Here is a 115,343-nt window from a genome sequence, read left to right on the forward strand (position 1 = left end):
GGCTTAATATTGAACCAAGAATTGCACTTAATACTTCAATGCTGCCAAAAAATCCTTTTTTGTTTTTAGGAGCATGTTCTATTAAAAATGGTGCATTTCCTGCTTCTCCTCCAAGGGATATACCCTGCAATAGCCTTAAACAAACTACCAGCATTGACGCTAGTATTCCAATGCTTTGATAACCTGGAACAAAAGCAATTAATATGGTTGATAAAGTCATTAATATAATCGAGAGCAATAAGGCAACTCTTCTGCCATGCTTATCACCAATGTGACCAAATATAGCAGCACCGACTGGTCTCATTAAGAAACCCACTGCAAACACTCCAAAAGCCTTCAATACGCTGGTTAGTTGATCATCCGATGGAAAAAACACACCACCTATTATGTTTATTAAGTGGCCAAAAAGCATGTGGTCATACCACAATAAAGTGTTACAAATCAAACTTGAAAATATTACTTTTGTTATTTGCTGCATAATTTCCCTATAGCCTGTTTGATCTTATATATAAAAAAAAATGTGAACGTTATGTGAATATTATATTAACAATATTAAACCTTAATTTTAATATTATTGCTCATATATTCCGATAAGATACCATATTTTGGCAAGAAAATCTATGTACATAAATAAAATTGATGTGAAGAGTAGAGTAGAGTAGGATATCTACACCAACTGTACTTAAATTTTTTGATATGACACACACTCCAGTTTTGTTAAAAGAGATGCTATCACTACTATCACCGCAGGATGGTGGCATATACGTGGACGCCACATTTGGAGCTGGAGGGTATAGCAAAGCAATATTGGAGTCAGCTGATTGCAAAGTATATGCAATTGATAGAGATGAAACGGTAACTAAGTTTTATGATGATTTAAGCGTTAGATATCCAGATAGAATAAAACTATTCATTGAGAAGTTTAGTAATATTAAAAGTATACTAAGCAGCGTTGAGCCATCTCCTGTCATCCCAGTACTTGATACTGGAAAAAATAACTGGTCACGCGCTGGAATGACATCAAACGGAGTGGATGGAGTGGTCTTTGACATCGGAGTTTCATCTATGCAGCTTGATAACGGAGATAGAGGGTTCTCATTTTTACATGATGGTCCACTCGATATGAGCATGGATAACTCTTCTTATATAAACGCTTCAACGTTTGTTAACGCTTTACGCGAAGAAGAAATCGCAAATACTATATATAACTACGGAGGCGAACGTCATTCTCGCAAAATCGCAAGAGCAATAGTAAATGCACGGAAGAAGAAAACTATCAAAACTACATTTGAGCTTGCGGATATTGTACGTTCCGTGGTATTTCGTGGAAAAAGCAAAATTGATCCTGCAACCAGAACATTTCAGGCAATCAGAATATGGGTAAACGATGAGCTGGGAGAACTTGAAAAGGGCATTAAAGCTGCATCTGAGATTTTAAGTGAGAATGGCAAATTAATTGTCGTCACCTTTCATTCCTTAGAAGATCGTATAGTCAAAACTTTTTTTAAAGATTTATGTGCTACTGATTGCAAGACATTCTCTCTTCTAAATAAAAAAGTGATCGAAGCAAGTATAGAAGAAGTAAGTGCAAATCCGCGTTCACGCTCAGCAAAACTAAGAGCTATACAGAGGTTGTCATGAGAACTTTCTGCATCATCTCAATAGTTATGTTTTTTCTTAGCATTGTAGGACTATTTAAGGTAAAATTACATGTTCAGTCATTAAATAGAGAGCTAATAAAAATAAAAAGTGAAATTAATTTAGTGCAAAGTGATATAAAAGTTTTACAAGCAGAATGGAGCTATTTGAATAATCCAAAAAGGCTTGCAAGCCTTGTAAAGAAATACCTGAAAAATAACTCTTTAATACTGGCTAGCCAGGTTAAAAATCTTGACTCTCTAAATGGCCGCAGTGTACTAGCACAACTTAAAATCCATGATCAACAGTGAGATTAAGTCTTATTTTTTACAGATGAGCACATCACAATAAAACTTACTTTGTATTCGTTCAGGATAGCGGCAAGGTAGTATAACCATAGAGTAAAAGTGAGTTTACAACAAATGGTGTCATCCCAGTGCTTGACACTGGGATCCAGCCTTTCCATAATCATCAAAACATTGTATTTTAACGTAAAACAGCTATTTTTATGCTTACCAACTTAATAAAATTCCTGGATCCCAGTGTCTGGACACTGGGATGACAAAGGAGAGCAGTGTCAGCTACTTGCATAACACCATTTGTTGTGCAACTTACTTTAGTATGAAATTGCTTGCGTAAGATTTTGGCAGCCTCTTAACATTTTTTGGCATTTCAATTATGTATTTAACGTTGCGTTTTTTTGCGTAGAATACTGCTTTTTCAAGAGAATCAAACTTTAATACAATCTGTTTTTTTGGATCTTTTGAGCCAACCCACCCCATCAAAGGTTCAATGTAGTAAGAGCCAGATTCAATTTTTAGGTGCCAGAAATTTGTATTACCTAAACCAGATTGTGTTGCAGTTCTTGTTGGTTTATAAATCCTAAAAACTACTTTATCGTCAATGCCCATAGTTCTTGTTAAATAAGTTTAAATATATATCTAAATAAATCCTTTCACAAACAATTAGTATGAAAGAATGAAGTTTGAAATAAATATTTTTATGTTATATTATTATTAAATTATATTAAAAGGATTAGCTGAATAGGAGTAATCGATGACGCAACAGGAAATAGTAACAATTAATGCAGAGTTACGTGATATAACAAAAACAAAAGCGATGAATTCTCTAAGGAAGAAAGGAAACATCCCTGGAATAATATATGGAAAGGGCCATGATAATGTAAATTTGACATTGTCTGCAAAGGAATTCACGAAGCAATATAAATCAGGTTCTCTTTCTGCACATTTGATAGAGCTGAATATTTCGGGCAAAAAGGAATATGCTCTTGTTCGCGATATCCAATTGCATGTAGTAAAGGATACTGTGCAACATGTTGATTTTCAGTTTGTTGATAAAGGCAGTGAAATTAAAATAGACATACCTCTATCATTTGTGAATGAAAGTAAAGCTCCAGGAATCAAATTAGGTGGAGTGCTTAATGTTTTGTGTCGTTCTATTGCTGTTAAATGCTCTCCTGATAAAATACCTCAGGTTATTGAAGTTGATTTATCCGGTAAAATGATTGGCCAATCTATACATATCAATGATGTAAAATTACCAGAAGGTGTTAAGTTTGTAGCTCATGAAGAAGAAAATTTTACCATTGTTACAATTTCTGCTGCCGATAGTGACGTTGAAGAACCTCAAGCAGAAACAGAGGAATAGTGCACCTGATAGTTGGGCTTGGTAACCCTGGTGGTCAATATGAGTTAACTTATCATAATATCGGCTTCATCGTAGTTGATACAATTTGCAAATATTGGAATTTCCAGTCGTTCTCTAAAAAAGCCGATTATCTAATAACCTCTGGCATAATTAATGATAATAAAATCATGTTAATAAAGCCTTATTCATTTATGAATAATTCAGGCATCCCTGTTGCAAAAATACGAAATTTTTACAAATTATCGCTAGATAATATTGTTGTCATACACGATGACGCTGATTTGGAACTTGGAAGAATAAAAATAAAGAAAGGTGGTAGCTCTGCTGGACATAATGGACTTAAATCCATAGATAGTTTTATTGGCAACGATTATTGGCGCTTGAGATTTGGAGTGGGTAGACCTGAAGATCAAAGAAGCTTAGCAGATTATGTGTTATCAAAATTTTCAAATTTTGATAATGTTACTCCCTTAGTGGAAAAAATAGCAAAAAATATACACTTAATGCTGCAAGGAGATAATACAGCTTTTATCAATTTGATTGTATAATATTACGAAACACAGGGAGTGTATGGTCCCAGAGTGTGATGGTGTGGATTTAGTATGAACAATTCAGGAGATTTTGTCCACTGTAAAGATATAAACTCAAAAGGTGTAAGACCCTTAAGAGTTTTGAGTCTTTTAGCATAATTGTAGGCCATAACAAAGTCATAAAGATGCTCTTTGAGTTGCTGGTGAGACTGATAGTAATACTTCTTAACAGTGGCATTCTTTAAAGTTTTGTTCATACGCTCAACTTGCCCATTTGTCCAAGGATGGCTAACTTTTGTTAGACGGTGTTCAATGTCATTTTCTTCACAAGCTCTATCAAATATATGTTGAAAAGCGTATTTATGGCGTTTTTGGTTGGTAAATTGTACACTGTTATCTGTCAAAATAGTGTGGATTTTATATGGTAAAATTTTAATCAAATTACGTAGAAACTCAGCAGCTATAGGTTTTGTAGCACTTTTATGCAACTCAACATACGTAAATTTGGATGTTCTATCTATTGCAACAAACAAATATAACTTTCCTTCTTCTGTTCTGACTTCTGCAATATCAATATGGAAATAGCCTATAGGATATTGTTTGAATTTCTTTTTTGGTTTAACTTCGCCATCAACATCTGGTAGTCTGCTAATGCTGTGCCTCTGTAAGCAACGATGTAGACTAGAGCGAGTCAAGTGTGGGATTGAGGTTTGCAAAGCGTAGAGACAATCATCTAATGGCAATAGAGTATGCTTACGAAATGCAACAATTACAGCCTCCTCTTCTAAAGTTAAAACAGTTGATCTTGCATGCTTCGGACCCATATCAGCGTCTTTGGCAAAAGACCGTTTTCTCCATTTAATGATAGTTTTTGGATTAAGGTTATAGTACCTGGAGAGTTTTGCTATGCTCTCTTTACTATTTTGTATTGCTCTACGAATTGTCTCTGTTGTTTTGGCGCACCCATGTAATATTTGTCCCATAATTCCTCCTTTGATGGTATTGTTTTCTCATATTTTATCATACCATCACACTCTGGGACCATACATCCCCCCCCTCCCCCCCTAATTCCTATATCAAACCTTTCTTTACTAGATTATATAGTCAATATAAAAAGCCATATAAAATTGCTTCCACTGCTGCCATGAGGAAATTGCTTATTCTTGCTAACTCTTTAGTCAGAGATGACAGAGTTTTTACTGAGGAATATAACTCTCTGTCTGTTTCTATCTAAGAGCCAGTATAGCTGTGGATAAGCACGTTTATACAGATAAAAGTACTTATCCACAGCTACATCAATTTTTCTATTGACTTTTAACACAACTGCTAAACAGATACATTCGTCATCCCGCTACGTGTTAGCGGCCAAGATACCGCGGCGGTATGACGTGGGAAACCTGACTTGCATTAACTATAAAATAGTGGTTTATATAAACCCCATAGCATGCCGAATGAAGCTTTTTTTGAGAAAATTTGAATTTTCAACTGCAATCAAGCCAAGATTTCTTAGTGCTTTAGCGCAGAATATTCTGTTGGAGAACATCCTATTTAATCCATCAGTTGCAAGCGCCATTGTAAAATTATCAAAGTATCTGTTACGTGAAATTTTCTTTAATAAATAACTACTGCCAACATCAATACCAGATGCTTTTGCGGCAACTACGTGCTTTATAATACTTTCTACATCTCTAATTCCAAGATTAAGCCCTTGACCTGCAACTGGATGAATTGAATGTGCTGCATCGCCGATAAGCAAAACTCTACCCTTATATAACTTTTTTGCGAAAACAAAACTTAAAGGATAAAGTTTTCTTTCACCCTCTAGTTTTATCTCTCCTAAATAAGAACCAAATCTTTTTTTAAGCTCTATAATAAATTCTTCTTCAGACAGATCCATCAGCATTTTTGAAATTTCAGATTTTTCTGTCCAGACTATTGAAGAAGTATGGCCACCCTTCATCGGTAGAATTGCAAATGGACCGCCAGGAAAAAAACGCTCTACAGCTAAGTTTTGGTGATGCAGTTCATGCTTTACATTAAATACTATGCTACTTTGTTTATAATCAAATTTCACTGTCGGTATAGAAAATAACTCTGGTAGTTTAGAGTTTTTGCCTTCAGCGCAGATAAGTAGCGATGATATTAATTCCTGGTTATTATCAAGAATAACTTCCACATATCCTGAATCACAAGCAATTGTTTTATAGGAATGTGGAGAGTATATATTTAGTTTATTCAGAAAATTATTGTTGATTGCATTCCATATAGTAGCATTGTTAATAACATAACCCATTGGCTCTTCACCAACCATTTTATGATTGTAATGCACAGTAACCGCATCTAATATGCATATATCAAGTATTGGCTCAGCTTCGCTTTCTATAAACTGCCAAATCCCTAATTTTTCCAATATTTTTTTCGAGCCTTGAGAAATAGCAAATGCTCGGTTGTCATCTACTACACGTGGCAAACTATTTTTTTCAATTACAGCTACAGACACAGAGTTACAACTGAGGCCAATTGCAGTAATAAGACCAAGCAACCCACCACCTGAAATGATTACATCATAATTCATTTTATTTACGCTAATTGTAAAATTATATTTTATCTATTTTGAAAATAGTTTAAACAAACTTTGTATACTATGAGTAAAAGACTTTAAGGTTTTCCTATATACAAATTAAGTCTCTTAGAACCTGTCTTGAAAATGGCTAAGCATAGAAGTAATCATATTAGATTTCTTGCATAACCCAAACTAAGTAGAAAAAAGGCAACTCCCCTGTCATCCCAGTAGCCCTCTTCTTGTCATCCCAGTGCGTGACACTGGGATCTCATTTTACTTTATAATGATGTCATGGAAGTAGCTGACACTGGAATTCAGAAAAAAGGATGATGTCATTCCAGTCTGGAATCCAGCCTTTCCATAATCATCAAAACGTTGTATTTTAACATAAAACAGCTATTTTTATACTTAATAAAATTCCTGGATCCCAGACTGGGATGACACCCTTCTGGTAGACAATGTTCGTACAGTTGTGGATTCATTCGCGGTATAAATTCCGCTAACTAGTAGCGGAATGACGGTTTTTCAAATTGTAGGTAAACCTAAGCCACTTTAGCTATAACATCTTGAGCAATGTCTTCATAAATCTCTGCCAAATCTTCACTTAGCATTAAAGGATTTCCACAATCAGAAGCATGACATATTTGTGGATCCAGAGGAATCCTGCCTAGGAGTTTGATGCTCAGCTCCTCAGACATTCTTTTTGCGCCGTCTTTTCCAAATATGTATATTTCTGAGTCATTTTGAATGAAATAACTCATATTTTCCACAATGCCAATAATCGGTATACTGAGCTTTTTAAGCATATCATAAATTTTGCGAGCATCGATTAAAGAGAGCTCCTGTGGAGTTGAAACTATTATCGCCCCGGTTAAGTTAAAATTTTCCATAAGACTTAAATGCACATCGCCAGTTCCAGGTGGTGTATCAACTATCAAATACTCTATATCGGACCATTTTGTTCCCATGAGCAGATTATAAAGTGCTTTTGTGATCATAGGTCCGCGCCATATTGCTGCACGATCCTTGTCAACAAAATAGCCGATTGAAATAGTATGCAGTCCATACCTTTCTATAGGTATTGCTTTTCCACCCTGTATTTCTGGCTTTAATTTTTCAGTGCTAAGCATTTTAGGAATTGAAGGACCATATATATCTGCATCAACCAGCGCAACTTTGTGTTTTAACTTTGCTAATGAGAGAGCAAGATTTAGCGCAACTGTGGATTTACCTACGCCTCCTTTACCAGAGGCCACAATAATTATATTTTTCACTCCTTCGATATGTAATTTAGCTTTTTGTTGCCCAGTTTGTTTTTGACAAGTAGCAACCACGATCACTTTTGTCACCCCAGGTATAGCTTTAACAGCTTGCTCACAATTTCTTCTTAATTCTTCGTTTGCTTGCGTGTCACCGGCAACTTCAAGCGCAAAACCAATGTCCCAGCCTTTAATAATGATTGAGGATATTATGCCAAGAGCGATCACATCTTTACCGCTTTTTTGCTCTATGACTTTTTTTAAGTTCTCTCTTACAATTTCTTCGTTGATCATTAGACCTCTGTTGTTTGATGCGCCAGGAAGGGTATCATTGCGACAATGTTACACGAAATAAATTCAAAAACCAACAAGCCTTTTAGGCAATTTCTTCCTGAAGTTGTTCAATTTTAGCTTGAGGAAGGCTGGTTGTCTGAGAGATAATATCAATAGAGATGCCAGCTTTAAGTAAGTTTTTTGCAACTTCAATTTTTCCTTCAATTTTTCCTTCAATTCTACTTTGCATGATGCAGGATAAATTATCATCCTCACGTTTCTTATCTTGATCATAAGTAAAACGCTCTTCTTCACTCCAATTATATTGATTCAACTCATTATAAGCCTTGCCAATAATTACATCACTTCCTACCACTTTTTTTAGATCCTCTTCACTAGTTTCACTTGCATGCTGTTGTCTAAGTGAAGAAGGTCGCCCCTCCTCACTCGACTTCAAAACCTTACTATTACCCACAAATATAAATGTTTGTTGCATAGCTCTTAATGGCATAACTTTTGCTTGAAATAACTGTTTATATGGTGCAATTTACAGCTTTTAGTTGCTAAAATTATAACTCTTAGTTTAATAATTTTAATCTAATAAGCTTTCAGGTTAATAAAATTAAATTATTTGAGTAAATACAATATTATGTTTTTATTTGTGGGTAATAGTAAGCTTCAAAACCTTACTATTACCCACAAGTATAAAATTCATGAGCAAGTTTCCATCCTTCTGCTAAATCAAAGAGACGTTTCCATCCCTTCCACAAAGCTATAGGGCCTGGTTCTAAGTCATTTTTGCGAGCTAAAAACCCTCCTAACTTGGCCACCCACCTCACAATTTCTCTTATAGGTGGTGGTGTCTCAGGATAGTTTTTTGTCTTAAGCATTTTGGTATATAAAACCTTCCATTCGTCGTCAGTCAGTATGAAAGTGCAAGAAAGATTTGGATTTGTTCTAGCTACTAGTGTGATAAAAAATATTCTCCATGCAATTATACTCATTATTGTAAGAAAGCGGATTAATCTATCTGCTGCTTGGAGCCTACATTCTTCAACTTTAAGACCAGATTTCAAAATTTTATGAAAAACCTCTATTCTCCATCTTAAGCAATACCATTGTATTTTTTCTACTGCTTCTTCAAAATTATTAATATTTATATTTGTCAACAAAATCCAGTTCACAGGCTCTTCGCCAAATGGGGGGTATTTTTCTATAGCATAGACAGCATTTAAACTTAAATTAGGAAGTTTTTGGGTTTTACGTCTAGCGTTATTTTTTGATGCATTCATCACAAAGTTGCTAAACTTTACTTCTAAAACTGTTGTTCTTTGAGGTTTATCATTGCGAGCAGGAATATTCACTTGTATTTCTCCTTGACAAGACATGCGATTCATCAGATCCCACAACCTTTCACCACCTTTTTCAGAATAAGTCGACTTCTTATTTATTGTTCTGTTTTGATTTCCTCTTACTACAAAAAGAGATTGATTAGTGGAAGCAACTTCAAATAAATCATACATATCTGCTTCTCTGTCACAGACGGTAACTACCTTGATATCCTTTAATCCAGGATGATTAGTAGAATATTTAAGTGATTCTATCCACCGTATGCTTTCTTTCTCTTCTATGGGAACAGCAGTATTATGGCTTCTTCTTTTCAACTCTTTTAGGTCTTCAGCTAAGGAGGGTCTAGTACTAATTTTTTGATCCAATAATCCTATAGGCAGTCCTTCTGTTGTAACTGCAAACGTTGTATGCATCACTAATCCATGTGTTTTAAAATTAGTTGTTTTAGATGTTAATCTTGCTGCTATAATCCCTAATCCTTCGGTCTTTTTATGATTTTTATATGAGATATAACTCGTGTCTTGGATAGCTAAGATAGTTGAGTATTCTTTAGCTCTTTCAACAGTTTTAATTATATGACTTTCTAATATCTTTCTCTCAGAAATGGCATCGTTTTGGAAAAATCTATAAGCTGCTTTACTTTGATGCCAATCTTCACAAGCTTGATTTATTGAACGCTCAGGCGATTCAGCAAAACTATTAACTATTTTTAGAAGCCTTTTACTTAATCTTATATCACCAAAATTAACAATTCCAAATTCACTTTCTGCCCATTCGCCAGTTGAAGTATTTATAGTTCTTTTCATCATATATTCCATTTTTAGACCATAGATCCATTTATAATAGAAAGTTGAATTAGTAAAATATCAGCTTTTTTACTATTTATATACTTATGGGTAATAGTAAGCTTCAAAACCTTACTATTACCCACAAATATGAGGTTCGTGAGCAAGTCGCCATCCTTCTGCTAAATCAAAGAGACGTTTATATCCTTTCCAAAGAGTAATTGGTCCTGGTTTTGGGTCATTTTTTCTTGCTAAATGGCCTCCAAGTTCATGAAACAGCTTCTTTTATGTTGGGAACTACACTTGGACATGGTTTTCTGTGTATTTTAACGTATAAAACTTTCCATTCTTCTTCAGCTAATAAGGTAGTACATGGTAATGTTGGGTTAGCTCTTGCAATTGATGTAATAAAGAAGATCCTCCAAGCAATAATACTCATAACTGTTAGATATCTCATTAGTCTTTCTGCTATTCCAAGCCTACATTCTTCAACTTTGAGACCGAATTTAAAATTTTATGTAATATCTCTATTTTCCATCTAAGGCAATACCAACTAATTTTTTCAACAGCTTCATCGAAAGTATTAACTGAAAGATTCGTTAATAGCATCCATTCTAGCGGTTTTTTTTTAAGGGAAGGGGAGTTTTCTCAACAACATAAACTGCATAAAGTGGTAATTTAGGTAGTTCTTCCGTCTTATGCCTAATATTATTCTTAGATGGATTCATCATAAACTTTCCAAATCTAACTTCCAAACGTGCTGTTCTTTTTGGCTTATTATCTTTTACAGGAACTTCAACTTCTACCGTACCTGTACAATGAGAGGATTTAATAAATGCCCATAACTTCTGCTCACCTTTTTCAGGATATCGAGATTTTCTATTTACTGCTCTATCTCTGCATGCTCTAACTAGCACTGCCGAATTAAGATTATGTGCAAGCTCAAAAAAGTCATATATATCTGCTTCTCTATCGCATACAGTTATAGTCTCAGTTTGAGTTGGATCAATAATATTATTTGTTTTTCTTAAAGTTTCCAACCACTTTACGCTTTCTTTATCTTCAATGCGATCGCTCTTTTTTTTAAGGTTCTCAGTTTCTTCAGGTCTTGAATAAACTTTTTGATCTAGTATCCCTAGTACCAAACCTTCTATACTAACGGCAAGAGCTGTATGCATTATAATACCTTTTGCAGTATCATAACTGGACAAATTTGCTAATCCGCTTGTTTTTTTATGGTTATTATATACAATGTAACTGGTATCTTGAATGACAAGAACCCTCTTGTGAGCTTTTGTTCTCTCAACCGTCTTATTAATATGTGTAGCTAAAATATCACTTTCTTTTACATTCTCATTTTGAAAAAAACGGTATGCTGCTTTTGCTTCTGACCAACTTCCGCATGCCTCATTAATTGAGCTTTCAGGTAAACTTATCAAACTATCAGCAATCTTTACTAATCGGTCAGTTAATCTTTTATCTCCAAGTACAGCATCTCCAAATTCATTTTTAGCCCATTCATTACTCTCGTTTGCCATTTTTATACCCTCAATATTTGCAAACTTTAATATTGTAATACTTTATTTATAAGTACATTTATATTTGTGGGTAATAGTAAGATTTGATATGCTGCCAACACTTATGTTCAAATTAAAAATGTCATTTATGATACTAGCCACTTCACGCTTTGAGTTTTTGTAAAATCCGCTGAGTGCTGCAATTATAGACTTAACCCTTGGACCAAATGTATCTGGCGTAACACCTTCTGGTAACTTGCTACTTTTTCTTTTTCTGCATCTCCAACAACGACCATGTTCCAATTACTACATAAGGCCTAATTTCCGGAAGATCAACTTTTTGGTGAACATAAGGTTTTTCGCATATTACAAGCTCTCCTCCGCATTCGCAAATATTAGGCAACTCTATTTTTACTACTTTATCCGCTTCCATTGTGGCATGAAAATTTCCTTTATGCCCAACCTGATCGCCAACATTCCTTTCGCTTTTTGGCTTGTCCTTTTTTATTTTGTATGGCTCTTTTGAGCTGGGCAGGGATGAGTTTTTTGAATTTAAACCAAGCCTCTCTTTCAACTCAGCGTTCTCAATCCTCAAGGCCTTATTTTCTGCCTCTAACTCTTCTATCCTCCCTTCCAACTTTTCTATTTTTTGCTGTAAATTTTTGCAGAGTTCTCAAAGGTTTACCACATTACCTCACTTTTGCTCTATGATTATCTTTATTATCTTGCTTTGTCTACCTTATTCTACCACTCCGCTGAACGGATACAATTTACTAAACAGAAAAAAAGGCAAAAGAAACCCTAGGGTAGCTAGTTATTCACTATCCATTTTTTAAGTTGGCGTTTTTTAATGTTTTAAATAGCGCGTTTCAGCTTGTGTAGGTAAAAACCTAGAAATATTGTGAAGACATAAGGTGCACATAGTGCAAAAAATTAAAAATAAGACGCCAACTACGTTGTTTTCTTGCTGTTTAATCTGCACAGATGAAGATAACTGAATACCTTCAGTTTCATGATAAGGGGGCTGGCGAAGGGTGTCAAGCAAGTTTTTTCGTTTCTATTTCCAATAAAAGTTTGTTATATGGTTATGCAAGAAGTCTATTATAAATGAAATGAATGTGAAAAATATCTTGTTAGCACTTTTAGTACAAATGATATTCAGTTTGCCGCTATTTGCAGCTGATCCTGTTTTGCTCAACTGCATTAAAACTCCGGAAATATATGACCTTGATGCAAGGCCAAAAAATTTTAGCTCTTCAAACAATTTAAGAAGGAAACCTGGTTCTCCAAATAGTGCAATAGGGGAATTAATACACATAGTGGGTAGAATTACTGATATAAACTGCTTACCAATACAAAATGCTGTAGTTTCTATATGGCACGCGAATTCACGCGGCGTGAACCATTACGATAAGAATATAGAGGATGATCCGAATTTTGCTGGATCAGGAAGGTTTGTAGTGAATAATCTTGGCTATTATAATTTTATTACGATAGCACCTGGTAAAATTGGTGATAGAGCTCCACATATCAACTTTCTAGTTCAACATCCGGATTTTCCGGAATTCACAACGCAAATGTTTTTTGTTGACCATAATTGCGATAATTGTGCTGATCCTGTTCTTGGAGATTTTGTTAGTAATGGGCTTGCAAGCCTTCTCATAACACCATTTACTTACAGTGATCAGGTCATAAAAACCTATACGTTTAACATTACCTTGGGCGGATATAATAAGTTCTCTAATAAAAGATAAAAAACCCTTGCATGTAAGGGAGTCCATAGTAAACTTGAGTGTTATTGTACTTAGGATGTATATGAAAAATATCTTACTGATGTTTTTGCTGTGTTTTATGTACAGTTTACAATTATTTGCAACGGAGATGCCAGCAATGAAAATAACAATTTCTAAAATTTCGCCCGATTTTAAAACAATAGTAACGGGTTTATTTGAGGACAACGAAACCGTAAATGATGGCGGAGTTTTGCAAGGAAAACAGATCATGGATAATATAAAGCAATTTAGCAATTTCAATGGAAGTTTTGGTGAATTTTTCTCTACTACTTTGCCAGAAGAAAAAAATGTCATAGTTGTTGGACTTGGTAAGAAGGATGAATGGAATGAAAATAAAGAATTAAATATTGGTGGTAAAATATATTGTGAGCTAAGCAGATTAAAAATTAAAAAAGCAGCGGTTTTAATCGAAGGTAGTGCAGCAAATGTTGCATATGGTGCGTTTCTGCGTAGTTTTAAGTTTGATAAGTATAAAACTAAAAAGGATGAGAAAATTACAGAGGTAGAGGAGATTACCGTATTAGTAAAAGATGAGCAATTAAGTAATGCTGAAAGATCATTTGAGCACTCAAGGCAAGAAGGTGAGAGTATATTCCTTGCGCGCTCTTTTATAACAGAGCCTCCTAACATTCTATATCCAGAATCCTATGCTGATCATATAAAAAAAGAACTTACTAAGCTTGGCCTTGAAATCGAGGTGCTTGATAAAAAGCAGATGGAAGAGAAAAAAATGGGAGCCTTGCTTGGAGTTGCACAAGGAAGTAGTAAAGAACCAAAATTAGTAGTGATAAAATGGAATGGAGCTGCTAAAGAACAAAAGCCAATAGCTTTTGTTGGTAAAGGCATAACGTTTGACACTGGTGGAGTATCGCTCAAACCTTCACGTGGTATGGAGTCGATGAAATATGACATGGCAGGCTCTGCTGCTGTGGTTGGGGTGATGCATGCTTTAGCAGGACGAAAAGCAAAAGTAAATGCGATCGGTGTGGTCGCACTTGCAGAAAATGCAGTGGGTGGTAATGCTCAAAGACCAAGTGATGTAGTAACTTCAATGTCTGGACAGACAATAGAAGTGTTGAACACCGATGCAGAAGGAAGGCTCATACTTGCAGATGCTTTGTGGTATACGCAAGAGAGATTTTCACCACAATTTATGATTGATCTTGCAACTTTAACTGGTGCTATAGTGGTTGCGCTTGGAAATAACGAATATGCTGGTCTTTTTTCAAATAATGATGAATTAGCAAACCGTCTGATTGATGCAGGAAATGAAGTAAATGAGAAGTTATGGCGTTTTCCTATGAATGAAACTTACGATAAAATTATTGATTCACCGATTGCTGATGTGCAAAATATCGCTCCTGCGGGCTCTGGCGGAGATAGCATAATGGCTGCACAGTTTTTACAGCGTTTTGTGGATGAAACTTGCTGGGCACATTTAGATATTGCAGGCACTGCTTGGCACGAAAAAGGTACTGACATTTGTCCAAGAGGAGCAGTAGGTTTTGGTGTAAGGTTACTTAATAAGTTGGTTGAAAAGTACTACGAAGCCAATGATTAAAGATCTTTATCTGGATTTATGGCTTGACTTACAGCTACATGAACGTTTATTTTTGAGGCGCAGCAAATGAAAGTAGCTGATACATATTTCTTTTTTTCTGGATTCCAGTGTCAGCTACTTTCATGACACCCTGACAACCGTCATCCCGCTGCTTGTTAGCGGGATCTAGAGATACCGCGGCGGTATGACGTAGGACTGCTGTCATCCCAGTGCTCCTTTTTTTGTCATCCAAGTAGCCTCCTATGGTGTCATCCCAGTGCCCAGACAACTGGGATCCAGTTGAGCTATTTCAACAAAAATACTGCATTTTGAGATGAACGTTTATTTTCACCAGATTATTTACAAGTATAACAATTAAAGTCTGGATTCCAGTGGGCTTTGTTGCATAGCAACTGAAAAAATCTGGTGGCTGCTGACAAAATTCATTATAAAATAGCCATTTAACCTTGAAAGAAAAAATATGCCACAAAAAATGAGGGTCAGTAACCATAGCGAATATAACAAATTTCTAGAAAAAAGAGGAAATATTTTTCATTATATCAACGAAGCCATAGAAAAGTGGTACGAGAATAGTCCAAAAATACCAGGTGGCAACAATATTTATAGCGATAAAGTTGTAATTTTGGTGCACATAATAACTTGTTTATTTAGAATAGGCCTGAGGCAAACAGTTGGGTTTATAGCAGGATACCTTGAGCAAATTGGGAAAAATTTGCAAGTTATCAGCTATTCACAATCATCAAGAAGGTTTAAGAAACTCAATATTAAGATCAATGATTGCAGAAAATAATATGGAAGATATCGAAATTGCTATAGACAGTACAGGAATTAGTATATACAACAACACTCCTGGTCATAGCAAAGAAAATAGCGAAGATAGAAAGTATCGCAGCTATGAACAGACAAGAAAATTGCATGTAATGTTGAATACAAACAGCAAAAAAGCCATAGCTGTAAAATACAGTAACGGCTGATCACTATGGAGCTTGTGATTTGCTAAAAGAAGTCGATTTTCAGTATGTCATAAAAGTACTATATGCAGATAGGGCATATGACAGAGAAAAGCTCTATAAGCTGTGTAATCAATATGGTATAAAAACGAAAATTCCTCCGAAAAACAACGCAGCAGAGCATCCAAAGTTAGACTATATGGCTGAGAGAAATTCTGCAGTCAAGCTCATAAAGTCATATGATGAAGATGGTATAAAGAAGTGGAAAAAAGAGATGAGTTATGGAAAAAGATCTTATATAGAAAGTTTTTTCTCGCGACTGAAACAAACATTCGGGTTTAGTTTTAGGAATAAATCTGAGACAAATAGAGAGAAGGAACTACTTGTTAAATGCTATTTGCTCAATAAGTTCACTGATATTGGTATGGCTAAATTTGAGATAGCTTCATAAATTTATTGTGCGTTACCTACTATCCGAAGAGCGATGCAACAAAGCCATTCCAGTGTCAAGCACTGGAATGACACCGTCTTGGATGGAAACCAGTGTTGGCTACTCGGATGACATCATAGGGGCGCTGGGATGACACCCTGACAATCGTCATCCCGCTGCTTGTTAGCGGCTAAGAGATACCGCGGCGGCATGACGTAGGGAAACCGTTTTTTGGGTTAGCTATAACAGTAGTCAGGAAACAATAGCTTAAAAAGAGACTTAGTGTTAAATTTCTAATAGATTACTTATAAAAACAAATCTTATGGAAAGCAGAGCTAAGGCTTGGTTCATTTGGCTGATTAGTAACTTGGTTGTTATATTCAGCAACATGCAGATAATTTATACCTTTATAAGTGTAAATCTCGAAAAGGAACTTGGACTTACAATCGCGCAAGTTGCACTGGATAATTCAGCATATACTTGGACTTTCGCCATCTTACAATTTTTTAGTGGAGCAACGTTTAATGTTTTTTCCAGTAAAAAAATTTATTTTTTCTCGTTATCAACTATGATCTTGGGGTTTTTTGTCCTTATTAATAGTGACAATTTCTCCCATTTGATTTTGTCTCAAGTGTTGATTGCAACTGGAGCATCATTTGGTTTTATTGGTGCTGCTCACACAAGTAGCATATGTTTTTCCGCTGCCCAATTTGGACTAATGTTTTCACTAGTGCAGACAATTTCAAGCCTTTCTGCTTTGGTAATTCAAATACTGTTCTCTAACTTGCTTGCCGAAGATGCATATTGGAAAAATCTGATTGTATGCATAATACTATTTGGTGTGTTGATATTTGTACTTACGCTTTTTTGTCCAAACACACTTCCAGAAAGCAGCTCAGAAAAGCGCACAATAAAAAGCTCTATGAAGACAGTAATGTGCTCTATATTAACAGTGCTAAAATTAAGAGATATCTGGATAACTTCAGTGGTGGGTGCTATTACTTTTGGAACATTTTTAGCACTTAATACCTTGTGGGCTCCAAGGTTACTGGGCAACTCAGAACTCAATGCAATGGAGTCAGGTATAGCAACTGCAATACTATGGCTTGGTCTTGCAGTTGGTGCTCCAATTGCAGATCGAATCTCAAACTTATTTAAAAATAGGAAACATGTAATTTCTGCTTTTGCTTTATTGCAAGGCGTCTCAATTATTATTTTACTATACAGCCATTTAACAGTCCACGTTGTGTACTTTTGTATGTTAATGTTCGGGTTTTTTGCGGGAGGACATATGCTTAATTTTACTGTCGGCAGCGAGATTGTGAAACGAAAATACATCAGCACATCATCATCCATTATCAATGGATTTATGTTTATTGGCAGTGGAGTTATAGTGTCAATGTTAGCACTTTTTACAGATCATAAAATGGCACTTTTTGCAATATTTGCGATATTGATAGTTGCCGGTATTTTAAATTATGCAACAAAAGAGACATACTCTAAAAAATAAAGTAGCTGAATCTCGAGTCGATTGCTATATTATATTTACGTATTGTAATATTTATCAATAATGGATCACGTTACAACAAAAGACACAACAGTAACTAAGGCAACGATAGCTGGAGATATAAACCAAGAAATAGGATTATCAAAGGAAGACTCTGTTTCGATAATAGATGATATATTGGACGAAATAAAGACAAGCTTGGTAAAGGATGGAATAGTAAAAATATCGTCATTTGGAACATTCTTGGTTAAGAAAAAGAAGGAAAGACCAGGAAATATACCAAATACATCGGAGAAAGTGATGATTCAGGCAAGAAATTCAGTTTCTTTTAGGCCTTCAAAAATTATAAAAAAATCAATCAATAATTAATGAACAAGGAAAAATTATTTTATACGATTGGGGAAGTAGCTGAAGAGCTACATTTGGAACAGCATGTTTTGAGATTTTGGGAAGGTCAATTTCATCAAATTAAGCCTACAAAGCGTAAAGGAAGAAGGCTATATGATCGCAAGTGTATAGAGGCCATAAAGAAAGTAAAATACATGCTATATGATAAAGGATATACAATAAAAGGAGTGCAAAAAGAATTTGGTAATGATATAAAAGTCACAAAGAATTTGTTGCAAGAACTCACCGATTTGAGGGACTATTTAACTAGTAAAATAAATAACGAGGAAAGTAACAAGCAGGCGTGAAACACTACGTCTCGCTAAAATTTTGGAGTTTTGTGAGAGTTTAAAATGTGGCATATAGCCTCATTTCTTATGTTATTAGCAATATTAATAGGCTGTGGCCTGCAAAAACCTGCACCTGTGCTGCTTAAAGGCGAAGAATTTTACGGAAAAAGAGATCTGGAATATACAAGAGAGTACCATTTAATTAGGGAGCCTTCAGTGCAAAAAGAAAGTAGAAAAGCCATCATAAATAGGATATACAAAGATAACAATAATACACAAAATGTGGGGGTAAATTGTAAATTTGTAATGCCAGTTAAAGGTTCAGCTACCTCTTCTGATGAAATGTGTAAGGATGGCATAAAAATTGCTGCTCAAAATGGAACGAACGTAGTTTCCTCTGCACCAGGCAAAGTGATATATGTAGGCAAAGGGCTGAGATGGTATGGGAATTTAATTATAGTGGAACACAAAGATAATTACATGACTGTGTACTCCTATTTAAAAAACATACATGTTGAAATTGGCGATAAAGTAAAGCAAGGTCAAGTAATTGGATCTGCAGGTAAATCAAGCACACAAGATAAAGATCCACAGATGTGTTTCACAATACGACATAATGGCCAAGCGGTTGATCCTTTGATGCATATGAACTGTAATTGAATTTGGATTTATATGAAATATGATTTTAAAAGTGTTGAAAAATTTTATCAAGATAAATGGGATTTTTCTGTAAGCAAGAGTGGTAAACAAGAAAAGTGTTACGTGTTGGAAATGTTTCCATATCCATCTGGTAAAATTCATATGGGACACTTACGTAACTATGCAATAGGGGATGTGATAGCGCGTTACAAGAGAGCTAATGGATTTGAGGTTTTGCATCCAATTGGCTGGGATGCGTTTGGATTACCAGCTGAGAATGCAGCAAGGGATAACAATATTAGCCCCGAAACATGGACAAAAGAGAATATAGATAATATGCGTACACAGTTGAAATCTATAGGTCTTTCTTATAATTGGGAGCGTGAACTCTCCACATGTGAGCCTGATTATTACAAACACGAACAAAAATTTTTCCTGGATTTTTTAAAGCATGGGCTTGCCTATCGAAAAGAATCATGGGTTAACTGGGATCCAGTGGACCAAACAGTGCTTGCAAATGAACAGGTGGTTGATGGAAAAGGATGGCGATCAGGTGCAGTTGTTGAAAAACGTAAGTTGTCCCAATGGTTTTTAAAGATTACTGATTTCGCTGAAGATTTACTCAAGTGCCTGCAAAGTTTGAAAAATTGGCCAGAAAAAGTCAAAACAATGCAGGAGCGTTGGATAGGAAAATCTGAAGGAGCAACTATAGAGTTTGAAGTAGTTGGCCTGAATAAGAAATTAAAAGTTTTTACAACTTATCCTCATACTTTGTTTGGGGCTTCTTTTTGTGCAGTGGCAGCAGAGCATCCTATTGTGCAGGAATTAAAGAATGGTTCTTCTGTTGTCATCCCAGTGCTTGACACTGGGATCCAGGAAATAAAATCGAAAAGAGAGAACGATGAAAAAATAGGAGTTTACACCGGATTAAACGTCAAACATCCATTTCTTGATAAGGAATTGCCGCTTTACATAGCGAATTTTGTGTTGATGGAATATGGGGAAGGCGCGATTTTTGGTTGCCCTGCACATGATCAGCGTGACTTTGAATTTGCACAGAAATATAATTTGCCGATAATTCCCGTTATTTCTTCAGCCCACTTAGGTGTCATTCCAGCGCGTGACCAGAATTCTTACAATGGATCCCAGTGTCAAGCTACTCAGATGACAAAGGAGGCGTATACTGGAGACGGGACAATGTTTAACTCCGAATTCTTAAACGGATTAATGGTTAGTGAAGCAAAGGAAGCCATAGTTAAAAAATTTGAAGAAAAAAAAATAGGCAAAAAAACAATAAACTATCGTTTGCACGATTGGGGAGTTTCAAGGCAGCGTTATTGGGGATGCCCTATACCTATCATATATTGCAAAGATTGCGGAACTGTTCCAGTGCCAGAAAAAGACCTTCCTGTAGTTCTACCAATAGATGTAGAATTTACAAGTGGTGGCAATCCGCTGGATAAGCACCCAACTTGGAAATTTGTTGATTGTCCAAAGTGCGGAAAGCAAGCAGAGCGTGAAACTGATACATTCGACACCTTTTTTGAATCTTCCTGGTATTTTGCTGCATTCTGTAGTGAAGATAAATCAATAGACAAAGATGCATGTAATCGTTTTATGCCTGTTGATTATTATATAGGTGGGATAGAACATGCAATTCTGCATTTGCTTTATTCAAGATTTTTCTGCCGTGCTTTAACCAAATGTGGCTATTTTGATATTAAAGAGCCTTTCTCTACTTTAATCACTCAAGGAATGGTCTGCCATGCAACTTATAAAGACGAAAATGGTAAGTGGCTATTTCCCGCAGAAGCAAAAGAATTAATAGCGCGAGGTGCAAAAGTTCAAGTGGGCAAAGTTGAAAAAATGAGCAAATCGAAAAAGAATACAGTTGACCCAAACTTTATCATAGAAAAGTATGGTGCTGATACTGCTCGCTTGTTTGTGTTGTCCGACACTCCTCCGGAGAAAGATATGGAATGGTCCGATGATGGTGTGGAAGGTTGTTCTCGTTATGTAAATAAATTGTGGCGTATGGTCATGCAGCTAAGACCTGTAAATATACACTATGATAATGAAAATGTTACGGGTGGACTTCTAGAGTACAGAAAAAAAATTCATAAACTCTTACACGGACTTACAGATGACTTGGAAAACTGCAGATTAAACTGTGTAGTGGCAAAATTTCGTGAGATGACGAATTTAATAGCTGAAATAGACGTAAAAACTGGAAAATCTCTTATTGATGAAGGTATATGTATATTAATCAGAGTAATCGAACCATTCATACCACATCTAGCTGAAAGCCTATGGCAAGAAATAGGAGGTCAACCTTGGCCAAAAGCTGATGAATCATTATTAGTTGACGATACGGTAACTATAGCAGTGCAAATCAATGGAAAATTACGTACAACAATCAAGGTGGCAATTAACTTACCTCAAGAAGAATTGAAGAAAATAGCGATAGACTCTGTGTCCAGTAAGATCGATCAAAGCAAAGTTCGCACTGTATATGCTGTACCAAATAAGATAGTAAATATAGTTATATAAAAGACCTGAGTAGTACGTTTTATATAATCTGATTTTATGGCTATACTTTTTTTGACATGTAGTTATATCTTTTTTAATATAAAGGATATATACTTATGCATTATATATTTTTTTGTATGAGGAGTTATATGAAAATAAAGAGATTGTGCGTTTTGGCTGTGTTGCTTACTTCATCTCTAGCAGGTGCAGCTAGTAATAGTGCAAGTAAGTCAGAAGATAAGTACTATGCAGGTTTAAACTTTGGTGCTGGTTGGGGTGGTGGCTTTAAAATGAAACCTGGTGTTGTTCTTGGTTACCATTATGACCAAAACTCTAAATTTGAACTTGAGGTTCTCAGTAATATTAAGTCATTAAAGAGCATAGGAGCTAGCTTATTGGCAAACTACCGCTTCTATCCTGACCTTGATATTGATCCCGTTAAACTATATGTCAGCGGAGGTTTAGGAGGATATCTCCAAATAACACCTTTTGGCTTTGGTGTTAGTGATACAGTTGATGGTGATGGCGATAGTTCACAAGAAGAAAAAGAAAAGGAAGAAGAAACACAAGGTGCTCCAGAATCAGGTGGTGAAGCTGCTGGTTCATCTGTAGTAGATAAAATACTGAGTTCTATTTCCTATAAACTAAAGTTAGGTGTTGATTATGAAATTACTCCGCAGATAATTGGTGCAGTTGGTATGACCATGGGTGGGCAACTAAGTGGTATAAAAGCAAAACAAATACCAGATGCAACTCTAGAGATAGGGGTACGTTATAATTTTTAATGCTGCTACTTAGTTCATAAAGGTAGAGACGATGTTGAGGATGAAATAAACAGCATTAAAAAAAATCCGAAAACGTATTTTCGAATATGGTTTTGAACGCTAGCTATAGATTAGAAAAATAACAAGAAAAAGGGTAAACATACTGTAATTGCTGTTGAATGATGGAGTCCATTATTTTAGCACGAAGTAACGAATTCAGTAGAATAAGTTCTTCAAAAATAATTTAAACTTTTATTAGTAGGAGCAGTCTCATGGAATATTATAGCGATCTCACTAAAAGAAACTTTTATAAGTATCGTTGATGAGAAAGGAAAAATTGTTAAGGAAGAAGTTGTTGCAAGAGAAAGTAAGGCAATAGCTGAATTTTTTCTTGGTCAAGGCAAAAATGACCTTACCCAGAAAAAGTGGAGAGAAAGTGTGGAATGTTTTTTACAAAAAGAATGATGCATCAAATTGTTCTGGAATGCAATAGTTAATAGTGACGTTGTTTGTTATAAAAAATTTCTATATATTCAAATATAGCAGTTTTGATATGCTGTTTAGAGTGCCGAGAGGTGTCTATTGGTAACTCCCTTTTTAGAGAACTGAAGAAGCTTTCCACAACAGAATTGTCGTAACAACAACCTTTATGATTCATCTATGTTTTTTATGGATAAGAGATATTGATAACCTTGCAAAGTATATTGTGAACCTTGATCACTATGTAATAGTAGATTTTTAACAGGTTTACGCCTATTAATGGCCATTAATAAAGAGTTCATAACCAATTGTTTATTTATTGCACTACTCATTAACTACCTTACTATTACCCATAAGTATATAAATAGTAAAAAAGCTGATATTTTACTAATTCAACTTTCTATTATAAATGGATCTATGGTCTAAAAATGGAATATATGATGAAAAGAACTATAAATACTTCAACTGGCGAATGGGCAGAAAGTGAATTTGGAATTGTTAATTTTGGTGATATAAGATTAAGTAAAAGGCTTCTAAAAATAGTTAATAGTTTTGCTGAATCGCCTGAGCGTTCAATAAATCAAGCTTGTGAAGATTGGCATCAAAGTAAAGCAGCTTATAGATTTTTCCAAAACGATGCCATTTCTGAGAGAAAGATATTAGAAAGTCATATAATTAAAACTGTTGAAAGAGCTAAAGAATACTCAACTATCTTAGCTATCCAAGACACGAGTTATATCTCATATAAAAATCATAAAAAGACCGAAGGATTAGGGATTATAGCAGCAAGATTAACATCTAAAACAACTAATTTTAAAACACATGGATTAGTGATGCATACAACGTTTGCAGTTACAACAGAAGGACTGCCTATAGGATTATTGGATCAAAAAATTAGTACTAGACCCTCCTTAGCTGAAGACCTAAAAGAGTTGAAAAGAAGAAGCCATAATACTGCTGTTCCCATAGAAGAGAAAGAAAGCATACGGTGGATAGAATCACTTAAATATTCTACTAATCATCCTGGATTAAAGGATATCAAGGTAGTTACCGTCTGTGACAGAGAAGCAGATATGTATGATTTATTTGAAGTTGCTTCCACTAATCAATCTCTTTTTGTAGTAAGAGGAAATCAAAACAGAACAATAAATAAGAAGTCGACTTATTCTGAAAAAGGTGGTGAAAGGTTGTGGGATCTGATGAATCGCATGTCTTGTCAAGGAGAAATACAAGTGAATATTCCTGCTCGCAATGATAAACCTCAAAGAACAACAGTTTTAGAAGTAAAGTTTAGCAACTTTGTGATGAATGCATCAAAAAATAACGCTAGACGTAAAACCCAAAAACTTCCTAATTTAAGTTTAAATGCTGTCTATGCTATAGAAAAATACCCCCCATTTGGCGAAGAGCCTGTGAACTGGATTTTGTTGACAAATATAAATATTAATAATTTTGAAGAAGCAGTAGAAAAAATACAATGGTATTGCTTAAGATGGAGAATAGAGGTTTTTCATAAAATTTTGAAATCTGGTCTTAAAGTTGAAGAATGTAGGCTCCAAGCAGCAGATAGATTAATCCGCTTTCTTACAATAATGAGTATAATTGCATGGAGAATATTTTTTATCACACTAGTAGCTAGAACAAATCCAAATCTTTCTTGCACTTTCATACTGACTGACGACGAATGGAAGGTTTTATATACCAAAATGCTTAAGACAAAAAACTATCCTGAGACACCACCACCTATAAGAGAAATTGTGAGGTGGGTGGCCAAGTTAGGAGGGTTTTTAGCTCGCAAAAATGACTTAGAACCAGGCCCTATAGCTTTGTGGAAGGGATGGAAACGTCTCTTTGATTTAGCAGAAGGATGGAAACTTGCTCATGAATTTTATACTTGTGGGTAATAGTAAGATTAACTACCATACGTGAGAATTATTGCTGCCAAATATAGCCATCCCTCCTTGGTTTTGATGTAAGTAATCCCATACTTTATTTGGTTGATCAACAATAAAGTTTTGATCTAGTATATTGGGAGCTACAGCTCTATTATCTGTTTGTTGTTTTTTAATTTTAAACTTTCTTTTCAGTATAGCCCTGATGTCATTTTTCTGCATAATACTTTGCACCGTTTTCAAATTGCAACTTTTACCCAAAGCCTTCAATTCAGCATGAATTTTAGGAGCTCCATATCTACATTTAGAAACTTGATATATTTTTTGAATAGCTTCGAGTAGCTCTTTATTTGCTGATTCTCTACTGCTTATTTTTCTTGTGGTCCACTTATAGTAGCCACTAGCAGAAAATCCTACATAATTCCTGTACTTTATAGCAGTTACTATATAAAAAAATATTTTACTCTTTTTGACTGGCCAGGGCTTTTTTTTAAATGTCTCTTTCCCTTGTTACTCTTGCTTTGTAAATCAAACCTCTCTTTGTCATAAGGTGCTACATCTGGAAATGCATTTGCCGCTGACTTTTTTTCGTTATATTTCTTCATCCATTTTCCTAATACACTATCCCTTATTCCTAGATCTCTTGCTACTTTTGCAACTGGTTGACCTACCTTTCTTTGTTCATTTGCCAGTTTAACAGCTTCCAATTTGAATTCTGCTGTATATTCTCTTACCATTTCTAATCCTCCAAAATTTTATTTTACCCAAAAAAACTCTTTTCTTTCTCTCCACTTTTTCTGGGTAAGGTCAAACAATGACTATGCAAAAAACCTAATAACATGTATAATCTATAAATAATTTCTGAGGTAGATTGTGAAACTAGGTGTTAATATCGATCACGTTGCAACCCTCCGCAACGCACGCGGAACTTCTTATCCAGATCCATTGAAAGCAGCAGAAATAGCCATTGACGCTGGAGCAGACTTTATTACTGTACACTTACGAGAAGATAGAAGGCATATTAGAGATGAAGACGTATTTAACCTAAAAAAAAGCATTAGCACTGAGTTAAATCTTGAAATTGCAGCCACGGAAGAAATGCTTGAAATAGCAAAAAAGGTAAAACCCTATTCGATTAGTATAGTACCAGAAAAAAGAGAAGAATTAACAACCGAAGGTGGCCTGGATATCGTGAATATGCACAGTAAACTTTCTAGTATAATAGAGGAAATGCATAGCTCTAGCATAAAAGTCTCACTGTTTATCGATCCAAATATTGATCAACTAAAATATCTTGAAAAGCTAGGGACAAAACCTGACATAATAGAAATTCACACAGGGGATTACTGTGATAATCCATCAGAAAAAAAGTTACAGTTAATTACTAATGCTGCAGAGTACGTCAATAAATTAGGAATAGAATGCCATGCAGGACATGGCATAACTTATAAACACGCTAAGAAGATGACAAGAATACCTCACATCTCAGCTCTTAACATAGGCCACTATTTAATTAGCGAAGCTGTATTTTACGGCTTACACAGCGTAGTAAAAACAATGAAAATGACAATGTCTAACTAACTGCTGCTTTTTCCTTCTCATTTAAAATACTTAAAAGAGTTTGGCTTGCTTTAAATTTTACCCTTGTCTTTTTAGGAACAGTCATGATCTCACCACTTTGGGGGTTACGACATTGTTTTTCCTGACTGATAGCAGTAGAAAATGTTCCTATTCCATGCAAACGTATTTCACCTTTCCCATGCAGCTCATTCTTTATTATTTTAATAAACGCATCATGAATCTTGCTCAAATCAGATTTTGTTATATCTATATTCTGACTAGAACAATCTTCCTTTAATTGTTTTATTATATCTTCTTTACTCATAAATTACCTTAATATTGAAAAAATCACATAAATAGCATATTATGTTGACACCGATAGTCAACTAAATTCATCACAAAAATAGAGGATATCATACATTTTTGCAAATATTTGTATAATACTTACAAAAAAACACCCCTATAAAATAACTATCTCTTAGAAAATTGACACTTTTTCCGAGCTTTATGTTGACCATATTTCTTACGTTCAACAACACGTGAATCTCTAGTTAAGAACTCACCATTACGTAGTATAGAATGCAAATCTTGGCTTACACTACTTAAAGCTCTGCTTATTCCATGAGCTAGAGCACCTGCTTGACCAGATAGCCCTCCACCTTTTACAGTTGCAAATACATCGTATTTATCCAATGTGGAAGTTGCAACAAATGGCATTTTTACTATTTGGCACACTGACTCTCTTTTAAAATAAGAAATTAGATCGCCTTTTTTGTTAACACTAAATTTTCCACTCCCCGGCTTTATCCATACTCTTGCTACAGATTCTTTTCTTCGGCCTGTAGCATATAAACGACCAAGCGAATCAACTGCTGATTTAATTGTCTTTTCTGACCAATCATTGTTATTTATTGTAGAACTCTTCATTTTTACTCCATTACTTTTTATTTTTACGATTCAAAGAGGCAAAATCTATCTTTTCAGGTTGCTGTCCTTGATGCTTATGTTCTGAACCAGAATAAACATACAAATTTTCAAAGCGTCTACGTGCCATAGGCCCATCATCAAGCATCCTTTTCACTGCCATTTCTATTACACGCTCAGGAAATTTGCCATTTAAAATATTATCTGGAGTAGTTTTCTTCAAACCACCAGAATAACCTGTATGCTTATAGTAAATTTTATCTTTAAGCTTCTTTCCGGTGAAATGCACCTTTTCTGCGTTGATAATAATTACATTATCGCCACAATCCATATGAGGTGTATACTCAGGTTTATGCTTTCCACGTAATAGTGTCGCTACAAATGCTGCGAGCCTTCCTACCACTAATCCTTCTGCATCTATGACAAACCATTTTTTGTCGATTTGTTTCTCTTTTAAGAAAAAAGTTTTCATTGTAATTTAACTAAACAATAGTAAGCTACTATATACTTAATTTCTCAATAGTGTCAACAATATTAGTTATTGATTATTAAAGTAATTTATGTTAGTAATTGAGCTGCGCAACCAATATGCACAGGAAGTAGAATGTTTCGATTGATTATCACACTTGCGATCATTTTTGGTACTATAAGTTGCTATGCAACCGATGTGGGAGAAGTGATAAGCAAAGCCATCAAAAATAGCTCAAAAATAAAGTCTCAATTTTACCAATATAAAAGCGCAGAAAAACACTATAAATCTTCTGGGTTAGCTGGATTTTTACCTGACATTAGTTTGCAATACAATTTTGATAGTAATTTTAATATTATTAACAATTCACAAGGCTCTGGAAAACGCCTGATATTAAGCCAAAGGATAATAGATGGCGGTGGTACCTTTGCCACATTCAGTCGATCAAGCCATCTTCTCAAAGCAGAAAAGATGCGATTTCAGCAATTAAAACAAGAGCTTGCACTTAATGCTGTGAAAGCATATGTTAATGTTTTACAAAAGACAGAAATATTAAAGCTCAGAGAACATAAAGAACGCGTTTCTTTGGAACATTTGTCAGCTATGAAAAAACGCTTTTCCCTTGGAGAGGTAACCAATGCTGAAGTTTTGTTAGCAAAAGCAAAATTTTCGTCTTCTATATCCGAAAGAGTTGATGCTGAAGGTAAATTAAAGTTGGTAAATATTGCTTATTATCATTTGATTGGCGAAGATGCTGATGACCTTTCTGAAGCTAATGATAAACTACCTTCTGTTCCAGAGCTAAATGAATGTTTACAGTTAGCAAAAACCAATAATTTATCTCTAAAAGCAGCAGTTTATCAAAAAAGAGCAGCCGGAATGGAAGTGATTGCTGAAAGCTCCAAGTGGCTTCCTTCTTTAAATCTAAGTGCAAGCAAAAATTTTGGGGAGGATGGTATGAAGGTAGACAAACTATTAGAAAATGTTCATGTAGTTTTTACTCTTGATGTTCCAATCTTTAAGAGAGGAGTTAATGCTTTTGGTGTCAGTAAAGCTAAAATGGATGCAAAAAAATCTACCTACGATTATTATGAAACGGTAAAAAATATAGAACAAGCAGTTGTAAATGCTTGGAATAATGTGTTGACAGCAAAGGCCATTATCAAAGCAAGTCAAGAAGCGGAAAAAGCAGCAGCTCTAGCATTGGAAGGAGTTGAGCAAGAAGTAAACTTAAATTTAAAGAGTACATCTGACCTTTTGGACACTGAAGATGCATTATTTAAAGCACGTTCAGACTTAGTTGAAGCAAAAAGCAATTATGTGATTAGTGTTTACAACTTGCTTTTTATGATAAATAGTATAGACCTCTAAATTTAATGGTATTAGCACTATGCATGATGAACAAGGCAATCAATCTGTAAAAGATATCCTAGAAGATATAAAAAAAGCTATATCGGGTAAAAACGCGAGTAACGATAAAGCAGAAATAAAGGATGAAAATGATGATGTGCTATACCTTGAGGAAGAGTATCCAGAAGAAATAGAAGAAGATGGCAAAAAAGAAAATAATGAAAAAGAGGACATTGATAATGATGACCAAAGTGAGGAAATGGCTTGCAACAATAACCAATTTAATGGCCATAGCTACAATTCAGAAGAAAAAAAAGATATTTATTTGTACGATAATATCCAAATGAGTAATAACAAAGCGAGTAATAGCGGCTTACAAGCGCAAAATAACGATCATCTAATTTTAAAAGAGAATATGGAAGAGATCAAAGCGTTGCTTGGAAAAATGCAAAACGAATTACAGCATAAACAACAAAAAAAAGCGAACCTTACTGTTGAAGAATTAGTTACATCTCTTTTAAAACCTCAGCTCTCAGAATGGCTGAATAAATATCTACATGCACTGGTAAAAGAAGTAGTTGAAAAAGAGCTTAAAGATATAATCAATAATAAGTAGGGTATTAGCAATAAAAACTAGAGTAAAGACGGCTAGAGGCAGAAAACTATCTTCAACAAGGTGGCTACATCGTCATTTGAATGATCAGTATGTGCAAAAAACTAGCAAGGATGGTTATAGGTCACGCTCAGCATATAAGCTGGTAGAAATGGATAACAAATTTAAATTATTCCAAGAAGGGCAAAAAATTATTGATCTTGGTGCTTCTCCTGGTGGATGGTCACAAGTTGCATCTCAGAAAGGTGCAAATGTGGTTGCTCTTGACATAAAACCAATGAACGCAATTAATGGAGTAGAGTTTATACAATGTGATATTATCAATGAGTTTGAAATTTTAAGAGAAAAATTCAAGGATCAAAAATTTGATGTAATTTTATCTGACATGGCGCCCGAATCTTGTGGTTTAAAATCGTTGGATCATATCAGAATTATGCTTTTATGTGAGGCAGCGCTCAATTTTGCAAAGCATTTCTTGAGCCATGGTGGCACGTTTGTAGTAAAAATTTTCCAAGGAGAATCTGATAAAGATTTTTGTAACGAGCTAAAAAAAATGTTTAAAACAGTAAAATACTTTAAACCAAAGTCAAGTAGATCTGAATCTACAGAAATGTATTTGGTAAGTTTAGGCTTTATTGGCAGCAGACTTTCTATATAATATTAATCCAGGTAGCCCACAGAAACGAAAAAACTTCCTTGACAAACTCCGCCAGCCCCCTTATCATGAAACTGAAGCTATTGTATTTGCTTTCGCCAATCTGCAGATTAAAAGGTAAGGATTACTTAATGTATCGGCGTCTTATGTTCAATTTTTTGCAGTATATAGATACTGTATGTCTTTACAAAACTTCATCTACATCTAGATTTTTATCTAAATAAGCTGAACGCGCTTATAAAGCGTTACAAGACATCAAAAAATGCCAATACTCGACAGAGATAGTAAAAGACTAGCTAACTCGGGGATTCTTTGTCTTTTTTTCTGCTTAGTAAATTTCTTAAACATTTGCAGCGTAGGTTAGTTGCAATTAAAAGCAGCTAAATCTTGCTTGTCAAGCGTTTAAAACATAAAAAACGCCAATATTTTAAAGCAGATAATAACCCCAGGGCTTCTTTTGCCTTTTTTTTTATTTGGTAAATTTCTTAAATATTTATAGCTAAACGACAATCGTCATCCCAGCGGGATCTGGAGATAACGCGGCGGTATGACGGTTCGTGGCGGCATGAAGATAAGCTCGTCATCCCGCTGCTTGTTAGCGGGATCTCTTGTTAGCGCCGCGGCGGTATGACGTAGGACTGCTGTCATTCTGCTACTTGTTAGCGGATGAGATACCGCGAATGAATCGCGGTATGACGGTTCGCGGTGGCATGATGTAGGACTGCTGTGACACCATTATAGAATGAACCAGTGTCAGCTACTTGCATAGAAAATGTTTATGACTAATTTTTAGATCAAACATGGAATTTCGACAAACTTAACTTTTTTGTGAGACTGTTCAGCAATAATAAATAAATTGAGAGGAAAGGTTATGGCAATAAAAAAGGAAAAGTTTTTTGAAATAATAAATGAGGTAAGCAAGAGTGAAGGTTTAAATGAGAATAATTTACTTGAAAGAATAGGAAGTGAGCTAAAAGATGCAGACTCAATAGTATATAGCACTTATAACAATTTGAAGATAGATAAGATGTTCCGTGTATCAGATTCATACAAAATTGTAACTTATACATTGTTACATCTTGCTGTGGAATGTAACAGTGTACCAATAGTAAAACTCCTACTAGCAAAGGGAGTAAAAGTTAATGAACCAATATATGAACTTGATGGAGCTAAGTCTCAATTAACTGCTTTGCACATTGCTGCTTTGCATGGTCATCAAGAGATAGTTCAGCTTTTATTGAATAATGACGCAAATCTTTTACTAAAAGATAGTCAAGGCCGAACTCCAAGGGATATTGTCGGTGATGTAAAAGGTAAAAAGGCTATAATAGAAATGTTAGAGGAAGGAGAACAACGTTATGCTGAGGCAGGAGCTACGAGAAGACAAAATAGACAAGGCACTTTACCGCAGCCTAATAATAAAACTCCAGGAAATTTAGCTGTGAACGGAAATAACGCAACTGCTGCAGTGCAAGCATGTAATGCAAGAGATCAGGAAGAGAACAACGGAACTACACCAAACAACAGAAAAATCTATGTACAAGATGAGGATGAACAGACTTCTTCAAACTCAATCATTAATGAAAACAATACAGACAAAGTAGATGATACATTAGAAAGAGAACAGGCTCTAAGAGAAAGAAATGCTGTGGAGCAAAAGTTGCAAGAGGTAGAACAAAGACTTGCCAATAATCAGAAGCGCATAGAACAAACCGGTCATAATCAACATTCGGAACAATACGGTGCTACATATAATGGTGAATAGACCTTTTTAGATTCGACTATTGATGAAAGTAATAGTAGCGACAGTGGAATAAATACTTCCACAGAAGACATCGGTAAAGAGTTAGAAAAACACAATACACGAGATGAAAATGGAATGACTCCTTTACACCATGCTGCTGCAAATGGTGATGTAAAGACTGCAAAGTATCTAATAGATGATGGAGCAAATGTTGATGCACAAGATAAAGATGGACTGACCCCTTTACATTATGCTGCTACATATGGTTATGTAGAGATTGGAGAATATCTAATAGATAATGGAGCAGGTGTTGATGCACAAGATAAAGATGGCGTGACCCCTTTACACTATGCTGCTGCAAAAAGCGCTAAAGAATCAGTAAAACTTTTGATAAAACGTAAAGCAAATATTAATGCACAAGATAAAGATGGACATACCCCTTTATATTTTGCTGTTGCAAATGACAATAAAGAATTAGCAAAACTTTTGATAAAATATGGAGCAGATCGCTCATTGATAAAGGATGAAGGCTTAGTAATAGATAGACTAAACAGTATGTGTGATCAGCCATCTGAGGTTGTATCTAGTACTTCTTCCCATTCCAAAACACACAACGCAATGGAAACTCCAGAAAAAGCAGAAAAGGTTGAAAAACGTAAAGCTAAGTTAAAAGAATTACGTACTCAGCTAAAGGATGAGCAGAAAAAAAATGAATTGCTAAAACAACAAATACAAGATCTAGAAAGTGAAAAAGCAACGCTTAAGGATAAATTAGACAAAACAGAAAGTCAGTATTCTAAAGCAGAAGCGTTGTTAGAAAAAACGCAAAAGGAACTAGAAGAATCAAAAAGTTGTATAGCTAGACATGAGACTAAGTTGAAACAATTCAATAAAGAGAATGAATCACTAACACAAAAAATAAGAAGTCTGGAGAATGAAAACACACCACTTGAGGGTGAACTGGGCAAAACTAAAACAAATGAAGTGTCGCTAGAAAAAGTAGGAAAAAGACAATTTTCCTTAAAAGTTGCCTATGCGAGTCTTGCAGCTATGTTAGCAGTAGGTGCTGCTCTTAGTATTGCTTCCGGATTGTCTGTTCTATTAATAGTTGCAGCTTCTGTGGTATCTGCATTGATAGCTGGTGGCATTACATACACAATATCAAAACCCATCGCTCCTACCACTGAATTGAAAGAAGTGGATATAGGTTCAGCACAACGTGGTGTTTGTAAAACTTAGCACCTACATCTGTACGAACATTGCAGTTTGCAGGTGGCAGATGCAAGTAGCTGCACTGGAATCCCCAAAAAGGATGATGTCATCCTTGTGCTCCTTTTTTTGTCATCCCAGTGCCCAGACACTGGGATCTAGTTCTTATTGTACATTTACTTGAAGTTTTCTGGATCCCAGTGTCTGGGCACTGCCCTTTTGGATGGAAAGCTACTTTCATGACATCATCGTAAAGTAAACCAGTGTCAGCTACTGGGATGACAGGAAAAGGAGGCTACTTGCATGACCATACGCGTCAAGTTAAGGAAAAGTGGTATAAGGAAGAAAGGAAACGAAAAAACTATTTTATATATTAAGTAATAAAGTTATTAATTTATAGATTCTTCTGAAAAAATTATCTTCTTCTAGATAAGAACTCCCTAAAAAAATAAATGTAACAAATAAAATGCCCATCTCAAATGTTGCTATATTTCACGATATTTCCTTAACTTGACGCGTATGACTTGCATGACGAGCTGGGATAACACCTATAGCCCTAGCGCGTAAAAGTATTTGCAAGTTACACAGTAGTGTGAATTTTTTACTTCGGTAGTTTTTCATTGTCATTATAATCATAATAGTAGTTGAGTTTAATTGATATGAAAACTTTTACGAAAAATTTTAAAAATAACGAAAAAAAGCTAGAGGAGTTTAATAAGGAAATTGAAGATATAACAACTATAGCTCAAGATAAATTTGCACATGAACTTGAGAACATCGCATATGACAGTGTGCAGAAATTTCGCAGTCTGCTTGCTAAAGAGTTAAACTCCATCTTCAACAATATTCATTCTCAAAATGTCAATCTACTAAAATCCAGCCTAGTTGAATATGCTATAAGTTCAAATTTTATCAACAAAAAAGGAGAAACAGCTTTAATACGTTCTCTTCTTAATATATTCATACGATAAAGCACTCAGAGTTGTTGCTGCGCCAATTTAACTTAATGTTGCATGCAAGCTGCATAGCTAAAGTAAGTAAGATTTGCCCCATGCTGTCACGAGGTAAACCTTACTTATTCTAGCTATATCAAAAAGGAGGGTTATTATGTCAATAAGATCGACTTCACCAAGAATATCTGTGCAACGTAAATCTAAGCCTGAATCTTTTCCAGTTACTTTAGAAGAGGTTAAATCTTTTTTACGTATTGAGAACGACCAGGATGATAAGTTGATTTCAGATCTAATTTTTATGGCAACTGATTACGCTGAATGGCATATGGAAAAGTCACTAGTAAAGCAAACATGGCAAGTTTCATATGAAGATTATGTACCTCGTAGGATCTATTTAAGCTATGGCCCTGTGAGTAAGATAGTATTGGCTACTGCAATGATGTCTAAAAATCAAGAGAAGAGAACACTTAAGTATTATTTTAGTGATGTAGGGGGCTACGTTGAGTTTTTCAATTGTTTGAATGCAATAAGAGTTGATGTTGTATACGAAGCTGGTTATGACAATGTTCCTGAGCAGATAAAACTAGGTATTATGCGGCATGTTTCTGCTCTTTACAAAAATCGTGAATCGGAGGTAAGTAGCCATTTATCTGAAGTGAAGAAGGTTTATTCTCCGTTTCGCGAACCAAAGGTTGTGTTGTAGCTCTTTCTTGTCATCCAAACTGGGCTACTACGTCATACCGTTACGGATAGATCCCGCTAACAAGTAGCGGGATGACGAGGTATAAACCTTATCGTCATACCGCGATTCATTCGCGGTATCTCTTAACATAGATCCCGCTAACAAGCAGCGGGATGACGAGTTTCTATATATCTTTTGAGGGTTAATCATGGAAAAAATTCAAGCTATAAACGAGTTGTACAATAGCGTTTATGAAGCACTAAAAGCAAATTCTGATTTAAGAAAATATGTTACTAACATTTATGACTACTTACCTAAACAGGTCACCATTCCTTACTTGAGATTGCGCGCAGTGAATTATAGCAACCTGCATATGCTGTCCAATTTTGCTACAAAGGCAAGTTTTCATGCGACATATATACTTATCATATAAACAGTATGTTTGCCATTATAAGGCATATTAACTTGATACTTAAGAGCATTGAAGATTTTAATAATGAGGTCATTTTAGAAAGTAATTGTGCTATGGATCAGCACGATGAAATTTTACATTCAACAATTAATTTTGATATTTTAATAAAAGGAGGTGATAATGAGCAAATTACAGCTAAAAATTAAAGATCATGACAATAATTTTATTGTGTTAAATAATATACGAAACCTAAGGTTTACTTTGCGTAATAACAGAGAAGAGGTAAAAGATATTTCTTCTTTTGGCTGGAGAAAAGTATTGGATTCTGCTGGAAGCAGACATATTACGATAAAAATTAATGGAATTTTAGACTCTGTATTAGCTGATGAATTATTACGTAATTCTGCTATATTAAACTCTAATAATGATTATGAAATTAGTTTTAACACTAAGGAAAAAATCAGGCTTAGGTGTTCAGTTGAATTGTATGGGAGGTATTATGATCCTGTTACTTTTGACAGTTTTACTGTCGTTTTAACTAGTGCTGAAGTTGTAAACGCTTTTCATTAATGTTAATTTAATTTTTTCATATACAATAGTAACTGGTGAGAATTTTAACTAAATTAAAAAAAATCATGAACGACAAAGACCTTTTCGAGGAAGACGGTGATAATATTGAAGAAAATAACGATGATAAAAGAGAGAGAAGTTTAGAAAATGAAAATCAGCAAAATCAAGAAGAACAACACAAAGAGGAAGATAAGCAATACATAATACAGTATATTCAAGAATATTTAAAAGCTTTTGAGGATATTCTAAATCAGATCGACGAAGGAATTGACAATTTAGATAGTTACGAAAGGACTATGCAAATAAAGCGAAGTATAGATAGGCTCATAGAGACTTTATATAGTCAGGCTGCGTCCGAAGATATTGATGCAGAATTTGAAACCACAAAGCATACTCGCGATAAATCAGAATCTATGAAAAGAGTTAGAGAGAAAAGAAGGAAGCAAGCAATAGAAGAAGTGTTAAGTAGCATGTTTGCCCAGCAACAGAAGGAGTTAATGAACGCTAAACACTTAAGTCATGGACATGAAACAACACATGATGATGAAGCAAAGAAACGAGTGAAGTCTTCAATCAGGGGAGTGTTGTTTTCGGTGATTGCTCATAGGATGGATCCAAGAAGGAGGGCAGGGGAAACTGCTGACGGTAACGAAAAGCAAGCTCATATACATGGCAGGGAAGCAGTTGGTGGAGTTTTAGGTGCATTGTTAAAAACATTTTTAACAGCAGTTACTGCCATTGTGCGCGAAATTGCTAAACCACTTCAGAAACAGGAAACATCTTTTGCAAAACAAGTTGAAGAAAGCAGAAACGCAGATTCACAAAAGGGTCGATCTGTGTAGATTTCTCCTTGTAATAATCTTTCGATTCTACTGTCTGTTAATTCAAATTAGGGTTATAAAATTTTAGAAGCCAGCTCTTATATAACCAATTTATAGCAAGAAATTACGATACAAAAATCAGCGTCCGTTAGAAAATAAACATAACACAGGGTGATAGAGTTGCCCCTATCCATAAGCGTCAGTTAAGCTCAAAATTGTAAGCTTAAAATATGGTTGAATAATTATTAATAATAGTATATAATTATTAACGTTTTTCAGGCATTTTTGTTATGGGTGCGCCAAGTAAGCGTTTAGAATACAGTTGGTGAAAATCCAACTTAGGCAAAGTCTAGCCAACCATACGCGTCAAGTTAAGAGATTGTGAGCAAATTTAGAGAGGTTAAAGTGGATACTCTAGCCCTTCTACGTTTGTCTTTTAATGAAAATCGCGACCAAGTTATAGTGAGTTTTTTAAGAAATGCTTTTAAACTATTAATTTTGGTTAATACTAAAAATAACTCTCTAACCCGCCTTTTTAGCTCAATAAATGCCTTTGTTAAGCTAAGTTCTGTATTCTTTTTCACTTCTGTGCAACCAACTATGCCGTGAAATATAAGAATTGCGCACAATTTAGCATATAGTTCACATAATACTCTGCATGGCTTTCCTTTTAGCTTATCAAGCCTGATATGGCTTTTATACAATTTAAATAATAACTCAATTTGCCACCTTACTCTGTAAATCGTTAATACTTGCTCAGCACTAATTTTATTTTCTGGAACATTAGTTATAAATATTGACCAGTTCAACAATTTTTGATTTCTTTTAGAGGATGTATATCCCTGCGATCTTGCTAATCTATTAGCTTTCCTTCTTCTGGCCATAGACTGTTCTTCAGTTAGTTTCTGACATATAATTCTTACTCTAATTTTTGCTTCTTTTCCTAACAATACCTCGTTTTCTAAAAATAACTTATCCTCTAAACATTCTAATAACTCCATTTTTTGATTTGTTTCTACATCATATATGTTGGTATCGGATTTATAACGACTTATGAAATAAGCTCCTATTTCATTGATTTGTTTAAAAGAACTTGGCACAAAATAACCGAGATCAGATATTAGCAAATCATTGCTTAATATATTACTTAAATGTTTCCTATATCCCTGGTCTGATCTTACCCCCTCCGTTAAATTAAGTTGGTCTATTATCTGATTCATGTAGTCGAAAACTAATTGTAACTTTATTCCAGACTTAGTATTGCTTTCATAGCCACTGTAGCTAGTACCATAACCTTTATACATCTCTTCCATACTGTTAGGTAGAGTAATATAGCTACTGTCCAATAATTTAACACTATTAAATTGCTGTAAGATTTTGCAATCAACTTGCAAGATATTTTTAAAGAGAATCACAGATTCATTATACATCCTTTTCATAAATTCCACTGCTTCTTCAGTAAATCTAAAATCCAAACCTTGTTTTGTTATATCTATCGAGTCCTCGTTTAGTAATTGACACATTGTTTCTACGCTACAATTATCAACTCCTATATTACCCAAGACCATGGCTTTTACGAATGATGAACCTTTTAGCTTTCTCTTTCTTTTTATAAACCTTGTTGTAATTGAGATTTTCTCTGCTTTTTCATTAAAAAATTCTTTGAGCTTTTTTGATAAGCAAGTTATTTTATTCATTGGTTCTCTCACTAAAAGTATATCTGGGAGAACTTATACCTTATTATTCTATCTCTTTCATACCTTTATTTCCTTAACTTGACGCGTATGGTTCAAAAAAGTGTGTCAAACCGAAAAAAAAGTAATAAATTGATATAAAAAAAATGGAGTTTTGACTGACCTTACCCAGAAAAAGTGGAGAGAAAGTTTGGAATGTTTTTCACAAAGAGAATGATGAATCAAAATGCTCAGGAATGCAATAGTTAATAGTGACGTTGTTTGTTATAAAAAATTTCTATATATTCAAATATAGCAGTTTTGATATGCTGTTTAGAGTGCCGAGAGGTGTCTATTGGTAACTCCCTTTTTAGAGAACTGAAGAAGCTTTCCACAACAGAATTGTCGTAACAACAACCTTTATAACTCATCTATGTTTTTTATGGATAAGAGATATTGATAACCTTGCGAAGTATATTGTGAACCTTGATCACTATGTAATAGTAGATTTTTGGCAGGTTTACGCTTGTTAACGGCCATTAATAAAGAGTCCATAACCAATTGTTTATTTATTGAACTGCTCATTAACTACCATGCGTGAATATAGATCGATTATTGTTGCCAAATATAGCCATCCTTCTTTGGTTTTTATATAAGTAATCCCATACTTTATTTGGTTGATCGACAATAAAGTTTTGGTCTAATATATTGGGAGCTACTGTCCGTTTGTTGTTTCTTAATTTTAAATTTTCTTCTCAATATAGCCTGAATACCATTTTTCTGCATAATACTTTGCACTGTTTTTAAGTTGCAACTTTTACCCAAAGCCTTCAATTCAGCATGAATTTTAGGAGCTCCATATCTACATTTAGAAACTTGATATATTTTTTGAATAGCTGCGAGTAGCTCTTTATTTGCTGATTCTCTACTGCTTATTTTTCTTGTGGTCCACTTATAGTAGCCACTAGCAGAAAATCCTACATAATTCCTGTACTTTATAGCAGTTACTATATAAAAAAATATTTTACTCTTTTTGACTGGCCAGGGCTTTTTTTTAAATGTCTCTTTCCCTTGTTACTCTTGCTTTGTAAATCAAACCTCTCTTTGTCGTAAGGAGCCATGTTACCTCTACCTGGAAATGCATTTGCCGCTGACTTTTTTTCGTTATATTTCTTCATCCATTTTCCTAATACACTATCCCTTATTCCTAGATCTCTTGCTACTTTTGCAACTGGTTGACCTACCTTTCTTTGTTCATTTGCCAGCTTAACAGCTTCCAATTTGAATTCTGCCGTATATTCTCTTACCATTTCTAATCCTCCAAAATTTTATTTTACCCGAAAAAACTCCTTTCTTTCTCTCCACTTTTTCTGGGTAAGGTCACTTGGCAACAGTTGCTCTACTTTCTCCTTCATCCAATGCTTCCATTGCTTTTTTCCTTAAGTCGTAACTATACGCTGCTGGCATACAAACCCCTCTACCATAAATCCATTCTTACCTTATTGGGATTATTATGAGAAGAGCTATAACTCTATGGGAGGGAAGCAAAATCTGGGATTCGGCCTTAATGGCATTAGCGTTGCATCAGCTTCACCCTCCCTGTGAGGTATTTTAGCTCTAATGCCTCACATCATAAAGATACAAGTGTCAAGCTACTTGGATGACAGGGGAGGGAGGCACTGGGATGACAGGAGAAGGTAGTGGGATGACACCCTGACAACCGTCATCCCGCTGCTTGTTAGCGCTTACTATTACCCACAAATATGAGGTTCGTGAGCAAGTCGCCATCCTTCTGCTAAATCAAAGAGACGTTTATATCCTTTCCAAAGAGTAATTGGTCCTGGTTTTGGGTCATTTTTTCTTGCTAAATGGCCTCCAAGTTCATGAAACAGCTTCTTTTATGTTGGGAACTACACTTGGACATGGTTTTCTGTGTATTTTAACGTATAAAACTTTCCATTCTTCTTCAGCTAATAAGGTAGTACATGGTAATGTTGGGTTAGCTCTTGCAATTGATGTAATAAAGAAGATCCTCCAAGCAATAATACTCATAACTGTTAGATATCTCATTAGTCTTTCTGCTATTCCAAGCCTACATTCTTCAACTTTGAGACCGAATTTAAAATTTTATGTAATATCTCTATTTTCCATCTAAGGCAATACCAACTAATTTTTTCAATAGCTTCATCGAAAGTATTAACTGAAAGATTCGTTAATAGCATCCATTCTAGCGGTTTTTTTTTAAGGGAAGGGGAGTTTTCTCAACAACATAAACTGCATAAAGTGGTAATTTAGGTAGTTCTTCCGTCTTATGCCTAATATTATTCTTAGATGGATTCATCATAAACTTTCCAAATCTAACTTCCAAACGTGCTGTTCTTTTTGGCTTATTATCTTTTACAGGAACTTCAACTTCTACCGTACCTGTACAATGAGAGGATTTAATAAATGCCCATAACTTCTGCTCACCTTTTTCAGGATATCGAGATTTTCTATTTACTGCTCTATCTCTGCATGCTCTAACTAGCACTGCCGAATTAAGATTATGTGCAAGCTCAAAAAAGTCATATATATCTGCTTCTCTATCGCATACAGTTATAGTCTCAGTTTGAGTTGGATCAATAATATTATTTGTTTTTCTTAAAGTTTCCAACCACTTTACGCTTTCTTTATCTTCAATGCGATCGCTCTTTTTTTTAAGGTTCTCAGTTTCTTCAGGTCTTGAATAAACTTTTTGATCTAGTATCCCTAGTACCAAACCTTCTATACTAACGGCAAGAGCTGTATGCATTATAATACCTTTTGCAGTATCATAACTGGACAAATTTGCTAATCCGCTTGTTTTTTTATGGTTATTATATACAATGTAACTGGTATCTTGAATGACAAGAACCCTCTTGTGAGCTTTTGTTCTCTCAACCGTCTTATTAATATGTGTAGCTAAAATATCACTTTCTTTTACATTCTCATTTTGAAAAAAACGGTATGCTGCTTTTGCTTCTGACCAACTTCCGCATGCCTCATTAATTGAGCTTTCAGGTAAACTTATCAAACTATCAGCAATCTTTACTAATCGGTCAGTTAATCTTTTATCTCCAAGTACAGCATCTCCAAATTCATTTTTAGCCCATTCATTACTCTCGTTTGCCATTTTTATACCCTCAATATTTGCAAACTTTAATATTGTAATACTTTATTTATAAGTACATTTATATTTGTGGGTAATAGTAAGTTGTTAGCGGGATCTAGAGATACCGCGAATGAATCGCGGCATGACGTAGGACTGCTTTCATTCCAGTGCTTGACACTGGAATCCAGCCTTTCTGCAATCTCATCGAAAACGTTGTAACCACTTTCTATGCTAGTTTGCTTGTGAGCAACCTGGATTCCAGTGGGCTTTGTTGCATAGCAACTGAAAAAATCTGGTGGCTACTGACAAAATTCATTATAAAATAGCCATTTAACCTTGAAAGAAAAAATATGCCACAAAAAATGAGGGTCAGTAACCATAGCGAATATAACAAATTTCTAGAAAAAAGAGGAAATATTTTTCATTATATCAACGAAGCCATAGAAAAGTGGTACGAGAATGGTCCAAAAATACCAGGTGGCAACAATATTTATAGCGATAAAGTTGTAATTTTGGTGCACATAATAACTTGTTTATTTAGAATAGGCCTGAGGCAAACAGTTGGGTTTATAGCAGGATACCTTGAGCAAATTGGGAAAAATTTGCAAGTTATCAGCTATTCACAATCATCAAGAAGGTTTAAGAAACTCAATATTAAGATCAATGATTGCAGAAAATAATATGGAAGATATCGAAATTGCTATAGACAGTACAGGAATTAGTATATACAACAACACTCCTGGTCATAGCAAAGAAAATAGCGAAGATAGAAAGTATCGCAGCTATGAACAGACAAGAAAATTGCATGTAATGTTGAATACAAACAGCAAAAAAGCCATAGCTGTAAAATACAGTAACGGCTGATCACTATGGAGCTTGTGATTTGCTAAAAGAAGTCGATTTTCAGTATGTCATAAAAGTACTATATGCAGATAGGGCATATGACAGAGAAAAGCTCTATAAGCTGTGTAATCAATATGGTATAAAAACGAAAATTCCTCCGAAAAACAACGCAGCAGAGCATCCAAAGTTAGACTATATGGCTGAGAGAAATGCTGCAATTAGACTAATAAAATCATGCAGCGAAGATGGAATGAAGAGGTGGAAAAGGCAAACAAACTACGGAAAAAGATCTTATATAGAAAGTTTTTTCTCGCGACTGAAACAAACATTCGGGTTTAGTTTTAGGAATAAATCTGAGACAAATAGAGAGAAGGAACTACTTGTTAAATGCTATTTGCTCAATAAGTTCACTGATATTGGTATGGCTAAATTTGAGATAGCTTCATAAATTTATTGTGCGTTACCTACTATCCGAAGAGCGATGCAACAAAGCCATTCCAGTGTCAAGCACTGGAATGACACCGTTATAAAGGAACCAGTGTCAGCTACTTGAATGACACAGTCTTTGCTTAAACCCGTAACGTTCGTACATTTTGCTAAAAGTTCAAATATCAACATCATGCACATTAAGTGCATTGCTATTAATAAAATCACGGCGTGGTTCAACTATATCACCCATTAATATTGAAAATATGGAATCAGCTTCTTCACAATCTTTTATTTCAACCTTTAATAAAGTTCTAGCCTCAGGATTTAACGTAGTATCCCATAGCTGATCAGCATTCATTTCACCAAGACCTTTAAATCTCTGCAGAGTTAAACCTTTTTTACCATAGTCCATTATTATTTTTGCAAGCGTACTTGGAGAAGTGATTCTTATTTCAGTTTCTTGTGACTTTAAAAATGAATCACCATTAAATAAATTACTTATACCATCAAGCAAACTTAATATGTTTTGCATATCTTTGCCTTCAAGCATACTAAGTGCAAATATATATTTGTCTGCCAATCCTTGAAACAATTTAGAGATATGAATTTCTTTTTCTTCATTTTTTATTTCCACTTCCCAAGTGTATTCGCTGTACATTAACTTCAAATACTTTAATATCTCATCAGCCGATGATAGAGCATTCTTTTTGCTTAAAATTAGCAATGACTCTAGGAGATTTTGTGGTATTTCTCTATCATAATTTTTGCTAATATTAGAAGTGCTAACGCATTTATTCAAAATAAGGCGCAAGTCGTTAAATTCTGTAGCTGTACCACTTAGTGTTAGTCTTTTAACTGCTGAGTTTATTATATACTCTTCAAAAGTTTCGTCATCTTTAATATAAGTGTCTTTGGCATTCTTTGTAACTTTATAGAGGGGTGGCTGTGCTATGTATAAGTAACCTTTTTCAATAACTTCACGCATATGTCTAAAAAAGAAAGTTAGAATCAAAGTTCTTATATGTGAACCATCAACATCTGCATCTGTCATGATGATAATTTTATGATATCTAGCTTTTTCAATATCGAAGTGTTCACTCCCTATTCCAGCACCAATTGCAGTGATTAAAGAGCCTATTTCTGCAGATGAAAAAATACGATCTAAACTTACACGTTCTACGTTTAGAATTTTTCCTCTTAAGGCAAGCACTGCTTGTGTTTTACGATTACGCCCCTGCTTTGCAGTACCACCTGCTGAATTACCCTCTACTATAAATAATTCCGATAACTCAGGGGCTTTTTCCTGGCAATCAGCAAGCTTTCCTGGCAGAGTTGCAATATCAATATTGTTTTTGCTTTTAACTAACTCTCGTGCTTTTCTTGCGGCTTCTCTTCCTTTTGCTGACCTAATTGCTCTTTCTACTATGCTTGCTGCCAATTTGGGATCAGTTTCAAGGATTGTGCTCAATTTATCAGAAACTATACTTTCTACAACTGCACGTGCTCCAGAACTAACTAGTTTATCTTTTGTTTGTGAAGAAAATTTAGGATCAGGCATCTTGAGAGATAAAACACAAGTTAAACCTTCTCTAACGTCCTCTCCAGTTAAATTTACTTTTGCTTTCTTTAAAAACCCTTCATTAGTTGCATAGGTATTGATACATCTAGTTAGTGCAGATCTAAATCCTGCCAAATGCGTACCACCATCTCGTTGCCGTATATTATTAGTGAAACACAACATATTCTCATAGTAGGAATCATTCCATTCCATCGATATTTCCAAGCTGATGCCAAGATCGTCTGCATCTCCTTTCATACTGGCAATTTTAGTTACATGTGTCTTATTCTTATCTAAATACTGCACAAAATTTGCTGTACCAAAATTGTCTTTAGATTGATTGCTCTGATTGAAATGAGATTCTGTATATGGTTCATTGCGCAGATCACGTAAAGTAATGTCGATATTTGAATTTAAAAATGCTAATTCTCTTATACGACTTTCAAGCGTTGAGTAACTGAAATTAATGCCATTAAAAGTCTCTGTTGATGGCATGAACGTGACTTTAGTTCCTCTTTTGTTTGTATTTTCGTTGACTACCTTTAAAGGTTCAATAGACTCACCATCTTCAAAACGCATAAAGTGTTCTTTCTTATTGCGCCAAATAGTTAATTCCAACCAGCTTGATAATGCATTCACAACTGAGATTCCAACACCATGTAATCCCCCAGAAACTTTATAGGTATTACTGTCAAATTTACCACCAGCATGGAGTTGAGTCATTATTACCTCTGCTGCTGATATTCCTTCTTCTTCATGAATGTCAGTTGGAATGCCACGACCATTGTCGGTTACTGATACTGAACCATCTTTATTTATGCTAACTTCAATTTTATCACAATATCCAGCTAAAGATTCATCTATTGCGTTATCAACAACCTCATATACCATGTGGTGCAAGCCAGATCCATCGTCAGTGTCACCAATGTACATACCTGGACGTTTCCTTACAGCATCAAGACCCCTTAAGATTTTTATTGCATCGGCATTATAACTATTTTCCATGGTATTGCTTCGTTTATGAATGTTAATTAATATTACATTCATATATGCTGATTAGCAACATTTTTAAACTGATAACCCATATTAAAAGCACAACTTTACGAATGTTTATTTTTGAAGACAGCAAATAGTGTCATTCCAATGTGTCTTCCATAACTGTACGAACATTCATTTTTGAAGGTAAATTGCACAACAGATGATGTCATTCCAGTGCTTGACACTGGAATGGCTTTGTTGCATCGCTAGCTATGATGGATTAAAGATAAAAAAGATGGAGAATATCAGTAGCTTATTATTCTGGTATTTATAACAAGAACGGTCAGTGAATACCTAAATTTGAGTAAAAGAAATTTCACTACCACTCACTAATCCGGCTAAAATTCAAGAATTTCAATGCTTTAGCTATTTTCAATAGAATTAAATTTATTAATGTAAATAATAAATTACTATTCTTAAATTTGATCAGATTGATTGCAAAAAAACAAGATTTTCAATAGGTTACTTATAATCCTAACTATAGTTAGCCTTTCATAAGTAGCGATGCAACAAAGCCCACTGGAATCCAGAAATTTTGCTTATAACTGAGCTGATGAGCTAAAGGTAGTTGTCTTACGCTAAAACAAACGTTTTTAATTAAGTTGCATAGAAGCTGGATCCCAGTGTCTGGGCACTGGGATGACACCCCACTGGTGGGAATTGCTCCCAAACTACAACGTTCGTACAGTTGTGTGTGTCTTCCCATGGAGATTGCTCTCAAATCATAATGCTCATGCAGTTGCATGCTCGACTAATTAACAGAAAAATCTATAATTCAGTTTACGTATTTTCTTATCTCAGCCAAAATCTTATCAGATTGACTTTCGTCTGAATTTAAATCAGCTGCAAAGTGTGTAACATATTTTCCTCCAGGGCCAATAAGGTACATTATTGAAGAATGGTTGATTTCTTCTTCTCCACCAACTTTGCTAGCATATACTTTATACTTTGCAATTACTTCGTCTATTTTTTCTCTTTCACCAGTTAACATTTGTATTCTGTGGTCAAATTGCTGCTGAAATTCTTTAAGTCTTTCCGTGCTATCGCGCTCAGGATCGACTGTGATGAAGAATGTTTGTAGCTTGTTGTTAGTTTTCTCATCTAACTTTGCAAGTGTTTCTGAAATTATTCCAAGGTTCATAGGGCAAATTCTTTTGCATGAGGAAAACCCAAAGAAAATCATCATGTATTTATCTTTAAAATCACTACTGCGCAAGATCTGTCCGTCCTGATTAATTAAAGAAAAATCTCCGCCTATCTTAACTTCTGCGTTGTGAATCGCTGCTGGGGCAAATATGCCTTTTTTAGTGAAATAACAATAACCTAAAAAAACAACTGCTAATGCTACTAGCATATTAGATAACAATCTTATAAACCTTACCATTAGGGTGCTCTCAGTAAAATTAAATTGTATCTTTATTGGTTGATCTATTCAATATATTTATTCCAAAGTGTATTGTTAATTTTGTCTAACAGTTTCTTATGTTCATCAATTTCTTCACTATTTGGTGAATGTTCTCTGGGAGTTAGATTACGCACTTTATGCTGAACGAATGTAGAGTTACTGTCCTGATTGCATTCATTATCAAACAGAAAGGTTTGTAACCCTCCTGTAAGTTCAACATATACCTTTGCAAGCAATTGAGCATCAACTAGTGCTCCGTGCAATTCTCTATTCTCTAGCGATATATCAAAACGCTTACATAATGCATTCAAAGAAGCAGGTGATCCTGCGAATTTTTTCCTCGCAAGAGGTAATGTATCTAGCACTCTATCTGAGGAAATTAACCCAGCATTCAGCTTGCTTAGCTCCATGTTAAGGAACTTAACATCGAATTCAGCGTTGTGAATTACCAAAATATCATTAGATATAAAGTCAAGAAATTCAAGTGCAACATCTGAAAATAATGGTTTATCTTCTAAAAATTCTTCACTAACACCGTGAATCTTAAACGAGTGATAAGGTATATCTCTTTCTGGGTTAAGGTACCGATGGAATACTTTACCTGTTGGAATACGATTAATTAATTCCACACACCCTATTTCAATAATTCGATGACCAGATTCAGTGTCAAGACCTGTCGTTTCAGTGTCAAGTACTAGTTCGCGTAGCTTGCTTTCCATGGTTAACTCTAAATAAAACTAATCTTACTTGTCATTTGTCTTATCGTTACTTGTCTTTTTATAGTGAATAGAAACAAGCAACCAGCTTGGGTCTGATGAATTAACATTTTTTTTGAATTGCCATACATCCTCAACTTTATTAATAGTGGATGTACTACCTGATATGATATCTCCTTCATTGTTCTTAACGAAGTTAATTTGCTCTGAAAGGAAATATACTGCAATAAACACTACATTTTTTACTAGCTTTATTTCTAAAATCTTTTGTGAAACGATAGAAACAATGATAGACTCGTGCACCTCTTTACGATGTTTAATCTTCTCTGCAAAATTATCATATAAGTCTTTATCGAGAAGTGGTTTTAACTGAGACAAATTTCCTTGATTGAAATACTTTATTATTAATTCAAAAGCTATGCTTGAACCTTCTATAAAGTGGGAAATAGAAAAATCTTTATTTTTTTTTAATATTTGTTCATAAGTAACTTTTATTGAATTTTCATCATTGCTATCAATGTAACCCTCAATGTTTTCTACTACGTCTTCTCTACTTCGGCTTACATCCAATACACTAGTTAGCTTTTTTAGGTTGAGGTTGGCTGACCTTCCTAAAGAATTATACAAACGTGAAAAAATGAACGCCGCTAATAAAGCATATATTACAAGCTCTATCATAGTAACTCAACTCCTTGGCATATAAAGTATCCGAACATTATTAATTATTAATGAAAATATGTTTTTCATATCAACTTATAATCAGGTTTGCTATTCGTTTGTAAATGAATATATTATATAAGAAAGTATTAAATATCTCAACTTAATTAAAGGAGACGTAAGAAATGCCACAACAAAAAATGAGAATTCACGGTCAATATGTTAAAGATCTATCATTTGAGAATCCGAATTCGCCATTCCTTTCTTCTAGTAAAGCTCCAGATATTAACGTAATGGTTAATATCAATTCAGCAAAATTAGAAGGGACGAAAAACAAAGAAGAAGTGAATGAAGAAAAATCTTTCCATGAAATTACTTTGCATATAGAAGTCAAAGCAACGGTAAAAGATGAAGGCATAAAAGATGGCGTAGCTTTCATTTGTGAAACGAAATATTGTGGCATTTTTTCAATAGAAAATTTAAAAGAGTTGAGTAAGGAAGAAGTAAGACAAGCTTTGTTTATTGGCGGACCTACTTTTCTTTTCCCTTTTGCAAGAGAAATAATTGCAAGAGTTACAAGTAGTGGTGGATTTCCCCCACTGATGCTAGATCCTATAGATTTTGAAACTATGTATGAGCAGCAAGGTCAACAACAAAAAAGTAACGGTAGTAATTCCAATTTTAACTAATATAGTGTGATAGGATGAACAATTCTTTAAATGCAAAAACGACTTTAAACATTGACGGGAAGTCATACAACTATTTTAGCCTAAGTAGTGCTAGTGAATTTTTAGGAATAGATGTGACTAAATTGCCTTGCTCACTTAAGGTTCTGCTTGAAAATTTATTGCGCAATGAAGATGGAGTAAACGTAAAGCTAGATGACATAAGAGTACTAGCAGACTGCGTTAATAAACACACTAATCACGAAATTAGCTATAAACCAGCAAGGGTGTTGATGCAAGATTTTACAGGGGTTCCTGCTGTTGTTGATCTAGCTTCAATGCGGGACTATGTTAAGAAAAATGGAGGAAACCCAAGCAATATAAATCCGTCTGTACCGGTTGATCTTGTGATTGACCATTCTGTTCAAGTAGATAGTTATGGAAGTGTTTCTGCATTCAGTAAGAATGTTGAGCTAGAAGTAAAAAGAAATTTGGAGAGATATCAATTTTTAAAGTGGGGAGAATCGTCCTTCACAAATTTTAGAGTAGTGCCGCCTGGCACAGGGATTTGCCACCAAGTGAATCTTGAATATTTAGCGCAAGTTGTGTGTAATAATGATGGAGTCATATATCCTGATACTTTAGTTGGTACTGACAGCCATACTACAATGGTTAACGGATTATCAGTTCTTGGTTGGGGTGTTGGAGGCATAGAAGCTGAGTCTGTGATGCTTGGTCAACCAATTAGTATGGTGATTCCAGAAGTAGTTGGATTTAAATTAATTGGCAGATTGTCGGAAGGAGTAACTGCGACCGATTTAGTGCTGACGGTTACCAATATCCTAAGAACAAAAGGCGTTGTTGGTAAGTTTGTAGAATTTTATGGTGATGGTTTAGATTATTTATCTTTGGCAGATAGAGCCACTATAGCAAACATGGCCCCGGAGTATGGCGCAACTTGTGGATTTTTTCCAATTGATCAAAAAACGCTAGATTATTTAAGCTTAACCGGAAGGCCAGAAAAGCTGATTAAGCTAGTTGAGGCTTATGCGAAAGAGCAAGGACTGTGGCGTAGTAGTGACGAGTTAGCATTTTTTGACACACTAGAGCTTGATTTATCAAGCGTGGAGCCAGTAATGGCTGGTCCCAAAAGACCACAAGATAAGGTTTTTCTTTCACAAGTGGCAGAGTCTTTTTCTAAATCATTTTTAGTTAATGAGTCAAAGGAAAGCGATAAACTCCAAGATGGAAGTGTAGTTATTGCAGCAATAACAAGCTGCACTAATACTTCTAATCCAAGTGTGATGATTGCTGCAGGTCTTGTAGCTCGTAATGCAATTAAACTTGGATTAAAATCAAAGCCTTGGGTTAAAACTTCTCTTGCTCCAGGGTCACAAGTTGTAACAGAATATTTAGAAAAGTCTGGATTGCAGGTAGATCTAAATGCTTTGGGTTTTAATCTAGTTGGATATGGTTGCACAACTTGCATTGGGAATTCTGGTCCACTTAATAAAGATATAGAAGATGGCATTAAAAACAAAAACTTAACCGTTGCTGCAGTTTTATCTGGCAATCGTAACTTTGAAGGAAGAATTCATCCGTTAGTCAAAGCTAATTACTTGGCATCTCCGCCACTTGTTGTTGCATATGCACTTGCTGGTACTGTGCAAATTGATCTGACAAAAGATTCAATATGCAAAGATAAGAATGGAAATGATGTCTATCTCAAAGATATATGGCCAACAAACAATGAAATCGAAGATTGTGTTAAAAGTGTGGTAACACGTGAGATGTTCATACAAAAGTATAAGGATGTTTTTTCTGGTGATGAACATTGGCGAAAGATAAAGTGTGAAAAAAGTGAAATCTATAATTGGGATGCAAACAGCACTTACATACAAAATCTGCCTTATTTTGATAACTTATCACCTAAAAATAATAAAATCGATATAAAGGGTGCACAAATATTGGCAATGTTTGGCGATAGCATAACTACTGATCATATTTCCCCTGCGGGAAATATTGCCTCGAGTAGTCCTGCCGGTCTATATTTAAAAGGGCTTGGAATTGAATCACAGGATTTCAATTCATATGGGTCTCGCCGTGGTAATCACAATGTAATGATGCGTGGCACTTTTGCTAACATTAGAATAAAAAATGAAATGGTTAGCACCGAAGGTGGATATACAAAATATATTCCTTCTCAAGAAATTATGTCAATTTTTGATGCAGCAATGCGTTACAAGGAAAATAATGTACCTCTAATCATTGTTGCAGGAAAAGAATATGGCACAGGTTCAAGTAGGGATTGGGCAGCAAAGGGTACTTTATTGTTGGGGGTTAAAGTTGTCATTGCAGAAAGCTTTGAGCGTATACATAGGTCCAACTTAGTTGGTATGGGTGTTCTTCCACTTGTATTTCAAAATGGAATAACCAGAAAGATATTTGATGGTAGTAAGGTAATAAGCATAAAAGGTGAAATAGTGCCAGGTGGAAATCTAGAATGTATCATCAAAAGAAAGGATAATTCAAGGCAATCAATTCAACTCAAATGCTGTGTACAAACCGCAACTGAGACTAAATACTTGATGTGTGGTGGAGTGTTGAGCTACATACTTGCACAATCTTTTTGATTTAGTGAAGTTATTGCATGGACTTCTTTTAGCCAGCCCTGATCCCTTTGTAAATAGCAATTTGCTCTGCGCAAAGTTATGATATAATTTCACCATACATATGGTGTCGGAGTATTTTTTGGAGATAATTATATATGATAAGCTCTATACAAGAACCTAATGAACTCAGAAAACGTTTACAAGGATTTTATCGTACTGATGAAAAGAGTTATATACGTTATCTTGTAGAAAAAGCAGAGCTTTCGGCTGATTCAAAAAATAGAATTTATAATATTGCAAAACAAGTTATTGAAAAAATCAAACACAATAAATTAAGTATTGTAGATTCCTTTATGCAGCAATACTCGCTTTCCAATGATGAAGGAATAGCGCTTATGTGTCTTGCTGAGTCACTACTTAGAATACCAGATGATTATACAATAGACGAGCTAATCAAAGATAAAATTGCCAATCAAGAATGGAGTAAGCACTTAGGACATTCCTCTTCATTGTTTGTTAATGCTTCTACATGGAGTTTAATGATAGGGAGCAGTATATTGAGAGATAATGAAGGCGATTCGAAGTTCTATTACGCAATTTCTAAGTTACTTAAGAATTTAGGAGAACCGATCATTCGCAAAGCAGTAAAACAAGCAATGTCTATGCTTGGTAATCATTTTGTTGTTGGAGAAACCATAGAAGAAGCTTTAAGGTACGCAAAACTAGATGACAATAGTAAGTTTTTATACTCTTTTGATATGCTTGGCGAAGCTGCTCACACAACTGAGGATGCAGAAGAGTATTTTAATTCATACATGCACTCAATAAAAGCTATAGGTGAATCCACTGAAATAAATGATTGTTTTAAATCCCATGGAATTTCAATCAAACTTTCTGCTTTACACCCACGTTATGAATTTAGTCAATTTGGCCGAATTGCTGGTGAGATATTCACTAAGGTTTTAGAGCTCTGCCGCGAGGCAAAAAAATACAACATTTCACTATGCATAGACGCAGAAGAAACAGAAAGGCTTGAAATTTCCTTAATCTTGTTTGAACAATTACGGCTTGATGAATCACTTTCTGAGTGGGAAGGGCTCGGCTTGGCTGTACAAGCATATCAAAAACGTGCTTTATCTGTTCTTGACTTTGTAGAGGATGTTGCTATTCGATCAAAGCACAAAATTATGGTGAGGCTTGTAAAAGGTGCATATTGGGATTCAGAAATCAAGTGTACGCAAGAATTGGGATTAAATGATTACTCAGTATTTACAAGAAAAAGCTATACTGACGTATCTTACCTCGTGTGCGCACAGAAACTTTTGAGTAAACCAAACAGCTTTTACCCATGCTTTGGAACTCATAACGTCTATACTTTTGCTTCTATCATGGAACTTGCTGATAAAAACCACCCTGGATTTGAATTTCAACGCTTACATGGAATGGCAAAAGACTTATATGATTATGCAATGTCAGAGCTTGTAACAAATGTTAGCTGTCGTGTCTACGCACCCGTTGGGGAACATAGTGACTTGTTGCCTTATCTTATAAGACGCCTTCTTGAAAATGGAGCTAATAGTTCGTTTGTTAATCAAATAAGTGATCCTAACGTTAAAATCGATGAGTTAATTTCAGATCCACTGGAAAAAGCTATAAATTTTAATTATGAACCTCATCCAGGCATTCCATTACCACAAGATATTTTGGGACCAGAAAGAAAAAATTCCTTGGGGATGGATATTAGTGATTCTGTGATAGTCTCACAATTTGCAGATGATATAAAGGGTTTTAGTGAAAAAAAGTGGCAAGTTGGACCAATAATTGATGGAAAAGCACTATTTGATAATGCTGAATTTATCGAAGTAGTGAATCCTGCACATTTGGAAAATGTAATTGGAGAAGTGTCAAGTGCAACAAGCGATCAAGCTTTAAACGCTCTTGAAATAGCACATAGTGCTTTTGCTAAGTGGCAGAATGTTTCAGCAGAAGAGCGCGCTAAATGCCTTGAAAAAGCTGCAGATTTGCTTGAGGAAAGGATGAAAGAGTTAATTTACATTCTGATTGTGGAAGCAGGAAAAATTTTATCCGATGCAATAGCAGAAGTAAGAGAGGCAATCGACTTTCTGCGTTATTATGCAATGATAGCAAAAAATGAACTGAGCGACTGGAAAAAATTGCCGGGCCCAACAGGTGAAGATAACTTCATCTTTTTTGAAGGCAGAGGAGTTTTCTTATGCATATCACCGTGGAATTTTCCGCTCGCTATCTTCATTGGGCAGGTCTCAGCTGCACTTGCAGCAGGTAATGCAGTGCTGGCAAAACCGGCAGAGCAAACGCCGATTATTGCCTACGAAGCTGTTAAGATACTACATGAAGCTGGGATACCAAAGAATGTGTTACACCTCATTCCTGGGGATGGTGGATATTTAGGCAAAATATTAGTTCCAGACAATAGAATTGCCGGAGTAGCTTTTACTGGCTCAACACAAACTGCTCAAATAATCAATAAAATGCTTGCAAATAGAGATGGTCCTATCGTACCACTTATTGCTGAAACAGGAGGGCTCAATGCTATGATAGTTGATAGCTCTGCTCTCTTAGAGCAAGTGACTACGGATGTTTTGCTTTCTGCGTTTCGCAGCGCTGGCCAACGCTGTTCTGCGCTTAGAGTGCTGTTTATTCAAGAGGACATAGCAGAGAAGCAGATAAAAATGATATGCGGTGCAGCGCAAGAACTCAAGATTGGTGACCCAATACAACTTAGTACTGATATTGGTCCAATAATTGATAAAGCATCTATCGATATGCTCACTCAACATACGCAAAAAATGTCAGAGGATAAAGATTCAAATCTGTTATTTAAAGTACCCATGGATACAAATTCTCATAATGGTTATTTCTTTCCTCCATATATTTATGAGATACAAAAAATTTCGCAATTAAAGCAAGAAGTATTTGGTCCTATTTTACATATCATACGTTTTAACAAGTCACAATTAAATGAAGTTATAAGTGATATAAATAGTACTGGATATGGGCTTACGTTTTCTTTGCAGAGTCGTATACAAAGTCAAATTGACACTATAAGTAAAAAAATATCAGTTGGAAATGTCTACATCAACCGTAACCAGATAGGTGCAGCAGTTGGGATACAACCATTTGGTGGTAGAGGACTATCTGGCACTGGGCCAAAAGCTGGTGGTCCTCATTATTTACAGCGTTTTTCTACAGAAAAAGTTGTAAGTGTTAACACTACAGCATTTGGTGGTAACACTACACTTATGTGTTTGGATTAATTTGCGGGCCCTAATTTTTCTTACCCCTAAACTAGACGTTCGTGCAGTTATGTACACAGCGCTAAAATCCGAAAAGGACCAGCTCATGCACTGAAATAAATCGTATCCGTTCAGCCAATGGCGTCAACTTAAGAACTTTCATTAGCAAACTCTCCTAAAGACATGATGGCGTTTAGGCTTATCTACTTTATTGCGGCTGTCCCGGTCGGATTTTAACTTTAGCGCGTATACTTAAAAAGGGCTTGAAAGTTTTTTGGCGCAATAAGTACCTGATAGAGTTTCTGCCTCATTACACCAAATAAAACTGAAAAATTTAAACGATACTCAGTAATTTGATCTGGGTTCCAAGGCCCTTGTGCATCACATATATGAAGCGATAATATATTGCACATGACCAAGTTTGCCCAAAATTCTTGTAATACAGCCTCTCCAGAAAAATTCTCTAACTCTGCTCCTACTTTGAGTCGTTTATAGCACTCCTCTATGTGCCACCTTAACACATAAGCTTTGCTCCAAAGTCTCGGTCAAAAACTCTGTTTCTCAGTTGGCTAATGTCAGCACTATAACTCTTACTTTCTGTCCTTTCATTTTATTTTTTAGCTTTTCATTTTCTAATATAAAATCAAAATCTAATTCGCCAGCGTTCCCATAGCTTACTATAATTTCTTTTTTGCAAGCGAAAAATAAAATCTACTTCCAAATCATAATGCTGCTGAATGAATTTTACTGAAGACGATCATAGATAAATAATAATTTCTCTTGATTTAATAAACGCATTTGAGTGATAACTTCGGGTAATTGCTCTGCCGCCAACGTTTGTTCACCTATATTCCAAGCTGCAAGACGAGCACTACAAATCAGCGAAGTACACAAATCAACAAACAAATTGCCAATGGTGCCTGTTGTTCCATTTGGTTCAAACTCGGATACAATTTCCCCAGAGCTGGGTAATCTCATACCAGAACCATCTGCTGCAATAAGTCTATAGCCTCTCCAACTCAGGTTCATCCTGATAGGCTGTTTGGATGCTTAAATTCTTGAAAGCCTGTATGGCAAATCTTATACCTTGCTTTAGAAAAAGCTTGCTTTGAGGGTACATGTCAATGGCTCCATAAGTTCACATTCTATTCCCAAACTTTTTTTAACTAACTTTAAAATCATAGAAAATACTGTCGAAAAAGCTTGTTCGTGTAAAACTCAACACAATGGATTTTCTGAAAAGTTTTCGAGTATATTATATTTTTAATTTGTAGAATAAGGTTTTTTCCTTTTTGCATATTTCACCTAAAAAGGACACATTTTAGACTTCTTTGTTGAAATAAAACAGAAACAAAAGTGCTGTCCCTTGCACTCTTTGGATAATTTAATGATAAAAAATTTGGAGAGAAATTTTATACACAATCTCTGACATTTTTCCTTAAGTTGACGCCATTGTGTGAACGGTTACGGTTTCCCGTCTTCACCATGCTATATAGAAAAAAGTCTGGATTCCAATTTGCATGACAATATGGAGTATCTGCTTCTTTCATCCCAGTGGGATCTTTTATTCCATTTTATCAACAGTTTGTTTTGCAGTATCAAACAATTTTAATCCTATAATCCCGAATGTAACTAAAATAAAGCATATTACTTCGAATAAATTAACTGGTTCATCAAATAGGTAAACTCCAAGTATCGAAGCTCCTATAGCGCCCACTCCAGTCCAAATTGCATAGCATACTCCGATAGGTATAGAACGTGTAGCGAGCGAAAGTAAATATGTACTAAGAGCCATGGAGAGTATGCTAATTATTGATGGTACGAGATGAGTAAATCCATAACTATGCTTAAGTGTTATGACCCAGAACACTTCAATTAGTGACGATAAGAGTAAATATATCCAATTCATGCATAAACTTTAGGTTTAAATAGAGAGCTTTAGCCCTATGGTTCCTATTACAATTAAAACGATACATAAAACTTGAGATAAATTAATATTCTCTGTGAAAGTGGTTGCACCAATTATAGTTATTCCAATTGTGCATATTCCAGAGGAAACTGCATAGCATACTCTAATAGGTAGAAAGCATGCTGCAAGAGATAAAAAATAAATGCTAATGATCATAATTACCAATGTTGCAATCGAAGGCACAACTTTAGTAAAACTGTTACTAAACTTTAGTGTTACAGCCCACAGTATCTCTAGGATACTAGATAGCAATAAATATACCCAGCACATTTTCGTAACATTTCAATCTTGTATTGTAACAGAAATTGTTAGTTAAAACTACACTAAAGTGCAATAGATCTCTCTTTCGGAATTGCTTTAATATCAAACTTAAAACAACATCCTAAAAAACTTTTCTACGAAATTCAATTCCTGCACGTCATTTGCTGCATAAAGTGGTGTAGTTTGTTGCTCAATACCTGGTATTTCTACAAAAACTTTGCCCACTTCTTGACCTTTTTTAATGGGTGCAGGTATCATATCTTTATATTCAATACGCACCTTAATTTGGTCATGCAATTTGCGGTTGTAAGTTATGGTAACATCGTTTGCAACTGTAATAGGCACTTTTCTATCTTTTCCATAGAGAACATTTACTTCCTCAACTACGCTGTCTTTAACGAATATTTTCTTAGTGTTAAAATGATTTAAGGAATATTGTATCAATCTTTTTGCTTCTTCTATTCGCTCTTTCTCAGTGTTTAAACCATTTACGACAGCAAAAATTCTCCTATCATTTCGTTTTGCAGATGCTACAATGCCGTAACCACCAGCATTTGTATAACCGGTTTTTAAGCCATCAACCCCAATATCGTGAAAAAGTAGAAGATTTTTATTCTTTTGTACAATTTCATTATATGTCAAATATTGTTCGGAAAATAAATCATAATATTCAGGAAAATCGGTGAAAATCCTTTTTGCCAGCATTACCAAGTCTTTTGCGTTCATAAAATGATCTTCATCTGGCCACCCGCTTGAGTTGACAAAATGACTGTCATTCAGATTCAAATTTTGTGCAACTTCATTCATTTCAGCCACAAAATTCTCTTCTGATCCTGCAATGCCCTCGGCTAGTGTTATGCAGGCATCATTGCCTGAGACTATTGTAATTCCTTCAAGTAATTCCCTCACCGTAACGGATTGACCTTCTTTCAAAAACATAGAAGAGCCTCTCCTTTCCCACGCTTTTCTACTTACTCGAAATTTATCCTCCATGTGTATTATTCCAGCTTTTAGATAATCGAAGGCTATATATAAAGTCATTAGCTTGCTCATTGAAGATGGGGCCATTTTTTCATCAGAATTATGGTCAAAAATGAATGAGTCTGAAGCTAAATCTAAGACTACTGCTTGCTTTGCTTTGGTTCTAAACTGGTATGAGTATGAAGAAAAAGGAAGTATAAAAACTAATAGCAAAATTACCAATCTGCTTAACATATCTATAATTTTAAATTTATAGTGTACTAATTAATAGTATAATTTTACAGGGGCATTTCAATAGATCTCTTGCATAAAAATTCCTTGACAAACCTCGCCAGCCCCCCTTATCATGAAACTGAAGCTATTTATTTATCTTCTCTGTACAGATTAAATGACAAAAAAACTCACGTATCTGGCGTCTCATGTTTAATTTTTTGCACTATGTGCACCTTATGTCTTTATAAAATTTCTAGGTTTTTACCTAATATAAGCTAAAATGCGCTTATAAAGCATTTAAAACATAAAAAAACGCCAACTTAAAAAATGGATAGTGAATAACTAGCTACCCTAGGGTTTCTTTTGCCTTTTTTTCTGTTTAGTAAATTTCTTAAACATTTATGACTAAAGGTTAGTTGCATTAAAAAGTAGCTAAATCGCGGTTATTAAGTGTTTAGAATAAAAAAACGCCATACTTGAAAGTATAATGTAAGTAATTAGCCAACCACGGGGCTTCTTTTGCCTTTTTTTTCGTTTGGTAAATTTCTTAAATATTTGTGGCTAAACGACAATCGTCATCCCGCTACGTGTTAGCGGGATCTCTTGTTAGCGGCTGAGATACCGCGAATGAATCGCGGTATGACGGTTCGTGACGGTATGACGGTTCGCGGTGATATGACGATAACCTCGTCATCCCGCTACTTGTTAGCGGGATCTATGTTAAGGTATGGCGGTTAAATAAGGGATCTATGTTAAGAGATACCGCGAATGAATCGCGGTATGACGGTTCGCGGCGGGATTCCAGTGTCTGGGCACTGGGATGACAGGAAAAGGGGCTACTTGGATTACAGCAGATCACCTCTTCACAAAAATTTTATCAGTAATACGCATATCAATGATACTCCAATCGCTGAAAGTAAAATCAGTTGTATTTTGCAAGTGGTTTAAATAGTCCCATGCACTATAAGGATTATCTTCAGGCAGTTTCACTGTGGAACCGTTATCAAATATGATATTCCATCTTCTATTCCCTATATAAGCAAAAGAGGAAATGTGGTCACTTAATTGAGTTTTACTCTCTAACACATCTTTAACAAATTCTAGGTTTGATAACGAGTTTTGTCCTGTAATTACAACAAGATCATCTACTGGATAGTCATCTACGATCACTTTGCCTTCGAAATCAATTACCGAGGTCTTGTTATTGTCTTTCCAGAGAGCAAACGGTTTATGTTCATCTATATTAATGTGTAGGGTATTAGGTAAAATTCTGTGAACTCTTACGTATTTTATCCATCTGCTTACGGATTGTATGTTACCGGCAAGTTTTGAAAGTGATATATACAGGATAGGTTGCGTTCTATCTGTCAAACTTAGAATATCCTTTTTGTTTGTAAATTTATTGCCGCTCACAACTACTTCGTCGATTGAAAATCCACTACTGAGTAATAAACTGGATAGGCAGTCATTATACCAAGTAAAGTAGTAATTAAATCGATTTATTATTTTATCAAGTGAGCTGTAGAGTATTAGTGTAAGAAAAAGTGCTGTGATAATAACCAAGGCACACTTGCGCAAAAAACTCCTTTGGCTTCTAGTAACATTGCTCAACATGACTTAAATCCCTAATATTTTTGTGCTGCTTCAATAATAATTTTAACTAATTCATTAAAATTGATTCCTTTTGCCAATTTTGCAATTTCTGGCACTAATGATAACTCAGTAAAGCCAGGATGTGTATTAATCTCAAGCATTTTTAAAGTGTTATTTTTGGGATTATAACGGAAATCTGAGCGGGAAATAGTTTTGCATCCTAAAAATTGATGAATTTTCAGTGCATGTTCCAAGGTCATTTTATATATATTGTCAGGAATTTCAGCAGGAAATATATGTTCTGCAAATCCATCTGTATACTTTGCTTCATAATCATAGAATTTATTTTTTGGTCGTATTTCTATAGTGCCAATTGCTTCATTTAGCAATACAGCAGTATGTAACTCTACACCTGGAATGTATTCTTCTATAATCATCTTTTCCATTATAGTAGAACTGTTATCTTTCAGTTCTAAGTAATCCTCGTGCGAGAAAATTATGTGCACTCCAATACTTGAACCTTCGTTAATTGGTTTTAAGACGTACGGATAATCGATTTTAATATTATTTTTTAGTACATCTTCTCGGCTAATTACATAACCTTTTGGAGTGTCGATACTAAGGGATCGAAATATATGCTTTGACATCACTTTATTCATAGCAACAGCAGAAGCCATAACTCCTGAGTGTGTATATTTTATACCTAAAATCTCCAGTAAACCTTGAATGCAGCCATCTTCACCATAAGGTCCATGCAGAGCGATAAAAGCAAGGTGGGGATTAATTTTTTTAAGCTTTTCAGCAATGTTGCTGTCAACATCTATTTCTATTGCATTATATGAAAGGCTATCAAGCGCCTTTTTTACTGCTTTTCCACTCATAAGCGATACTTCTCTCTCACAAGAAAACCCACCACTTAAAATTGCTATAGTTGGAATCATGGGCATTCTATGTTTTACTATATAGCATATATAAAAGATGCTCTTATCTTCAATAGAAAAAACGCTTTGAAAAATTCTATAGCTCTATCCTATGCACAACTGTACAGACATTGCAATTTGCAGGTGGTGTCATTCCAGTCTGAAATCCAGCTTTTTCATAATCATCAAAACGTTGTATTTTAACATAAAACGGCTACTTTTATACTTAATAAAATTCCTGGATCCCAGTGGGCTTTGTTGCATCGCTCTTCGGATAGTAGGTAACGCACAATAAATTTATGAAGCTATCTCAAATTTAGCCATACCAATATCAGTGAACTTATTGAGCAAATAGCATTTAACAAGTAGTTCCTTCTCTCTATTTGTCTCAGATTTATTCCTAAAACTAAACCCGAATGTTTGTTTCAGTCGCGAGAAAAAACTTTCTATATAAGATCTTTTTCCGTAGTTTGTTTGCCTTTTCCACCTCTTCATTCCATCTTCGCTGCATGATTTTATTAGTCTAATTGCAGCATTTCTCTCAGCCATATAGTCTAACTTTGGATGCTCTGCTGCGTTGTTTTTCGGAGGAATTTTCGTTTTTATACCATATTGATTACACAGCTTATAGAGCTTTTCTCTGTCATATGCCCTATCTGCATATAGTACTTTTATGACATACTGAAAATCGACTTCTTTTAGCAAATCACAAGCTCCATAGTGATCAGCCGTTACTGTATTTTACAGCTATGGCTTTTTTGCTGTTTGTATTCAACATTACATGCAATTTTCTTGTCTGTTCATAGCTGCGATACTTTCTATCTTCGCTATTTTCTTTGCTATGACCAGGAGTGTTGTTGTATATACTAATTCCTGTACTGTCTATAGCAATTTCGATATCTTCCATATTATTTTCTGCAATCATTGCTCTTAATATTGAGTTTCTTAAACCTTCTTGATGATTGTGAATAGCTGATAACTTGCAAATTTTTCCCAATTTGCTCAAGGTATCCTGCTATAAACCCAACTGTTTGCCTCAGGCCTATTCTAAATAAACAAGTTATTATGTGCACCAAAATTACAACTTTATCGCTATAAATATTGTTGCCACCTGGTATTTTTGGACCATTCTCGTACCACTTTTCTATGGCTTCGTTGATATAATGAAAAATATTTCCTCTTTTTTCTAGAAATTTGTTATATTCGCTATGGTTACTGACCCTCATTTTTTGTGGCATATTTTTTCTTTCAAGGTTAAATGGCTATTTTATAATGAATTTTGTCAGTAGCCACCAGATTTTTTCAGTTGCTATGCAACAAAGCCATCCCAGTGTCAAGCACTGGGATGACACCGTCATAAAGGAACCAGTGTCAGCTACTTGGATGACATCATCTTTTTTTCTGGATCCAAGTAGTCAGAGCACTGGAATGACATCATAGGGGCTCGGATGACAAAGGAGAGCTACTTGCATGACACCATCTGCCACCTGCAAATTGCAATGTTCGTACGATTGTGCGTCACGCGTTGGAATGACAAAAAAGAGTGAGTTGCTAGTTTTTCATATGGTTATGCAAGGAGTCTGATCTTTTTCTTTGTTAATATTACTCTAAATTTTCGTCAAAATAAGCTGTTTTATCCTTTTTTTCCTTATACCCTTCTGCAGTATAGAGGGGTTGCTTTTTAGCTGTGATATTTGGCCACTTTTGTGAGTATTCTACATTTATATCGTAAAATAACTTGAAAGTTTTTTGTTCGCTGCTCAGCAACTCTTCATCTAGTTCTAAAATATCTTTTATGGAATCATCAGTTACAATTGCATCTACTGGACACTCAGGTATGCACACTCCGCAATCAATACATTCATCTGGGTTAATCACGAGCATGTTTTTGCCTTCATAGAAGCAGTCAACGGGACATACTTCCACGCAGTCTGTATATTTACATTTTATGCATTTGTCTGTAACAAAATGCGTCATAAAACACTGTATATTTGTATTATCTTGGGTACACTAAATTGATAAGAAATTCAAGTCTTTTATGAAGATAAATAAATTGAACAACAAAGAATTAGAAGTATGGTTAAGCTTGGCTAGAACTATAGGACCAATAAAGTTTTTTAGTATACTAAGAACACATGGATCGCTAGATGAGGTGTTGAAATATCTCAATAGGGTGGCTAATAATAAGGTGTATGGCATTCAAGATGCACGAGAAGAAATCAATAATGCAGAAAGAATTGGAGCTAAAATTATACCCGCATGTGACCCAGATTACCCTGATCTTTTAAGAAATATCTCTAGTTGTCCTCCTGTAATAACTGCGCTTGGTGATATATCATTATTAAGCCGTGAGATAATTGCAATAATCGGTGGGCGTAACTCTTCAATGAATGGAAGAAATTTTGCCAATAAGTTGGCACTTGATTTAAGCGAAGCTGGTTTTGTTATTGTTTCTGGACTTGCAAAAGGAATCGATACTGCAGCAAACAGTGTAATATACAAAAATCATCCCACTATTGCTGTTACAGCAAGCGGAATTGATGTGGTGTATCCAAAAGAGAATTTTGATCTATACAAAAAAATCACTGGGAACGGTGGGTTAGTAATTACTGAGCTTCCATTTGCTACTAAACCAAAGCCTCAATATTTTCCTCAGAGGAATCGAATTATATCTGGTCTATCGCTGGGTGTTGCAGTGATTGAAGCATCGAAACGTTCTGGCTCTCTAATAACAGCAGATTTTGCTTTAAATCAAGGGAGAGAGGTGTTTGCAGTTTCTGGTTTCCCTTTAGATTCACGCTGTAGTGGTAGTAATTATTTAATTAAAAACGGTGCTAAGCTTATCGAATCCGCTGATGACATAATAGAGAGTATTAGGTTTAGTTTACCTCCGCAGCAAAAAAACCTATTTGATGTTGAGCACCATTTTGTTAACCAAAAACAAGAAAAATTACAACAGGCAAAATCTGTTATAGTTGATCATATTAACTCTGTACCTGTTGATATAGATGAACTTATATTAGCAAGCGGACTTTCTACCAACATAGCTCTAATGGCTCTTTTGGAACTAGAGTTGGAAAACAAAATAGAGCGTTCACCGGGGAATAAAATATCGTTAATTTTCTAGATTACTTTAGCTATACTAGATGTTCGTACAGATATATGCTTGACACTGGAATGATGACATTTATCATAGGATTCTTAGTTGCTGATTTTAGAATTGATAAGAGAAAACTTTTTTTCAACTTGTTGTATAATTTTATAAAAGTGATCGAAATCTAAGCTTGCACTGCCAATTAAAACTCCTGATAAATTTGAAATATTTAACAAATTTTCTATATTTTCTGAACTAACTGAACCACCATATATAATGTGTTTTTTACCAGTACACAATTTTATTACCTCTATCACCTCAGTAATTGCATCATTATTTGGCATATGACCTGTACCTATTGCCCATATTGGCTCATATGCTACGGTATATTTACCATGTGTTGGCAAACGGTTTTTACATTGATATTCTATTACCTCATTTGTTTTTCCACTTTTATAATCTTCTGAATTTTCACCTACACAGATCATTGGGTGTAAGCCTAATTCTATTGATGTTTTGGACTTAAGTTTTATTTCACTATCTTTTTCATTAGCCCTTTCAGAATGCCCCAGTATTACGTAAGTACACCCTAGTTCTTTTAACATTTCTGCGCTAATTTCACCTGTGTAAGAACCGGACTTTTTCTGATGGCAATTCTGTGCTCCTATATTAATATTATTGTTCAACTCTATACTGCTTGGAAATGACGTAAAAGGAGGGCAAATTACTAATTTAGAGGTAATTTCGTTGCTCTTGTCGTTAAGTTTGCCTATAAAGTCAACAAATGAAGAACGCATTCCATTCATTTTCCAATTTGCTACTATTAAAAAGGACATCAACTTTACTTATATGAGTGAGAGTGCCGGCTGTCGGACTTGAACTGACAACCTACTGATTACAAGTCAGTTGCTCTACCAATTGAGCTAAGCCGGCGTTAAACACATTAATAATATACAATTATCAATGAATTTTCGTCAACTAATTTTTAAAATACTGTATAATGAAAATAATATGAAAAAATTTTTACTGAAGCCAAAAAAGAGTCTAGGGCAAAATTTTATTTTATCGAGTGAGATAACAAAAAAAATCGTCGCTTTAGCTGGTAGTCTGGAAAATTTTAATGTCATTGAAATTGGTCCTGGATATGGTGCATTAACAAGAGAAATATTGGTGCATAATCCAAAGTCTCTACTTTCTATAGAAAAAGATAGAGATTTAGTAAAACACCATGACCAACTGCTAAATGAGCATCAAGGAAAGTATAGAATTATAGAAGCGGATGCACTGCATGTTACAGAAGAAGAGCTGATAGAGCGCCCAGTTAAAGTTATTGCTAACTTGCCTTACAATATCTCGGTAGTGTTATTTTTAAAGTGGTTAAATAATATAAAATTTTTTACGAACTTGACATTAATGTTTCAAAAAGAGGTAGCAGATCGCATTACGGCAAGACCCAATTCTAAAGATTATGGTTCCTTATCAGTGCTAAGCCAGTTACTATGTGATATAAAAAAGGAATTTGATATTGAACCTAAAGAGTTTTTTCCAAGACCAAAAATACATTCTTCAGTAATTACAGTAAATCCTTTGCCTACCCCAAAGTTTGTAGTAAACTTGGAAACCTTAATAAAATTAACACGTGCTGTTTTTGCTCAAAGAAGAAAGATGCTGAGAAATAGCTTGCAAAATATAACGAACCACGCTGAAACTGTCCTTGAAAACGCTAAATTGAGCGGAAACCAGCGTCCAGAAAACTTAACTATTGAGCAGTTTTGTTTGCTGGCAAATAATGTAGAATGCTTATTTTGCAATAAAATGTATTAGCAACCATATAGCTTTTCTATCTCCTAAAAACAGTTAGAGCTATACAATTAAACGCTCCTAGCTAATTTTGCCTATTGCAATTTAATTAATTGGCGTATAAGCTTTAAATAAAGCCTATGAAAAAAATGGAAGCTTGTTATTCGTTTGACGATATACTTCTTTTGCCAGCCTATTCTAATATATTGCCTTGCGATGCAGATACAAAAACTTATTTAACAAATAGTATAGAACTAAATATCCCTCTCATATCCTCTGCAATGGATACTGTTACTGAATCGGACTTTGCAATAGCTATTGCCCAACATGGAGGGATAGGTTGCATACATAAGAATTTATCAATAGATGAACAAGTTTTAGAAGTAAGAAGGGTGAAAAAATATGAAAGTTGGATCGTGTATAACCCAATTACGATTTCACCGGATAAAACAGTTGCGGAAGCAATTTCATTAATGAGAGAGCACAATTATTCTGGCATTCCTGTAGTCGATCAACGCAAGTTAGTTGGAATTTTAACTAACCGAGATGTGAGATTTATTGAAGACCAGAACATGAATGTAAAAGTTTCCGAAGTGATGACAAAAGATAAGTTAGTGACAGTGCGGGAGCAGGGAGTGAATAGTGCCTCAGCAATGAAATTGTTGCATGAAAATAGAATAGAAAAGCTTTTGGTCGTAGATGAAAATTCTTGTTGTATAGGTTTAATTACGGTTAAAGACATTGAAAAATACAATAGATACCCAAATTCATGTAAAGACAGTAAAGGGCGGCTAAGAGTTGCCGCTGCAATTGGCACTGGTAAAAAAGATGGTATAGAAAGATGTGAAGCTTTGATCGGAGAAGAAGTTGATGTAGTTGTTGTGGATACTGCTCACGGTCATTCCGAAAACGTTATCAATACCATTAGGGAAATAAAAAAGATGTATCCTAATACGCAATTAATTGGCGGAAACATTGCAACAAAGGAGGCTGCTGAAGCGTTGATTGATGCGGGTGTTGATGCAGTGAAGGTTGGAATAGGACCAGGATCAATCTGTACAACCAGAATAGTTACAGGTGTTGGTGTGCCACAATTCTCTGCAATCAAGAATGTTGCAGAGGCGTGTAGAGCAAGAAACGTCAGACTAATTGCTGATGGTGGGGTAAAATACTCAGGAGATGTTGCAAAAGCTATTGCAGCTGGTGCTGACTCTGTGATGATTGGTTCGATTTTTGCTGGCACTGACGAAAGCCCAGGTGAGATTATTATGTATAAGGGCAGAGCATATAAAGGCTATCGAGGAATGGGATCTATTAGTGCAATGAAACGAGGTTCAGCTAGCCGTTATTTTCAAGATAAAGATTCAAAACTCAAATTAGTTCCACAAGGAGTGGAAGGAAGAGTTCCATTCAAAGGTCCAGCTTCAGGAGTAATCCATCAATTGATTGGCGGATTGCAAGCTGCAATGGGGTATACTGGTAATAGGAATATAGAAGAGATGAAAAAAAATTGTAAATTTGTTACTATTACTGCATCAGGATTAAGAGAGAGTCACGCTCATGATATAGTCATTACACAAGAAGCTCCAAATTATGCTTATCAAACGTCCAATTTGTCAACTGATTCGGAGTAGTCCAGAAAAAGTAGAGAGAAAGTTAAAACGTTTTTGGAGTAAAATAAAACGTTTTTTCAAAATATGACAAATAGAAGAGAATATACAGCAGAATTCAAATTAGAAGCTGTTAAGCTGGTTAAAGAAACAGGTCAAGCAAGTACAAAAATAGCAAAAGATCTAGGTATAGATGGTAGTATGTTAAGTAAGAAAATATGATGGAAAAATGTCTGGAGCATACGCATTTCCAGGCAAAGGCTCCTTATGACAAAGAAAGATTTGATCTAAAAAAGAGCTAATAAGAGAAAGAGACATCTTAAAAAAAGCCCTGGGCAAAGAAAAAGAGTAAAGTATTCTTTTATATAGAAATTGCTATAAAACACAGGAACTATGTAGGGTTTTGTACTGGTGGTATGGGTTGCTAAGGAAAAAAGCAGTAAAGAATTAGCAAAAGAAGGGCTTCTAGCAGATATTCAAAAAATACATCAAGCTTCTAAATGCAGATATGGAGCCCCTAAAATTCACGCTGAATTAAAAGCTTTAGGCAAAAATTAAAACAGTACAAAGTGTTATGCAAGAAAATGGCATTAAAGCCAAGTTTAGACGAAGGTTCAAAAATAAAAAACAGCAAATAAGCAACCGAGTTGTGGCTCCGAACACATTGGATCAAAATTTTACTACTGATCAGCCAAATAAAGTTTGGGATTACCTACATAAAAACTAAAGAAGGTTGTTGGCGGCAATAATTGACCTATATTCACGCATGGTGGTTAATGAGTAACATGATAATTAGTTATAGATTCTTTATTGATGGCCGTTGATAAACGCAAACCCGATAAAAATCTGCTGTTACATAGCGATCAAGGGTCACAGTATACCTCTCAAAATTACCAATTTCTATTGAATACAAAAAACATCATTTCCAGCATGAGCCATAAGGGCTGTTGTTACGATAACTCTGTTGCAGAAAAGTTCACTTAAAAGGGAGCTGCTTATTGATACTTCTCGCTCAACAAACCAGAACTGCCATATTTGAATACATAGAAATCTTTTATAACAAATAACGTAGACATTCTACTATTAACTATTGCATTCCTGCACAATTTATTCTCATGATAAAAACGTCTTAACTTTCTCTCTACTTTTTCTGGGTAAGGTCAAATAGAGAATTTTACAAAAATCTATTTTTAACTTACAATCAATTATTACAATTTTAAACCTACAACTTATGTATAACAGACTTATAGTCAAATCTTTTTCAGTATTATGCATCTGTTTATTTGCTTTATACATAACACTGCCAAATTTCTTTGATAATAAGCTTTTTATTTCGAAAAAAAGAATAAACTTAGGCCTTGACCTGAAAGGAGGGGCATCTTTGCTTTTAAACATAGACTTAGACTTCTATTTTAAGGAAAAGCTAAGCATGCTAGCTAACGAAATAAAAGAGACATTGCTAACAAAAAATATTGAATCTAACGTACAAAATAGCGTTATAACTTTAAATAATATTGATGATTATAAAAAAGCATCTGTGTTGATTAATGCGATAAATCCAAATTTAGAGCTAAATAGAAAAGATTCTTCAATTCTCATTTCGTATAAACCCCATTATAAAAATTCTTTGATCAGTGAAGTAGCTGCAGAATCAATAAACAATGTCCAGCGCCGTTTGGACAAACTTGGCACAAAGGAAGTCAGCGTTCAAAAACAAGGGCAGAATAAAATATTAGTGCAGGTGCCTGGAGTAGAAGATACCAAGCAGATAAAATCTCTGCTTGGCAAAACTGCTAAGCTAGCTTTTCATTTGGCAAACACTAACATAGCCAAGGTGCAGGATATAGACCATGAAACCACTGTCATGCTCAAGGATTCTTTAGGTAATTCTTATCCAATATTCCGCAAAACTGAAATAGGTGGTGATTCGCTGGTTAACGCATCAGTTAGATTTGGTCACTTAGGTAAACCAACAGTGCATTTTAAATTTGACAGCATAGCGAGTAAAAGATTCGCAAAAATCACTAAAGAAAATGTGGGAAAACCTTTTGCAATTGTTCTGGATAACACAGTCTTAACAGTACCTACAATACGTGAGCCAATTTTAAATGGAGAGGGAGAAATTAGCGGTAATTTCACTGAAAAACAAGCAAGCGAACTTGCAATACTTTTAAAATCTGGAGCACTGCCAGCACCACTTAAAATAATTGAAGAAAAAAACATTGGCCCAAGTCTTGGAGAAGAATCAATAAAGGCAGGGGAAATGGCAGCAACAATCTCTATTATAGCCGTGGCTTTATTTATAATCATCACTTACGGCAAATTAGGTGTATTGGCCTCTGTTGCACTTTTTTCTAATGTAGTTCTTATATTATCAATTCTCACTCTGCTTGAAGCAACTCTAACTTTACCTGGAATTGCCGGTATTGCACTCACTGTCGGTATGGCGGTGGATGCAAATGTTTTAATATTTGAGCGAATTCGTGAGGAAATAAAATCTGGCAAGAGAGTGGAACGTGCTATTGAAGAAGGGTTTAAAAACGCTATAAAGACAATACTGGATTCAAATATCACTACATTAATTGCTGCAGGAATAATGTTCATTATTGGCAGCGGAGCAATTAGAGGCTTTTCTGTCACTTTATCAATAGGAATTTTATGTTCGATGTTTTCTGCAATCACAGTCACAAAACTCCTGATAGAGTTGTGTATGAACCCGAAGGAACTAGCGCTTTGAATTAAGGATTTAGATCTCAGTCAACCACCTTCATTCCCACAACGTTATATCCTGAATCGACGTGCAAAATTTCTCCAGTAGTGCCACTACTTAAATCGCTTAATAAGTATAGCGCTGCCTTGCCAACATCCTCTATTGTAACATTGCGTCTGAGCGGAGAATTATTTCTATTCCATTCTGATATGAAGTGAAAATCGCTTATTCCAGAAGATGCTAAAGTTCTGATTGGACCAGCGGAAATTGCATTTACTCTGATATTTTGTGGCCCGAGATCACATGCTATATATTTTACACTTGCTTCAAGTGCTGCTTTACATAAACCCATAACGTTATAATTTGGCATAACTTTTTCAGCGCCATAATAAGATAAAGTAAGCAAACTACCACCACCTGACATCATTTTTTCAGCTCTTTGTGCTAAAGCAGTGAAAGAATAGCACGATATATGCATTGCATTGAGGAAGTTATCCAGTGAAGTATTGACATATTTACCATCTAACTCATTTTTATCGGAGAATGCTATTGCATGCACCAAAAAGTCAAGAGTACCCCATTTTTTCTCTATTATTTCGAAAGCGTTATCTATGATTTTTTCATTTGAAACGTCGCAGTGTAATATTAGCTCCACATTTAGTTCATCTGCTATTGGTGATAGTTTTTCTTTTATTATTTCATTCTGGTAGGTGATTGCAAGTTCTGCTCCGTGCTCTGAGAGAGTTTTTGCTATACCGTATGCTATTGATCTCTTATTTATTATTCCGGTTATTAATCCCTTTTTGCCTTGTAATAGACTTGTCGTCATAGAACTATCTGTTTTTTTATAATTTGGAATATTAACTAGGTAAAGTCAAGATATCACTATGTTTTAAAATATTTTTTGCAGTAACTTGAAGTCTATAAACAGTAATCTTGATTCTTCTACAACAAAGCCATCCCGTATGACATTTTGTCTATAGCTAATTAAGCATATCAATAAGTAAGTAAATCTTAATATAATCTTATTATACTTATAAATACGCTGTATAGAATGAAAGTATGGATGATTTCATAACTGCAAGAAGAAAAGATGATGCTGTGGTATCTGTTTGTCAGGATAATAAGAAAAAAAACGTGTTAATTTTAGGGCTCAATCAAGCCGCAAGGAATTTGTTAAAATACGAGGAAGGGAATTTACTTAATAAGCCGTTAATCAATATTTTAAGTGCAAGAGCAGCTGACGACATGAAGAATTATTTAGAGTATACCGAAAATGGGCACGATTTACTTGATATATTACCTAAAGTGATAGATTTTTCCTTAACTGATGCTAAAGGAGAAGATATCAGGACAAAAGTAAAAGTTTTCCGCACTGCACAATTTGCCAGTAATAAAATAAATTATGAGCTGTTAATACGTGATATCAGTTTGTCCCATAAATTAGGAATCTTTAGAGATGAATATCTAATGGGTAAGAAATATAAAAACCATGACTTATTCGATATACCGGGCAATGAGTCCACTATTCTAGAGTTATACGTTATATTGAATTTCGCCTTTCAACATCAAATTAATGCAGCTATAGGAATAATTGGCTTAAATAGTAGCTGTAGCGAGACAAATGATGCACTGAAAGTTATCATAGAACATTTTTATAAAAATTGCCGTAGTGATGATTTTCTAGGGTATATTGATGAGAATAAAGTGCTTTTTGTTTTGATTAACTGCGATGTAAAAAGTACATCTATAGCCTTTCTTATAATAGTCCGAATGCGATAAGATATGTGTTTATGGCTATAGCAGGCCAGTAGCATATTACGGTCTGTTCGGATTATTGTAAAAAGAGCTATAAAATAATTAATCGTATACATTCTGCCATTAATAAGCAGTTATTAATGCAAAAATTACCAAGTGTATCAATAATTTATGGGAATATAGCTCAAAAACAGGCAGCAAAATCTACCAGCGGTGCCTTCTGAAAAGTTGTTTTTTATTTATATTGAGTTTAAACTTAAATTTTTATAAAGATTTAAGTTTATTTATGAAGTTAAAGTACTACCTGGTAGCACTGCTTTCATCATTGTTTTTGCAGAATAGTGCTAGCTCTAAAACAATTTTGGATAAGGAAATATTTTATGCAGAACTAGACGGAAAAATAGATTTGAGATTCGGCTACGCCTTCAACAGAGATTCTTTCAATGCTAAGCCTAAGGATAAAACTTCAAGTTATTCACACTTGCGCTTTCTTTATTTACAGCAAGTTTATCCAAATACTCAAATGGGGGTTAATGTTAAGGCAGGGGTTTCTGGTATTGCAAACCTAAAAGCGTTAGACATAGAAAAGTTAGACATGGAGGAATGGTATTTTATCATAAAAAACCAGGAACTTGGATCAATTGAATATGGTAAAAGAAGTTTAGTTGGTCAGAGCATGTTAATTAACACTTCAAAAATTTATGCAGCTGCTGGAGGAGTAAATGGTCATTGGACAAACTATGCAAATTTGCGCGGTGATCATAAAAAGGATGGTGACCCTGGATATGATCAAGACAAGGTGTTCTGGGTCAAGCCGAATATTTATAGCGATTATAATGAACTCGAACTAGGGTTAAAACAATCATCAATTAACTACATCTCCCCTGAAATCTATAACTTTCAACTCGGATTCAGTTATGTTCCAGGAAAAAATAACTTACAGTACAGCAATTTAATTGCTGCTGGCCTTTCCTATAAAAACAGCTTGTCAGATGATATAGGTTTTACTACTGCCTTAACTGGTGAATTTGCAAGAGAAAATTTAACTGATTGCTCAGATGGGACTTCTAAAAATTATGAATGCCGCAATCAATTACTACACTGGAATTTTGGTTTGAAGCTAAAATTGTTCGATCTTGATTGCATTTTTTCGTATGGTAATGGTGGTAAATCTGGTGAGAAGCGTAATCCTGAAACAAATAATACGTATTATATGAATGCAGGTATCGCTTACCGTTCTGATTCTTACAAATCGAGCTTAACATATTTTAGTAGTGGTAGGGATATTGCAGGCGAAGGTACAAACGAGTTAACATCATATGCTTTAAGTCTTGAAAATTCTCTTTTTTTAGGTACTTCATACTATTTCGATATTGTAAAGTTTAGTACAAAAGAGCCTAAAATAGAAAATAACAACTCTGGTTATGTGTTCTTGGCTGGACTGAAATTAAGTTTTTAATATTGCCTCCTTCCAACACTCTTTTCTGTCATCCAAGGTAACCGTTCACAGATTTCCACTTAATTTTTCAATCTCACTCATGGAGAGGCCAGTAAACTGACCTTACCCAGAAAAAGTGGAGAGAAAGAAAAGAGTTTTTTTGGGTAAAATAAAATTTTGGAGGATTAGAAATGGTAAGAGAATATACAGCAGAATTCAAATTGGAAGCTGTTAAACTGGCAAATGAACAAAGAAAGGTAGGTCAACCAGTTGCAAAAGTAGCAAGAGATCTAGGAATAAGGGATAGTGTATTAGGAAAATGGATGAAGAAATATAACGAAAAAAAGTCAGCGGCAAATGCATTTCCAGATGTAGCACCTTATGACAAAGAGAGGTTTGATTTACAAAGCAAGAGTAACAAGGGAAAGAGACATTTAAAAAAAAGCCCTGGCCAGTCAAAAAGAGTAAAATATTTTTTTATATAGTAACTGCTATAAAGTACAGGAATTATGTAGGATTTTCTGCTAGTGGCTACTATAAGCTTACTATTACCCACAAATATAAATGTTTGTTGCATAGCTCTTAATGGCATAACTTTTGCTTGAAATAACTGTTTATATGGTGCAATTTACAGCTTTTAGTTGCTAAAATTATAACTCTTAGTTTAATAATTTTAATCTAATAAGCTTTCAGGTTAATAAAATTAAATTATTTGAGTAAATACAATATTATGTTTTTATTTGTGGGTAATAGTAAGTACTATAAGTGGACCACAAGAAAAATAAGCAGTAGAGAATCAGCAAATAAAGAGCTACTCGAAGCTATTCAAAAAATATATCAAGTTTCTAAATGTAGATATGGAGCTCCTAAAATTCATGCTGAATTGAAGGCTTTGGGTAAAAGTTGCAATTTGAAAACGGTGCAAAGTATTATGCAGAAAAATGACATCAGGGCTATACTGAGAAGAAAGTTTAAAATTAAAAAACAACAAACAGATAATAGAGCTGTAGCTCCCAATATATTAGACCAAAACTTTATTGTTGATCAACCAAATAAAGTATGGGATTACTTACATCAAAACCAAGGAGGGATGGCTATATTTGGCAGCAATAATTCTCACGTATGGTAGTTAATCTTACTATTACCCACAAATATAAATGTACTTATAAATAAAGTATTACAATATTAAAGTTTGCAAATATTGAGGGTATAAAAATGGCAAACGAGAGTAATGAATGGGCTAAAAATGAATTTGGAGATGCTGTACTTGGAGATAAAAGATTAACTGACCGATTAGTAAAGATTGCTGATAGTTTGATAAGTTTACCTGAAAGCTCAATTAATGAGGCATGCGGAAGTTGGTCAGAAGCAAAAGCAGCATACCGTTTTTTTCAAAATGAGAATGTAAAAGAAAGTGATATTTTAGCTACACATATTAATAAGACGGTTGAGAGAATAAAAGCTCACAAGAGGGTTCTTGTCATTCAAGATACCAGTTACATTGTATATAATAACCATAAAAAAACAAGCGGATTAGCAAATTTGTCCAGTTATGATACTGCAAAAGGTATTATAATGCATACAGCTCTTGCCGTTAGTATAGAAGGTTTGGTACTAGGGATACTAGATCAAAAAGTTTATTCAAGACCTGAAGAAACTGAGAACCTTAAAAAAAAGAGCGATCGCATTGAAGATAAAGAAAGCGTAAAGTGGTTGGAAACTTTAAGAAAAACAAATAATATTATTGATCCAACTCAAACTGAGACTATAACTGTATGCGATAGAGAAGCAGATATATATGACTTTTTTGAGCTTGCACATAATCTTAATTCGGCAGTGCTAGTTAGAGCATGCAGAGATAGAGCAGTAAATAGAAAATCTCGATATCCTGAAAAAGGTGAGCAGAAGTTATGGGCATTTATTAAATCCTCTCATTGTACAGGTACGGTAGAAGTTGAAGTTCCTGTAAAAGATAATAAGCCAAAAAGAACAGCACGTTTGGAAGTTAGATTTGGAAAGTTTATGATGAATCCATCTAAGAATAATATTAGGCATAAGACGGAAGAACTACCTAAATTACCACTTTATGCAGTTTATGTTGTTGAGAAAACTCCCCTTCCCTTAAAAAAAAACCGCTAGAATGGATGCTATTAACGAATCTTTCAGTTAATACTTTCGATGAAGCTATTGAAAAAATTAGTTGGTATTGCCTTAGATGGAAAATAGAGATATTACATAAAATTTTAAATTCGGTCTCAAAGTTGAAGAATGTAGGCTTGGAATAGCAGAAAGACTAATGAGATATCTAACAGTTATGAGTATTATTGCTTGGAGGATCTTCTTTATTACATCAATTGCAAGAGCTAACCCAACATTACCATGTACTACCTTATTAGCTGAAGAAGAATGGAAAGTTTTATACGTTAAAATACACAGAAAACCATGTCCAAGTGTAGTTCCCAACATAAAAGAAGCTGTTTCATGAACTTGGAGGCCATTTAGCAAGAAAAAATGACCCAAAACCAGGACCAATTACTCTTTGGAAAGGATATAAACGTCTCTTTGATTTAGCAGAAGGATGGCGACTTGCTCACGAACCTCATATTTGTGGGTAATAGTAAGGTAGTTAATGAGTAGTGCAATAAATAAACAATTGGTTATGAACTCTTTATTAATGGCCATTAATAGGCGTAAACCTGTTAAAAATCTACTGCTGCACAGTGACCAAGGTTCACAATATACTGCGCAAGGGTATCAATATCTCTTAGCTGTAAAGAATATAGATGAGTAATAAAGGCTGTTGTTACGACAATTCTGTTGCAGAAAGCTTCTTTAGCTCATTGAAAAGAGAAATACTTATTGATACTTCACAACACTCTGCTCAACAAACTAGAACTGCAATATTTGAATACATAGAAATTTTTTATAACAAACAACGTCACTATTAACTATTGCATTCCAGAACAATTTGATGCATCATTCTTTTTGTAAAAAACATTCCAAACTTTCTCTCCACTTTTTCTGGGTAAGGTCACTGACTCAATACCCAGTCAATATCCTTTCCACCAGTTCTTTTACTGCCGGTACGTAGCCATTCTCATAAAATGGATCTTGCTTAAATTTGTACACATTGTGCCCGGAAAACATGAGTTCGTTCTCAATATCACCATCGTGTATAACGTTTTGCAGTGTTTTTTGTATGCAAAAACTACGCGGATCTGGCTTTCGTCCTGTTGAATGGTCACCATGATCTTTCCAATTGCTAAACAAACAATGGCTCAAACATCCCATACAATTGATTTGATCTTCTCTTATTTGTTTAAATTTATCTGGCGTCACAAAAATAACAGTTGAATCTGGGGTTTTCATTGCTTCTGTGTACCCTGCTTTAGTCCATGTATTTGCCAGTTCTTTGTCTTTTGCAGTAAGGTAGATCTTCCTACCTCTGCTACCCATTGCAAATTCACTATTGGATTCTTCGCTGGCATTTTCTGAAAAATTTACTTGATGTAATTTTCGTTCCTGTAACTCACGTATCAAATTATTCCTCACCGCAGATGAATAAAACCCTGTTGGACTGAATTTATTTAAAAATACATCACCTTCTTCTAAAGTGAGTAGCTTCTTTTTCCACTCTGCAGAAATTGGGCTTTCTTTCGTCAAAAGTGGACGAGTGCCAAACTGAAAAGCTATTGGTCCAATTTGCAGATTGTCAAACCAATGTTCCCAATCTTTCAAATGCCACACTCCTCCTGCCATAACAATTGGTGTTTCTGAAAGACCGATCTCGTTCATGAAAGATCTAAGCTCTGCAACTCTTTCAAATGGAGCCTGTGGTAGCTCTGGGTCTTCACTGTTACTCAGTCCATTGTGCCCTCCAGCAAGCCATGGATCTTCATACACTACTCCACCAAGCAAATAGGAAGATATTTTTTGGTAAGTACGTTTCCATAATGCTTTAAAAGCACGCACTGATGAGATAATAGGGTAATAATAAACCTGATATTTAGCTGCAATTTCCCCAAGCCTATAAGGCATACCAGCACCGCAGGTAATACCATGAACTAAGCCTTTTGCTCTTTCCAATATGCCATGAAGCACGCGTTCTGCTGCTCCCATCTCCCAAAGTACATTCATGTGTATTCTTCCATGACCTTTTGATATTTCATTTGCTATTCTTGCCTGACTAATTCCAGCTTCAATACTATACTCAATCAATTCACTATGCTTTTCATTTCTTGTTTTGCCTTTATAAATTAGTGGCACTAACTCGCCATTATCATCAATAAGCTTAGCATTTGCACCAGAAAATGTACCCACAGCATCTGCTGCAGCAAATGCTCCGCTTGATCTTCCATCACTAACTGCAATGCCTTTGCCGCCCTCGATGATTGGCCACACTTCCTTTCCTGAAATTACTATCTTTTTTATCTTATTTTTCAAAACTTCCTCGCAATCTTTCACTCTATTTTACTTAATTACTAAAAAAATGATAGCTGTTTATTTTTTCTTGTATCATTAAAGCTTCTATAGCTACTCACGCTGTTGTAGTTTGAGAGCAGTTCCCATCGGAAGGGTGTCATTCCAGTGCTTGACACTGGAATCCAGTTTTTGATCAAAAATGTTGCTATAGTGCACAATCAATTTTCCTGGATCCCAGTGTCTGGACACTGGGATGACACCATAGGGGGCTACTTGGATGACAGGGGAGGGAGGCTGCTGGGATCCTGACAACCGTCATCCCGCTGCTTGTTAGCGCTTACTATTACCCACAAATATAAATGTTTGTTGCATAGCTCTTAATGGCATAACTTTTGCTTGAAATAACTGTTTATATGGTGCAATTTACAGCTTTTAGTTGCTAAAATTATAACTCTTAGTTTAATAATTTTAATCTAATAAGCTTTCAGGTTAATAAAATTAAATTATTTGAGTAAATACAATATTATGTTTTTATTTGTGGGTAATAGTAAGCTTCAAAACCTTACTATTACCCACAAGTATAAAATTCATGAGCAAGTTTCCATCCTTCTGCTAAATCAAAGAGACGTTTCCATCCCTTCCACAAAGCTATAGGGCCTGGTTCTAAGTCATTTTTGCGAGCTAAAAACCCTCCTAACTTGGCCACCCACCTCACAATTTCTCTTATAGGTGGTGGTGTCTCAGGATAGTTTTTTGTCTTAAGCATTTTGGTATATAAAACCTTCCATTCGTCGTCAGTCAGTATGAAAGTGCAAGAAAGATTTGGATTTGTTCTAGCTACTAGTGTGATAAAAAATATTCTCCATGCAATTATACTCATTATTGTAAGAAAGCGGATTAATCTATCTGCTGCTTGGAGCCTACATTCTTCAACTTTAAGACCAGATTTCAAAATTTTATGAAAAACCTCTATTCTCCATCTTAAGCAATACCATTGTATTTTTTCTACTGCTTCTTCAAAATTATTAATATTTATATTTGTCAACAAAATCCAGTTCACAGGCTCTTCGCCAAATGGGGGGTATTTTTCTATAGCATAGACAGCATTTAAACTTAAATTAGGAAGTTTTTGGGTTTTACGTCTAGCGTTATTTTTTGATGCATTCATCACAAAGTTGCTAAACTTTACTTCTAAAACTGTTGTTCTTTGAGGTTTATCATTGCGAGCAGGAATATTCACTTGTATTTCTCCTTGATAAGACATGCGATTCATCAGATCCCACAACCTTTCACCACCTTTTTCAGAATAAGTCGACTTCTTATTTATTGTTCTGTTTTGATTTCCTCTTACTACAAAAAGAGATTGATTAGTGGAAGCAACTTCAAATAAATCATACATATCTGCTTCTCTGTCACAGACGGTAACTACCTTGATATCCTTTAATCCAGGATGATTAGTAGAATATTTAAGTGATTCTATCCACCGTATGCTTTCTTTCTCTTCTATGGGAACAGCAGTATTATGGCTTCTTCTTTTCAACTCTTTTAGGTCTTCAGCTAAGGAGGGTCTAGTACTAATTTTTTGATCCAATAATCCTATAGGCAGTCCTTCTGTTGTAACTGCAAACGTTGTATGCATCACTAATCCATGTGTTTTAAAATTAGTTGTTTTAGATGTTAATCTTGCTGCTATAATCCCTAATCCTTCGGTCTTTTTATGATTTTTATATGAGATATAACTCGTGTCTTGGATAGCTAAGATAGTTGAGTATTCTTTAGCTCTTTCAACAGTTTTAATTATATGACTTTCTAATATCTTTCTCTCAGAAATGGCATCGTTTTGGAAAAATCTATAAGCTGCTTTACTTTGATGCCAATCTTCACAAGCTTGATTTATTGAACGCTCAGGCGATTCAGCAAAACTATTAACTATTTTTAGAAGCCTTTTACTTAATCTTATATCACCAAAATTAACAATTCCAAATTCACTTTCTGCCCATTCGCCAGTTGAAGTATTTATAGTTCTTTTCATCATATATTCCATTTTTAGACCATAGATCCATTTATAATAGAAAGTTGAATTAGTAAAATATCAGCTTTTTTACTATTTATATACTTATGGGTAATAGTAAGTTGTTAGCGGGATCTAGAGATACCGCGGCGGTATGACGTAGAGCTACGTGTTTAGGTTTAATGAATCCACTATATCTTTTACTTGAGAAAAAACATACTCTTTGCTTACACTGGTATCGATAATAAAGTCACTCATCTTCCTTTTCTCCTCAATAGATAACTGAACATCGGAGATTAGATTAAGCTTTTCTTTATCTGTGTTGCGTTCGTTAAGTCTTTGAGCTTGCACAACGCTATCTGCATGAACAAAAACAATAAGGTCGCAATATAAATAAAATTTTGTTTCTAATAGAAGTGGCACATCTAAAACTAAAAGTTTTCTATCGATCTTTTTTTCCTTGGCAATAAAAAATTCTAATTCACGCAGCACAGCAGAGTGAACCAAAGATTGAAATTGTTTCCAATTTTCATCGTAGGCTAAGAAATATTTAGACAGTACTGTTCTATCTATTTCACCATTTACTACCACTCCAGGAAAATTTTTCTCTGCATAACTTATTATGCTTTTATCCACTTTATAAAGTTGGTGTACAACAGAATCAGCATCAAATACAGCAGCACCAAACTCTTGAAAGCAATTAGTTACAAAGCTCTTTCCTACCCCAATTCCGCCTGTTAGACCTATAATCATATAACAAAAACACATTAGACTTCTTTCGAAACTATAGCTAAGGTTTCTCTATATATATTAACTAGATTTTCTAGATCCCAGTGTCAAGCACATAACTATACGAACATTGCAATTTGTAGGTGGTATCATTCCAGTCTGGAATCCAGCTTTTATGTTGTATAGTGCACAATCAATTTTCCTGGATCGAAGTAGTCAAGGCACTGGGATGACACCCTACTTAACCGTCATACCGCCGCGGTATCTCTTAGCCACTAACACGTAGCGGGATGACGATTGTCGATAAATCTAAGTTACTTTAGCAACAGTTATTCTCCACTAAATTACTCTGAATTTTGGTTATATTATTTGCGGATTTCACTGCTGAAATCTCAAATTTTGAGCTTGTGTTCAAAAATGATTCAACTGACCTGCCAAAAAAATCATATCTCCATCCCTTGAATAATTTATCTGTCTGTCCAGATATTGACCCGGTTAACTCATCTTTTGAAGAAACTAATTTCCTTGATATGTTACTTTCTTTACATTTACTATCTAAAATAATTGAGAGTATATCAAGTACAGATTTGTCATAATTACTCGATAAGGTGTTGTTTTGCTGCATCCAATTTCTCTCATTTTCATTAAAAATATTCACAAACTCTAGTAAATCCGCATCTTTTATATTTTTTGCATTCCTCTTGAGATCATCTAAAATCTCATCAACATGCTCTATATTTTTTTCAATAAAACCAGCTATTACAGCATTATTGATTATTTTATTACGGTTCATATTATAGCGCTGTGCTAAGGTTTCTTGCCACTCACTAACTGCTTTAACAGTTAGTATCAATCTTGGATTTACTTCATAATTAAATTTAATCCTCTTCCATGCATCTTTTGGGCTATGTAAATACTTATTTATATCAACTATTGATTCCATCTCCTCTTGAAACCAACCCATCCTATTATTTTCTTCAAGTTTATTGCACAATATTTGGTATAGGTCATATAGGTGTACCACGTCGTTTACTGCATAATCTAACTGATCTTCGGACAACGGACGCCTTAACCAATCTGAATTTTTAGCTTTAATTTTATCCAGTGCTATTCCTTGATATTGCTCCACTACTTTTGAGTAACCAATAAAGTCATGATAATAATGACAAAACATAGCAGCAACTTGGGTATCAAAAATGGGAGTGGGAATACATTTAAACACAGTGAGTAAGGATTCTATATCCTGCCGGCAGCTATGAAACACTTTGGTTATCCCCTGATTTAGCATTATTTTCTTAATGAATGATAAATCAATTTCTGGCACTAATGCGTCTACAATAAAACTCTTCTCTCCGTAAGAAATTTGAATTAACGATAATTTTGGGTAGTAGATTAAATTATTTCTAATGAACTCCGTGTCAACTGCTATAAATTTTGGCTTTTTTGCTATCAACCCCTCACATATGTCCTCCAGCTCCGACGTTGTATTAATTAACATATGTTTTTTATTCAGTGGTTCTACTTTACCACTTATATTAAATTTTTGCAATTAATGACTTCTTGCAGAACTTTCTATCACTCATTGGCATCACACAAATAGCCTTTTCCATCCCAATCCCAGTGCTTCCTTCTCCTGTCATCCCAGTGCCCTGACTACTTGGATCTAGCAAGCTTTGCTTGCAAATAAGTCTAATACGCGTCGCGTTTTATGCCAAAACACAATTGGAGTTACATGCAAAATAGATCCCAGACTGGGATGACAAAAAAAGGAGCACTGGGATGACAGCAGTCCTACGTCATACCGCCGCGGTATCTCTAGATCCCGCTGCGGGATGACGATTGTCGTTTAGCTATAAATATTAAGAAATTTACCGAATAAAAAAAAAGGCAAAAGAAGCCCTGGGGTTATTATCCGCTTTAAAATATTGGCGTTTTTTATGTTTTAAACGCTTGACAAGCAAGATTAAGCTGCTTTTAATTGCAACTAACTTACGCTGCAAATGTTTAAGAAATTTACTAAGCAGAAAAAAAGACAAAGAATCCCCGAGTTAGCTAGTCTTTTACTATCTCTGTCGAGTATTGGCATTTTTTGATGTCTTGTAACGCTTTATAAGCGCGTTCAGCTTATTTAGATAAAAATCTAGATGTAGATGAAGTTTTGTAAAGACATACAGTATCTATATACTGCAAAAAATTGAACATAAGACGCCGATACATTAAGTAATCCTTACCTTTTAATCTGCAGATTGGCGAAAGCAAATACAATAGCTTCACTATCATGATAAGGGCGCTGGCGAAGGGTGTCAAGCAAGTTTTTCGTTTCTATAGCTACTACCACGATTGTATAGGTAATTCTTCACTTATAATAATGATTCAAGCCTTCAGCTCCTCAAACACTTCACTTGCTCTATTTAAAACAGAATCAGGAAAACCAGCAAGTTTTGCTACATGTATTCCATATGACTCATCTGCAATGCCTTCAATTACTTCATGTAGAAAGATAACCTCTCCGTTCCACTCTCTTATTTTTACACAAAAACATTTCACGTTCTTCAAGTATTTGCTTACTTTAGTTAATTCATGATAATGAGTTGCAAAAATGGCGCGGCACTTATTTACATTGTGAATATGTTCAATCACCGCCTGTGCAATAGATAATCCATCATACACCCCTGTGCCCCTACCAATTTCATCAAGTATCACCAAGGAACGGTCCGTTGCCTGATTTACTATCGTTGCTGTTTCGATCATCTCTACCATGAAGGTAGAATAACCAGCTGTTATATTATCCGTTGCGCCAACCCTGCTGAATATCTTGTCAATCACTCCAATATGTGCACTCTCTGCTGGCACAAATGACCCCATGTGAGCTAAAATTGCAATGAGAGCGTTTTGCCTCAAGAAAGTGCTTTTTCCAGCCATATTAGGACCAGTAATTAGATGTATACCAGCTAAATTGATGCTATTTGCAATGAATTTATCGTTAACTTCAACCACTGGATGTCTTCCGCTACAGATATTGAACTCTTTGCTGTCATCAATAATGGGTTTTACGTAATTATTTTGCACTGCAAGCTCTGCAAATGCGGTTCTAATATCAAGTTTTGCCAAAGCATTTGCAGCAAGAGCAATTTTTTCAGACTCTTTAGCAACTTCACTACACAGTTCACTAAAAATTTTCATTTCTAAGCCGATTGCAGCATCACGTGCCGTAAGAATTTTATTTTCTAGTTCTTTCAATTCATTAGTAGTGTAGCGCATGCTATTTGCTAAGCTTTGCCTATGAATAAATATATCCGAAGTTATTTTGTGATTTGCCGACACTTCAACGTAATAACCAAGTATGTTGTTGTGTAATATTTTGAGTGCGGCAATGCCAGTTAGGTCGCGATAAGATTCACGGAGTTTGGTTATTAGTTTATTACTATTATTTAATATGTAGGATAACTCAGATAATTCTGAGTTGTATTTTGAGTGAATAAATCCTCCTTCTTTCACGGAACTGAGGTTATTATCGAGTATAGCACTATTTAACAGTTCAAATAGGTCTTTATGATTGCCAAGGCTCTTATGTATTGTGCTGAGTTCACTCTCGTCACTACTTATCACCTGAGTAGTAGACACTGGTTCCTTTTCTCCGGTCAAGCACTGGAATGACATCTGAGAGTTAATTTCTGATTTTTCACTTAAACAATAATTATGCAAGGTAGACAGAAACTCAGACAACTCTAAAGTTTTTCCTAGGCCTATTTTTAATAGGTTCATATCCTTTGGTGAACCACGCCCTAGTATTAAGCGCGATAAAGACCTTTCAATATCTGGAATGTTAGATAATATCTCTCGTATTTTTTTGCGTGAATCATGATTATTTACAAAAAATTGAGCGGTGCTGAGCCTCAAATTGATTGCCTTGGAGCAAGCAAGTGGTGAAGCGAGCATTTGTTTGAGCAGGCGTCCACCAGAAGCTGTAACTGTGTGATCAATAACTGAAATTAGTGAACCTTTCTTTTCACCAAATTGAGTTGAGAATAACTCAAGATTTCTCCTTGCTGAAGCATCAATAAGCATGAAATTTTGTTGCTTATAGGTTTTCGGGAATTCAAGCCTTGGAATGGAGCCCCTTTGTGTTACTCTGACATATTCAAGCAGTGCACCGCACGCCATGATTTCTACTTTGCTGAAATTTCCTATACTCCCAAGTTCCCTGATTTTATAAAACTCGCATAACGTTCTGTGAGATTTACTATACTCAAAAAAACTCTGTACGTGTTGTGTAATTGATATTTTATAATTTTTTAAAATCGATCTAATTTTTTCGTCCTCAATGAATTTTTCAGAAATTAATAATTCTCTTGGTGATATACGCAATAAATCACTATCTAGAGCTTTCAAACTCGTTAAAGTGTGAAAAAATTTTCCCGTCGATAATTCAAGCCAACTAATAGCATATTCGTCATTTTGTTCAACTATGGATGCGAGATAATTATTGCTTTTATCCTCCAGTAGTGAATCTTCTATAATTGTACCTGGAGTTACAACTCGCACTACATCACGTTTTACTATGGATTTATAGCCCCTCTTTTTTGCTTCATCAGCAGTTTCTAATTGGTCACAGATTGCTACTTTGAATCCTAAATCTATTAGCTTGTGCAGGTAAGACTCACTACTGTGTGCTGGCACTCCACACATTGGTATTTCTTGCCCACACGAATTACCTCTCTTAGTGAGCACTATATTCAGCAATTTCGCAGCTTTAATAGCATCATCGAAAAACAACTCATAAAAATCTCCTAGCCTATAAAATAGCAGATGATCCTTGTATTGAGCTTTCAGGTTCAAATACTGCTCCATCACAGGGGTGTTTTTTTCTTTTACGAAGCTCATAATATTTTTTAATATATTGTATTGATAAACGTTATTATAGATTATATTGCACATGTGGATAACATAAATTTTAAATAGGTGTATAGAGGGAAAAATTTAAAACAATTAAATTTCTTGGATCCAAGTAGTCAGGACACTTGGATGACATAAAGAGTAGGAGTATTTGATGACAAAAAAACAAAAAACGCAGTTGTCATTCCAGCGCGTGACGCTGGAATCCAGAATATCCTAATTACAAGGTTTATTATTTAGTTTGAAAAATACTATAGCTTTTTCTATGTAAGTTGTTGCCCTTCTTTATCATTTTTACCATTTGCAGCACCAACAGATATTTCAGAGCTAACAGAGCTAACAGTGCTAATAGTTTTTTCTATCGCTTTAGCCTGTTCATAGTCTTGACTCAAAAAATACATGGCCAGCCCAACAGCTATACTAGCAACAAGAACAGATGCTATCATTACACCTAGTATCATACCACCAGAAAGACTTACTGCAACATACACACCAGCTCCAAGTACAACACCAAGAAAACCACCAATCATTATGCCAGGCACTAAACTGCCTATCATAGCGCTTTCTTTTTTCGTATGAGCTTGTTTTTTCATACTTTTAATAAGCACTTCTTTTGTTTTTCCTTGAGCTAAATCTGAAGGAATTTTATTATCCGCGTTTTGTATCAAAGGATTTGCACTATATGTAACAAGAAGGGTGGTTATTTCTTCAGTTTTATTACCTATAACTGCATGATGTAGTAATGTATTTCCCTCTTCATCTTTAAAGTTTATATGAGTACGAAATTCTTCATCTAGATTTCTTATTGGGTTGTTTTTTGCATATATCCCAGATTGTATTGCTCTATCTAAGCATTGTATCACTTGTTCTAGTGATTGCTCGCCAGGATTTTGTATAAAATGAAGCAGAATTTCGTGTACTATCGCTTCCTTTGTAGTTTTTGGGCATCGTAAAGCGTAATTAAATGTCTGTGTAGTAATAACTTCTTCTTTTCTTTTTTTAAGAACAACCCTTAAATCTTCAATCGCCTTTTCACCATCTTTTATTCCAAGAATTATTGAATCCAAATTATTTATCATGCTATCCTCCTTGGTTTGATTGCATTACTCATTAATAAATAATATAATAAATCCTGCTAAAAGTCAAGCAATTAATTAATAAGTTAATATAATCCTCCAAAAGGAGCTCCTTACTTTTTGTTCAGCATGTCCATTGGATCAGACTCTTTAAGCTTGCTGTTTGCTGAATTTATTCATCACAATAGCTACAATGTGCTATCGAAGTTCTCTGTAATCTTAGTTGGTTCTTCTAGAATATTCAAAATATCAGTTGCACAATAAACCCGATCTCTCTTTCCTTGAGAAGTTTGTGAAACGATGCCTAAATCTTCAAGCTTTACGATTGCTCTTTGGGCTGTTGTAAATACGACACCTAAGTTTTCAACCACTTTCCTTATAGTAAAGTAAGGGTTTAAAGACTATTAACTAAATCATTGTCCCATTCAAATTTTGGTGGCAAGGGGCTTGGTATAAATGCCTGATAACCAGCGAATACTTTGCCTGATGGTGATCCTTTAATATACATTCATTCAACCGAGCACACTATTTTTATAGTATATATTATTTTCAAATAAAGTCAAAAATGAAAATAAGGCTTTATCTTATTTGCGTGCATGAAAATAAGAAACTCTCTTATTATTGATTTTGCTCAAAAACGAAAATAGAAGAAGCTGCTGAACTTTATATATCCTGTTTTTCTGGAGAACTGCTATAAAACTTCTGAGTGAAGTCACTTAATTTTTACACATCTATTGTAGAGTAAGAAGAACCGAATTTGAAACAAAAATGCTAACTGATGCTTGGACTTTACTGACACTTACACTACTTGAAACTATACTTAGTGTAGACAATTTAATCTTTATTTCTCTAGCAATAGATAAGGTACCAAATGCGCTGAGAGAAAGAGTGCGCCTTATGGGCCTTGGATTAGCACTATTAATGCGTTTTGTAATACTATTTTTTACATCATCTATATTATCAATGCAAAAACCTATATTTCACACTGCATCAGCAAGGGATTTACTTATGATCGCAGGGGGATTATTCCTTATTGTTAAGAGCTCTATGGAGTTACGGGATGACATCTTTGTATGTAAGAAAAATAAAAAGAAAGCAAACGTTAAATCAAAATTTTTTTTAGTTGTGCTACAAATTATATTAATAGATTTAGTTTTTTCGGTTGATTCGATATTAACTGCTATAGCACTAACTTATAACATGGTAATAATTGCTACAGCATTTACATTTTCCATGCTAGCAATGCTGTTTTTATCAAGTTATACCGCCCAGTTAATCAAATCTAACCCAGGGTTAAAAATAATCGCCATTTTATTTATTTTACTTGTCGGTGTGTACCTCATACTTCATGGATTTCATATAGAATTACCAAAAGGATATTTGTATTCTTCATTTATGTTTGCACTGCTTGTGGAAATTATAAGCAAAATAAAGAAAATTAACCGTCATACCGCGATTCATTCGCGGTATCTCAGCCGCTAACAAGCAGCGGGATGACGAGGTTGTCGTCATGTTGCCGCGAACTGTCATACCGCGATTCATTCGCGGTATCTCTAGATCCCGCTAACACCTTACTATTACCCACAAATATAAATGTTTGTTGCATAGCTCTTAATGGCATAACTTTTGCTTGAAATAACTGTTTATATGGTGCAATTTACAGCTTTTAGTTGCTAAAATTATAACTCTTAGTTTAATAATTTTAATCTAATAAGCTTTCAGGTTAATAAAATTAAATTATTTGAGTAAATACAATACTATGTTTTTATTTGTGGGTAATAGTAAGCGCTAACACGTAGCGGGATGACGAGGTTATCGTCATGTTGCCGCGAACCGTCATACCGCGATTCATTCGCGGTATCTCTAGATCCAGCTAACAACTTACTATTACCCACAAATATAAATGTTTGTTGCATAGCTCTTAATGGCATAACTTTTGCTTGAAATAACTGTTTATATGGTGCAATTTACAGCTTTTAGTTGCTAAAATTATAACTCTTAGTTTAATAATTTTAATCTAATAAGCTTTCAGGTTAATAAAATTAAATTATTTGAGTAAATACAATATTATGTTTTTATTTGTGGGTAATAGTAAGAGCTAACAAGCAGCGGGATCTTTTTGATTTACTCCCACTCAATAGTTGCGGGTGGTTTAGAAGTGATATCATAAACAACTCTATTTACTCCGGGAACATTATTAACAATTATACTGCCGACATTGCGTAAAAAATCCCAAAATACTAGCAAGTGTTGATCCTTATCTTCAAATGGAAATGCATCGGCTGTCATACCATCAGATGATGTTACAGCCCTTAAAGCACAAACATATCCATACGTACGACCATCTCCCATAACGCCTACAGTTTTTATTGGTAATAATACAGCAAAAGCTTGCCATATCTTATCATATAGATCGTAATTTTTCATCGTATTAATATATATTTCATCTACTTCTTGCAATATTCGCACCTTTTCTTCATCGACTTCACTTATAATCCTCACTGCAAGTCCAGGTCCAGGAAATGGATGTTGAAATATTATCTCATCTGAAAGCCCAATTTCTTTTCCAAGTAGCCTTACCTCATCTTTAAAGAGGTAGCGTAAAGGCTCCACTAGCTTCAGGTTCATCTTTTCTGGCAACCCACCAACATTATGGTGAGACTTAATTGTACTAGTGTTGTTTGAGGCATGCCCTGACTCAACTACATCAGAGTAGATGGTACCTTGCATCAAAAAATCCACATCACCTATTTTTTTTGCTTCTTCTTCAAACACTTCAATAAAAGTGTTACCGATAATTTTTCGCTTTTCTTCTGGATCAGTTATTCCCTTCAACCTACTCAAAAATAAATTTGATTTATCAACGTAATTTATCGGAATCTCTTTCAACATAGCGATGGTTTGGTTCTTGCGTAACAACCCAGTATCGATAAAAATACAGTTCAATTGTTTTCCTATAGCTTTATGTGTGAGAGCCGCTGCAACGCTTGAATCAACCCCACCACTTACTGCAGCGATTACTTTTTTCTCTCCTACTACATTTTTGATTTTTTCCTTTTGCTCCTCAATAAACGACTTCATTGTCCAGTCTCTTTTGCAATTTGCAATATCCAAGAAGTTAGAGAGCAATTTACTGCCATTTGTTGTGGGCTTAACCTCAGGATGGAACTGAGTACAGTAAATCTTCCGCTGTTCGTTGACAATCATTGCAATTGTTTGATTTATCACACCTGATGCGATAACAGTAAATCCCTGTGGTATAGTATCAACACTGTCCGCATGGTTCATTAATACATCCACTTCAGAATTAACATCCCAGGTATCCTTTACAATGGGGGATTCTTTTAGTATCTTGATTTTAGTTCTACCAAACTCCTGTTTGAAACTCTCTTTTACTTTTGCTCCAAAATAATGACAAATGAGTTGCTGTCCATAGCATATTCCAAGTATAGGAACGCTTGTTGCCTCATTAAGTTTTATAATTTCATGTACTACTCTACTTGTTTCAGAACAATCATCATTTACAGATTGTGGTCCTCCAGAGAGAATAAACCCATTGAATTTTGATATTGTTTCAAAACTGATGTTGCTTGGAAATATCTCACAATAAACACCCATTCCTCTTACTTGTCTTGCGATAAGCTGTGTAAACTGTGAACCAAAATCAATAATGGCAATTGCTGACAATTTGCTCCTCCATATTATTTAAAATGATATCTGATAATAAAGAAAATAATGGAGTAAGTAAACCAAGACCTGTTTAAAAGCTTTAACGCGTGGTACAAGTTAGCTATATAGCTAATTTTCCTACACCATACCGCTGCGGCGCTAACTAGTAGCGGAATGACAGCAATCTACGTCATACCGCCGCAGTATCTCAGCCGCTAACAAGTAGCGGGATTATCTTCATGCTGCCACGAACCGTCATACCACCGCGAACCGTCATACCGCGATTCATTCGCGGTATCTCAGCCGCTAACAAGAGATCCCGCTAACAAGCAGCGGGATGACGAGGTATAAACTTTATCGTCATGCCACCGCGAACCGTCATACCGCGATTCATTCGCGGTATCTCGGCAATAGATCCCGCTAACAAGTAGCGGGATGACGATTGTCGTTTAGCAATAAATGTTTAAGAAATTTACCAAGTGAAAAAAAAGGCAAAAGAAGCCCCATGGTGGTTGGCTATTTACTATGTACTAAAATATCGGCGTTTTTTTTATTCTAAAACGCTTGATTAAGAGCGATTTAGCTGCTTTTAACTTGCAACTAACCTACACCGCAAGTGTTTAAGAAATTTACTAAGCAGGAAAAAAGGCAAAGAAACCCCGTAGTAGCTAGCATTCAAATTCTCCCTTGTCAATTTGACGTTTTTTGCTGTCTTAAACGCTTTGTAAGCGCGTTTCGGCTTATATAGGTAAAAACCTAAAAATTTTTAAAGACATGCGATGCACGTAGTACGAAAAATTAAACATGAGACGCCAAATACCCTAAGTTTTTTGTCATTAACCTGCACAGATTGCGAAGATAAATAAATAGCTTCAGTTTTATGATAATGGAGCTGGCGGAGTTTGTCAAGAAAGTTTTTTCGTTTCTATTCCCAATAAAAGTGCGTTATATGGTTATGCAAGAAGTCTATTTACCCATTTGCTTAACTTTCTCTCTACTTTTTTTGAGTAAGGCCGCTATTGGCATGACAGACATTCATCGTAGTCAATATCTGTTTTTTGTTGCAATATTTCACTTTTTTTGAATATGTCATGCGAGACCTTATCGGCTCTCTGCATTGATTGTGATCTGCAGTAATATAAGCTCTTCAATCCTTTTTTCCAAGCAAGCATGTGTATTTTGTGCAAGTAACGTTTATGTACGTTGGCAGGTAAGAACAGATTTACTGATTGAGATTGACAAATATACGAAGTTCTATCACTTGCATGTTCTATAATCCATCTTTGGTCAAGCTCGTACGCTGTTTTAAATGTCAATTTTTCATGCTCACTAAGAAAATCTAAATGCTGAACGGAACCCTCGTTTGTTGAAATTGAAGACCATATTTTATCATTGTCTTGATTTTTTTCTGCTAATAGTTTTTGCAAGAATTTATTTCGCACTACAAATGAGCCTGTAAGTGTCTTTTGTATGAATACGTTTGCTGCGTATGGTTCTATTCCAGGGGAGGTATTACCTGCAATAATGGAGATCGAGGCAGTAGGAGCAATAGCGAGTTTGTGTGTAAACCTTTCCATTAGATCAACTTCTTTGGCATCAGAACATGCTCCCTTTTCTTCTGCTAATTTTTTAGAAACTATATCTGCTTGCTCGCGTAAATACTTAAATATTTTTTTATTCCATTGTTGTGCTGTTACTGATTCAAAAGGAACCATTTTGCTTTGTAAAAATGAGTGAAAGCCCATCACACCAAGACCAATACTGCGTTCTCTGGCTGCAGAATATTTTGCTCGCTGCATTTCATTCGGTGCTTTATTTATGAAATCTTCCAATACATTATCAAGAAAGCGCATTATATCTTCTATGAAGAGTTTATTGTCTTTCCATTCTTCGTAGTACTCAAGGTTTACGGATGATAGACAACACACAGCAGTGCGTGACTTATTCAGGTGATCATAACCTGTGGTTAAAGTTATTTCACTGCATAGATTTGACATCTTGATGTCTAAGTTGAGCTTTTTGTAAGATTCTGGCTTATTGTTATTTGTTGCATCAAGGAAAATAATGTAAGGTTCTCCAGTTTCAACTCTTGCTGTTAATATTTTGATCCATATATCCCGCGCTTTTACAGTTGAAATAACCTTATTGTTGTGAGGGCTTATTAAATTCCATTCTTGATCATTCTCAACAGCCTGCATAAATTTATCTGTTACTATTACAGCATGATGTATATTTAACGCTTTGCGATTTGGGTCACCGCCTGTTGGCTTGCGTAAATCTAGAAACTCTTCTATCTCCGGATGAGATACAGGAAGGTAGACTGCTGAACTTCCTCGCCTTAGGGATCCCTGACTAATTGCAAGCGTTAGAGCATTTTGCACTACAATAAATGGAACAATTCCTGATGTTTTGCCGCTACCCTTTACGCTTTCGCCTATTGAGCGTAAATTTCCCCAATAACTACCTATGCCTCCTCCACGTGCAGCAAGCCAAACATTTTCGTTCCATAGATCAACTATTCCCTGCAAGCTGTCTTCGGTTTCATTAAGAAAGCAAGAGATAGGTAACCCTCTCTTAGTGCCACCATTGCTGAGTATTGGTGTTGAAGGCATGAACCACAAGTTGCTCATGTAGTCATAAAGACGCTGCGCATGTTCTTTATTATCAGAATAGTAATTAGCAATACGTGCAAAGAGGTCTTGATAACTTTCATTTTCTATTAAATACCTGTCTGATAGAACTGCTTTTCCAAAGTCGTTTAATTTGCTGTCCTTTGCGTAATTAATGGTAATGTTATTCATAAAGTTCCTTTTATTCTTTTATTATATATAGATACTTAAAAGTCATTTTGAGCGATTTTTAAGTTAGGTTTTTCGGATTTTCTTGTTGATGCTGTAATGCAAACAAGATACCGTCAACCTGACTGCCATATATTTTACAGTAACTCATATAACTTATTTGCATATTTATTTCTTTTGCAACATGTTGAACATAACTTTCTGAGTGACGAAAATAGTCTCCTTTATTTACAAAGTCAATACCTTCACCTTCCTTTCTTCTTATTAAACATACAATAACTCCTTTTTTGCTCGTAGATCTTTTTGCTAATTCCAACTCTTCTTGAAAGTCATGTAGATAATGTAGCACTTCAGCAAAGATAATTACATCATACTGCTGGTTTTTCTCTTGTTTAAGAAACTCTTTCATTTCCATATGTATTAATTCATTGTAAACAGGCTTACCTTTTATAAAGCATCCTCTTGCGATATTTAGCATTCTACTTGAAATGTCAATTCCTGTTATATGGTTTCCAATACTATTTATTTTCAAGAAATGACCACATATTCCAGTTCCACAACCAAGGTCGAGTATATTGAGCTCAGAAGTGGAGTTGTTGAAGATTTTTGTAATTATCATGTGTACAAGTTCATGCCCTCTATATTGTTTGGCAATCAACCAATGCTCAACAAAATATTCACCTGTGTAATCAAAATATTGTCTTATGAGGTTTTTTGGCAATTCTGTAATAGGCGCTGAGTTTGTCATTTTTTTTATATAGTAAGACGCCTCCTCGTGGTCATTATCTAATTTTAGTGCCCTTGTTAAATAATTATAAGCTTTGTTAGTATTCCCTACCGCAAAATGACACCTTCCGATGTTATACCAGACTATAGGTAAATGGGGGTAAAATATGCTAATTAACCAAAATCGTAACTTTGCATCTGATATGCTACCTTTATAAAAGTGATATAAACCGATTTCAATGTTGGTGTTTAACAGGTTCTTAGATTTTTTAAGAAGCACTGTCATTTCTTTATGAAGAGTATTATATTTATTCACAATGAAGTGTTTTACTTTCTTAATATTTAATACGCCAATGAGCTTAGACATACAATTTAAAGCAACGTTTTTTATAAAAGAGAGATTACTTTTCATACGTTAGAAATACTCCGAATGTTTATTATCATTTTTAGGCAATTGATTTTAACACATTTTATCTTACAAAATATCTTTTTTATTAATTTTTACTGTATATATAAGTTTACCACATATTTCTCAGATTATACTGTTTAGGATTGCTAGTATATTGTTGTTGATAATATAAGTAAATGTTTTGTGCAAAAAGGCGTTGACATATTATTTATTAGGTTATAACATATAAAAGATTAATTTAGTTTTTAGATGTTTGACAAGTTTTATGGTAGAGATTAATTTAATCTCAATTCAATTTTAATAATATTTAACTCTGCATATTCTGCATATAGTCGGATAAATAAATTATTAAGAGCACTTGATGGATGCCTTGGCGTTAAGAGGCGATGAAGGACGTGGCAGGCTGCGATAAGCTGTGGGGAATTGTCAACAAATTTTGATCCGCAGATTTCCGAATGGGGAAACCCAACTAGTTTAGCTAGTTATTACGTACTAAGTATGTAAAGCAAACTTGGTGAACTGAAATATCTAAGTAGCCAAAGGAAAAGAAATCAACCGAGATTCTGTTAGTAGTGACGAGCGAAAGCGGAAAAGGCTAGTGATTTAAGAATAAGAATTAGAATACTCTGGAAATAGTAACCATAGAAGGTGATAGTCCTGTATAAGTAGAAAGTTTTTAAATCCTTGAGTAGAGCGGGGCACGTGAAATCCTGTTTGAATATGGGGGGACCATCCTCCAAGCCTAAATACTCCTTAACGACCGATAGTGAACAAGTACCGTGAGGGAAAGGTGAAAAGAACCCCGGGAGGGGAGTGAAATAGAATCTGAAATCAAGTGCTTACAAACAGTTGGAGCTCTATATCAATTTATTGATATTTAGAGTGACAGCGTACCTTTTGCATAATGGGTCAGCGAGTTAATCTATGAAGCAAGCTTAAGCCGTTAGGTGTAGGCGTAGCGAAAGCAAGTCTGAATAGGGCGTTTTAGTTTTATGGATTAGACCCGAAACCAAGTGATCTAGTCATGACCAGATTGAAGGTGTGGTAAAACACACTGGAGGATCGAACCAGTTAATGTTGCAACATTATTGGATGAGTTGTGATTAGGGGTGAAAGGCCAATCAAACTTGGAAATAGCTGGTTCTCCGCGAAATCTATTTAGGTAGAGCGTTGTATGTATGTTGTTGGGGGTAGAGCACTGGATAGACTAGGGGGATTCACCGTCTTACCAAATCTAACTAAACTCCGAATACCAACAATTAATTATACAGCAGGCACACTACGGGTGCTAAGTCCGTGGTGAAGAGGGAAACAACCCAGATCACTATCTAAGGTCCCAAAATTACAGCTAAGTGGGGAAGGAAGTAGAAAAACCATTACAGCTAGGAGGTTGGCTTGGAAGCAGCCATCCTTTAAAGAAAGCGTAACAGCTCACTTGTCTAAATAAGTTTTTCTGCGCCGAAAATGTACCGGGGCTAAAGCTGTATACCGAAGATGTGAGTGCTTATTGATTTCGATCAATAGGCGCGGTAGCGGAGCGTTCCGTAAGTCTGTGAAGGTGGTTTGTGAAAACTGCTGGAGATATCGGAAGTGAGAATGCTGACATAAGTAGCGTAAAAGAGTGTGAAAAACACTCTCACCAAAAATCTAAGGGTTCCTACGTTAAGTTAATCTGCGTAGGGTTAGTCGGTTCCTAAGGCGAGTCCGTAAAGGAGTAGTCGATGGCAATTAGGTTAATATTCCTAAACCTCTTAAGTGTGACGGGTTTCGTATTTGTATAGATCTTATTGGATTGATCTATGCTTAAAAGAAGCTCCAGGAAATAGCACTTATATTTATGAGGCCGTACCGCAAACCGACACTGGTGGATGAGTAGAGTATACTAAGGTGTTGAAAGAATGATGTTGAAGGAACTCGGCAAGTTATACCTGTAACTTCGGAAGAAGGGTAACCTGCTTTTAGGCAACTATGAGTAGGTGGCACAAAATAGGGAGTAGCGACTGTTTACTAAAAACACAGGACTCTGCAAACACGTAAGTGGAAGTATAGGGTCTGACGCCTGCCCGGTGCTGGAAGGTTAATAGGAAGGGTGCAAGCTCCGAATTGAAGCCCCAGTAAACGGCGGCCGTAACACTGACGGTCCTAAGGTAGCGAAATTCCTTGTCGGGTAAGTTCCGACCCGCACGAATGGCGTAACGATTTCTCCACTGTCTCCAACATCACTTCAGCGAAATTGAATTCCCCGTGCAGATGCGGGGTACCCGCGGTTAGACGAAGAGACCCCGTGCACCTTTACTATAGCTTTACATTGCTATTAAAAGTGTGATGTGCAGGATAGGTGGGAGACTTTGAAGTTATGGCGCTAGCTATAATGGAGTCAACCTTGAGATACCACCCTTTACACTTTTGATATCTAACTATGTTTCATTATCTGGAACTAGGACATTGTATGGTGGGTAGTTTGACTGGGGCGGTCGCCTCCTAAAAAGTAACGGAGGCGTGCGAAGGTAAGCTAGAGCTGGTCGGAAATCAGCTTGATAGTATAATGGCATAAGCTTGCCTGACTGCGAGGCTGACAAGCCAAGCAGAGACGAAAGTCGGTCATAGTGATCCGGTGATTCTGTATGGAAGGGTCATCGCTCAACGGATAAAAGGTACGCCGGGGATAACAGGCTGATGGTGTTCGAGCGTTCATAGCGACGACACCGTTTGGCACCTCGATGTCGACTCATCACATCCTGGGGCTGAAGAAGGTCCCAAGGGTTCGGCTGTTCGCCGATTAAAGTGATACGTGAGTTGGGTTTAGAACGTCGTGAGACAGTTCGGTTTCTATCTGCCGTGGGTGAAGGAAATTTGAGAAGGTCTGACTCTAGTACGAGAGGACCGAGATGGATATACCTCTGGTGTACCAGCTGTTATGCCAATAGCATCGCTGGGTGGCTATGTATAGATGGGATAATTGCTGAAAGCATATAAGCAAGAAACCCTCTTCAAAAAGATTTCCCAATTAAGGCCGTGGAAGACTACCACGTTGATAGGCTAGGTGTGGAAGCATGGTAACATGTGAAGCTAACTAGTACTAATAGCCTGATTGATTTATTTGCTTTCTATATGTGTGTATGCAGTGTTAAATATTAAGTTAAAATTGTTAAGTTAGAAATTTTTATTGACTTGGTGGCTATAGCAAAAATGAACCACCCGATCTCATCTCGAACTCGGAAGTGAAACTTTTTAGCGCTGATGGTACTTGAAAAGGGAGAGTAGGTCGCCGCCAAGTTTATAAAAATTTCTTTGTTAATTAGACAGTAGGTATACTTATATTTTAACTTTCTTGTTTTGTTACTATTCTTTAAGTTTTTACTTTAACTACGATATCTTTTTTTTCTTATATGTTCTTGGTCATTTTCTACATTATTTAGCATTGTTCCTACTTCCCCTAATTGATTCCCTTTTGAAGGAGAATTACTGATTTCTGGTAATATTACATTACCTCCCACTTTTTTAAATAATTCTTCTTGTTGGCGAAATGCTGACCTCCAATCTGTTCCTGTTCCTTTAGGAAGAAATAAGAATTGATACATCTGACCAAAGCCTGTGTTATTTACCTCTTTTATATCCTCTACCATTCACCACACCCATTAACTATTTTTAAAAATTTTACCTATATTATCATAAAAAATATAGTTGTAAATACCTTAATTGAGATTTTTTTTATTTTATCTTTTTTAAGCAAATAGTTAGATCTTTTTGTAAATTTTTATAACTTGCTTGCATAATGTTTCTATGAGTTAGTATTATGTAGTAGTGCCCTATATTACTTATATTTAAAATGCTAATTTTAGCAAGCATTCGTAGTTGCCTTTTTATTTTATTTCTTTTTGCTGCTTTTCCGGTTTTTTTACTGATAGCCAGACCTACTCTAATAGTATGAATGTACTTTTCAGGTTCTCTTTCTTTTATAGCGTACAGTGATATATAAAGCCCACGATAAAAAAGACTGTTGAGTGCTAACTTATTTTTGAAAGCAGAAGAAAAATCTTTTTTTTTATACTTACTATGCGCATAATTTGTTACACCCTAATGAACGGCGCCTATTAAGGATTTTTCTTCCAGCTCTTGTTGCCATACGTGAACGAAATCCGTGTCTGCGCTTTCTTATCAAATTTTTTGGTTGAAATGTTCTCTTCATTGTTTTTATATTAATATAATTATTTATTTTAAATTGTTTTACTTTATTGTCAAATAATGGTGAACTTGTATGACATTTTCGTAGAATAAAATTTGATGCATGGAAGAATGAATTCGGTGATAGTCATACCTGTCTTACTAATCCTTTTATTTTGTTTTAGTAGGTTTCAAGAAGTAAATAAGGTTAAATCTTATCTATATCTTAGTTGTGTATGGATGCTAACTTGGTTGTTAGTATTCTATAATAATTGTTTTGTAACTTTTATTTCTATAGCGTTACTTTTTTTCATGCTTGCTTTTATCTTTAAAAATAAAAGAAATAAGATAATAAAACTTTCGTTATTTGTGGCTTTGGCCATATCATTTTTTATCACTTTATTTATAATGCTGTCTATTTTTATTCAATCCATTAGTTTTTTTAATAAAGTAGCTATTTCAGAATTCTTGTTTTGCTTGAAATGGGGCCACAATGTAGTCACTATCAATGAAGAAAAGATAGGATGTTTTGGTATAGCGCCGCTTTTAGTTGGTACATTACTTATAACTATTATAGCAATGTTAGTTGTCGTTCCGCTTGGTTTATTTTCTGCAATATATATTAGTGAATATGCGAGTGAGAAAGTGCGTTATATTGTTAATACAACTTTGCAAGTTTTGTCTGCTATTCCTACGGTTGTATATGGATATTTCGCGGTTGTGTTTTTGTCTTTCTTTATAAAGCAGGTAGCAAATTTTTTTGGTTTAAGTATACACTCAGAAAGTGCCTTAGTTGCCGGTTTATCGATTGGGATAATGATTCTTCCTTTTATTATTTCTTTACTCGAAGATGCCATAAGATCTGTTCCAAAAAGCTTGCGTTATGGCTTCATGGCACTTGGTGCAACTCCAGCGGAAACTATATGGCATATAACAATACCTTATGCAATGCCTACAATTTTAAGTGCAATTTTATTGTCAATTTCAAGAGTGATAGGTGAAACAATGATTGTGCTAATGGCTGTGGGAATCAACGCAAATTTGACTTTTAACCCTCTTAATTCAGTTACTACCATTACCGTGCAGATCGCTACATTACTTACCGGAGATCAGGATTTCAATAGTGTACAAACTCTTGCTGCTTATGCGCTTAGTTTAGTATTGTTTATTATTACTTGGCTATTAAATGCATTTGCATTGTTTGTAATGAAGCGTAACTAGTAAGCGTTTTAATGTTGCAAAATTTCTATTAATAATATAAAATTTATTTTCTTTAGAAGTTCTTTTATGGAATTATAGTGTTAGGTGATAAAAATAAAGAGATGAATATAGGTAGAGCGATTAAGGTAACTCAAGCAGTTGTTGATATAAAATTTGAAGGTGAATTGCCTAAAATATTTAATGCTTTAAAAAGCAAACTAAAATATAAGGATAAGGAGCTGGTTTTAGAAGTTTCGCAGCATATAGGTGACAATATAGTTCGTTGTATTGCTATGGATAGCACAGATGGCATGTCAAGGGGGGATGAATTTGTTGATACAGGTGCACCAATATCGGTGCCAATTGGGCGTTCAACTTTAGGAAGGATTTTTAATGTTGTTGGAGAGCTTATAGATGAGTGTGGTCCACTGAAGGGAAAGTATAACTTAGAGCCTATACACAGAGCACCTCCAAGTTTTACTGAACAGAGAATACAGGAAGAAGTTTTAGTTACGGGAATAAAAGTTATAGATCTTCTTGCACCTTATCTTAAAGGAGGAAAAATTGGCTTATTTGGTGGAGCCGGTGTTGGTAAAACAGTCCTAATAATGGAATTAATTAATAATATAGCAAAAGCTCATAAAGGATTTTCTGTGTTTGCCGGGGTAGGGGAGAGAACGCGTGAAGGTAACGATCTTTATCACGAGATGATCACTTCAAATGTAATAAATATAAATGAGCATGAAAAATCTCAAGCTGTTTTGGTTTATGGTCAGATGAATGAGCCTCCTGGAGCAAGGGCTAGAGTTGCTTTAACAGCACTTACTATGGCAGAATATTTCCGTGATAAGGAAAATCAAGATGTTCTATTTTTTGTGGATAATATCTTTAGATTTACACAAGCTGGTTCTGAAATTTCTGCTTTACTTGGAAGAATACCGTCAGCTGTTGGTTATCAGCCAACCCTTGCAACTGATATGGGTGCAATGCAAGAAAGAATAGCTTCAACAACTTCTGGCTCTATTACTTCTGTGCAAGCTATATATGTTCCTGCGGACGATTTGACTGATCCAGCCCCAGCAACTACATTCTCTCACCTTGATGCAACCACAGTGTTGTCAAGGCAAATAGCTGAAATGGGAATATACCCTGCTGTTGATCCACTTGATTCAACTTCTCAATCTTTATCTGCTGAAATCATTGGTGAAGAACATTATAATGTAGCTTCTGAGGTGAAACGTATATTGCAAACTTATAAATCACTGCAAGATATTATCGCAATACTTGGTATGGATGAGCTATCTGATGAAGATAAAATTATTGTTGATAGGGCTCGTAAGATTCAGAAATTTCTTTCTCAACCTTTTCACGTTGCAGAAATATTTACTGGCATGCCTGGTAAATTTGTTTCACTTTCTGATACTGTTTCCAGTTTTAAAGGGATTGTTGAAGGCAAATATGATCACTTACCAGAGGCTGCTTTTTATATGGTGGGGAATATAGATGAAGCAATAAAAAAGGCTGAATTAATACAAGCTGAAGCTAAATAAAAGTTAAAGATTATGAATACTTTTAAAGTGCAATTTTTCTCTCCTGATGATCAAATTTCATTCAGTGGAGTGGTTTCTCTTTCAGTAACTGGGCTCGAAGGGGAGCTTATGATTTTAGCTCACCATGCTCCTTACTTAATTTATTTATTGCCTGGTATGATTACTGTTAAAATGAGTAACCAAACAGAAAAGAAGGTTGTAATTGATAGTGGCGTATTAGAAGTTGCAAATAATAATTGTAGCATTATAACAAGTCAAATTCAGGTTTTTGATCGTGCAATTCATGATGAGAAATCGTTTAAAAATAAGAGAATTAGTATATATTTAAGTTATCTTGATGAGAAGTTTCTTTCTTAGTTATTTTAGGCAAAAAGTCAATTATCATTCAAGTGGCTATAAGATTTTTGCTCAGGGGGCTCTTTTTTGTCATCCCAGAAACCCCGGGGTGTCATCCCAGTGTCGGAGTACTTTAGGTGTATGATCCCAGAGTGTGATGGTATGGGACCATACACCTAATCAAATAAAAATTAAAGAAGGAGAGTTGGTTGTAACGGTTGGAGATAACGACTTTGTTTTACCTGGAATTTACGTTGGATAAACTACAAAAAATAACAGGTAAAAATCAACGTAAATTTAAGATAAATCGATTTTATTAGTATTATCAAATCAAAATCTGTTTTTAATTAATCAATAATACTTTTTTACATATTTTCATCCCCTTTCATGGATTTTTTAATTTTATAGATGATATCTAATATTATTAGAAGCATTGTAAAATATCTTATGAGAAAAATTATAAAATATATTAGCATTATTGGTATTGCATGTTTAGTATTGTTATTTTTTATATCTAATGTGGAAACACGCGTAAAAACACAGGAAGAACAATTATTCCTAGCTGTAGAAGATGGTAATGCACAAGAAGTAAAACTATTACTCAAAAATGGTGCAGACCCAAATTGACCTTACCCAGAAAAAGTAGAGAGAAAGTTAAGACGTTTTTATCATGAGAATAAATTGTGCAGGAATGCAATAGTTAATAGTAGAATGTCTACGTTATTTGTTATAAAAGATTTCTATGTATTCAAATATGGCAGTTCTGGTTTGTTGAGCGAGAAGTATCAATAAGCAGCTCCCTTTTAAGTGAACTTTTCTGCAACAGAGTTATCGTAACAACAGCCCTTATGGCTCATGCTGGAAATGATGTTTTTTGTATTCAATAGAAATTGGTAATTTTGAGAGGTATACTGTGACCCTTGATCGCTATGTAACAGCAGATTTTTATCGGGTTTGCGTTTATCAACGGCCATCAATAAAGAATCTATAACTAATTATCATGTTACTCATTAACCACCATGCGTGAATATAGGTCAATTATTGCCGCCAACAACCTTCTTTAGTTTTTATGTAGGTAATCCCAAACTTTATTTGGCTGATCAGTAGTAAAATTTTGATCCAATGTGTTCGGAGCCACAACTCGGTTGCTTATTTGCTGTTTTTTATTTTTGAACCTTCGTCTAAACTTGGCTTTAATGCCATTTTCTTGCATAACACTTTGTACTGTTTTAATTTTTGCCTAAAGCTTTTAATTCAGCGTGAATTTTAGGGGCTCCATATCTGCATTTAGAAGCTTGATGTATTTTTTGAATATCTGCTAGAAGCCCTTCTTTTGCTAATTCTTTACTGCTTTTTTCCTTAGCAACCAATACCACCAGTACAAAACCCTACATAGTTCCTGTGTTTTATAGCAATTTCTATATAAAAGAATACTTTACTCTTTTTCTTTGCCCAGGGCTTTTTTTAAGATGTCTCTTTCTCTTATTAGCTCTTTTTTTAGATCAAATCTTTCTTTGTCATAAGGAGCCTTTGCCTGGAAATGCGTATGCTCCAGACATTTTTCCATCATATTTTCTTACTTAACATACTACCATCTATACCTAGATCTTTTGCTATTTTTGTACTTGCTTGACCTGTTTCTTTAACCAGCTTAACAGCTTCTAATTTGAATTCTGCTGTATATTCTCTTCTATTTGTCATATTTTGAAAAAACGTTTTATTTTACTCCAAAAACGTCTTAACTTTCTCTCTACTTTTTCTGGGTAAGGTCACTACTTGGATGACAGATAGTAGTGCGAAAGTCTCTTACAACTTACTTTTAATTAGTCTAACCCATGCGTGCCAATCCCTCTCACCAAGATTGCTTTCAAAAGATAGGAGATCCTTTACAGCTTTTGAGCAAATTTCTTCACTTGGAATTGATAACTCCTTATTCATTGCTAACGTTAAACATTGAGTTTTGCACGCTCGTTCTAAATGATATGTGTAGAACATTGCTTCTTGTATAGTCCGACCACACGTTATAGATCCATGATTACGCATTAACATGACAAAATTTTCTTTCAGATCAGCTATTAACCTCTTTCCTTCTGTATCGCTAAGTGCTAGGGAATTATAATTATGGTAAGAGATTTTATTGTAAAAGTGCAGTGCCCATTGACTTATAGGAAGCAGCCCATCTTTGAGAGAAGAAACCGCTACAATAGAAGGTGTATGCAAGTGAAAAATTGCTTGAATATCTTTCCTTGCTTGATAAACAAAACCATGAATTATATAGCCAGTTCTATTATATTGATATTCTTTGCCTTCAATTACATCTCCATCAAATGATACTTTCATTAACGAACGTTCATCTACTTCATCAAAACGCATACCAAACGGATAAATATAAAACGACTTTTGATCTTCAGAACGCACTGAAAGGTGAGTATATGTATGATCATCGAACTTAAGGTAGGACAAAATCTGATAGGCATAGACTAGATCCCTTTTTACTCTGCTCTTTGTTAACAACACAATCCTCTGTTAGAATCTTCTGAAGGTTTATACGCGAAAAGAGACTTGTAGTAAACTAATAAGTCTATGCCACTCTGTCTTGCTTTCTGAATACCAAACACTTTTGTGTTGTAGCTTGCTTAAAAATAGTTATCGTTATTATAGAGTTTATATACAGAATTTATGTTTTTAAATTACATAATATCTTAACTACAAAAATAATTTTCTATATAATATTTCATATGTTTTAAAGCTTCATTTTTATGTTATTATAAATGTAAGTTTCAAGATTGAAAATAATATGGTAAATATTAACACAAAAAAACAGCCAGCAGGATTTTTCATATATCTCTCTGGTCTTTCGGGAAGTGGTAAACTTTCCACAGCAATAGAATTATCTAATATGATAGACGCATTAATTGTAAATAGCAAGTTCTATAACAATGTTCAAGCTTGCTCTATATACGATGGTGTCTTTGAACGTGATCAAATACCTAAAGAAGTTCAAGATAGAATATATGGCATTATGCAAATTATGCTTCAGGTAATAGAAAATTATCCGATTCACTCAAAAAATTACATATTTATTGATGAGTTGATGGAAAATAATGACCAGAACATGAGGATGTATGATTCAATAGTAAGGCTTAGTAAAAAAATGAACACAGAAATCCTTCCTGTGGTACTTAGGTGTGATCTACCGACATTACAAAAGCGTATTGCATTAAAAAGGCAAAGAAAAAATAGGAAGGTGATTAATCTAAATAGCATGATAGAGCAATGTAGGATTAACAATTTATTTACACCACCGAGTGCTATAGAGATAGAAAATTCAAATATGAGTATAAAAGAAGTAGCTCAAGAGATAGTAAACCAGATGCACAAGCTTAGCCAAATTGCGTGTATGCAAAAAAATAGTCTATAGCAATTTCATATACTGAGGCTCATTTAAATATAGAGCTTCAACTTCATTTAATTTTTGCTTGTTCTTCAGTCTATAATGAACTAATAGCCCTGCATGGCTAGCATTTAAATTGCAATCCATATGTGTACTGCTTGTAGCGTAACCGGGGTCACATGCTGCAGTTGGACCAGACAGCGGCAATAAATTGAAATCAAATAACTGTGTATAAAACCCTTGAGCATTTTTGATTATAGCTCTGATATTTTTTTTGCTATTTGCACAAAGCAAAGATATTGCGTAGGCTTGAACTTCCAGCGCACTAACCCCGTATAACGGCTTATTTGTAGCAAGATTTATACCTTGTGCAGCTGATATACCAACTCTAATTCCAGTGAAACTTCCTGGTCCAACTACTACCGCCAAATGATCTATTTTATCATAATTATAGTTGTGCTTATCAAATAAAGTACTTAGTATTTGAAAAAATGATTCTGCATGACTATTGCTGGTGGAATTGTGCTCTACAAAACAGTTACCATCATAATCAACTATTGCTATTGAACTACCAATACCTACAGTATCAATCGCTAAAATAGACATTACTTAAGCTTATCATAGAGTTTTGAAAATATTATAGTAAAGGCACCATTACCCATAACATTTGCTGAAGTGATTATTGGATCAAACACTATATACAATGCTGTAATTAACGAAAGCATTTCTGGAGAGAATTTGAGATATTTCTCAAGAATAGGTAGCATTACCATAATTCCTCCTGCCGGCACTGCCACGATAGCAAACTTAAATAACAAAAAATAGAGAAGAAAAGTTACATAATCTATTGTGAACAATGAATAACCGGAGGCAATTATCATTGATAATATTATGATAAAAAAGCAATCACCTACTAAATGAAAGCTAGCAGTTATTGGTACAACAGACGATGCTATGTCAGGTTGCTTTACATTTTTTTTGCTTCCTTCAAGAGTAAGTGGCATAGTTGCATTACTAGACATTGTGCTCATTGCAGTAATAAATGCCGGTATCATATTGCCTATACTAGCTATCCAGCTTGTGATCTTGAATGAATTTGCTGCTCCATATAAGAGGAAAACATAAAGGTAGGTTGCAGATGCTATAATAATGAAAATTATTGAGTAATCCTTAAATATTATAGATAAAACTTGATCATGCTGCATTTTTAAAGCAAGCCCAAGTACAAATATTGGAATAATCGGCGTCAAAAACGTCTTCAAAAGAAAGAGAGTTAAATCTAACATTTTGTTCGAAAGCTCTTTGCTTTTCTTGGGTAGCAGTGTGGACACTACTATGCTGGACACAAATCCACAGGCAAGGGCATAAAAATTAGAAAGCAATGCAGGCAGCCTAAACGACCATAAGGGAACAATTGTTTCTTCATACGTTATATCTTGTATTGAATGAGTGTTTTGTATGATAAAATGCCCAACAGAATAAGCTATTAAACTTGAAGCCAGATTTGACAAGAAGATCATTATAATAAGTAACAATATGAACTTTATAGCTGACTGCTTAAGATTGTTAACACTGCTAAAGATTAACGCAAAAATAATAAAAGGCATTATAAATAGCAAAACCTCTTTTATACTCAGGCTCGTTGAGTACAAGAAGGTTTTTGCTTCCATTGGAACTAAATGACCAAAGAATGCAACTGAAGTGATGACCGTGAGTAAGATTAATAGTTGTAGCACGTTCTTATATACCAATGTCCTATGGACATATATATGGTAAGTTAGTTGTTAAGTAAAGCAAAACTGTCTAAACTGCACAGCAAATGACGTAATGAAAGTAGCTGACACTGGAATGACAAAGAAGAGTGAAATTAGCACTCACTTATTATTCGTGTCGTTTTCAGTAAAAGCCTCCTCCCATGTGCCTTGAGTTGCTGCACGGCTATACTCTGTTACTCTATTTTCAAAGAAATTCGTATGTTCCACGCCATTTAGTATTTCATCAAGCCACGGAATAGGATTATCATTAACATCATATATGGACTCAAGACCTAATTGCATTAACCGTCTGTTTGCTACGTAGCGTATGTAATTGCGCACTTCTTCTGCAGATAGTCCTTCAACGTCTCCGAAATTAAAAGCAAGCTTTATAAACTCATCCTCAAGCTCAACAATAGTGCGGCATGCAGAATATAATTCCTCTTTAAACTCGTCGTCCCAAATTTCATTATTCTCTTTAATAAATGTATTAAACAACATGATAATTGAATTGGTGTGCAAAGTTTCATCACGGGCTGACCAGGCAATTATTTGTCCCATGCCTTTCATTTTTCCAAAGCGTTGAAAATTGAGCAAAATTGCAAATGATGCGAATAACTGCAACCCCTCGGTAAATGCACCAAACACCGCTAGAGTTTTAGCTACATGTTTTTTATCGTGTTTTTTGCTTTCCTCGAATTCTAACATGTATTCATACTTCTTTCTCATAGCATCATACTTTAAGAATGCTTGATACTCGCTTTCTGGCATGCCAATTGTGTCTAAAAGATAAGAATAAGCTGCAATGTGTATAGTTTCCATATTGGAAAAGCTTGCAAGCATCATGCATATTTCCGTTGGCTTAAATATATTTGAATAATGCCTCATGTAGCAGTTATTTACTTCAATGTCTGCCTGAGTAAAAAATCTAAAGATCTGGGTTAGTAGATTTTTTTCTACACTTGAAAGTTTAGTTTTCCAATCCTTTACGTCATCAGCAAGCGGAACTTCCTCAGGTATCCAATGGATTCTTTGTTGCTGCAGCCACGCATCATACGCCCAAGGGTAATTAAAAGGTTTGTATATTGGATCTGCTTCTAACAATGACATAAGACACCTATTATTTTCTAAAGTAAATATTATATTAAGTGATATTGAGAATCAGTCAATTTAACTTTTTTGAAATTTGACGGCAGATAATTTATTAGTGTATTATAGCTTCAAGTAATTTATCAACAGAAATGCGAGTATTAATATCTTTTATTTTATTATTTACAGTGAGCTGCACTCACACTATTCACAATCACGGAGCTCCTGGCATTAGTGTTGAATTGTGGAGCAAGATAAAAGTAGGTGACGATAAAGAAAAAGTGGTTCACACTTTAGGATCACCAACATTAGTATCAAAGTTCGATGACAATGTTTGGTACTATGTCTCATATAAAATTAAACAAGCCAATTTTTTAGGAAAAAGGAAGTATAGTAGTAAGTCTCTGCAAATTTCATTCGACCAGGACGGTAAAGTTGAAGATACAAAAGAAACTGACATCTTAGAGAGATCTTTGGCTGTTTCTGATTGAAAGTTTGCTCAGATCTTCCTACGTCATACCGCGGTTCATTCCATAACTGTACGAACATTGCAATTTGGGCCTACCAGAAGGGTGTCATGAAAGTAGCTGACACTAGTTCCTTTATGACGGCAGTGCCCAGACTACTTGGATCCAGGAAACTTAATTGCAAGTAATGCATTGGGTTTGGTAAGTATGGGTTTTGCGTTATAGAATGAAGCACTTTTGGTGAATTTGTAAAGAAAACTGGATCCCAGTGGGCTTTGTTGCATCGCTCTTCGGATAGTAGGTAACGCACAATAAATTTATGAAGCTATCTCAAATTTAGCCATACCAATATCAGTGAATTTATTAAGCAAATAGCATTTAGTTCTTTTTCTCGATTTGTCTCAGATTTATTCCTAAAACTAAACCCGAATGTTTGTTTCAGTCGCGAGAAAAAACTTTCTATATAAGATCTTTTTCCGTAGTTTGTTTGCCTTTTCCACCTCTTCATTCCATCTTCGCTGCATGATTTTATTAGTCTAATTGCAGCATTTCTCTCAGCCATATAGTCTAACTTTGGATGCTCTGCTGCGTTGTTTTTTGGAGGAATTTTCGTTTTTATACCATATTGATTACACAGCTTATAGAGCTTTTCTCTGTCATATGCCCTATCTGCATATAGTACTTTTATGACATACTGAAAATCGACTTCTTTTAGCAAATCACAAGCTCCATAGTGATCAGCCGTTACTGTATTTTACAGCTATGGCTTTTTTGCTGTTTGTATTCAACATTACATGCAATTTTCTTGTCTGTTCATAGCTGCGATACTTTCTATCTTCGCTATTTTCTTTGCTATGACCAGGAGTGTTGTTGTATATACTAATTCCTGTACTGTCTATAGCAATTTCGATATCTTCCATATTATTTTCTGCAATCATTGATCTTAATATTGAGTTTCTTAAACCTTCTTGATGATTGTGAATAGCTGATAACTTGCAAATTTTTCCCAATTTGCTCAAGGTATCCTGCTATAAACCCAACTGTTTGCCTCAGGCCTATTCTAAATAAACAAGTTATTATGTGCACCAAAATTACAACTTTATCGCTATAAATATTGTTGCCACCTGGTATTTTTGGACCATTCTCGTACCACTTTTCTATGGCTTCGTTGATATAATGAAAAATATTTCCTCTTTTTTCTAGAAATTTGTTATATTCGCTATGGTTACTGACCCTCATTTTTTGTGGCATATTTTTTCTTTCAAGGTTAAATGGCTATTTTATAATGAATTTTGTCAGTAGCCACCAGATTTTTTCAGTTGCTATGCAACAAAGCCCACTGGAATCCAGTTCTTATTATACAGCTATCTGGTGTACTTATTTAAAATTAAGTTTTCTGGATCTCAGTGCCAAAGCACTGGGATGACACCCTTCCTGGCGGAGATTATTCTCAAATCACAATGTTCGTACAGTTGTGGAATGAATTGCGGTATGACGTAGGAAAACCTTAGCTATAGCTTTAGAACTCCCAAAAGGTCAGAAGCATTGAATGACTTGACAGAAAGTTCAAACCCATATAAAATGTCCTTATTTCTTATATGTTAGGTATAGTATCAATTGCCTCAGATCATGCTGGTTATGAATTAAAATCAGAAATAAAACCTTACCTGGAAGCCCTAGGTTACAGAGTAGTAGATCAAGGCTGCACTGCTAAGCAAAAGTGTGTAGATTACCCAAACTATGCTGTTAAAGTTGTAGAAGATATAACAAGCAAAAAAGCAAATTATGGGATATTAATTTGTGGTACAGGTTTGGGCATGAGTACTGTGGCAAATCGTTTTGAAGGAATCTACGCTGCTTTATGTAACAGTGTTGAGATCGCAAAATTAGCTCGCGAGCATGGCAACGCAAATGTACTGTGTCTTGGTGCAGGATTTACTGCGAGTGGATTAGCAAAAGACATAGTCAAACAATTCCTCGAAACAGAATTTTCAAAAGAAAGCAGACATAAAAAACGCCTTGATAAACTCAGCAATATAACCTCTAAGAAAAAAAAAACAAAAACTTATAACGAAGATGAAATATCAAAATTCGCTAAAATGGCAGGCCAGTGGTGGGATGAGAACGGCAAATTCAAACCATTGCACATAATGAATCCTGTTAGAGTATCTTACATTATTGAGAAAATAAAAGAGTTAAAAAAATGCAATTTGAAAGAATTATCATTGCTTGATGTTGGATGCGGTGGTGGCATTTTGTCAGAGTCAATGGCACGCGTTGGCATTAACGTTGTGGGAATAGATGTATGTGAAGAAAACATAAAAGTAGCGCATTCACATGCAAAAAAAGTAGGGTTAAATATAGAATATATACACACCAGCATTGAAGAGCTAAGCAATGACAAGAAGTACGACGTGGTTCTGTTGATGGAAGTAGTTGAACATGTGGATAATTTAGAGCTTTTCATGAAAAAAGCGATAGAACTGCTAAAACCGAATGGGCTGATATTTATATCCACAATAAATAGAACTATCAAATCCTTCTGCCTTGCAATAATTGGTGCAGAGTACATATTAAATTGGCTGCCAAAAGGTACACATAACTGGAATAAATTTCTCAAGCCGTCAGAAATTGCAAATCACTTAAGAGAAAATAATGTAACGCTGCAAAACATGGCTGGCATGGAGTACAACGTAATAAAGCGTGAGTGGAATCTAACTAAAGGCGTGGATGTTAATTATATACTCTGCGGTTTGTTAGATTTAACTCTATAAAAGCACCATTTTCACTTCCAATACTTTGAAGGATCTTGGCCAGCTTTTATACAGTAGCCTTTATTAGTTAGCGCCCAACCGGAACGACAAGCATAATCTGTACCTACACGTTCATATCCAGGAGCAGCAACACACTTTCCATTCTCCAAGGTTTGACCTTTAAAAAGACAACAAACTTCTTTTTCTGTTACCTTTGTTACAATTTGAGGAGCACCAAAAAACACAGCAACAAACATACCCAGTGCGAAAAGTGCAGGCCAAGGCATTCTGCCAAATATTGCAAGTAAGCTTGAACCAATTATTACCACTGTAATCATTGGTCTACCTATTCCATGAACGTAACCTATTACATTACACATTACATCTGTTGCTCCATCAGCGTGTGCATCAAATGCATAGAAAACTATAAATAGAATTACAAGAAAATTTCTCATTGTTCTTTCAATAATCATGCCTGATTGTTTCTTATTTTAATAAAATTTCAGTAAATAGCTTTTTTCAAAAATTATGCTTAACCCAATCAATATTTATTTATTACTGCCTTTTTAATACTATAATTAACTCAGTTGATTTTTATCAAAATGCTAAACCATGGAACAATTCGAGAACTTTTACATCACCACGCCAGTATATTACGTAAACGATAAGCCGCATATTGGTCATGCATACACTTCTCTCTTGTGTGACGTGGTGGCAAGGTTCATGAAACTAGCTGGGAAAAATGTCAAATTTACCACCGGTACAGATGAACATGGACAAAAAATAGAAAAAGCAGCTAAAGCAAAGGAAATGCAGCCAAAAGAATTTACAGATGAAGTGAGCGTTTCATTTAAAGAATTGGCTAAGTTCATGAATTTTGAGTATGACGATTTTATTCGCACTACGGAGGAACGTCACAAAAAAGCAGTTATAGCTTTATGGAATAGACTTGAAGAGAGAGGGCAAATATATTTGGATTCCTATTCGGGTTGGTATTCAGTTCGTGATGAAGCATTTTATCAGGAGTCAGAGCTGATAGATGGCAAAGCACCAACAGGTGCTGAGGTCCAGTGGATAAAAGAAGAGAGTTACTTTTTTCGCTTATCAAACTGGCAAGAAAAATTACTGGAACTCTATAAAAATCAGCCAAGTTTTATCTTTCCTGAGAGCAGAAGAAATGAAGTGATATCGTTTGTAAGATCAGGGCTCATTGACCTCTCAATCTCTCGCACTAGTTTTAACTGGGGAATAAAAGTACCAGGTAATGACAAACACGTAATCTATGTTTGGATAGATGCATTAACCAATTATCTTACATCAATAGGTTTCCCTAGTACTGAAGGTGAGGAATATAAGAGGTTTTGGGCAGAACCAGAAACACAGATTCCAGTGTCAAGCACTGGAATGACACCAAACCAAGGGAAAACGCAGATTCCAGTGTCAAGCGCTGCAAACCTAGCTGACAACTCTTTCAACGTTCATGTAATCGGTAAAGACATATTGCGTTTTCATGCTGTATATTGGCCAGCGATTCTCCTTGCAGCAGACCTGCCACTGCCAAAACAAATTGCAGTTCATGGTTGGTGGTTGAACGAGGGAGAGAAAATATCCAAGTCCCTTGGTAATGTCATAGATCCAATTGGCCTCGCTCAAGAGTTTGGTGTTGATCAGCTACGCTATTTTCTCCTTCGGGAAGCAAGATTCGGCCAAGATGGCAACTTTAGTAAGAAAAATATGATCAGCCGGATAAATTCAGAACTGGCAAACAACATAGGCAATTTAGTACAAAGAACAATTTCATTTTTACACAAGCAATGTTCTGGAATTGTACCAACAATCGATCAAAGCCTACTTAAAGGTGAAGAAAGTCTTCCAGGTTGCAAAGCTATACTCGATCAAGTGATGAATCACCTATCAAAGTATGAATTTAACCAGATTATACTTCTAATTATCAACATCTCTTCTGAAGCAAATGCCTACATAGACAAAAGTGCACCCTGGACACTAAGCAAAACTGACAGAGAGCGCATGAATTTAGTAATTTACAAGTTACTGGAATATATCAGGATAATAGGCATTTTATTGCAGCCAATCGTTCCCAAGTCAGCAGAGATGATACTAAATCAACTGCAAATTCCGAAAGAACAACGAGATTTAAAATCTTTGTGCGACGCGTGCGTAAGTTCAGGCATAACATTGCCTAAACCTACGCCGGTTTTTTTGAGGGTTGATGCTAAAGAGGAGAAATAGTGTAAAAACTATTTCTCCTGGATGGGATTATCTTTAGTTAACGACGGTGCACACCGCTGTCTACATATTCAAGTTAGGTGGCAAGTGCCTTAGTTACTTTAGCAAAATGTGATTTAGTAACATCAGCATCTATCACTACTACTTCAGTCATTGCCGACTTAACCTTTCCTAGGCTCCATGCAAACCAGCCTTGACCATTTTCTTCTTTAGTTGGCTGACTTTCTGGGCTAGAAATCTCAGTACCTTTTTCATCACCAGATTCTGCATCATAAAATACATCCTGATCCTCAGAAAGACTCATTAAATACCTTTTAGCAGCATCAACATTTAAATGATCAGGTTGCTTAGGAACGTTATCAATATTCATCTGATTTTCCTGGCTAGGAGTCTCAGTTTTTAAATTTTCTTGTGTAGCCACATTCTTTTTTTCATCAGTTTGCTCTCTTAAAAATTGCCTTACCATCTTCTGTTTTTCTCTAAACAAAAAATCAAATAATATTGGAGAAAGCTCTAGCTTTGCCCCCTCTGGAATAACAATACCATTACCTTGAGATTCACTTGAAAGTTGACTAGCACCACTTGCTTGATCTGCCTTATTACCAAACATCAAGTTTTTAACACTATTCCAGTATGGTGAAAATTTTTCTGAGACCCATGAAAATTCTATTTTAGTTGATGGCATAGTATCATAAATATTTTTTAATTTATTTCCAACACTATTAAATTTCCCTTTTGCTTGTGAAATAATGGCTTGCTCTTGAGTTTGTACTTCGAAATCTCTCTTAGTAAGCTGCTGGTTTATGCTATCAAATTCTACCGCATTACCTGGCTGAGAAGCATTAATCCTTCTGGTTGCAGCCAACTCATTTTTCATTCTAAAAATCTCCCGATCTTTCTCAGAAATAGTTTTATCTTTATCTTCTATCTCTTTTGCTTGATTAGCCAGTTGAGTATTTTTTTCGGATATTTCTTTTACTTTCTCAGAAATTATTTTACCTTTAGCTTCTACTTTACTTTTTTCATCAGAAAGCTGAGCTTCCTTCTCAGAAATAGTTTTGTTCTTACTAACTGCTGCATACGAAAGTGCAATAGCTACAGCAGAAAATACAGCACCACCAATAATAAATGGAAGGCCAACACTTAATGCTGCAACTGGAGCTAAGAAACCAATATAAGGAGCTGCAGCAAACACTCCAGATGCTAATAAAGTTAAAGCAGCCAGAGTTCCAGCTATATAATAGGGTACATTGTTTTTATTCATCATCTCACGTATTATAAAATATAATACCATTATAAAAGGATTTTTAAGAAGTTGTCAAGCTATCTTTACATAAAAAAATAATTGATAAACTTGGGAACAAGAAGATTGCTGTCAAGCTATGAACTATGCCTTTCCGTGTAATCTTTAAATGCACCTCTGTTAGAGTCAAAATATAGCTTCACACTGCCAATTGGTCCATTTCTCTGCTTTGCAATAATGAGCTCTGCAATGTTTCTAATTTTTTCCATTTTCTCTTGCCATTCCCGATGTTTATTGTTTCCTTCATTTGGCTGTTTTCTTAGTTCATAATACTCTTCTCTATAGAGAAACATTACTATATCTGCGTCTTGCTCTATGCTCCCTGAATCACGTAAATCAGAAAGTTGTGGTTTTTTATCATCCCTCTGCTCAACAGAACGAGAGAGCTGAGATAGTGCAACAATGGGAATATTTAGCTCCTTTGCAATTGCTTTCAAACCCTGCGTCACTTCCGAGATTTCTTGCACTCTATTTTCATTACTCCTTTTTGTTGTTCCTCTGATTAGCTGCAAATAATCAATGAATACCACTTCTACATTATATAATTGATACAGCAAGCGTATTCTGGTGCGAAGGGCACTAATTGATAGCGCAGGGGTGTCATCTATGATGAAAGGCAGTTCAGATAATTCTGTACTAGTATTGATAAATTCATGCAATTCAAAATCACTAATTCTCCCGGTTAATGCCTTATAATAACTAATTCCTGAATCTATAGTGATCAGCCTTGCAGTTAATTGCTCTGCTGACATTTCAAGCGAGAAAAACGCTACATAGTGTTGCTTATCTGCTCTTTTTTGCAACATCTTACAAGCATTAAGTGCGATGTTTAGCGCCAATGCTGTTTTACCCATAGAAGGCCTTGCAGCTAAAATTAATAAATCAGATTTTTGTAGACCACCAAGAAGCTGATTTAGATCTTGAAGTCCGGTTGTAACGCCTAGCGCTTCTGGATTATTTTTCAGTGTGCTGATCTTCTCAACTACATCTTTAATTGAACTTGCAAGTTTTATATATGTTTTCTCACCTTGTTTTTTTACTGCCAAATTGAACAATTTTGTCATTGCTTGTTCAATTTGCGCCTGTGCAGGATTTTCAATATCGTAGTTGTAGCTATCACCAACTATTTCTTGCCCGAGCTTGATTAAACATCTCCTTAAGTAAGTATCACGGATTATTCTAGTCAAACTATAAATATCAAGTGCAATACTTGCCTTCGCTGCAAGCTTTGCTAA

94 protein-coding genes, 1 tRNA gene, 2 rRNA genes and 19 pseudogenes (2 of these 116 cut by a window edge) are annotated in these 115,343 nt (G+C 35.1%); 54 read left to right on the forward strand and 62 right to left on the reverse strand.

Translation table 11 applies throughout. The features are described 5' to 3' along the window. On the reverse strand, positions 1-478 hold the 5' portion of the coding sequence (locus OM961_RS02155; RefSeq protein WP_264339267.1) for an MFS transporter. The gene continues 770 nt to the left of window position 1, outside the view; 478 of the gene's 1,248 nt are visible here — the first part of the coding sequence; it begins with the start codon at positions 476-478; its stop codon lies off the left edge, out of view. A 218-nt stretch (positions 479-696) separates the two neighbouring features. Between OM961_RS02155 and rsmH the strand changes: the two genes are divergently transcribed. Beyond that, positions 697-1,641, forward strand: a complete 945-nt coding sequence (gene rsmH, locus OM961_RS02160; protein WP_182309154.1) for a 16S rRNA (cytosine(1402)-N(4))-methyltransferase RsmH — start codon at positions 697-699, stop codon at positions 1,639-1,641. Further along, on the forward strand, positions 1,638-1,949 hold the full coding sequence (gene ftsL, locus OM961_RS02165) for a cell division protein FtsL (RefSeq protein ID WP_007548286.1): 312 nt from the start codon (positions 1,638-1,640) through the stop codon (positions 1,947-1,949). Before rsmH ends, ftsL begins: the two co-directional genes overlap by 4 nt. 300 nt (positions 1,950-2,249) lie before the next feature. On the opposite strand, the gene OM961_RS02170 is transcribed toward ftsL, so the two are convergent. Then, complete coding sequence (locus OM961_RS02170; RefSeq protein ID WP_010962411.1) at positions 2,250-2,549, reverse strand: NADH dehydrogenase ubiquinone Fe-S protein 4; 300 nt, start codon at positions 2,547-2,549, stop codon at positions 2,250-2,252. A 145-nt stretch (positions 2,550-2,694) separates the two neighbouring features. Here OM961_RS02170 and OM961_RS02175 point away from each other — a divergent pair, with 145 nt between their 5' ends. Both OM961_RS02175 and pth read left to right on the forward strand, forming a co-directional pair. Further along, entirely contained in the window at positions 2,695-3,306 is a 612-nt protein-coding gene (locus tag OM961_RS02175) for a 50S ribosomal protein L25/general stress protein Ctc (protein WP_264339268.1), read from the forward strand. After that, the gene (pth, locus tag OM961_RS02180) at positions 3,306-3,854 is read left to right on the forward strand and encodes an aminoacyl-tRNA hydrolase (protein WP_065094970.1); all 549 of its coding nucleotides are present in this window, start codon (positions 3,306-3,308) and stop codon (positions 3,852-3,854) included. Before OM961_RS02175 ends, pth begins: the two co-directional genes overlap by 1 nt. Before the next feature lie 2 nt (positions 3,855-3,856). On the opposite strand, the gene OM961_RS02185 is transcribed toward pth, so the two are convergent. The 7 genes and pseudogenes from OM961_RS02185 to OM961_RS02215 all read right to left on the reverse strand — a co-directional run. After that, the gene (locus OM961_RS02185) at positions 3,857-4,819 is read right to left on the reverse strand and encodes an IS481-like element ISWpi4 family transposase (RefSeq protein ID WP_012673056.1); all 963 of its coding nucleotides are present in this window, start codon (positions 4,817-4,819) and stop codon (positions 3,857-3,859) included. 443 nt (positions 4,820-5,262) lie between these two features. Then, positions 5,263-6,411, reverse strand: coding sequence for a 2-octaprenyl-6-methoxyphenyl hydroxylase (gene ubiH / locus OM961_RS02190; RefSeq protein ID WP_182309156.1), 1,149 nt, complete (start codon positions 6,409-6,411; stop codon positions 5,263-5,265). 530 nt (positions 6,412-6,941) lie between these two features. After that, a complete protein-coding gene (locus OM961_RS02195) occupies positions 6,942-7,952 on the reverse strand; it encodes an Mrp/NBP35 family ATP-binding protein (RefSeq protein WP_264339271.1) in 1,011 nt (336 codons plus the stop codon). 82 nt (positions 7,953-8,034) lie between these two features. Continuing rightward, entirely contained in the window at positions 8,035-8,427 is a 393-nt protein-coding gene (locus OM961_RS02200) for a hypothetical protein (protein WP_264339273.1), read from the reverse strand. A 196-nt stretch (positions 8,428-8,623) separates the two neighbouring features. Then, the gene (locus OM961_RS02205) at positions 8,624-10,090 is read right to left on the reverse strand and encodes an IS4 family transposase (RefSeq protein ID WP_264339584.1); all 1,467 of its coding nucleotides are present in this window, start codon (positions 10,088-10,090) and stop codon (positions 8,624-8,626) included. Positions 10,091-10,204: 114 nt separating this feature from the next. After that, positions 10,205-11,604, reverse strand: a pseudogene (locus OM961_RS02210) (IS4 family transposase). Between the two features lie 54 nt (positions 11,605-11,658). Beyond that, positions 11,659-12,229, reverse strand: a pseudogene (locus OM961_RS02215) (DUF6444 domain-containing protein); the annotation flags it as partial. 466 nt (positions 12,230-12,695) lie between these two features. Here OM961_RS02215 and OM961_RS02220 point away from each other — a divergent pair. Both OM961_RS02220 and OM961_RS02225 read left to right on the forward strand, forming a co-directional pair. Continuing rightward, positions 12,696-13,337: a protocatechuate 3,4-dioxygenase gene (locus tag OM961_RS02220; RefSeq protein WP_155968861.1), complete on the forward strand. Its 642-nt coding sequence runs from the start codon at positions 12,696-12,698 to the stop codon at positions 13,335-13,337. 97 nt (positions 13,338-13,434) lie between these two features. Further along, a complete protein-coding gene (locus tag OM961_RS02225; protein ID WP_174515790.1) occupies positions 13,435-14,937 on the forward strand; it encodes a leucyl aminopeptidase in 1,503 nt (500 codons plus the stop codon). A 46-nt stretch (positions 14,938-14,983) separates the two neighbouring features. Here OM961_RS02225 and OM961_RS02230 read toward each other — a convergent pair whose 3' ends face one another. Continuing rightward, positions 14,984-15,205 (reverse strand): hypothetical protein, encoded by a 222-nt coding sequence (locus OM961_RS02230; protein WP_264339275.1) that lies wholly within the window; start codon positions 15,203-15,205, stop codon positions 14,984-14,986. Between the two features lie 192 nt (positions 15,206-15,397). Here OM961_RS02230 and OM961_RS07540 point away from each other — a divergent pair. The 8 genes and pseudogenes from OM961_RS07540 to OM961_RS02280 all read left to right on the forward strand — a co-directional run bounded on the left by OM961_RS07540 (position 15,398) and on the right by OM961_RS02280 (position 22,454). After that, positions 15,398-16,338 (forward strand): annotated as a pseudogene (locus OM961_RS07540) (IS5 family transposase). A gap of 7 nt (positions 16,339-16,345) precedes the next feature. Continuing rightward, a complete protein-coding gene (locus OM961_RS02250) occupies positions 16,346-16,471 on the forward strand; it encodes a hypothetical protein (RefSeq protein WP_256437788.1) in 126 nt (41 codons plus the stop codon). A 168-nt stretch (positions 16,472-16,639) separates the two neighbouring features. Next, a complete protein-coding gene (locus tag OM961_RS02255; protein WP_264339278.1) occupies positions 16,640-17,827 on the forward strand; it encodes an MFS transporter in 1,188 nt (395 codons plus the stop codon). 60 nt (positions 17,828-17,887) lie between these two features. Next, the gene (locus tag OM961_RS02260) at positions 17,888-18,193 is read left to right on the forward strand and encodes an integration host factor subunit alpha (RefSeq protein WP_006279881.1); all 306 of its coding nucleotides are present in this window, start codon (positions 17,888-17,890) and stop codon (positions 18,191-18,193) included. Continuing rightward, positions 18,193-18,519: a MerR family transcriptional regulator gene (locus tag OM961_RS02265; RefSeq protein WP_006279880.1), complete on the forward strand. Its 327-nt coding sequence runs from the start codon at positions 18,193-18,195 to the stop codon at positions 18,517-18,519. Before OM961_RS02260 ends, OM961_RS02265 begins: the two co-directional genes overlap by 1 nt. 45 nt (positions 18,520-18,564) lie before the next feature. Further along, positions 18,565-19,161, forward strand: coding sequence for a murein hydrolase activator EnvC family protein (locus OM961_RS02270; protein ID WP_006279879.1), 597 nt, complete (start codon positions 18,565-18,567; stop codon positions 19,159-19,161). Between the two features lie 12 nt (positions 19,162-19,173). Continuing rightward, entirely contained in the window at positions 19,174-21,690 is a 2,517-nt protein-coding gene (gene leuS / locus OM961_RS02275; protein WP_264339279.1) for a leucine--tRNA ligase, read from the forward strand. Positions 21,691-21,818: 128 nt separating this feature from the next. Beyond that, on the forward strand, positions 21,819-22,454 hold the full coding sequence (locus tag OM961_RS02280; protein ID WP_155968855.1) for a hypothetical protein: 636 nt from the start codon (positions 21,819-21,821) through the stop codon (positions 22,452-22,454). 429 nt (positions 22,455-22,883) lie between these two features. Here OM961_RS02280 and OM961_RS07545 read toward each other — a convergent pair. Further along, positions 22,884-23,245, reverse strand: a pseudogene (locus tag OM961_RS07545) (transposase); the annotation flags it as partial. Between the two features lie 105 nt (positions 23,246-23,350). Between OM961_RS07545 and OM961_RS02295 the strand changes: the two are divergent. Next, entirely contained in the window at positions 23,351-24,817 is a 1,467-nt protein-coding gene (locus OM961_RS02295; protein ID WP_264339584.1) for an IS4 family transposase, read from the forward strand. A gap of 17 nt (positions 24,818-24,834) precedes the next feature. Here the strand turns inward: OM961_RS02295 and OM961_RS07550 are convergent. Beyond that, a pseudogene (locus OM961_RS07550) lies at positions 24,835-25,542 on the reverse strand (IS3 family transposase); the annotation flags it as partial. A 136-nt stretch (positions 25,543-25,678) separates the two neighbouring features. Between OM961_RS07550 and OM961_RS02310 the strand changes: the two are divergent. Then, a complete protein-coding gene (locus OM961_RS02310; RefSeq protein WP_006279877.1) occupies positions 25,679-26,386 on the forward strand; it encodes a pyridoxine 5'-phosphate synthase in 708 nt (235 codons plus the stop codon). Here the strand turns inward: OM961_RS02310 and OM961_RS02315 are convergent. From OM961_RS02315 to rplM, 3 genes are all read right to left on the reverse strand, one after another. After that, on the reverse strand, positions 26,379-26,690 hold the full coding sequence (locus OM961_RS02315; RefSeq protein WP_006279876.1) for an HU family DNA-binding protein: 312 nt from the start codon (positions 26,688-26,690) through the stop codon (positions 26,379-26,381). The genes OM961_RS02310 and OM961_RS02315 overlap by 8 nt on opposite strands. A gap of 146 nt (positions 26,691-26,836) precedes the next feature. Continuing rightward, entirely contained in the window at positions 26,837-27,292 is a 456-nt protein-coding gene (gene rpsI, locus OM961_RS02320) for a 30S ribosomal protein S9 (RefSeq protein ID WP_006279875.1), read from the reverse strand. 10 nt (positions 27,293-27,302) lie between these two features. Further along, complete coding sequence (rplM, locus tag OM961_RS02325; RefSeq protein WP_253302273.1) at positions 27,303-27,761, reverse strand: 50S ribosomal protein L13; 459 nt, start codon at positions 27,759-27,761, stop codon at positions 27,303-27,305. A 132-nt stretch (positions 27,762-27,893) separates the two neighbouring features. Between rplM and OM961_RS02330 the strand changes: the two genes are divergently transcribed. From OM961_RS02330 to OM961_RS02350, 5 genes are all read left to right on the forward strand, one after another. After that, positions 27,894-29,129 (forward strand): TolC family protein, encoded by a 1,236-nt coding sequence (locus OM961_RS02330; RefSeq protein ID WP_264339280.1) that lies wholly within the window; start codon positions 27,894-27,896, stop codon positions 29,127-29,129. Between the two features lie 19 nt (positions 29,130-29,148). Beyond that, on the forward strand, positions 29,149-29,724 hold the full coding sequence (locus OM961_RS02335; protein WP_010082598.1) for a PopZ family protein: 576 nt from the start codon (positions 29,149-29,151) through the stop codon (positions 29,722-29,724). 76 nt (positions 29,725-29,800) lie between these two features. After that, positions 29,801-30,379, forward strand: a complete 579-nt coding sequence (locus OM961_RS02340; protein WP_015588787.1) for an RlmE family RNA methyltransferase — start codon at positions 29,801-29,803, stop codon at positions 30,377-30,379. 868 nt (positions 30,380-31,247) lie between these two features. Next, positions 31,248-32,141 carry an ankyrin repeat domain-containing protein gene (locus OM961_RS02345; protein ID WP_264339282.1) on the forward strand — a complete coding sequence of 298 codons (894 nt, stop codon included), beginning with the start codon at positions 31,248-31,250 and terminating at the stop codon, positions 32,139-32,141. Positions 32,142-32,210: 69 nt separating this feature from the next. Then, positions 32,211-33,359, forward strand: a complete 1,149-nt coding sequence (locus OM961_RS02350; protein ID WP_264339585.1) for an ankyrin repeat domain-containing protein — start codon at positions 32,211-32,213, stop codon at positions 33,357-33,359. Positions 33,360-33,438: 79 nt separating this feature from the next. Here the strand turns inward: OM961_RS02350 and OM961_RS02355 are convergent, their stop codons facing one another. Together OM961_RS02355 and OM961_RS02360 are read right to left on the reverse strand one after the other, a co-directional pair. Then, positions 33,439-33,570 (reverse strand): hypothetical protein, encoded by a 132-nt coding sequence (locus OM961_RS02355; RefSeq protein ID WP_264339283.1) that lies wholly within the window; start codon positions 33,568-33,570, stop codon positions 33,439-33,441. A 251-nt stretch (positions 33,571-33,821) separates the two neighbouring features. Then, complete coding sequence (locus tag OM961_RS02360; protein ID WP_264339284.1) at positions 33,822-33,965, reverse strand: hypothetical protein; 144 nt, start codon at positions 33,963-33,965, stop codon at positions 33,822-33,824. A 23-nt stretch (positions 33,966-33,988) separates the two neighbouring features. Between OM961_RS02360 and OM961_RS02365 the strand changes: the two genes are divergently transcribed. From OM961_RS02365 to OM961_RS02385, 5 genes and pseudogenes are all read left to right on the forward strand, one after another. After that, positions 33,989-34,300 carry an ECH_0659 family protein gene (locus tag OM961_RS02365; RefSeq protein WP_007548422.1) on the forward strand — a complete coding sequence of 104 codons (312 nt, stop codon included), beginning with the start codon at positions 33,989-33,991 and terminating at the stop codon, positions 34,298-34,300. A gap of 136 nt (positions 34,301-34,436) precedes the next feature. Next, complete coding sequence (locus tag OM961_RS02370; RefSeq protein ID WP_264339285.1) at positions 34,437-34,985, forward strand: head-tail connector protein; 549 nt, start codon at positions 34,437-34,439, stop codon at positions 34,983-34,985. Positions 34,986-35,172: 187 nt separating this feature from the next. Continuing rightward, a pseudogene (locus OM961_RS07330) lies at positions 35,173-35,582 on the forward strand (DUF3168 domain-containing protein). Beyond that, positions 35,557-35,946 (forward strand): phage tail protein, encoded by a 390-nt coding sequence (locus tag OM961_RS02380; protein WP_264339288.1) that lies wholly within the window; start codon positions 35,557-35,559, stop codon positions 35,944-35,946. Before OM961_RS07330 ends, OM961_RS02380 begins: the two are co-directional and overlap by 26 nt. Positions 35,947-36,011: 65 nt before the next feature. Continuing rightward, a complete protein-coding gene (locus OM961_RS02385) occupies positions 36,012-36,788 on the forward strand; it encodes a hypothetical protein (RefSeq protein WP_264339289.1) in 777 nt (258 codons plus the stop codon). 350 nt (positions 36,789-37,138) lie between these two features. Here the strand turns inward: OM961_RS02385 and OM961_RS02390 are convergent, their stop codons facing one another. The 3 genes and pseudogenes from OM961_RS02390 to OM961_RS02405 all read right to left on the reverse strand — a co-directional run bounded on the left by OM961_RS02390 (position 37,139) and on the right by OM961_RS02405 (position 41,591). Next, positions 37,139-38,464, reverse strand: coding sequence for an IS4 family transposase (locus OM961_RS02390; RefSeq protein WP_264339118.1), 1,326 nt, complete (start codon positions 38,462-38,464; stop codon positions 37,139-37,141). A gap of 199 nt (positions 38,465-38,663) precedes the next feature. Continuing rightward, positions 38,664-39,750: pseudogene (locus OM961_RS07555) on the reverse strand (IS3 family transposase). 441 nt (positions 39,751-40,191) lie between these two features. Further along, positions 40,192-41,591, reverse strand: a pseudogene (locus tag OM961_RS02405) (IS4 family transposase). A 329-nt stretch (positions 41,592-41,920) separates the two neighbouring features. Here OM961_RS02405 and OM961_RS07560 point away from each other — a divergent pair. Continuing rightward, a pseudogene (locus OM961_RS07560) lies at positions 41,921-42,861 on the forward strand (IS5 family transposase). Positions 42,862-43,017: 156 nt separating this feature from the next. Here the strand turns inward: OM961_RS07560 and gyrB are convergent. The 6 genes from gyrB to OM961_RS02450 form a co-directional block, all read right to left on the reverse strand. Further along, entirely contained in the window at positions 43,018-45,405 is a 2,388-nt protein-coding gene (gene gyrB, locus OM961_RS02425) for a DNA topoisomerase (ATP-hydrolyzing) subunit B (RefSeq protein ID WP_264339291.1), read from the reverse strand. Positions 45,406-45,500: 95 nt separating this feature from the next. Further along, positions 45,501-45,623, reverse strand: a complete 123-nt coding sequence (locus OM961_RS02430) for a hypothetical protein (RefSeq protein ID WP_010962370.1) — start codon at positions 45,621-45,623, stop codon at positions 45,501-45,503. A 299-nt stretch (positions 45,624-45,922) separates the two neighbouring features. Then, entirely contained in the window at positions 45,923-46,144 is a 222-nt protein-coding gene (locus OM961_RS02435; RefSeq protein WP_148142727.1) for a hypothetical protein, read from the reverse strand. Between the two features lie 69 nt (positions 46,145-46,213). Further along, complete coding sequence (locus OM961_RS02440) at positions 46,214-46,822, reverse strand: SCO family protein (RefSeq protein WP_155968286.1); 609 nt, start codon at positions 46,820-46,822, stop codon at positions 46,214-46,216. A 44-nt stretch (positions 46,823-46,866) separates the two neighbouring features. Then, positions 46,867-47,562, reverse strand: coding sequence for a DNA polymerase III subunit epsilon (gene dnaQ / locus OM961_RS02445; protein WP_264339293.1), 696 nt, complete (start codon positions 47,560-47,562; stop codon positions 46,867-46,869). A gap of 24 nt (positions 47,563-47,586) precedes the next feature. Further along, positions 47,587-48,237 carry a Tim44/TimA family putative adaptor protein gene (locus OM961_RS02450; RefSeq protein WP_006280141.1) on the reverse strand — a complete coding sequence of 217 codons (651 nt, stop codon included), beginning with the start codon at positions 48,235-48,237 and terminating at the stop codon, positions 47,587-47,589. 164 nt (positions 48,238-48,401) lie between these two features. Here OM961_RS02450 and secB point away from each other — a divergent pair, with 164 nt between their 5' ends. The 3 genes from secB to putA all read left to right on the forward strand — a co-directional run bounded on the left by secB (position 48,402) and on the right by putA (position 54,789). Then, entirely contained in the window at positions 48,402-48,905 is a 504-nt protein-coding gene (gene secB, locus OM961_RS02455) for a protein-export chaperone SecB (protein ID WP_264339294.1), read from the forward strand. A 14-nt stretch (positions 48,906-48,919) separates the two neighbouring features. Further along, a complete protein-coding gene (gene acnA / locus OM961_RS02460; protein ID WP_264339295.1) occupies positions 48,920-51,514 on the forward strand; it encodes an aconitate hydratase AcnA in 2,595 nt (864 codons plus the stop codon). A 134-nt stretch (positions 51,515-51,648) separates the two neighbouring features. Continuing rightward, the gene (gene putA, locus OM961_RS02465) at positions 51,649-54,789 is read left to right on the forward strand and encodes a bifunctional proline dehydrogenase/L-glutamate gamma-semialdehyde dehydrogenase PutA (RefSeq protein WP_264339296.1); all 3,141 of its coding nucleotides are present in this window, start codon (positions 51,649-51,651) and stop codon (positions 54,787-54,789) included. 141 nt (positions 54,790-54,930) lie between these two features. On the opposite strand, the pseudogene OM961_RS02470 reads toward putA, so the two are convergent. The 7 genes and pseudogenes from OM961_RS02470 to OM961_RS07565 form a co-directional block, all read right to left on the reverse strand. Continuing rightward, a pseudogene (locus OM961_RS02470) lies at positions 54,931-56,066 on the reverse strand (transposase). Between the two features lie 266 nt (positions 56,067-56,332). Then, a complete protein-coding gene (locus OM961_RS02475; protein ID WP_006279756.1) occupies positions 56,333-56,677 on the reverse strand; it encodes a DMT family transporter in 345 nt (114 codons plus the stop codon). A 15-nt stretch (positions 56,678-56,692) separates the two neighbouring features. Further along, complete coding sequence (locus OM961_RS02480; RefSeq protein WP_182309621.1) at positions 56,693-57,007, reverse strand: DMT family transporter; 315 nt, start codon at positions 57,005-57,007, stop codon at positions 56,693-56,695. Between the two features lie 99 nt (positions 57,008-57,106). Beyond that, a complete protein-coding gene (locus OM961_RS02485; protein ID WP_010082605.1) occupies positions 57,107-58,213 on the reverse strand; it encodes a D-alanyl-D-alanine carboxypeptidase family protein in 1,107 nt (368 codons plus the stop codon). Between the two features lie 834 nt (positions 58,214-59,047). After that, positions 59,048-59,806: a cell division protein FtsQ/DivIB gene (locus OM961_RS02490; RefSeq protein WP_264339297.1), complete on the reverse strand. Its 759-nt coding sequence runs from the start codon at positions 59,804-59,806 to the stop codon at positions 59,048-59,050. After that, positions 59,787-60,732: pseudogene (locus OM961_RS02495) on the reverse strand (D-alanine--D-alanine ligase). Before OM961_RS02495 ends, OM961_RS02490 begins: the two are co-directional and overlap by 20 nt. A gap of 270 nt (positions 60,733-61,002) precedes the next feature. Further along, a pseudogene (locus OM961_RS07565) lies at positions 61,003-61,943 on the reverse strand (IS5 family transposase). A 73-nt stretch (positions 61,944-62,016) separates the two neighbouring features. Here OM961_RS07565 and OM961_RS02515 point away from each other — a divergent pair. Beyond that, on the forward strand, positions 62,017-62,145 hold the full coding sequence (locus OM961_RS02515; RefSeq protein WP_264339298.1) for a hypothetical protein: 129 nt from the start codon (positions 62,017-62,019) through the stop codon (positions 62,143-62,145). Between the two features lie 162 nt (positions 62,146-62,307). On the opposite strand, the gene OM961_RS02520 is transcribed toward OM961_RS02515, so the two are convergent. Then, entirely contained in the window at positions 62,308-62,682 is a 375-nt protein-coding gene (locus OM961_RS02520; RefSeq protein WP_264339299.1) for a ferredoxin family protein, read from the reverse strand. A gap of 61 nt (positions 62,683-62,743) precedes the next feature. On the opposite strand from OM961_RS02520, the gene dprA reads away from it, so the two are divergent. Further along, positions 62,744-63,832 (forward strand): DNA-processing protein DprA, encoded by a 1,089-nt coding sequence (gene dprA, locus OM961_RS02525; RefSeq protein ID WP_264339300.1) that lies wholly within the window; start codon positions 62,744-62,746, stop codon positions 63,830-63,832. 74 nt (positions 63,833-63,906) lie between these two features. Here the strand turns inward: dprA and OM961_RS02530 are convergent, their stop codons facing one another. Then, positions 63,907-64,635 carry a triosephosphate isomerase gene (locus OM961_RS02530; protein ID WP_264339301.1) on the reverse strand — a complete coding sequence of 243 codons (729 nt, stop codon included), beginning with the start codon at positions 64,633-64,635 and terminating at the stop codon, positions 63,907-63,909. A 24-nt stretch (positions 64,636-64,659) separates the two neighbouring features. Next, a tRNA-Thr gene (locus tag OM961_RS02535) sits at positions 64,660-64,732 on the reverse strand. A 78-nt stretch (positions 64,733-64,810) separates the two neighbouring features. Here OM961_RS02535 and rsmA point away from each other — a divergent pair. The 3 genes and pseudogenes from rsmA (at position 64,811) to OM961_RS07570 (ending at position 68,276) form a co-directional block, all read left to right on the forward strand. After that, on the forward strand, positions 64,811-65,623 hold the full coding sequence (gene rsmA, locus OM961_RS02540) for a 16S rRNA (adenine(1518)-N(6)/adenine(1519)-N(6))-dimethyltransferase RsmA (RefSeq protein WP_264339302.1): 813 nt from the start codon (positions 64,811-64,813) through the stop codon (positions 65,621-65,623). A 116-nt stretch (positions 65,624-65,739) separates the two neighbouring features. Next, positions 65,740-67,233 (forward strand): IMP dehydrogenase, encoded by a 1,494-nt coding sequence (guaB, locus tag OM961_RS02545; RefSeq protein ID WP_264339303.1) that lies wholly within the window; start codon positions 65,740-65,742, stop codon positions 67,231-67,233. Positions 67,234-67,296: 63 nt separating this feature from the next. Beyond that, a pseudogene (locus tag OM961_RS07570) lies at positions 67,297-68,276 on the forward strand (IS3 family transposase). A 46-nt stretch (positions 68,277-68,322) separates the two neighbouring features. On the opposite strand, the gene OM961_RS02560 reads toward OM961_RS07570, so the two are convergent. After that, the gene (locus OM961_RS02560; protein WP_039964338.1) at positions 68,323-68,604 is read right to left on the reverse strand and encodes a hypothetical protein; all 282 of its coding nucleotides are present in this window, start codon (positions 68,602-68,604) and stop codon (positions 68,323-68,325) included. Here OM961_RS02560 and secD point away from each other — a divergent pair. Beyond that, entirely contained in the window at positions 68,504-69,946 is a 1,443-nt protein-coding gene (gene secD / locus OM961_RS02565) for a protein translocase subunit SecD (RefSeq protein WP_458694006.1), read from the forward strand. The two genes, OM961_RS02560 and secD, sit on opposite strands and share 101 nt — an antisense overlap. A 16-nt stretch (positions 69,947-69,962) precedes the next feature. On the opposite strand, the gene OM961_RS02570 is transcribed toward secD, so the two are convergent. Next, positions 69,963-70,748 carry an enoyl-ACP reductase FabI gene (locus OM961_RS02570; RefSeq protein ID WP_182309896.1) on the reverse strand — a complete coding sequence of 262 codons (786 nt, stop codon included), beginning with the start codon at positions 70,746-70,748 and terminating at the stop codon, positions 69,963-69,965. 233 nt (positions 70,749-70,981) lie between these two features. Between OM961_RS02570 and OM961_RS02575 the strand changes: the two genes are divergently transcribed. From OM961_RS02575 to OM961_RS07575, 6 genes and pseudogenes are all read left to right on the forward strand, one after another. Further along, complete coding sequence (locus tag OM961_RS02575; protein ID WP_264339304.1) at positions 70,982-71,701, forward strand: hypothetical protein; 720 nt, start codon at positions 70,982-70,984, stop codon at positions 71,699-71,701. 262 nt (positions 71,702-71,963) lie between these two features. Then, positions 71,964-73,136: a porin gene (locus tag OM961_RS02580; RefSeq protein WP_264339305.1), complete on the forward strand. Its 1,173-nt coding sequence runs from the start codon at positions 71,964-71,966 to the stop codon at positions 73,134-73,136. Between the two features lie 170 nt (positions 73,137-73,306). After that, positions 73,307-73,600, forward strand: a complete 294-nt coding sequence (locus OM961_RS02585) for a transposase (RefSeq protein WP_007548709.1) — start codon at positions 73,307-73,309, stop codon at positions 73,598-73,600. Between the two features lie 224 nt (positions 73,601-73,824). Next, positions 73,825-74,239: pseudogene (locus tag OM961_RS02590) on the forward strand (IS3 family transposase); the annotation flags it as partial. A 91-nt stretch (positions 74,240-74,330) separates the two neighbouring features. Next, positions 74,331-75,730: pseudogene (locus OM961_RS02595) on the forward strand (IS4 family transposase). Between the two features lie 14 nt (positions 75,731-75,744). Next, positions 75,745-76,106 (forward strand): annotated as a pseudogene (locus OM961_RS07575) (transposase); the annotation flags it as partial. A 48-nt stretch (positions 76,107-76,154) separates the two neighbouring features. Here OM961_RS07575 and OM961_RS02610 read toward each other — a convergent pair. Beyond that, a complete protein-coding gene (locus OM961_RS02610) occupies positions 76,155-77,558 on the reverse strand; it encodes an NAD(P)H-dependent flavin oxidoreductase (RefSeq protein WP_264339307.1) in 1,404 nt (467 codons plus the stop codon). 144 nt (positions 77,559-77,702) lie between these two features. On the opposite strand from OM961_RS02610, the gene OM961_RS02615 reads away from it, so the two are divergent. After that, entirely contained in the window at positions 77,703-77,846 is a 144-nt protein-coding gene (locus OM961_RS02615) for a hypothetical protein (protein ID WP_179947529.1), read from the forward strand. A 259-nt stretch (positions 77,847-78,105) separates the two neighbouring features. On the opposite strand, the gene OM961_RS02620 is transcribed toward OM961_RS02615, so the two are convergent. From OM961_RS02620 to OM961_RS02650, 7 genes are all read right to left on the reverse strand, one after another. After that, entirely contained in the window at positions 78,106-79,572 is a 1,467-nt protein-coding gene (locus OM961_RS02620) for an IS4 family transposase (protein ID WP_264339580.1), read from the reverse strand. A 141-nt stretch (positions 79,573-79,713) separates the two neighbouring features. Then, positions 79,714-80,301 carry a dephospho-CoA kinase gene (coaE, locus tag OM961_RS02625; protein WP_264339308.1) on the reverse strand — a complete coding sequence of 196 codons (588 nt, stop codon included), beginning with the start codon at positions 80,299-80,301 and terminating at the stop codon, positions 79,714-79,716. Positions 80,302-80,596: 295 nt separating this feature from the next. Further along, positions 80,597-81,775, reverse strand: coding sequence for a ribonuclease D (locus OM961_RS02630; RefSeq protein WP_264339586.1), 1,179 nt, complete (start codon positions 81,773-81,775; stop codon positions 80,597-80,599). Positions 81,776-81,812: 37 nt separating this feature from the next. Further along, positions 81,813-81,947, reverse strand: coding sequence for a hypothetical protein (locus tag OM961_RS02635; protein ID WP_010962423.1), 135 nt, complete (start codon positions 81,945-81,947; stop codon positions 81,813-81,815). A 703-nt stretch (positions 81,948-82,650) separates the two neighbouring features. After that, a complete protein-coding gene (mutS, locus tag OM961_RS02640; RefSeq protein ID WP_264339587.1) occupies positions 82,651-85,161 on the reverse strand; it encodes a DNA mismatch repair protein MutS in 2,511 nt (836 codons plus the stop codon). 275 nt (positions 85,162-85,436) lie between these two features. Next, positions 85,437-86,252, reverse strand: coding sequence for an ankyrin repeat domain-containing protein (locus OM961_RS02645; protein WP_264339309.1), 816 nt, complete (start codon positions 86,250-86,252; stop codon positions 85,437-85,439). A gap of 185 nt (positions 86,253-86,437) precedes the next feature. Then, entirely contained in the window at positions 86,438-86,620 is a 183-nt protein-coding gene (locus OM961_RS02650) for a hypothetical protein (protein ID WP_006279522.1), read from the reverse strand. A gap of 397 nt (positions 86,621-87,017) precedes the next feature. Between OM961_RS02650 and OM961_RS02655 the strand changes: the two genes are divergently transcribed. After that, positions 87,018-87,731: a TerC family protein gene (locus OM961_RS02655; RefSeq protein ID WP_264339310.1), complete on the forward strand. Its 714-nt coding sequence runs from the start codon at positions 87,018-87,020 to the stop codon at positions 87,729-87,731. Between the two features lie 642 nt (positions 87,732-88,373). Here OM961_RS02655 and guaA read toward each other — a convergent pair. From guaA to OM961_RS02670, 3 genes are all read right to left on the reverse strand, one after another. After that, positions 88,374-89,936: a glutamine-hydrolyzing GMP synthase gene (gene guaA, locus OM961_RS02660; RefSeq protein WP_264339311.1), complete on the reverse strand. Its 1,563-nt coding sequence runs from the start codon at positions 89,934-89,936 to the stop codon at positions 88,374-88,376. 998 nt (positions 89,937-90,934) lie between these two features. Next, complete coding sequence (locus tag OM961_RS02665) at positions 90,935-92,719, reverse strand: ribonucleoside-diphosphate reductase subunit alpha (RefSeq protein ID WP_264339312.1); 1,785 nt, start codon at positions 92,717-92,719, stop codon at positions 90,935-90,937. A 58-nt stretch (positions 92,720-92,777) separates the two neighbouring features. After that, the gene (locus OM961_RS02670) at positions 92,778-93,854 is read right to left on the reverse strand and encodes a methyltransferase domain-containing protein (RefSeq protein WP_012673083.1); all 1,077 of its coding nucleotides are present in this window, start codon (positions 93,852-93,854) and stop codon (positions 92,778-92,780) included. Between the two features lie 335 nt (positions 93,855-94,189). Here OM961_RS02670 and OM961_RS02675 point away from each other — a divergent pair. Then, positions 94,190-96,955, forward strand: a 23S ribosomal RNA gene (locus OM961_RS02675). Between the two features lie 66 nt (positions 96,956-97,021). Further along, positions 97,022-97,128, forward strand: a 5S ribosomal RNA gene (gene rrf, locus OM961_RS02680). Between the two features lie 85 nt (positions 97,129-97,213). Here rrf and OM961_RS02685 read toward each other — a convergent pair. From OM961_RS02685 to rpmH, 3 genes and pseudogenes are all read right to left on the reverse strand, one after another. Then, entirely contained in the window at positions 97,214-97,477 is a 264-nt protein-coding gene (locus tag OM961_RS02685) for a hypothetical protein (protein ID WP_264339313.1), read from the reverse strand. 85 nt (positions 97,478-97,562) lie between these two features. Then, positions 97,563-97,886: pseudogene (gene rnpA, locus OM961_RS02690) on the reverse strand (ribonuclease P protein component); the annotation flags it as partial. Between the two features lie 19 nt (positions 97,887-97,905). Then, entirely contained in the window at positions 97,906-98,040 is a 135-nt protein-coding gene (gene rpmH, locus OM961_RS02695) for a 50S ribosomal protein L34 (protein ID WP_006279898.1), read from the reverse strand. A gap of 107 nt (positions 98,041-98,147) precedes the next feature. Here rpmH and pstC point away from each other — a divergent pair, with 107 nt between their 5' ends. The 4 genes from pstC to OM961_RS02720 all read left to right on the forward strand — a co-directional run bounded on the left by pstC (position 98,148) and on the right by OM961_RS02720 (position 101,728). Beyond that, a complete protein-coding gene (gene pstC / locus OM961_RS02705) occupies positions 98,148-99,236 on the forward strand; it encodes a phosphate ABC transporter permease subunit PstC (RefSeq protein WP_038199744.1) in 1,089 nt (362 codons plus the stop codon). Positions 99,237-99,337: 101 nt separating this feature from the next. Beyond that, positions 99,338-100,765, forward strand: a complete 1,428-nt coding sequence (gene atpD, locus OM961_RS02710; protein WP_264339588.1) for a F0F1 ATP synthase subunit beta — start codon at positions 99,338-99,340, stop codon at positions 100,763-100,765. 12 nt (positions 100,766-100,777) lie between these two features. Continuing rightward, complete coding sequence (locus OM961_RS02715; RefSeq protein WP_006279902.1) at positions 100,778-101,122, forward strand: F0F1 ATP synthase subunit epsilon; 345 nt, start codon at positions 100,778-100,780, stop codon at positions 101,120-101,122. A gap of 426 nt (positions 101,123-101,548) precedes the next feature. Further along, positions 101,549-101,728 carry an ankyrin repeat domain-containing protein gene (locus OM961_RS02720; RefSeq protein WP_238514246.1) on the forward strand — a complete coding sequence of 60 codons (180 nt, stop codon included), beginning with the start codon at positions 101,549-101,551 and terminating at the stop codon, positions 101,726-101,728. 93 nt (positions 101,729-101,821) lie between these two features. Here the strand turns inward: OM961_RS02720 and OM961_RS07580 are convergent. Both OM961_RS07580 and OM961_RS02740 read right to left on the reverse strand, forming a co-directional pair. Continuing rightward, positions 101,822-102,802 (reverse strand): annotated as a pseudogene (locus tag OM961_RS07580) (IS3 family transposase). 105 nt (positions 102,803-102,907) lie between these two features. After that, positions 102,908-103,618: a class II aldolase/adducin family protein gene (locus tag OM961_RS02740; protein ID WP_155969022.1), complete on the reverse strand. Its 711-nt coding sequence runs from the start codon at positions 103,616-103,618 to the stop codon at positions 102,908-102,910. Between the two features lie 280 nt (positions 103,619-103,898). Here OM961_RS02740 and OM961_RS02745 point away from each other — a divergent pair, with 280 nt between their 5' ends. Next, positions 103,899-104,522, forward strand: coding sequence for a DEAD/DEAH box helicase family protein (locus OM961_RS02745; protein WP_155969020.1), 624 nt, complete (start codon positions 103,899-103,901; stop codon positions 104,520-104,522). Here the strand turns inward: OM961_RS02745 and tsaB are convergent. The 3 genes from tsaB to OM961_RS02760 form a co-directional block, all read right to left on the reverse strand. Continuing rightward, on the reverse strand, positions 104,517-105,101 hold the full coding sequence (tsaB, locus tag OM961_RS02750; protein WP_155969018.1) for a tRNA (adenosine(37)-N6)-threonylcarbamoyltransferase complex dimerization subunit type 1 TsaB: 585 nt from the start codon (positions 105,099-105,101) through the stop codon (positions 104,517-104,519). The genes OM961_RS02745 and tsaB overlap by 6 nt on opposite strands. Further along, positions 105,101-106,231, reverse strand: coding sequence for a dicarboxylate/amino acid:cation symporter (locus OM961_RS02755; RefSeq protein WP_264339318.1), 1,131 nt, complete (start codon positions 106,229-106,231; stop codon positions 105,101-105,103). Before OM961_RS02755 ends, tsaB begins: the two co-directional genes overlap by 1 nt. Before the next feature lie 138 nt (positions 106,232-106,369). Further along, positions 106,370-107,359, reverse strand: coding sequence for a ribonucleotide-diphosphate reductase subunit beta (locus OM961_RS02760; protein ID WP_155969016.1), 990 nt, complete (start codon positions 107,357-107,359; stop codon positions 106,370-106,372). Positions 107,360-107,490: 131 nt separating this feature from the next. Here OM961_RS02760 and OM961_RS02765 point away from each other — a divergent pair, with 131 nt between their 5' ends. Continuing rightward, complete coding sequence (locus OM961_RS02765) at positions 107,491-107,829, forward strand: outer membrane protein assembly factor BamE (protein ID WP_006279908.1); 339 nt, start codon at positions 107,491-107,493, stop codon at positions 107,827-107,829. Between the two features lie 70 nt (positions 107,830-107,899). On the opposite strand, the gene OM961_RS02770 is transcribed toward OM961_RS02765, so the two are convergent. Both OM961_RS02770 and OM961_RS07585 read right to left on the reverse strand, forming a co-directional pair. Next, a complete protein-coding gene (locus tag OM961_RS02770) occupies positions 107,900-108,115 on the reverse strand; it encodes a hypothetical protein (RefSeq protein WP_264339319.1) in 216 nt (71 codons plus the stop codon). A gap of 7 nt (positions 108,116-108,122) precedes the next feature. Next, positions 108,123-109,056: pseudogene (locus OM961_RS07585) on the reverse strand (IS5 family transposase). A gap of 347 nt (positions 109,057-109,403) precedes the next feature. Here OM961_RS07585 and ubiG point away from each other — a divergent pair. Next, positions 109,404-110,579, forward strand: a complete 1,176-nt coding sequence (gene ubiG, locus OM961_RS02790) for a bifunctional 2-polyprenyl-6-hydroxyphenol methylase/3-demethylubiquinol 3-O-methyltransferase UbiG (RefSeq protein WP_174515933.1) — start codon at positions 109,404-109,406, stop codon at positions 110,577-110,579. Positions 110,580-110,590: 11 nt separating this feature from the next. Here the strand turns inward: ubiG and OM961_RS02795 are convergent, their stop codons facing one another. Next, the gene (locus OM961_RS02795; RefSeq protein ID WP_264339322.1) at positions 110,591-111,031 is read right to left on the reverse strand and encodes a TrbC/VirB2 family protein; all 441 of its coding nucleotides are present in this window, start codon (positions 111,029-111,031) and stop codon (positions 110,591-110,593) included. Between the two features lie 139 nt (positions 111,032-111,170). Here OM961_RS02795 and metG point away from each other — a divergent pair, with 139 nt between their 5' ends. Then, the gene (metG, locus tag OM961_RS02800) at positions 111,171-112,808 is read left to right on the forward strand and encodes a methionine--tRNA ligase (RefSeq protein ID WP_264339323.1); all 1,638 of its coding nucleotides are present in this window, start codon (positions 111,171-111,173) and stop codon (positions 112,806-112,808) included. Between the two features lie 73 nt (positions 112,809-112,881). Here the strand turns inward: metG and OM961_RS02805 are convergent, their stop codons facing one another. Further along, positions 112,882-114,069, reverse strand: coding sequence for a hypothetical protein (locus tag OM961_RS02805; protein WP_264339325.1), 1,188 nt, complete (start codon positions 114,067-114,069; stop codon positions 112,882-112,884). Positions 114,070-114,185: 116 nt separating this feature from the next. Then, a protein-coding gene (locus OM961_RS02810; RefSeq protein ID WP_015589094.1) for a replicative DNA helicase crosses the window boundary here: on the reverse strand, positions 114,186-115,343 show its 3' portion. The gene runs 294 nt beyond the window's last position; only the last 1,158 of its 1,452 coding nucleotides appear in the window; its start codon lies off the right edge, out of view — the gene reads right to left on this strand; the stop codon is at positions 114,186-114,188.

This window comes from Wolbachia endosymbiont (group A) of Cydia splendana (genome assembly GCF_947179475.1).
Taxonomy (GTDB): Bacteria; Pseudomonadota; Alphaproteobacteria; order Rickettsiales; family Anaplasmataceae; genus Wolbachia; species Wolbachia pipientis.

What these genes read in the sequence shown, in the direction of transcription:
- OM961_RS02345 (WP_264339282.1), top strand. Translation starts at nt 31,248, where the DNA reads ATGGCAATAAAAAAGGAAAAGTTTTTTGAAATAATAAATGAGGTAAGC.
- OM961_RS02560 (WP_039964338.1), bottom strand. Translation starts at nt 68,604, where the DNA reads ATGTTTAAAAGCAAAGATGCCCCTCCTTTCAGGTCAAGGCCTAAGTTT.
- OM961_RS02280 (WP_155968855.1), top strand. Translation starts at nt 21,819, where the DNA reads ATGAAAATAAAGAGATTGTGCGTTTTGGCTGTGTTGCTTACTTCATCT.
- ubiG (WP_174515933.1), top strand. Translation starts at nt 109,404, where the DNA reads ATGTTAGGTATAGTATCAATTGCCTCAGATCATGCTGGTTATGAATTA.
- coaE (WP_264339308.1), bottom strand. Translation starts at nt 80,301, where the DNA reads ATGATTATAGGTCTAACAGGCGGAATTGGGGTAGGAAAGAGCTTTGTA.
- OM961_RS02515 (WP_264339298.1), top strand. Translation starts at nt 62,017, where the DNA reads ATGCAACAAAGCCATCCCAGTGTCAAGCACTGGGATGACACCGTCATA.
- OM961_RS02220 (WP_155968861.1), top strand. Translation starts at nt 12,696, where the DNA reads ATGAATGTGAAAAATATCTTGTTAGCACTTTTAGTACAAATGATATTC.
- OM961_RS02720 (WP_238514246.1), top strand. Translation starts at nt 101,549, where the DNA reads ATGAGAAAAATTATAAAATATATTAGCATTATTGGTATTGCATGTTTA.
- OM961_RS02255 (WP_264339278.1), top strand. Translation starts at nt 16,640, where the DNA reads ATGGAAAGCAGAGCTAAGGCTTGGTTCATTTGGCTGATTAGTAACTTG.
- dnaQ (WP_264339293.1), bottom strand. Translation starts at nt 47,562, where the DNA reads ATGGAAAGCAAGCTACGCGAACTAGTACTTGACACTGAAACGACAGGT.
- leuS (WP_264339279.1), top strand. Translation starts at nt 19,174, where the DNA reads ATGAAATATGATTTTAAAAGTGTTGAAAAATTTTATCAAGATAAATGG.
- OM961_RS02715 (WP_006279902.1), top strand. Translation starts at nt 100,778, where the DNA reads ATGAATACTTTTAAAGTGCAATTTTTCTCTCCTGATGATCAAATTTCA.
- OM961_RS02315 (WP_006279876.1), bottom strand. Translation starts at nt 26,690, where the DNA reads ATGAGTAAAGAAGATATAATAAAACAATTAAAGGAAGATTGTTCTAGT.
- OM961_RS02170 (WP_010962411.1), bottom strand. Translation starts at nt 2,549, where the DNA reads ATGGGCATTGACGATAAAGTAGTTTTTAGGATTTATAAACCAACAAGA.
- rsmH (WP_182309154.1), top strand. Translation starts at nt 697, where the DNA reads ATGACACACACTCCAGTTTTGTTAAAAGAGATGCTATCACTACTATCA.
- OM961_RS02585 (WP_007548709.1), top strand. Translation starts at nt 73,307, where the DNA reads ATGGTAAGAGAATATACAGCAGAATTCAAATTGGAAGCTGTTAAACTG.
- OM961_RS02390 (WP_264339118.1), bottom strand. Translation starts at nt 38,464, where the DNA reads ATGAATAAAATAACTTGCTTATCAAAAAAGCTCAAAGAATTTTTTAAT.
- OM961_RS02185 (WP_012673056.1), bottom strand. Translation starts at nt 4,819, where the DNA reads ATGGGACAAATATTACATGGGTGCGCCAAAACAACAGAGACAATTCGT.
- OM961_RS02575 (WP_264339304.1), top strand. Translation starts at nt 70,982, where the DNA reads ATGGATGATTTCATAACTGCAAGAAGAAAAGATGATGCTGTGGTATCT.
- ubiH (WP_182309156.1), bottom strand. Translation starts at nt 6,411, where the DNA reads ATGAATTATGATGTAATCATTTCAGGTGGTGGGTTGCTTGGTCTTATT.
- OM961_RS02295 (WP_264339584.1), top strand. Translation starts at nt 23,351, where the DNA reads ATGATGAAAAGAACTATAAATACTTCAACTGGCGAATGGGCAGAAAGT.
- OM961_RS02655 (WP_264339310.1), top strand. Translation starts at nt 87,018, where the DNA reads ATGCTAACTGATGCTTGGACTTTACTGACACTTACACTACTTGAAACT.
- OM961_RS02205 (WP_264339584.1), bottom strand. Translation starts at nt 10,090, where the DNA reads ATGATGAAAAGAACTATAAATACTTCAACTGGCGAATGGGCAGAAAGT.
- rpsI (WP_006279875.1), bottom strand. Translation starts at nt 27,292, where the DNA reads ATGAAGAGTTCTACAATAAATAACAATGATTGGTCAGAAAAGACAATT.
- OM961_RS02765 (WP_006279908.1), top strand. Translation starts at nt 107,491, where the DNA reads ATGCGAGTATTAATATCTTTTATTTTATTATTTACAGTGAGCTGCACT.
- OM961_RS02450 (WP_006280141.1), bottom strand. Translation starts at nt 48,237, where the DNA reads ATGATAGAGCTTGTAATATATGCTTTATTAGCGGCGTTCATTTTTTCA.
- OM961_RS02365 (WP_007548422.1), top strand. Translation starts at nt 33,989, where the DNA reads ATGAAAACTTTTACGAAAAATTTTAAAAATAACGAAAAAAAGCTAGAG.
- OM961_RS02480 (WP_182309621.1), bottom strand. Translation starts at nt 57,007, where the DNA reads ATGTGCTGGGTATATTTATTGCTATCTAGTATCCTAGAGATACTGTGG.
- OM961_RS02805 (WP_264339325.1), bottom strand. Translation starts at nt 114,069, where the DNA reads ATGAATAAAAACAATGTACCCTATTATATAGCTGGAACTCTGGCTGCT.
- atpD (WP_264339588.1), top strand. Translation starts at nt 99,338, where the DNA reads ATGAATATAGGTAGAGCGATTAAGGTAACTCAAGCAGTTGTTGATATA.
- OM961_RS02580 (WP_264339305.1), top strand. Translation starts at nt 71,964, where the DNA reads ATGAAGTTAAAGTACTACCTGGTAGCACTGCTTTCATCATTGTTTTTG.
- tsaB (WP_155969018.1), bottom strand. Translation starts at nt 105,101, where the DNA reads ATGTCTATTTTAGCGATTGATACTGTAGGTATTGGTAGTTCAATAGCA.
- OM961_RS02440 (WP_155968286.1), bottom strand. Translation starts at nt 46,822, where the DNA reads ATGGTAAGGTTTATAAGATTGTTATCTAATATGCTAGTAGCATTAGCA.
- OM961_RS02225 (WP_174515790.1), top strand. Translation starts at nt 13,435, where the DNA reads ATGTACAGTTTACAATTATTTGCAACGGAGATGCCAGCAATGAAAATA.
- OM961_RS02530 (WP_264339301.1), bottom strand. Translation starts at nt 64,635, where the DNA reads ATGTCCTTTTTAATAGTAGCAAATTGGAAAATGAATGGAATGCGTTCT.
- metG (WP_264339323.1), top strand. Translation starts at nt 111,171, where the DNA reads ATGGAACAATTCGAGAACTTTTACATCACCACGCCAGTATATTACGTA.
- OM961_RS02330 (WP_264339280.1), top strand. Translation starts at nt 27,894, where the DNA reads ATGTTTCGATTGATTATCACACTTGCGATCATTTTTGGTACTATAAGT.
- OM961_RS02745 (WP_155969020.1), top strand. Translation starts at nt 103,899, where the DNA reads ATGGTAAATATTAACACAAAAAAACAGCCAGCAGGATTTTTCATATAT.
- OM961_RS02380 (WP_264339288.1), top strand. Translation starts at nt 35,557, where the DNA reads ATGAGCAAATTACAGCTAAAAATTAAAGATCATGACAATAATTTTATT.
- OM961_RS02620 (WP_264339580.1), bottom strand. Translation starts at nt 79,572, where the DNA reads ATGATGAAAAGAACTATAAATACTTCAACTGGCGAATGGGCAGAAAGT.
- OM961_RS02370 (WP_264339285.1), top strand. Translation starts at nt 34,437, where the DNA reads ATGTCAATAAGATCGACTTCACCAAGAATATCTGTGCAACGTAAATCT.
- OM961_RS02270 (WP_006279879.1), top strand. Translation starts at nt 18,565, where the DNA reads ATGTGGCATATAGCCTCATTTCTTATGTTATTAGCAATATTAATAGGC.
- OM961_RS02795 (WP_264339322.1), bottom strand. Translation starts at nt 111,031, where the DNA reads ATGATTATTGAAAGAACAATGAGAAATTTTCTTGTAATTCTATTTATA.
- mutS (WP_264339587.1), bottom strand. Translation starts at nt 85,161, where the DNA reads ATGAGCTTCGTAAAAGAAAAAAACACCCCTGTGATGGAGCAGTATTTG.
- OM961_RS02260 (WP_006279881.1), top strand. Translation starts at nt 17,888, where the DNA reads ATGGATCACGTTACAACAAAAGACACAACAGTAACTAAGGCAACGATA.
- OM961_RS02175 (WP_264339268.1), top strand. Translation starts at nt 2,695, where the DNA reads ATGACGCAACAGGAAATAGTAACAATTAATGCAGAGTTACGTGATATA.
- OM961_RS02435 (WP_148142727.1), bottom strand. Translation starts at nt 46,144, where the DNA reads ATGGGAAGACACACACAACTGTACGAACGTTGTAGTTTGGGAGCAATT.
- OM961_RS02665 (WP_264339312.1), bottom strand. Translation starts at nt 92,719, where the DNA reads ATGAATAACATTACCATTAATTACGCAAAGGACAGCAAATTAAACGAC.
- OM961_RS02195 (WP_264339271.1), bottom strand. Translation starts at nt 7,952, where the DNA reads ATGATCAACGAAGAAATTGTAAGAGAGAACTTAAAAAAAGTCATAGAG.
- OM961_RS02360 (WP_264339284.1), bottom strand. Translation starts at nt 33,965, where the DNA reads ATGATTATAATGACAATGAAAAACTACCGAAGTAAAAAATTCACACTA.
- OM961_RS02485 (WP_010082605.1), bottom strand. Translation starts at nt 58,213, where the DNA reads ATGTTAAGCAGATTGGTAATTTTGCTATTAGTTTTTATACTTCCTTTT.
- rsmA (WP_264339302.1), top strand. Translation starts at nt 64,811, where the DNA reads ATGAAAAAATTTTTACTGAAGCCAAAAAAGAGTCTAGGGCAAAATTTT.
- ftsL (WP_007548286.1), top strand. Translation starts at nt 1,638, where the DNA reads ATGAGAACTTTCTGCATCATCTCAATAGTTATGTTTTTTCTTAGCATT.
- OM961_RS02630 (WP_264339586.1), bottom strand. Translation starts at nt 81,775, where the DNA reads ATGTTAATTAATACAACGTCGGAGCTGGAGGACATATGTGAGGGGTTG.
- acnA (WP_264339295.1), top strand. Translation starts at nt 48,920, where the DNA reads ATGAACAATTCTTTAAATGCAAAAACGACTTTAAACATTGACGGGAAG.
- OM961_RS02335 (WP_010082598.1), top strand. Translation starts at nt 29,149, where the DNA reads ATGCATGATGAACAAGGCAATCAATCTGTAAAAGATATCCTAGAAGAT.
- putA (WP_264339296.1), top strand. Translation starts at nt 51,649, where the DNA reads ATGATAAGCTCTATACAAGAACCTAATGAACTCAGAAAACGTTTACAA.
- OM961_RS02355 (WP_264339283.1), bottom strand. Translation starts at nt 33,570, where the DNA reads ATGAAAGTAGCTTTCCATCCAAAAGGGCAGTGCCCAGACACTGGGATC.
- OM961_RS02685 (WP_264339313.1), bottom strand. Translation starts at nt 97,477, where the DNA reads ATGGTAGAGGATATAAAAGAGGTAAATAACACAGGCTTTGGTCAGATG.
- OM961_RS02265 (WP_006279880.1), top strand. Translation starts at nt 18,193, where the DNA reads ATGAACAAGGAAAAATTATTTTATACGATTGGGGAAGTAGCTGAAGAG.
- OM961_RS02645 (WP_264339309.1), bottom strand. Translation starts at nt 86,252, where the DNA reads ATGATAAATAATTTGGATTCAATAATTCTTGGAATAAAAGATGGTGAA.
- OM961_RS02760 (WP_155969016.1), bottom strand. Translation starts at nt 107,359, where the DNA reads ATGTCATTGTTAGAAGCAGATCCAATATACAAACCTTTTAATTACCCT.
- OM961_RS02200 (WP_264339273.1), bottom strand. Translation starts at nt 8,427, where the DNA reads ATGCAACAAACATTTATATTTGTGGGTAATAGTAAGGTTTTGAAGTCG.
- secB (WP_264339294.1), top strand. Translation starts at nt 48,402, where the DNA reads ATGCCACAACAAAAAATGAGAATTCACGGTCAATATGTTAAAGATCTA.
- OM961_RS02490 (WP_264339297.1), bottom strand. Translation starts at nt 59,806, where the DNA reads ATGTTGAGCAATGTTACTAGAAGCCAAAGGAGTTTTTTGCGCAAGTGT.
- gyrB (WP_264339291.1), bottom strand. Translation starts at nt 45,405, where the DNA reads ATGGAAAATAGTTATAATGCCGATGCAATAAAAATCTTAAGGGGTCTT.
- OM961_RS02570 (WP_182309896.1), bottom strand. Translation starts at nt 70,748, where the DNA reads ATGACGACAAGTCTATTACAAGGCAAAAAGGGATTAATAACCGGAATA.
- OM961_RS02475 (WP_006279756.1), bottom strand. Translation starts at nt 56,677, where the DNA reads ATGAATTGGATATATTTACTCTTATCGTCACTAATTGAAGTGTTCTGG.
- OM961_RS02670 (WP_012673083.1), bottom strand. Translation starts at nt 93,854, where the DNA reads ATGAAAAGTAATCTCTCTTTTATAAAAAACGTTGCTTTAAATTGTATG.
- rpmH (WP_006279898.1), bottom strand. Translation starts at nt 98,040, where the DNA reads ATGAAGAGAACATTTCAACCAAAAAATTTGATAAGAAAGCGCAGACAC.
- OM961_RS02385 (WP_264339289.1), top strand. Translation starts at nt 36,012, where the DNA reads ATGAACGACAAAGACCTTTTCGAGGAAGACGGTGATAATATTGAAGAA.
- pstC (WP_038199744.1), top strand. Translation starts at nt 98,148, where the DNA reads ATGAATTCGGTGATAGTCATACCTGTCTTACTAATCCTTTTATTTTGT.
- rplM (WP_253302273.1), bottom strand. Translation starts at nt 27,761, where the DNA reads ATGAAAACTTTTTTCTTAAAAGAGAAACAAATCGACAAAAAATGGTTT.
- dprA (WP_264339300.1), top strand. Translation starts at nt 62,744, where the DNA reads ATGAAGATAAATAAATTGAACAACAAAGAATTAGAAGTATGGTTAAGC.
- guaB (WP_264339303.1), top strand. Translation starts at nt 65,740, where the DNA reads ATGAAAAAAATGGAAGCTTGTTATTCGTTTGACGATATACTTCTTTTG.
- OM961_RS02520 (WP_264339299.1), bottom strand. Translation starts at nt 62,682, where the DNA reads ATGACGCATTTTGTTACAGACAAATGCATAAAATGTAAATATACAGAC.